Raw genomic sequence first — 110,217 nt, forward strand, 5'->3', positions numbered from 1 at the left:
GTCGATGAAGGTTTTTGGGTCGAAGGACGGATCGTTGTCCTTGATCGCGCGCAGACCCTTGTTGAGGTCGGTCTCGGGCTTGGCGAAGGCGTCGATGGCGGCATAGGTTTCGGCCGCCGTTTCGCCCGGCATGCGCTTGCGCGGCAGCGACACCACATTCTCGGACTTCTGCGCCGCGTCCTGCTCGCGCGTGCGGTTTGCCGAATAGGGATCGAAGGGCGGGCGTTCGTTTCCGGTGCGACGTCCCAGCACGTTGCGCAGCTGGAAGAAGATCACAACCGCCGCAATCAAGAAGAAAATCGTGCCGAAGTCGAAGAAACCCATATCTTCCGCCAATTCGATCCCTGTCCTGGCCGGACCACCAGAGCCCCTAGGATGGCGGCGGTCGCATAGCGTTCATTACCCAAAGCATATAGAACGGCGGGCGCAATCATTCAAATCAAAGCCAGCCATACCTATCTAAAGACCCCAGTGCCAGCGGCGATTGCCCGCGGGGCCTCCAAAAGAAGAAAGCGATCGGTCGAGACTTGCGACTTTCACTCTTCCCGCTGTTCCTGCTCCTGCTGCCGCTGCTGGAGATCGCCGGCTTCGTCATCGTCGGCCGCGAGGTGGGCGCCTTGGCGACGGTCGGGCTGGTTCTCCTGTCCACCATGGCCGGCAGCCTGCTGCTTCGGCATCAGGGTTTCGGGGTGATGGCACGGGTGCGGACGGAAATGGATGCCGGGCGCGATCCCAGCCGCCAGCTCGCGCATGGCGCGATGATCGTGCTGGCGGCGATCCTGCTCATCATTCCAGGCTTCATCACCGACATCATCGCCATCCTGCTGCTTTTGCCGCCGGTGCGCGATCTCGCCTGGCGCCTGCTCAAGAACCGGATCGTGCTGGCGACGAGCTTCAGCAGCGGCTTTCGCGCCCGCCGCGACAAGGTCATCGATCTCGACGACAGCGACTATTCGCGCGAGGACGATTTCAAGCGCGGGCCGGACCACAATTCGCCCTGGCGACGGCTCAAGGACGACTAGCCCCGTTTCACAGGCGATTGCGGCTCTTTGAGCGTTTGCGGATCCGGCGCGGCCCGTCTTGCCATCGTCCTGTGCCAGCGACGCGATGATCGCCAATATCGATTTCAATCGACCGAAGCAGGAGGTTTCAATGTCGCTCGAGCTCATCAACCCAAATGATCTGCCGGTTCCGGAGATGTACACGCAGGTTGTCGTCGCGACGGGATCCAGGATGGTGTTCGTCTCGGGCCAGCAGCCAGAAGACATGGACGGCAAGCTCGTCGGGCATGGTGATTTTGCCGCGCAGGCGCGCCTGGCATTCGGCAATCTCGGCCGGGCGCTCAGCGCGGCAGGGGCACGGCCCGAGCAGGTTTGCAAGATCACGATCTACATTGTCGACTATAAGCGCGATGACCACCTTCCGATCCTCGAAGAAGCCCAGATTTCGCTGTTTGGAGATCACAAACCGGCGAATGTGATCGTCGGGGTCGCGATAATGTCCCCAGGCTACCTCATCGAGGTCGACGCGATGGCGGTCATCTGACGAGGCCGTCCGAAGCTGGCGTCGCCCGGGTCGTCGCCCGTTCCTGCGCGGCGGGCCGCAAAACTTGTCTTGTCCTGCCGAGCATGGTAGCGAACCCCCGATTTCAATCCGGTCAGCAATGCTGCCCCGGCAAAAGGACTAAGGCTCATGGCCAGCAATGATGATGCCGCGGCGGGCGCCGCCAACGGCAACGGCAACCAGGCACAGCCCTCGCTCAACGTGCTCGCCCAATATGTGAAGGACCTGTCCTTCGAAAGCCCCGGCGCGCCGAACTCGCTGCGCGGCCGCGACAAGGCTCCAGGCATCGCCATCAACGTCAACGTCAACGCCAACCCGCTCTCGGACAAGCAGTTCGACGTCAACCTGACCTTGAACGCCAAGGCTTCCTTCGACCAGGAAGTGCTGTTCAACGTCGAATTGGTCTATGGCGGCGTCTTCGCCATCAGCGGCTTCCCGCAGGAGCACATGCTGCCGATCCTGTTCATCGAATGCCCGCGGCTGCTGTTCCCGTTCGCCCGCCAGATCATCGCCGACGCGACCCGCAATGGCGGCTTCCCGCCGCTGATGCTCGACCCGATCGATTTCGCGCAGATGTTCCAGCAGCGCATCGCCGAGGACCAGGCGGCGGCCAAGGTCCAGGTGAGCTGAGGCGGTTCAGTCTCTGTAAGGTTTGAAAGCCCGGCCTCGCGCCGGGCTTTTTGCTAGTCAGCCCTGCGAGCAGTCGCCAAACCCTCGCGATTGGCCGTGCCCGTCTTGCCGGTCGTCATTCTAGGGCGGAGCAAGGAGCGGAGCGACGCGCGCAGACCCTAGAATCCATGCCGTTACGCTAAGGCGTTGCGGCGGTTACGGAATTCCGCACCGTTGCGCTCTGCGGCGGAGGTCACGGCATGGATACTCGGGTCAAGCCCGAGTATGACGACGTCATGGAGGTTTCGGCTAATCTCTGACGCGGGCGCTACCAGCGCCACTCAACCCGCCGCCGCCACCTTCAGCCACAGCGCCTTTTCGCCGAGCGTGCCGACCAGACCGGCATGCGCCGCCCGATCCGCCTCGGTGAGCCGCGGTGGCAGGGCGATCGGCCTTGCGCCGATCGAAATGTCGATGTCGGCCACCTCGCCGTTGCCGTTCATATGCACGGCCACGCTCTCGAGCACCAGCGCCGCCTGCTTGCCGCCGATGAGCTCGATATAGACCTCGGCCAGCAATTCGGAGTCGAGCAGCGCGCCGTGCTTGGTGCGGCGGGTGTTGTCGATGCCGTAGCGCCGGCAGAGCGCGTCCAGCGAATTCGGCCCCATCGGATGCTTGCGGCGCGCCAGCGCCAGCGTGTCGACGATGCGGCCGGGATCGATGGCCGGATGGTCGAGCCGGCTGAATTCGAGGTTGAGGAAGCCAATATCGAAAGTGGCGTTGTGGGCGATCAGCTTGGCGCCGTCGGTGAAGGCCAGCCACTCCTCGACGACTTCGGCGAAGGTCGGCTTGCCGGCCAGGTCGGCGGCGCTGATGCCGTGCACGGCCTGCGCCTCGATGTGAATCGCCCGGCCTTGCGGATTGATGAATCTGTGGAAGGTGCGGCCGGTCGGGAAGCGGTTGACCAGCTCGACGCCGCCGAGCTCGATGATGCGGTCGTCGCGCAAATCGAGGCCGGTGGTTTCCGTATCGAAGATGATCTCACGCATTCGAATCAGTTCGCTCCAAGCGAGCAGAATCATACACCAGAACAAAATGGCAATGGGGACTGCTGACGGCCTGCCTTCAGGATTGGGCTTTGCCGGACTTTTCCCCCGAGAGTTCGGCGATGATCGCCTTGACCGCCGCACGCGCGACATCGAAGCCCTGGCCGGTGTCGACGATGAAATCGGCCTGGCGACGCTTTTCGGCGTCCGGCACCTGCTTGGCCAGGATCGCGGCGAATTTTTCTTCGCTCATGCCCGGCCGCTCCAGCACACGGGCGCGTTGGACCTCCGCCGGCGCGGTGACCACCACGACCTTGTCGACGCGCCCGCGGCCGCCGGTCTCGAACAGCAGCGGGATATCGAGCACGGCGATCGGCGCGCCGGCGGCACGGTGGAGGCCGAGAAACGCATCGGCGTCGGCGCGCACCAGCGGATGGATGATCGCCTCCAGCGTCTTCAGCGCGGCGGGATCGCCCAGCGCTTTCTCGGCCAGCCTGGCGCGATCGACCACGCCCGCTTTCGTGGTGCCGGGAAAGGCCGCCTCGACCAGAGGCGCCGCCTTGCCGGCATAGAGGCGATGCACTGTCTCGTCGGAATCATGCACCGGCACGCCGGCGTCGGTGAACATCTTCGCGGTCGTCGACTTGCCCATGCCGATCGATCCGGTGAGGCCGAGCACGATCATGTCCCTGCCAGTCATCTCAATGCGCTTCGATGTCGGCGACGATCATGCGCCGCAATTCCGGCGTCACCTCCGGCCGCCTGCCGAACCAACGCTCGAAGCCGGGCACCGCCTGGTGCAGCAACATGCCCAGCCCGTCGACCGTCTTCAGGCCACGCGTCCTGGCGGCCGCGAGCAGCGGCGTTTCCAGCGGCACATAGACGATATCGGTGACAATGGCATGGCCGGGCAGGCCCGCCGGATCGGCGGCGAGGCTGTCGTTGCCATGCATCCCGAGCGCCGTGGTGTTGATGAGCAGGCCGGCGTCGGCAAGCAGTTTGCCGACCGCGTTGGCGCCGTGCGCCGAGACGCCCGCGCCAAAGTGGCGGCCGAGTTCCTCGGCCCTCGCAAGCGTGCGGTTGACGATGCGGATGTCCTTGATGCCGCGCTCCTTCAGCGCATGGATGACGGCGCGGGAAGCGCCGCCCGCGCCCAGCACCACCGCCGGGCCGTTTTCCGCCCAATCCGGCGCATGGTCGTCGAGGTTGGCGGCAAAGCCGTAGCCGTCCGTATTGCCGCCCCAGAGAACGCCGTCCTCGAGCCACAGCGTGTTGACGGCGCCGATCTCATCGGCGGCATAGTCGCGGCGGGCCACTGCGGCGAAAGCGGCTTCCTTGTGCGGAATGGTGACATTGCCGCCGCGAAAGCCGTTGTCGCCAAGCGATGTCAGGAAGGCGGCGAAATCCTGCGGCCTGACGTCGATCGCTTCATAGCTGCCGTCGATGCCGTATTTCGCCAGCCAGTGGCCATGGATCTTCGGCGAGCGCGAATGCGCGATGGGGTGGCCGGTGACGAAGGCCTTCTTCTCAGCCATCGATCGCCCCCAGCGCGCGAAGCTCCGTCAGCAGGGCCAGCAGCGGCAGGCCGACGATGGTGAAATAGTCGCCCTCGATCTTCTCGAAGAGCTGGATGCCCTCGCCTTCGATCTGATAGGCGCCGACGCTTCCCAGCGCCTTGGCGCCGACCCGAGCCAGGTGCCGGCCGACGAAGGCGGGATCGAGCTTGCGCATGGTAAGGCTGGCGACGCCGACATGGCGCCACAGCACCTCGCCGTCGCGACAGAGCACCGCGGCGCTGTTCAGCTGATGGGTCTTGCCCGACAATGCCAGGAGATGGCGGCGGGCGCCTTCCATGTCGGCCGGCTTGTGGAATATCTCGTCGCCCAGTGACAGCGTCTGGTCGCAGCCGAGCACCAGGGCGCCCGGCCGGCGTTCGCTGACCTCGGTCGCCTTGGCTTCGGCGAGGATCGAAGCGACGTCTTCGGGAGACACGCCGCTGTCTTTCAGCGGCGCCTCGAGCGCGCGCTCGTCGACATCGGCCGGGACCGCCTCGATGTCGAGCCCGGCATTGATGAGCATCGTCTTGCGGAACGGGCTGCCCGAAGCGAGGATGATTTTCTCGGCCATGGTTTTTTCGCGCCCATCGCGTCCCGGTTTACCGGGGCAATGGGTTATCTGTTCTTGCCGCGCAGGGCAACGATCGCCGCCGCCGTTTCCTCGATCGAGCGCCGGCTGACGTCGATCATCGGCCAGCCATGCCTGGTGCAGAGCTGGCGGGCGTAGGCCAGCTCCTCGTTGATCGCGGCGCGGTCGATGTAATCGGTCGGCACATAGGCGCTGGTGTTGCCGAGGATGCGGTTTTGCCTGACGTGCGAGATGCGCTCGGCCGTGGCGACAAGGCCGACGATCAGCGGCGTCTTGGCGGCGATCAGGCTTTCCGGCAGCGGCACGCCGAGCACGATCGGGATGTTGGCGGTCTTGATGCCGCGGTTGGCGAGATAGATGCTGGTCGGGGTCTTCGACGTGCGCGAGATGCCGATGAGCACGATATCGGCATCGTCCATGTTGGTCGGCAGCTGGCCGTCGTCATGCTCCATGGTGAAATTCAGCGCGTCGATGCGGCGGAAATATTCGGCGTCGAGCACGTGCTGGGCGCCGACGCGGCGGCCGGCCGGCGTGCCGAGATAGGACTGGAAGACGGCAAGCACCGGTTCCAGCACCGAAACGCAAGGCAGGCCCATGGCGGCGCAGCGCTCGTCGATCGAGCGCGCCAGCTTCTGGTCGACCACCGTGTAGAGAATGATGCCCGGCTCCTCCTCGATATCCTCGAACACCTTGGCGACCTGCTTTTCGGTGCGGATCAGCGGATAGATGTGCTCGATGGCGCGCGCATCCTTGTATTGGGCGGACGCCGCGCGGCCCGCCGCCAGCAATGTCTCGCCGGTGGCGTCGGAAATCAGATGCAGATGGAAGAAGCTCTGGGGTTTGTTCACAGGGGATGGGTCCTGGCTGTGGGCAATTGTGGACAAGGCTGGACGGAGAAGCCCGGCCGTTCGGGGCGACTGTATCAGATGACGGGTTGTCCACAATTCGCCCCGCTGTCGGCTCTATCGCGGCGCTGGGGACAAAACCGGGGATCAATTTTTCCAGAGCGGTTTCATCCACAGCCAGGAGTTCGATCGCGGGACGCCAAGCCGCTGACTCGAAAAGCGGAATCCGGTCCTTCCCCAGATCCCTCCAATTTGCGAACAGGACCGCGCGACAATATGCTAACTGGCCTTTTCGGGCGGCAGACGGGACAGGTCGCAACCACCACAACCAACAGACTCTTAGAATCAGAAGACTCTTTTAAAATAGATATTTGATTTAAGAGACCGCGCATGACTCCGAACCGGAGGTTCGGAATGGATCATGCGCTAGATGAAAGTGCTGCAGCGTCCTTTGCGCGTCTTAGGACGCGCGGCGCTGTAGGGAGGCGAGCGCTGGATGACTGGGAAACGGATCATGCTGGACGTCCTCAAGGGCGAGACGGTTTCACCGCCGCCGCTCTGGCTGATGCGTCAGGCAGGCCGCTATCTTCCGGAATACCGCGAGACACGTAAGCGGGCCGGATCCTTCCTCGATCTCTGCTACGATCCAGACCTCGCCGTCGAAGTGACGCTGCAGCCTATCGAGCGTTTTGGCTTCGATGCCTCGATCCTGTTCTCCGACATCCTGGTCGTTCCCAACGCACTGGGCCGCGAGGTCCGCTTCGAAGAGGGGCGAGGACCGATCCTGAAGCCGATTGCCGCGGCCGAGATTGCGGCGCTGGACGGCGAAACGTTTCACGTGAATCTCGAACCGGTCTACGAGACGGTCCGACGGCTGCGCGCCACGCTTCCCGACCAGACGACGCTGATCGGCTTCTGCGGCGCACCCTGGACGGTCGCGACCTATATGATTGCCGGCCACGGCACGCCGGACCAGGGGCCGGCGCGGCTCTTCGCCTATCGCGAGCCCGAGGCCTTGGGGCGGCTTCTGAAGATACTGGCCGATCACTCGGCCGCCTATCTCATCCGTCAGATCGAGGCCGGCGCCGATGTGGTGCAGATCTTCGATTCATGGTCGGGTGTTCTCGATGAGCCTTCCTTCGAGACGTTCTGCGTCGAACCGGTGGCGGAGATCGTCCGGCAGGTGAAGGCGGCGCACCCGGATGTTCCGGTGATCGGATTTCCGAAGGGCGCCGGCGAGCGCTATCGCGACTACAGGGAGAAGACAGGCATCACGGGCCTCGGCCTCGACTGGACCGTGCCGCTGTCGATGGCGAAGGAGTTGCAGGGCGAAGGCGCCGTGCAGGGCAATCTCGATCCGCTTCGCCTGGTCGCCGGCGGCAGGGCGCTGGCCGACGGCGTCGACGCCATCCTTCGCATGCTGGGCGACGGGCCGCTGATCTTCAATCTCGGCCATGGCATCACGCCGGAAACGCCGGTGGCGCATGTCGAGGCCATGGTGAAAATGGTGAGGAGCCACCGATGACCAGGACGAGTACCGAGAACAGCGCCGGCCAGGCGATGAAGCGCATGACGGTCGGCATCGTCGTTCTCGTCGCGCTGACGGCGCTCCTCTATTTCGCGGCGCCCGACAGTTTCTATCCCTGGGCGAAGGCCATCCATGTCATTGCCGTCATCTCCTGGATGGCCGGCATGCTCTATCTGCCGCGGCTGTTCGTCTATCACGTCGATGCCGAGAAAGGCTCCGTGCAATCCGAGACGTTCAAGGTGATGGAGCGCCGGCTGCTGAGGGCGATCATCAATCCGGCGATGATCGTGACCTGGGTGTTCGGGCTGTGGCTCGCCTGGAAGGGGTTCGATTTTCAGGGTGGCTGGCTGCACGCCAAGATCGCGGCGGTGCTTCTGCTTTCGGGGCTGCACGGCTATCTCGCCGGGGCGGTGCGGAAATTCGCCGAGGACAAGAACGAAAAGTCGGCCAGGCACTGGCGGATCGTCAACGAAATCCCCACATTGCTGATGATCGCCATCGTCATCCTGGTCATTGTGAAGCCGTTCTGAGGCTCGAACGACCCCGCAAAAGGCGGCTTGCTCTTTCAGACGACCGACGATAAAAGACGGGTCTTCCTTCCCGTCATGCGCCGCCCCTTTCTCGCTTTCGGCCGCGCCCGGCATTTGTCGCATCCAGCCGATTTTTTTCTCCCCAAAGCCTGCCCAGAGTCCATCTAATGCAAGAAATGAAACTCACCGAGTTCAAGAACAAGAAGCCGCCGGAGCTGATCGCTTACGCCGAATCGCTCGAGGTCGAGAACGCCAGCGTGATGCGCAAGCAGGAGCTGATGTTCGCGATCCTGAAGAAGCTCGCCACCCAGGACGTCGAGATCATCGGCGACGGCGTGGTGGAGGTGCTGCAGGACGGTTTCGGCTTCCTGCGCTCGGCCAATGCCAACTACCTGCCCGGTCCCGACGACATCTACATTTCGCCTTCGCAAATAAGGCGCTTTTCGCTGAAGACCGGCGACACCGTCGAGGGACCGATCCGCAGCCCCAAAGAGGGCGAGCGCTATTTCGCGCTGCTCAAGGTCAACTCCATCAATTTCGACGACCCGGAGAAGATCCGCCACAAGATCCACTTCGACAATCTGACGCCGCTCTATCCGACCTCGCGGCTGAAGATGGAGGTCGACAATCCGACCACCAAGGACATCTCGCCGCGCGTGATCGACCTGGTGGCGCCGATCGGCAAGGGCCAGCGCGCGTTGATCAACGCCCAGCCGCGCACCGGTAAGACGGTGCTTTTGCAGAACATCGCGCACTCGATCACCGCCAACCATCCGGAATGCTACCTGATCGTGCTTCTGATCGATGAGCGCCCGGAAGAAGTGACCGACATGCAGCGCTCGGTCAAAGGCGAAGTGATCTCCTCGACCTTCGACGAGCCGGCGGCGCGCCATGTGCAGGTCGCCGAAATGGTGATCGAGAAGGCCAAGCGCCTGGTCGAGCACGGCCGCGACGTCGTCATCCTGCTCGATTCGATCACGCGCCTCGGCCGCGCCTACAACACCGTCGTGCCGTCATCCGGCAAGGTGCTGACCGGCGGTGTCGACGCCAACGCGCTGCAGCGGCCGAAGCGCTTCTTCGGCGCGGCCCGCAATATCGAGGAAGGCGGCTCGCTGACCATCATCGCCACCGCGCTGATCGACACCGGCAGCCGCATGGACGAAGTCATCTTCGAAGAGTTCAAGGGCACCGGCAACTGCGAAATCCAGCTCGACCGCAAGGTTGCCGACAAGCGCATCTACCCGGCGATCGACATCCTCAAGTCCGGCACCCGCAAGGAAGACCTTCTGGTGCCGCGCTCGGACCTGCAGAAGATCTTCGTGCTGCGCCGCATCCTGGCGCCGATGGGCACGACCGACGCGATCGAGTTCCTCATCGACAAGCTCAAGCAGACCAAGACCAACGGCGACTTCTTCGATTCGATGAATACGTGATTGGGCGACCCTCCCCCTTGTGGAGAGGGTCGATCCGCGCAGCGCTCCGCCTTCTCCCCTTGTGGGCCTGTTGCATAATTGGCTGGTTGTGATTCTCTGAGTTGGAACTCGGAGGGAATCGCGATGGCGGTGAAGCAAACGGGTCAGTTGAGCCTGGCGGGAGCATTTCTGGGCCAGAAGCTTGCTGGTGGATCCTCGCCGCTCGATCGGCTGTCCGGTCTGGTGAAGTGGTATCGCTTCGAGAAGCTGCTCAACCCGCTACGCGATGGCGGCCCGGGACGTGCGGCCTGGCCGCCATTGGTTCTGTTCAAAGCACTGCTGCTGCAATCGCTCTATGGGCTATCGGATCGCGACCTCGAGGAGGCGCTGGGCGACCGGCTGTCATTCCGGCGCTTTGTCGGGCTTGGCCTTGAGGAGAGCATTCCCGATCACACGGTGCTGTCGCGCTTCCGCAACCTGCTTGTCGGCGAGGGGCTGATGGAAAGGCTGTTTGGCGAACTGGACCGGCAGGTGGAGAAGGCCGGCGTGATCCTGAAGCGCGGCACGATGCTGGATGCGACGCTGATCGATGCGGTCTCGGCGCCGCCGACAGCTGAGCGGCCCTCGAAGGATGCCGATGCCCGTCCCGTGCGGCGGGGCAAGGGCGGCTTTACCTTCGGCTACAAGGCCCATGTTGGGGTCGACGAGGGCTCTGGTCTGATCCGCACGGTGATCACCACGCCGGCCAACGTCAACGACACGGTAATGGCCGATCACTTGATCCGAGGCGACGAGAAGACGGTGTGGGCGGATGCCGCCTATGACACGCATGCCCGGCGTGCTCGGCTCAAGGCCGAGGGCAGGAAGCCGCGCATTGCCCGCCGCCCCAATAAGCACCATTCGCTGCCCGAGCGGCTCAAGCGCTACAATCGCCTGATCGCACGACGGCGGGCGGCGGTGGAGACGACCTTCGCCACGCTCAAGAACCGCATGAAACTGACCACAATCCGCTATGTCGGACTGGCCAAGGCCGCAGCCCAGGTGACACTTGCCGCGATCGCTTTCAACATGCGCCGATGGGCGGCAATCACAGGATAGGTGCGTCCGGCATCCAGCCTAAGGCCGCCCGCCACCATCAAACTCCACCCCAAAAGCCAAAAATGAGCGAGACCTCACGGCCAAACCGCCTCGCGGGTCTGTCCGCGCTAACTGCGCAACAGGCCCCTTGTGGGAGAAGGTGTCGCCAAAGGCGACGGATGAGGGGTGCTCCAGGGAACGCTGACGTCTCACTCCGCTGGAACACCCCTCATCCGTCTCGGCGCTCCGTGCCGATCCACCTTCTCCCACAAGGGGAGAAGGAGAACTCACTATTGCCGCAACAGCTTCTCCAACTCGCGCGAATCCGTCACCGCCGGCAAGCACGCCTGGCCGCTGCAGAACCAGGCGCCCGGCCTGTCCGTCGGCGGCAGCACGCCGCCCGGCAGAAGCGGTCGATTCGCTTCCGTACCGACCGCCACGACGATATCGATCCGGCGCGGATCCGGATTCCGATTCGCAGCCGGAACAAGGCTGGCAGATTCTCGGTCGTCGATGAGGATCAGCTTCAACGGCTCGAGCGCCAGGGCGCCGGCGTTGACGATGCCGGCCTGGCCGTAGGCCTGCTGCGCGGCGCGACCCATGGCATGTTCGGCCGTCGTCCAGGCTTTTTCCCAAAGATCGGGGTCGCCGGTGAGCGAAGATAGCCGCACCAGCGCTTCGACGATCTGGCTGGTGGCCGAAGGGATCGCCTCGTCGACATCGCCGCGGATGCGGATCGGGACGTCGCCGCTGTCGGATGCCGTGAGATAGTAGCCGGACTTTTCGCCGTCCTGATGCCAGCGGTCGAGCTCGGCGATGAAACGCTTGGCGTGGTCGGAATAGGCTGGATCCCCGGTAGCCTCGAACAGCGCGATTGCGGCATTGGTCATGGCGGCATAGTCGCTCGACAGCGCCGGAAACAGCTTCTTGTCGCCAAGCATGGAATGCGCCAGCCGGCCGTCCTTGCCGGCAGCGACGATATGGGCGAAGGCCTTCGCGGCAGCGTCGATCCAGTCAGCTCGTTCGAGCGAACGACCTGCCTCCGCCAGCGCTGCGATCATCAGGCCGTTCCAGTCGGTGAGCGCCTTGCCGTCGCGTCCGGGCCTGACGCGCTTTTCCCGCGTGGCGAGCAGCTTCGCTTTCAGCGGGGCGATTTGATCGCGGTCAGCGACGCCCTGGCGCTGTTGAGCCTCGCCCTGGCGGATGATCGGCTTGCCTTCCCAGCCTGGCGGGGCGGCGAGCTCGAAATATTGGAAGAAAGCGGCCGGATCGCCGTCCAGCGCGGTTTCGACCTCGTCCCGACTCCAGGTGTAAAAGAGCCCCTCCTCGCCTTCGCTGTCGGCGTCGAGGCTGGCGGCGAAGGCGCCGCCTTCGACCCGCATTTCGCGCAGCAGCCAGGCGACGGTTTCTTCGATTCGTACCCGGAACAAGTCGTTGCCGGTGGCGGCATAGGCCCAGTTGCACATACGGACGAGCTGGGCGTTGTCGTAAAGCATCTTCTCGAAATGCGGCACCAGCCATTCGGCGTCGGTCGAATAGCGGCTGAGGCCGCCGCCGACATGATCGTAGATGCCGCCGGCAAGCATCTTTTCCAGGCTGGTGAGCACCGCGTCGCGATGGGTGGTCCGGCCGTCGCGCAGCCAGGACAGCCAGAGGGTCTGCATGAAGGGCGCATTGGGGAATTTCGGCGCGCCGCGCAAGCCGCCGAGGTCGCGGTCGATCATGCCGTCGAGGCGGGCGGCAAGATCGGCAAGCGTGTCGCGGTCGAGCACCGCCTTGCCTTTCGCCCCGGCCAACCGCTGCTCGACATGGACGGTCAGGCCATCGGCGCTTTCGGCGAGGCTTTGCTGCTTTTCGCGCCAGGCCTTGTCGACCGCTTCCAGCACCTGGACGAATCCCGGCCGGCCATAGCGCGCCTCGCGCGGAAAATAGGTGCCGCCCCAGAAGGGCTTGCCGTCGGGCGTCAGGAACATGGTCAGTGGCCAGCCGCCCTGCTCGCCCATGGCATGGAGCGCTGCCATATAGATCTGGTCGATGTCCGGACGCTCCTCGCGATCGACCTTGATATTGACGAAGAGCCGGTTCATGACGGCGGCGACGGCGTCGTTCTCGAAGCTTTCATGCGCCATGACATGGCACCAATGGCAGGCGGCATAGCCGATGGAGAGCAGAATCGGGCGCCCGTGTTCCCTGGCTTCGGCAAGGGCGTCCGGCGACCAGGCTCGCCAGTGCACGGGATTGTCGCTGTGCTGCTGCAGATAGGGGCTCGCCTCTTCGGCAAGCAGGTTTCGCGCGGGCAGGGTCACGATGGGCGGCTCGGTTCGTTGATGGCAACGCAATTCCGCGAAAGCCGCGGCTTCCGTGCGGAACGGCGCGTGAAGAAGATACCTAGGGTGGTTCGGCAGGTCGGGCAAATGGTAACTTCGAAGGATACGATCGCGGCGCTGTCGAGTGGCCGCTTGCCCGCCGGCATCGCCGTGGTCCGCGTCTCCGGCCCCAAGACTCGATTCGTGGTCGAAACGATCGCCGGCGGCACGGTTAAGGATCGGTTTACCACGTTGCGCAAGCTGAAGGCGCCTGACGGTTCGGTCATCGACCACGGGCTCGTCCTGTTCTTTCCGGGGCCCGGCAGCTTCACCGGCGAGGACGTTGCCGAGTTCCATGTCCACGGCAGCCGCGCCGTCGCCGCGAAAATGCTGGAGACGATCACCGGCTTCGAGGGCGTCAGACATGCCGAGCCCGGCGAATTCACCCGCCGCGCATTCCTTAACGGCAAACTCGATCTGGTCGAGACGGAGGCATTGGCCGACCTCGTCAACGCCGAGACCGAGGCCCAGCGCCGCTTCGCCGTGCGCAATGCCGAGGGAGCGCAGAGCGCGCTCTATTCGAGCTGGCGCCGACGGCTGATCCAGGCGCGGGCGATGATCGAAGCCGAGATCGACTTCGCCGACGAAGAGGACGTGCCAGGTTCCGTGTCCGACGCGGTCTGGGCCGACGTGGCAAGAATGATCCATGAGATCGGACACCACATCCGGGGATTCAAAGCCGCCGAGGTCATTCGCGATGGATTCGAAGTGGTTATTCTCGGGGCGCCGAATGCCGGCAAGTCCAGCCTGTTCAATGCGCTGGCCCGACGCGAGGCTGCGATCGTCACGGACGAACCGGGAACGACCCGCGACCTGCTTGAAGTGGTGCTTGATCTCAACGGGATGATGGTCCGGGTGGTCGACACGGCTGGGCTGCGCGATGGCAGCGGCAAGGTTGAAGCGATCGGGATTGAAAGAGCGCGCGCCCGGGCCCGTGAAGCGAACCTTGTCTTGTTGCTGGAAGACATTGCCGACCCGCTGGCGGTGGGCGCAGTTCCCGGCGATATTCCTTCGCTGAGGATAGGCACGAAGGTCGATCTCGGCGCAGCGCCGTCGCATGAGTATGACCTGGTGATTTCCTCGACGACCGGAACCGGCCTTTCGGATTTGCTGGACGAGATCGCACGGCGCGCGGCGTCGGCAATCGGAGACACCGGAGACGTTCTGCCGTCCAGGCTGAGGCATGTCGAATTGCTGGCCGAAGCTCAGGATTTCCTCTCGGCTGCCGTAGTGGGATTGAGCCAGGAGTTGCGGGCGGAGGAATTGCGGCTGGCAAGCGAGCGGCTCGGGCGGATCGTCGGCGCGGTCGATGTCGAGGACATGCTCGACGTCATCTTCTCGCAGTTCTGCATCGGTAAGTGATTCACGTGAAACAGCGATGCGCGATCGGGCGGGCGATTGACTCACGTGAAACATTCGCAAGAGGTATCGGACAGATGTTTCACGTGAAACGAGTCCGGGCTTCGTCCTTGACAGCGAAGGCCGTCGGGGACATGTGTCAACCGATCTCTGAAAGCGGATTCTCGAAATGACCGATCACTATGATGTGGTGGTGGTGGGCGGCGGCCATGCCGGATGCGAGGCGGCCAGCGCTGCCGCGCGCGCCGGCGCCAGGACCGCGCTGGTGACGCTGCGTTTCGACACGATCGGTGTCATGTCCTGCAACCCGGCGATCGGCGGCCTGGGCAAAGGCCATCTGGTGCGCGAGATCGATGCCATGGACGGATTGATGGGGCGCATTGCGGATGCCGCCGGCATCCAGTTCCGTTTGCTCAATCGCCGCAAGGGCCCGGCTGTGCGCGGACCGCGCGCCCAGGCTGACCGCAAGCTCTATCGCCTCGCCATGCAGGCTGCGATCCGCGAGCAGGCCAATCTCGACGTGGTCGAGGGCGAGGTGCTCGATCTGGAGATCGAGCACGGCCGGATCGCGGCCGTGCTGGTCTCCGGCGACCGGCGCCTCGCTTGCGGCGCCGTCGTGCTGACCACCGGCACGTTCCTGCGCGGGCTGATCCATATCGGCGAGAAGAAGATCGTCGCCGGCCGCATGAACGAGCAGGCAAGCCACGGGCTTTCCGCGACGATGGCTCGTGCAGGCTTCAAGCTCGGACGGCTGAAGACCGGGACGCCCCCTCGCCTCGACGGCCGCACGATCGACTGGGCGTCGCTGGAGAGCCAGGCGGCGGACGAGGACCCGGTGCCGTTCTCGCTGATGACCGACCGCATCGCCAACCCGCAGATCCATTGCGGCATCACCCGCACCTCGACGGCGACGCATGAGCTGATTCGCCTCAATCTTGGCCGTTCGGCGATGTATTCCGGCTCGATCGAAGGTGTCGGCCCGCGCTACTGCCCTTCGATCGAGGACAAGATCGTGAAGTTCGGCGATCGCGAAGGCCACCAGATCTTCCTCGAGCCGGAAGGCCTCGACGACGACACCGTCTATCCGAACGGCATTTCGACCTCCCTGCCGGAAGACGTGCAGCTCGACATACTGAAGACGATCCCCGGCTTGGAAAAGGCGACGATGCTGCAGCCCGGCTACGCGATCGAATACGACCATGTCGATCCGCGCGAGCTCAAGACAACGCTGGAGACGAAGCGCGTCGAGGGCCTGTTCCTGGCCGGGCAGATCAACGGCACCACCGGCTATGAAGAGGCCGGGGCGCAAGGCCTGCTCGCCGGCATCAATGCAGCGCGCAAGGCGTCGGGCGGCGAGCCGGTCGTGCTCAGCCGCACCGAAGCCTATATCGGCGTAATGGTCGACGACCTGACCAGCCGCGGCATCGCCGAGCCCTATCGCATGTTCACCTCGCGGGCCGAGTTCCGGCTTTCGCTGCGCGCCGACAATGCCGATGAGCGGCTGACGCCGCTGGCCGGCCGGCTCGGGATTGCCTCGTCGGAGCGCATGCAGCGATTCGACGGCATGGCGAGCAAGCTCGACCATGCGCGTGCGCTGGCAAAGTCGATTACATTCACGCCGAACGAAGCGGCGCGGCATGGGCTGGAGATCAACAAGGACGGGGTGCGTCGCTCGGCCTACGAGCTGCTCGCGCATCCGGGCGTCGACATGGCCTGGGTGAGCCGTGTCGAGCCGCGTTTCGCCGCTCTTGACGCGAAGACGGCCGAGCGGCTGGAGACGGAAGCGAAATATGCCGTCTATCTCGAACGGCAGCAGGCCGACGTCGCGCAGATCAGGCATGAAGAGTCGCGGCTCATTCCGGAGAGCATCGACTTCTCCGAGGTGCCGGGCCTTTCCAACGAGCTGAAGCAGAAGATGAAGATGCGGCAGCCGCGCTCGATCGCCGACGCGCAGCGCATGGAAGGCATGACACCGGCGGCGCTGGCGATCATCGTCGCCCATGTCCGCAATGCCGAGCTCGCTGCGCGAAGGTCGGTGGCGTGAGCGCCGATGCCTGGGCGGAGCTGCAGAAAGCGGCAGGTCCGGTTTCACGTGAAACATTCGAACGCCTGCAAGCCTTCGAGCAGCTCTTCCTGAAATGGAACCGCAGCATCAATCTGGCGGCGCCGTCGACACTGGACGATGTCTGGCGCCGCCACATCCTGGACAGCGCGCAGCTTGCCCGAATCGCACCCGCGGCAATGCGCTGGGTCGATCTCGGCTCGGGCGGCGGCTTTCCCGGACTGGTGCTCGGTTTCCTGCTTGCCGAGCGTCCGGGCGCCGCGATCGATCTGGTCGAGAGCAACCGCAAGAAAGCATCGTTCCTGCAATCCGTCATCGGCCAGTTCGACCTGCCGGCGCGCGTCCTGGCCAAGCGAATCGATGACAGCTATCCCCTTGTTTCCGCACCGGAAATCGTGACGGCGCGGGCATTGGCGGCACTTCCGGACCTGCTTGATCTGTCGGCGCCATGGTTGACCAACGGGGCGCGCGGGCTTTTCCACAAAGGCCGGGATTACCGGGCCGAAGTGGAAGAAAGCGCTCACCGCTGGGCCTTCGATCTGGTAGAACATCCAAGCATGACCGACCCTCACGGCGTCATCCTGGAAATCACCGATTTGCGCCCGGCGACCCCGCAATGAATTACTGGCATAAACCCATGAAAACTGGACCGCGTATCATCACCGTCGCCAACCAGAAGGGCGGCGTCGGCAAGACCACCACGGCCATCAACCTGGCCACGGCGCTGGCGGCGATCGGCGAGCGGGTGCTGATCGTCGATCTCGATCCGCAGGGCAATGCCAGCACCGGGCTGGGCATCGACCGCAAGGACCGCACCGTATCGTCCTACGATGTGCTAACCGGCGAGCTCGAGCTGGAAGCGGCCGCGGTACCGACGGCGGTGCCGGGCTTGTCCATCGTTCCTTCGACGCTCGACCTGCTCGGCATCGAAATGGAGATCGCCTCGGCGCCGGACCGGGTGCTGAGGCTGCGCAACGCGCTGCGTGCGGCGGCCGAGCGTTCGGCGCCGTTCGGCTACGTGCTGATCGACTGCCCGCCCTCGCTCAATCTTTTGACCTTGAATTCAATGGCGGCAGCCGATTCCGTTCTGGTGCCGCTGCAATGCGAGTTCTTCGCGCTCGAAGGTCTAAGCCAGCTCCTCGAAACGGTCGAGCAGGTGCGCGGAACGATCAATCCGGATCTCACCATCCAGGGCATCGTGCTCACCATGTATGACGGGCGCAACAACCTCGCCAACCAGGTGGTGCAGGACGTGCGCACCCATATGGGCGACAAGGTCTATGAGACGATCATCCCGCGCAACGTGCGCGTCTCCGAAGCGCCGTCCTACGGCAAGCCGGCGATCCTCTACGATCTCAAATGCTCTGGCAGCCAGGCTTACCTGCAGCTCGCCTCGGAAGTGATCCGCCGCGAGCGCAAGCTGCGCGCGGCCTGAGCCGCAGGACAGGCCAAATTCCATTAACGAATAGCCGATTCGATTCCGTAACGATCTGGACAGGGTAATGAGCGAAGACCAATCGAGAAAAAGACTGGGCCGCGGCCTCGCGGCGCTGATCGGCGAGATCGACCGTCCGGCGGCGCCGGAAAAGCCGAGCGCGGTGGCCGCGGACGGCAAGGTGCCGATCGAGTTCGTCAGCCCGAATCCAAAGAACCCGCGCCGGCATTTCGGCGACGCCGAGCTTACCGATCTCGCGCAGTCGATCCGCGAGCATGGCGTGGTGCAGCCGGTGGTGGCGCGGCCCTCGCCCTCATCTCCCGGCCGCTACGAGATCATCGCCGGCGAGCGGCGCTGGCGGGCGGCGCAGCGCGCCGGCCTGACCGAGATTCCGCTCATCGTGCGCGACGTCAACGACCGCACGGCGCTGGAACTGGCGATCATCGAGAACGTGCAGCGCGCCGACCTCAACCCGGTCGAGGAAGCGCAAGGCTACCAGCAACTGATCGACGAGCACGGCTACACCCAGGCCGATCTCGGCCAGGTGATCGGCAAGAGCCGCAGCCATGTCGCCAACACGCTGCGTCTTTTGAAGCTCCCCAATGTCATCCGCGACATGCTGGTCGATGGCGATTTGTCGGCCGGCCATGCCCGCACGCTGGTCACAGCCGAGGATCCGGCCGGCCTTGCCAAGCGCATCGTCAAGGAGGGGCTTTCGGTGCGCCAGGCCGAGGCGCTGGCGCAGATGCCCGCAGGGCCGACGCCCGCCAAGGTGAAGTCCGCGGCGAGCGCGCCGGAGAAGGACCCCGACACGCTGGCGCTGGAGAAGCTGATGACCGACACGATCGGCATGATCGTGTCGGTCGAGCACAAGGGCAAAGGCGGCACGCTGCGGGTCAGCTATCGCACGCTGGACCAGCTCGACGAGCTGTGCCGGCGCCTGAAGGACGAGCGGTAAGTTGCTGACGCGCAACGAATTAGCCGGCTAATGAAAGTTCCGGTTTAAGACTGGATATGCCTGATATATCGGTGATAGACGCGGGGAGGGCGGGCGATGTGCCGGCCCTTTTTCCATGGCGATTGGCAATCGGCGAGGAGCTGCAAATCTCCCCTCTGAGAAGGGTACGCTGTCTCGCCAACGCATCCTTCGTCATTCCAGGGCGGAGCAAGGAGCGAAGCGACGCGCGCAGACCCTAGAATCCATGCCGTGACGCCTGAGAGCCAGAATGCTCACCAGCCAAATCCGCGAAACAGCTCGAACCATTCAGGATTGGTCTTCTCGATCAATTCAACCTTCCATTGGCGCGGCCAGCGCTTCAATGACGTCTCACGCCGGATGGCGTCGGTGATGTCGAAATACTCCTCGTACCAGACCAAACGCTGCACGCCGTAACGGCTGGTGAAGCTGGAGCCTGGGCCGGTCTTGTGCTCGGGCATCCGGCGAGCAAGGTCGTTGGTGACACCGATATAGATCGTGCCGCCTTTCTGGCTTGCGTCATGTAGACGTAGCCTGTCATGTGGCCGATCTTAGCTGGCACTATCGTCAACGGCTAATCTGGACGGCAGCATTCTACGGCCAATGTCACGGCATGGATTCTAGGGTCTGCGCGCGTCGCTTCGCTCCTTGCTTCGCCCTAGAATGACGAAGGATATGTTGCGGGACAGCGCCCCCCTCTGGCTTGCCAGCCATCTCCCCCGCAAGGGGGAGATCAGCCGGCATCTCGGCTTTCGCCAATCGCCGGGGTTGCTCTCTACTTCTGCCCCAATCTCGCGCTCTCAATCGCAATGCCGAGCAGCGCTTGTCTTGTCAGCTCTCCAACAGGTCCGCCCGTCTGGCCATCGCAGCCGCCGGTGCCGGGTGCTTGGCTTGAGAGTGCCGGGCATCGGCGTAACCTGCATTAGATACAACTAAATTCTATGCCCTGGCGTGCCGATCGGTCGCGGCGTGGGCTATTTGCCGCGATCGACGTGAAGCGGCGCCACCCGAAGCGATCCTGCCGATGCGCCTGACACAAATGGGAGGTGTAGATGGCGGTCAGCTGGCAATTGTCTGGAAGTTACTTCGAAAATTGTAGCTGCGATGTCGTATGTCCTTGCCTGCTGTCCACCAATGCGCAGCTGACATCGAAGCCGACGAAAGGCGTTTGCGACGTCGGCCTGGTCTTTCACATCGACAAGGGCAATTTCGGCGACGTTCGATTGGATGGCCTCAGCGTCGCGATGGTTGCCCACACGCCGGGTCCGATGGCGGACGGCAATTGGACGGCTGCCGCCTATATCGACGAACGCGCCGATGACAGGCAAACGGAGGCGCTGGGCGCGATCTTCACCGGCGCCGCGGGCGGTCCGATGGCCTTGCTGGCACCCATGATCGGCACCAATCTCGGAGCCAAGAAGGTTCCGATAAGCTACCGGATAGACGGCAAGAAGCGGTCGGCGGAGATTGCGGGCGTCCTGAAGATGGCGGTCGAACCGCTGCCGACAATGCGCGAGGACGGGCAGATGTGGGCGGCCACCGGCCATCCGATCAATCCCGACTGGCTGGCTCTGGCGATGGGGGCGGAGGTCAGCACGTTCAGCGACCATGGCATGAGTTGGGACAATTCGCGCCGGAACGGACATTACGCGCCGATCAATTGGTCCGGCCAGCAATAGCGCCTGGCCGCATGCTCGGACCTCACTCGCCCATGGCGTTGACGCTGCAGCGAAACATCGTTCTCGCGCTGCTGATCGCTATCGCGGCGGCGGCGTGGACCTTGCTCATCTGGCGGCAGATCGGCAACGACGCGGACATGCGCATGGGCATGTACTCACCCACCATGGGCATGACGGCGCCGCTGTTTCTCGCCGCCTGGATGATCATGATGGTCGCGATGATGTTTCCAACGGCCGCGCCGATGATCCTGACGTTTCACCAGGTCCAGGCCGGCAAGCAGGGCCGCGGCGAAACCTTTGTCTCGACCTGGGTGTTCGTGGCGGGCTACCTGCTGGTTTGGGGGCTGACGGGCCTTCTCGCCTTTGCCGGCGCGGCGGGCGCTGAGATGCTCGCCGAGCATGTGGATTGTCCGCGGCGGCGGCGGCGCGCATCGGCGGCGTGCTGTTGATGATGGCGGGCGCCTATCAGCTCTCCCCGCTGAAAGATCTGTGCCTCGCCAAATGCCGGACGCCGATCGGCTTCATCCTGACCTCATGGCGTGATGGTCAGTGGGGCGCGGTGCGCATGGGCCTGGAACATGGCCTCTTTTGCCTGGGCTGCTGCTGGCTGTTGTTCCTTGCTCTCTTTCCTCTCGGGATCATGAACCTCGCCGCCATGGCCGTGGTCACCTTGCTGGTTTTCGCGGAAAAGACCCTCGCGTCAGGAGAGCGGATAGCGAAGCTGTCGGGTGTCGCTCTGCTTCTCTACGGCGCGGCGGCACTGGTCTTTCCACAAGCGCTGCCAACCTTCCAGCCGGCGGACGCCATGATGATGAACTGACCGACGGCGAGCGGGCGGGAAGGTTCAGTCCGAGACAGCGCTCTGGTGGCTTACGATCATGTTTTTAAACTGATATATTGGTGATAGACGAGAGGGAAGCCTGTCGCTCAAGCGATGCTCCAAAACAGAATGCCGGATCATGGCGGGCCTTGTCGATCCAGAAGTACGGCGGGACAGCGCCCCCCCTCTGTCCTGCCGGACATCTCCCCCACAAGGGGGGAGATCGGCCGCTCGCCTACCTTTGTCCCAGCCTGGCGCTCTCGACCGCGATCCCCAGCAGCGCCTGCCTTGCCAGCGCCTCGGACAAATCCGGCCGTTTGCGGGTCTGCAGCACCGCCGTCTGCAGGCGGTTGAGCGCCCGCCCAAGCGCCTCGACATTCCAGCGCTCGAGCGTCTTCTCCACCAGCTTGCGGCGCGAGAAAAACACCGGCGGGCGGGCGCCGGCCATGACCGAGGCGGCGTTGCGGCCGCCGGCCTCCATCTGGCCGCGCATCAGCTGGATCGCCTGCAATTGCCGCATCGCCGACGACAGCACCAGGAAAGGGTGGCCGCCAGACTGGCAGTGGCGGGTGAAGGCGATGTCGAAGTCGCCGACCTTGCCGTCCAGCATGGCGTCGACCGCGGCGTCGAAGGAAGCGCCGGAGACATCGCCCGACAGCGCGCCGACGTCGTCGATGCCGATCTCCTTGCGGCCGTGCGCGTAGAGAACCAGCTTCTCGATCTCGCCGCGCGAGGCGAGGCGGTCGCCGCCGAGATTGCGGCGCAGCGCCTGGCGGGCGTCGAGCGTCATCGACATGCCGGCCTTGCGCAATTCGTCGTCGATCACCGAATCCAGGTCGCGGGCCTCGTCGGCGTAGCAGGGCAAGGCGATGGCGTTGCCGGCGGCCTCGACGATGGCCCGAAGCCCAGTGCCCTTCTTCAGGTCGCCCGCTTCAATCAGAATGATCGCGTCCCGCGCCGGTTCGGCCGTCAGCGCCTTGATGTCGTCGGCCAGCGCCTTCTGGCCGCTGGCGTTGCGCACCCAGAGCAGACGCCGGTCGGAGAACATCGGCACGGTGCGGGCCTCGTCGAGCAGGCGGCCCTCGTCGCGGTCGACCTCCGCGCCGTCGAGCTTGACCACCGAGAACGGGTCGTCGAGCGGCAGGCCGGTCTTCGCGGCGAAGGCTTTTGCCCGCTCGGCGACAAGGCCGCGGTCGGGGCCGTAAAGCAGGACGATTGCCATGGCCGGATCCGGCTTCGCGAGCCACGAATCGACCTCGTATCCTTTCTTCTGTGCCATACGGGGTGAGTTAGCATGGCTCGAGCGCCGGGTGAACAAATGTCGGCGGCCGCCGCTATTTCCTGTTCTCCAGAGATTTCAGGACGCCATCAGGCTCAAGTAAGGCATCGGCCGCGCCGAGGCGTTCGTAATCTGTCAACGCCGCGTCAAGGGACTCGTCCTTCTTGACCGGCCACAAGGCCACGAAGGTCAAATAGTTGGCAAAGGCGTTCTGCTCTCTTGCGAAAATGGCCGCCAAGCGAGGGTTGCCCTCGAAGAAGCGATCGAGTTCCTGTCTGACGGCAGCGTCGTTCTTTGCCAATGACTCTAAGGCCCATACCGCCGATGCGAGCGTCAGTGAGCGCATCATATCCATTGATGGCTGGTTCTTGGGACACCCATATTTCCGACAAGCGGCGATGATCAGGAGATTGGGGCGGTCCGGGGCTCCCGCGCCCCCGAATTTTCCCATGACAAGGCCGATGCGGATCGCGTCCGCCGCCATACCGTCACGGCTGGTGCGAAGATTCTCCAGAATATGATCAATGTGAGACATGTCGCCTGTGGCCATATAGGCGCCGAGCAGCAAGTCATTGTCCGACGGCACTGAGGCAGGCAATACGTCCTTCAGGACGATGATGTCCGTGGCGGCTCGATCCTCTAATCTTCGGCTTGATGCGAAACGCCGTGCATCGTCCGTCAGTCCAGCCTTGCGAAGGGCGGCCAAATAAATGCCGGCTGCGCGGTCGGAGGGCACGCCATCCAGCAGCGTTCGCCGCAGTTCCGGCGAGCCGTCAAACAGCGCAGCGAAAAATCCGATGATTGTGCCATTCTCAGTACCGGTCGGGAGCTTGTCCAAGGTGCTGATCAGACGGTCGAGGCACGCGGCATCCTTCGTACGATAGAAACTGCTGATGCAGTCGTCCGACTGGGAGTCTGATTTGGCGAAAGCAACCCCACCGGAGCCGACCAGAACCCCCACAATCGCCAAGGCGATGAAGAACCTCAATCGTGCTCGCATTGCCACATCTCTCTAACCGACCTTGCCAAGATAAGATTTTGACCCTTTGGGGCCAACCTGAATCAATGGAAGCTCTCGGTTTGCCGCCTATTGCGGCAAGCCGAGGAGAAACTAGCGTCAAATTGCGTGACGCCGGAAAACATCGACAAGAAATTTCGCCGTCATGTCTGCATCTTGGCGCCAGCGCGCCGTATCGGCCTTGATCAGCCGAGAAGCCGGGGGACGGCCGGCATCTCGCCCGATGAAATGGCGGCGCGGATGTGCAAATATCGCACCGGCAACATTGGAGGACGTGAGCTCATGGCCGATGCTGGAATGTTGCGCTTTCATGTGCCCGAGCCCGAGGTCCGGCCCGGCGGCACGCCCGATTTCTCGAATGTGACCATTCCCAAGGCTGGCTCGGTGCCGCGCCCGGAGATCGACGTCGATCCGCGCACCATCCGCGACATGGCCTTCTCCATCATCCGGGTGCTCAACCGCGCCGGCGAGGCCGTCGGTCCATGGGCCGGGCTGCTCACCGACGAGGAGCTGCTCGAGGGCCTGCGCAACATGATGCGGCTCAGGACCTTCGATGCGCGCATGCAGATGGCGCAGCGCCAGGGCAAGACCTCCTTCTACATGCAGCATCTCGGCGAAGAGGCGGTGAGCTCGGCCTTCCGCAAGGCGCTCAAGCCGGGCGACATGAATTTCCCGACCTATCGGCAAGCCGGCCTGCTGATCGCCGACGGCTATCCGATGGTCACGATGATGAACCAGATCTATTCCAACGAGGCCGATCCGCTGAAGGGCCGGCAGCTGCCGATCATGTATTCGTCGAAGGAGCACGGCTTCTTCTCGATCTCCGGCAATCTGGCGACGCAATACATCCAGGCGGTCGGCTGGGCGATGGCCTCGGCGATCTCGAAGGATTCGCGCATCGCCGCGGCCTGGATCGGCGACGGCTCGACGGCGGAATCGGATTTCCACTCGGCGCTGGTCTTCGCCTCGACCTACAAGGCGCCGGTCATCCTCAACGTCGTCAACAACCAGTGGGCGATCTCGACCTTTCAAGGGATCGCGCGCGGCGGCTCCGGCACTTTCGCCGCGCGGGGCCTGGGCTTCGGCATTCCGGCGCTGCGTGTCGACGGCAACGACTATCTCGCCGTCTATGCGGTGGCCAAGTGGGCGGCCGAGCGGGCGCGGAACAACCTCGGGCCGACGCTGGTCGAATATGTCACCTACCGCGCTGGCGCGCATTCGAGCTCGGACGATCCGTCCGCCTATCGGCCGAAGGCGGAGTCAGATGCCTGGCCGCTCGGCGACCCGATCATCCGGCTGAAGAACCATCTCATCCGCCAAGGCGCCTGGTCGGAGGAGCGCCACACCCAGGCAGAGGCGGAGATCCTGGAGACGGTGATCGCGGCGCAGAAGGAGGCCGAGAGTCACGGCACGCTGCATGCCGGCGGCAAGCCCTCGACCCGCGACATGTTCGAAGGCGTCTACGCCGAGATGCCGCCGCATCTCAGGCGCCAGCGCCAGCAGGCGGGGGTCTGACCATGCCAAGACGGACGATGATCGAGGCGATCCGCGACGCCATGGACGTGTCCATGGGAAGCGACGAGCGCGTCGTTGTGTTCGGCGAGGATGTCGGTTTCTTCGGCGGCGTCTTCCGCTGCACACAAGGGTTGCAGGCCAAATACGGCAAGAACCGCTGCTTCGACGCGCCGATCAGCGAATCCGGCATTGTCGGCGCCGCCATCGGCATGGCCGCCTATGGGCTGAAGCCGTGCGTCGAGGTGCAGTTCGCCGACTATGTCTACCCGGCCTACGACCAGATCGTCTCGGAAGCGGCGCGGCTGCGCTACCGCTCGAACGGCGATTTCACCTGCCCGATCGTGGTGCGCATGCCGACCGGCGGCGGCATTTTCGGCGGCCAGACGCACAGCCAGAGCCCGGAAGCTCTATTCACGCATGTGTCGGGCCTGAAGACGGTGGTGCCGTCCAATCCGCACGACGCCAAGGGGCTTCTGATCGCGGCGATCGAGGATCCGGACCCGGTGATCTTCCTCGAGCCGAAGCGGCTCTACAACGGTCCCTTCGACGGCCATCACGACCGGCCGGTGACGCCATGGTCGAAGCATGAGCTCGGCGAGGTCGCCGACGGCCATTACACCATCCCGCTCGGCAAGGCGGCGATCCGAAGGCCGGGCTCGGCCGTCACCGTGCTTGCTTACGGCACCATGGTCTATGTCGCGCAGGCTGCGGCCGACGAGACCGGCATCGATGCCGAGATCATCGATCTCAGGACGCTGTTGCCGCTGGATCTCGACACCATCGTCGCGTCGGTGAAGAAGACCGGGCGCTGCGTCGTCGTGCACGAGGCGACGCTCACCTCCGGCTTCGGCGCCGAGCTGGTCGCGCTGGTGCAGGAAAACTGCTTCTACCATCTGGAAGCCCCGGTAGCGCGGGTCGCCGGCTGGGACACGCCCTACCCGCATGCGCAGGAGTGGGAGTATTTCCCCGGCCCGGCGCGGGTCGGGCGCGCCCTCGTCGAGACGATTGAAGCTTGAAGAAGGGGGAAGCCTGAGGATGGGTGAATATGTGATCAAGCTTCCCGATGTCGGCGAAGGCGTCGCCGAGGCCGAGCTTGTCGAGTGGCATGTCAAGATCGGCGACCTGGTGCGCGAGGACGCTGTGCTGGCGGCGGTCATGACCGACAAGGCGACGGTCGAGATCCCGTCGCCGGTCGACGGCGAGATCCTTTGGCTCGGCGCCGAGATCGGCGACACGGTGGCGATCGGCTCGCCGATCGTGCGGCTGAAGGTAGCCGGCGAAGGAAACGTCAAGGGCGGCGCCGCCGAGCTTGCGTCCAAGGCCGAGGCGGCGGCCAAGGCGGTCGAGGTGAAGCCCGAACCGGCCCCGAGCGCCCCGAAAGCAGCGCCGAAGGCAGCGGAGCCGCCGGCGAAAGCATCGCCGTCGGTCGCTGCCCCGAAGAGCGCGCGCCCATCGTCCGTCGCCGGCGCGCCGCGCCCAGAGGGCGAGAAACCACTGGCTTCACCCGCCGTTCGCCTGCGCGCCAAGGAAGCCGGCATCGACCTTCGCCAGGTTGCGGGCAGCGGCCCGGCCGGGCGCATCAGCCATGAGGACATCGAGGCCTTCCTGGCGCGTGGACCGCAGCTTGCCCGCGCCACCGGCCTTGCGCCGAAGGACGGCGTCGAGGACATCAAGGTTGTCGGCCTGCGGCGCAAGATCGCCGAGAAAATGTCGCTCGCCAAATCGCGCATCCCGCACATCACCTATGTCGAGGAGATCGACGTCACGGCGCTGGAGGAGCTGCGCGCGACCCTCAACAAGGAGAAGCGGACCGATCGCCCCAAGCTGACGCTGCTGCCCTTCCTGATGCGGGCGATGGTCAAGGCGATCGCCGACCAGCCGAACCTCAACGCGCTGTTCGACGACGAGGCCGGCGTCATCCACCAGCATGAAGGCATCCATATCGGCATCGCCGCGCAGACGCCCACCGGACTTGTGGTGCCGGTGGTCAAGCATGCCGAGGCGCGCGACATCTGGGATTGCGCCGCCGAGGTCAACCGGCTTGCCGAGGCGGCCAAGTCCGGCACGGCGAGCCGCGAGGAGCTTTCCGGCTCGACCATCACCATCACCTCGCTCGGCGCGATGGGCGGGGTCGCGACGACGCCGGTCATCAACCATCCGGAGGTGGCGATCGTCGGCGTCAACAAGATGATGGTGCGGCCGGTATGGGACGGCACCCAGTTCATCCCGCGCAAGATGATGAACCTGTCGTCCAGTTTCGACCATCGCGTCATCGACGGCTGGGATGCCGCGGTGTTCGTGCAGCGGATCAAGGCGCTGCTGGAGACGCCGGCGCTGATCTTCGTGGATTGAGGGGGAACATCCGAGATGATGGCGGGACAGCGCCCCCCTCTGCCTTGCCAGGCATCTCCCCCACAAGGGGGGAGATTGGACGTCACGCCGGATTTCGCCAATCTCCACCGTTGCAGGAATGAACGAAACGACGAAGCTGCTGATCTCCCCCTCGTGGCGGAGATGTCCGGCAGGACAGAGGGGGGCGCGAAAGATCGCGACGGAACGTTCCCTCGGATCGAAGGACCACATCATGAAAGAAATCTCCTGCAAGCTGCTCGTCATCGGCGCCGGTCCCGGCGGCTATGTCTGCGCCATCCGCGCCGGCCAGCTCGGCGTCGACACGGTGATCGTCGAGGTTGCGAAGCCGGGCGGCACCTGCCTCAATGTCGGCTGCATCCCGTCCAAGGCGCTCATCCATGCAGCGGAGGAGTTCGACAAGGTCGTCCATATGGCCGGCGGCAAGGACCCGCTTGGCATCAGAATAGGCGAGCCGGCGCTCGATCTGACCAAGACAGTGGCGTGGAAGGACGGCATCGTTGGCCGGCTCAACAGCGGCGTGGCCGGACTGCTCAAGAAGGCCAGGGTCAAGACCGTGCATGGCTGGGCGACGTTCCGGGACGGCAAGACCGTCGAGGTCGAGACCGAGACCGGCACGCAGGTGATCCGCGCCGAGACGGTGGTGATCGCGACCGGCTCGGCGCCGGTGGAATTGCCGTTCCTGCCCTTCGGCGGACCGGTCATCTCGTCGACGGAAGCGCTGGCGCTGAGCGAGGTGCCGAAGACGCTCGCCGTGGTCGGCGGCGGCTATATCGGGCTGGAGCTCGGCATGGCCTTCGCCAAGATGGGCGCCAAGGTGACCGTGGTCGAAGCGCTGCCGCGCGTGCTTGCGCAGTATGACGCGGAATTGACGCGGCCGGTTCTGAAGCGGCTCGGCGAGCTCGGCGTCGAGGTGATGACCAATGCCAAGGCCAGGGGGCTGTCGACCCAGGGGCAAATGGGCAAGGGCGACGCGCTGCTGGTCGAGACGGCCGACGGCAAGAACGGCAAGGTCGCCGCCGACTGGATCCTGGTCACGGTCGGCCGCAAGCCGCTGACCGAAGGCTGGGGGCTGGAGCAGATCGACCTCGACATGGCGGGAAAATTCATCCGCATCGACGACCAGTGCCGCACCTCGATGCGCGGCATTTTTGCCATCGGCGACGTCACCGGCGAGCCGATGCTGGCGCATCGCGCCATGGCGCAGGGCGAGATGGTGGCCGAGATCGCCGCCGGCCACAAGAGAAGCTGGGACAAGCGCGCTATTCCCGCGATCTGCTTCACCGATCCGGAGCTGGTCACCGCGGGCCTGTCACCGGACGAGGCGAAGGCGCTCGCCGGCGAGATCAAGATCGGCCAGTTTCCCTTCGCCGCCAACGGCCGCGCCATGACGAAGCAGGGCGAGGACGGTTTCGTGCGCGTCGTCGCCCGCGGCGACAATCATCTGGTGCTCGGCATCCAGGCGGTCGGGCAGGGCGTGTCGGAACTGTCGGCCGCGTTCGGCCTGGCGCTGGAAATGGGCGCGCGGCTGGAGGACATCGCCGGCACCATCCATGCGCACCCGACGCAGGGCGAAGGTTTCCAGGAAGCGGCGCTCAAGGCGCTGGGGCACGCGCTGCATATTTAGGGAGCTGGGTTTCCCTTCTCCCCTTGTGGGAGAAGGTGTCGCCGAAGGCGACGGATGAGGGGTGTTCCAGCGGAGTGAGACGCTGGCGTTTCCTGGAGCACCCCTCATCCGTCTCGGCGCTGCGCGCCGATCCACCTTCCCCCACAAGGGGGGAAGGGAAGATTGCGCAACTCAGCTCGCCAGCCGGCTCACCATCTCGTGCTGGGCGTAGGCGCGGCCGAAGCGGTTGGCCAGGAAGGCGTCGAGGGCGATGTCCTCCTGGCGGACAAAACCCTTGGCCGGCAGCGAGCCGTCGGCCAGCATGTCGAGCACGGCGCAGATACCGGAGGCGGTGGTGATCTGGATGGCGCTGCGCACGATAGTGCCGACGCGGTGCGAATAGATCTTGTTGGCGTAGGTTTCCTGCAGCAGGCGGCCGTTCTTGCGGCCCGAGACCGTGACGAAGACGATGACGACATCCTGCAGCGTCGCCGGAAGCGCGCTTTCGAAAATGTCCTTCAGCACGTCGCGACGGTGGCGGAGCCCCAGATCGTTGAGCAGCGCCTTCATGATCGCGGCGTGGCCGGGATAGCGGATGGTGCGGTAGTTCAGCGTGCGCACCTTGCCTTTCAGCGTCTCGGCCAAAGTGCCAAGCCCGCCCGAGGTGTTGAAGGCTTCATAGGTGACGCCGTCGAGCGAGAATTCCTCGCGCTCCTCCAGCGGCGGCACCTCGATCAGCTCGCCTTCGACGATCGCCTCGCAGGGCTCGCAATATTCGTTGATGACGCCGTCGGTGCTCCAGGTCAGGTTGTAGTTGAGCGCGTTGGACGGATATTGCGGCAGCGCGCCGACGCGCATGCGCACGCTTTCCAGCGTGTCAAAGCGGCTGGCAAGGTCGTTGGCGACGATCGAGATGAAGCCCGGCGCCAGGCCGCATTGCGGGATGAAGGCGCTTTTGGCGTCACGCGCCAGCTCCTTCACGCGCCTGGTGCTGGCGACGTCCTCGGTGAGGTCGAGATAGTGCACCCCGGTGGCGGCTGCTGCCTCGGCGATGCGCGTGGTGAGGTGGAAGGGGGCGGCGCTCAGCACGGCGAACTTGCCGGCAAGGGTTTTCTCAAGCGCGCCTGGTGCTGCGATGTCGAGCTCTTGCGTCTCGACGCCGGCCGGCAAGTCGGCGGCGGCAAGCTGGGCGGCCGAGCGATCGACGAGCGTGACGTGGTAGTCGCCCGTGGCGCTGAGCATTTCAGCGATGGTCGAGCCGATCTTGCCGGCGCCGACGACAACGATGTTCTTCATGGTCAATACCCCTGCCAATTCGAGTTGCCAGGAATCATCGCAGCTTGCCTGTCGAAAGGAAGCGTGGAATCTAGCAAAGTGAAGCCCATGTTTAGGCAATATGCCGAAGGAGATCGTCGAAATGATCAGCGATGCGGAACAGGCCCTGCTTTCGCTTTTGCGCGCCAACGCGCGCGCTTCGACCGCGGAGTTGGCGAGGAAGCTCGGCGTGTCGCGCACCACGGTGCAGAGCCGCATCGAGCGGCTGGAGCAGCGCGGCATCATTGCGGGCTACGGTGTGCGGCTATCGCCCGACTATGAGCAGGGGCTGGTCAGGGCGCATGTGCTGCTCACCGTCACGCCCAAGCTCGCCGACAAGGTGGTGCGCGCCTTGCAGGCGCTGCCGCAGGTCAGGACGCTGCATTCGGTGAGCGGCAACTTCGACATGATCGTCGTCGTCGACGCGCCGTCGATCCGGGACCTCGACGCGCTGCTCGACCGGATCGGCGCTATGGACGGGGTGGAGCGGACCTCGTCGTCGATCATCCTGTCGACCCGGGTGGATCGGTAGGCGGGATCATTGGAGATGCTGGCGGGACAGCGCCCCCCTCTGCCCTACCGGGCATCTCCCCCACGAGGGGGAGATCAGATTTCACGCCGGCTTTCGCCAATCACCGATGTTGCAGAAAAGGCGCCCGGATCGAAGCTGCCAATCTCCCCCCTTGCGGGCAGGGCAATCGCATATGGTGGCGCCAGCACCCTGAAGATGTCGCCAAAGGCGACAGAAAGGGTTCTCGCGCGTGAAGCTGCGACGTATCCTTCGTCATTCTAGGGCGGAGCAAGGAGCGAAGCGACGCGCGCAGACCCTAGAATCCATGCCGTGACATTGGCCGTAGAATGTTGCCGTCCAGAATAGGAGCTAAGATCGCAATATGACAGGCTACGTCTACATGACCGCGAGCCAGAAAGGCGGCACGATCTATATCGGTGTCACCAACGACCTTGCTCGTCGGATGCCGGAGCACAAAACCGGCCAAGGCTCGCGCTTCACCAGCCGTTACGGTGTGCAGCGTCTCGTCTGGTACGAGGAGTATTTCGACATCACTGACGCCATCCAACGGGAGACGTCATTGAAGCGCTGGCCACGCCAATGGAAGGTTGAATTGATCGAGAGAACCAATCCGGAATGGTTCGAACTCTTTCGCGGAATTGGCTGGTGATCGTTCTGCGCCGCTGCGGTGCTCGTGCGTCACGGCATGGATTCTAGGGTCTACGCGCGTCGCTTCGCTCCTTGCTCCGCCCTAGAATGACGAAGCCCAGGTTAGCGGGCAGCGCTCCTCTGCCCGCTCGGCATGTCCCACAAAGCCACAAGGGGGGAGAGATTGGGCGCCTACGCCCTCCTCCGTTCCGGTCCCTCATCCAGCCACGCCAGATCCTCCGGCGACAGCGCGATATCCAGCGCCTTGAGGCTGTCCTCCAGCTCGTCCAGCGTGCGCGGGCCGATCAGCGGCACTGACGGGAAGGGCTGGGCCAGGACGTAGGCCAGCGCGACATGGATCGGGCTCTTGCCCAGCCGCTTGGCGAGCTCGATGGCGCGGTCGCGGCGGCCGAAATTCTTTTCCGAATACCAGACCCGCACGAGCTCCTCATTGTCGGTCCGGTCACGCCCGGCGCGGTCGGTGAAGAAGCCGCGGCCCTGGCTCGACCAGGCGAAGTTGGGCATCTGCCGCGCCGCCAGCCAGGTTTTCCAGGCATCGGTGGACGAGGTGATGCAGCCCGCCCAGATCGGCTCCAGCATCTCAGCCAGCGAGAAATTGTTGGAGAGGGCGCCGGGCTTCTGCTTGCCGTTCCTTTCGGCATAGGCGATTGCCGCGTCCATGCGCTCCATCGTCCAGTTGGAGCCGCCGAACAGGCCGCGGATGCGGCCGGCCTTGGCCTCGCGGTCCATGGCGTCGACGAACTCGCCGACCGGCACGTCCGGATTGTCGCGATGCATGAAATAGATATCGACATGGTCGGTCTGCAGGCGGTCGAGCGACTGGGCAAGCTGCTTGCCGATGACATCGGGATAGCAGAGCGGCGAATGCGCGCCCTTGGCGATGATGACCGACTGCTCGCGCACGCCGCGATTCTTAAGCCACTGGCCGAGCAGCGTCTCGGTGTAGCCGGCGCCATAGACATAGCCGGTGTCGAACAGATTGCCGCCGCCCTCGAAGAAGGCGTCGAGCAGGATCGCACCGGAAGAGAAGGTGCGGAAATCCTCGAAGCCGAGCGCCAGCCGCGAGGCTGGGCGCGGCAGGCCCGGAATGGCGCGTTTGCCGATGGCGGTGCCGTTGGTTCGCAGCGGCCGGCCGGCGATGGTGTTGACGCGCTTAGCCGGCTTTTCGATCTCGTACTCCAGTCCGACCGCTGCCCGCCATCTGTCGAGCACGCGCAGCGTGCCCAGGCTGTCGGCCCAGCCCATGCCCGGCCAGGCGAATTCCTGGCGGCCGGCCAGGATCGCCTCGCCGGCGGCATCGACCTCGAAGGAATAGAGGTGGCGCGTCTCGTTGACGCTGATCGTCTCGCGCTCGCCGCCGGTCCGGACCAGCTCGATCCGACCCGGTCCGACATCGCGATTGCCGCCGGCGAACCAGAAGTCCGGCACCTCGATCCGGCCCTTGGTGCCAAGGATGCGCAGGACATTGTCCTGGTTGAGCGAAATGCTGCAGGAGACCTCGGCGACGATGCCGCCGGGAAAGTGCAACATTGCCGAGGCCCATTCGTCGACGCCGGACTGGCCGAGATGGGCGGCGCCGGCGACCTTGTCGGGCTCGAGGAAGGGCTGCCCCGCCGCGGCGCCGGCGATCAGCCTGGCCATCGACACCGGATAGCCGCCGACATCGAGGATGCCGCCGCCGGCCAGCTCGTTGGCATAGAGCCGGTGCTCCGGCATGAAGCCCGGCATGGCGAAGCCGAAGCTCGACTTGACCATGCGCACCTCGCCGATGACGCCCGACTTGATCAGCTCCACCAGCTGCAGCGTCTGCGGGTGCAGCCGGTACATGAAGGCTTCGCCCAGAAACGTGCCGGCCTTGCGCGCCGCGTGCATCATGGCGTCGGCCTCGAAGGCGGTCAGCGCCAGCGGCTTTTCGCACAGCACATGTTTGCCGGCTTCGGCGGCCTTGATCGCCCATTCGGCATGGCCGGGATGCGGGATCGAGATGTAGACGGCGTCGACGCCATCGTCGGCCAGCAGCGCGTCATAGCCGTCGAGGATGCGCGCGCCGGGGAAAGTCTCGGCAAGACCGGGCTTGCCTGGATTGCGGGCGCCGAGCGCGACCAGCTCGCCGGTGCGCGACTGCGCCACGCCGCCGGCAAAGGACCTTGCGATGCTGCCGGGTCCAAGAATGCCCCAGCGGATTTTTCCAGATGTCATGTCGAATTCTCCATGGGTCGCCGCCACGCCTTCGCAAGCGGGCGGAAAAGGAAGTCAGCGGATCCTCGCGCCTGTCTTGTCGAAGAGCAGCGAGCGCTCGGCCTTGATCGCGACGGTGAAATGTTCGCTGCTGGCGCGCTGGCGGGCGGCCTCGCGCTCGATGATCAGCTCCTCGGGTCCGGCATCGGCATAGACATAGCTCACCGAGCCCAGATGCTCGGCGACGTCGGCCTTGACCGGGATGTCGCAATCGCCCTCGCCGGCCTCGAAGAAATGCTCCGGCCTGACGCCGAGCACGACGTCGGCGCCGATCGCGGGCATGGCCTTGCACAGCGGCTTGCGCAGCCTGGCGCCGCCGTGATTGACGAGCTCGATGATTGCTGCGCTGTTGGACGTCTCGACGACCTTCGCCGCGATGAAATTCATCTTCGGCGAGCCGATGAAGCCGGCGACAAAGCGGTTGGCCGGATCGTCATAGAGGTCGAGCGGGGCGCCGATCTGCTCGACATTGCCGCCTTTGAGCACGACGATGCGGTCGGCCAGCGTCATCGCCTCGGTCTGGTCGTGCGTCACATAGATCATGGTGACGCCGAGCTCCTTGTGCAGGCGCGAGATCTCGACCCGCATCTGCACCCTCAGCTCGGCGTCGAGATTCGAGAGCGGCTCGTCGAAGAGAAAAACCTGCGGCTCTCGCACGATGGCGCGGCCGATGGCGACGCGCTGGCGCTGGCCGCCGGAGAGTTGCTTCGGCCGCCGCTGCATCAATTCGTCGATGCGGAGGATCTCGGCGGCGCGCTTCACGCGCCGTTCGGTGTCGGCTTTCGGGTTGCCGTTCATGCGCAGCCCGAAGGAGAGGTTCTGCTCCACCGTCATGTGCGGATAGAGAGCGTAGGACTGGAACACCATGGCGATGCCGCGGTCGGCCGCCTCGACGTCGTTCACCAGCTTGCCGCCGATGGCGATCTCGCCGCCGCTGATGTCCTCCAGTCCGGCGATCATGCGCAGAAGCGTGGACTTGCCGCAGCCGGACGGACCGACAAAGACGACGAACTCGCCGTCGGCGACGTCGATGTCGGCGCCGTGGACGACCTCGAAGTTGCCGAAGTGCTTGACGACGTTGCTAAGTGTGACCGCTGCCATCTCGCTCCTGTCCTATTTGACCGCGCCGGCGGCGATGCCGGCGATGAAATGACGCTGCAAGAGCACGAACACGATGAGCATCGGCACGGTCAGCATCACCGCGCCGGCCATGATGCCGCCCCACGAGACCTTGGTCAGGCCGATCAGCGTGCCGAGCGCCACCGGCGCCGTCATCGCGCCGGGCTGGCTGTTGATCAAAAGCGGCCAGAGATAGTTGTTCCAGGACGCGAGGAAGAGGATGATGGCCAAGGCCGCCAGCATCGGGCGCGCCAGAGGCAGCGCGACGAACAGGAAGATGCGCCATTCCTTGACGCCCTCGACCCTTGCGGCGTCGAACAGCTCGGCCGGCATCATCGAAAAGGCCTGGCGCATGAAGAGCACGCCGAGCGAATTGAACAGCGGCGGCACGATCAGCGCGATCCAGGTGTTGGCGAGCTGGAAGTCGCGCGCCACCATGATGAATTGCGGGATCAGCACCACGGCATAGGGCAGCGTGATGGTGCCGAGGATGATCGCCACGACGATACCCTTGCCGAGGAACTCGTAGCGCGCCAGCGCCCAGCCGGCCATCGAGGTGAGCAGCACCGAGAGGAAGGTGTAGGTCACCGCCACCGAGACCGAGATGCCGATGGCGCCAATGAAATTGGTGTCGCGCTGCAGATTGTTGACGTTCTCGAGGAAATTGTCGTGCGGCAGAAGCTCGATGCTGGGGCTGAAGATGCCGTTGTCGGGCATGGTGGAGAACACCACCATCATCCACAGCGGAAACAGCCAAACCAGCGCCAGCGGCGTCAGGACAAGATGCAGCAGGATGCTGCGGCCGAGGCGTCTTTGGGAGCGCGAGGTCATTTCGGCTCTCTCGTCAGCCAGAGCTGCACCAGGGTGATGGCGATGGCGAGGCCCGCCATGGTGTAGGCGACGGCCGAGGCATAGCCGAAGTTGAGCGAGCGGAAGCCCTGCCGGTAGAGCAAGAGGCCAAGCGTCTCGGTGCCGCCGCCCGGGCCGCCGCGCTCGGTGATCAGGAACGGCTCGGTGAAGAGCTGCATGGTGCCGATGATCGACAGCACGGCGCAGAAGACGATGACCGGCTTCAACAGCGGCAAGGTGATGTGGAAGAACTGCCTAACCTTGCTGACGCGGTCGAGCGTCGCCGCCTCGTAGACGTCGTCGGGAATCGACTGCAAGCCGGCAAGGATGATGATGGCATTGTAGCCGGCCCAGCGCCAGGTCACCGCGATCATGATCAGCGCCATGGCCGGCGTGACGTTGGAGAACCAGTCGATCTTGGGCAGGCCGACGCCGTTCAGGAGCTTGTTGATGATGCCGAAATCGAGGCTGAACATCAGCCGGAACACCGCCGAATAGGCTACCTCGCCGACCACGACCGGGGCGAAGAACGCGAAGCGGTAGAGACCGCGCGCCTTGAGCAGCGGCGAATTCAAAAGCACCGCCATCACGATCGCCAGCGAGATCATGACCGGCACCTGGATGACGAGGATGAGCAGCGTGTTCTTCAGCGCGTTGAAGAAGGCGGGGTCGCCGATCAGGCGGCCCCAGTTGAAGGTCGGCGCGAAGCGCCACGGCACGGTGCGTGTCGCCTGGAAGGAGATCAGGAACGAGCTGATGATCGGCCAGATCCAGAAGATGGCGAAGATCAGCAGATAGGGCGTGAGGAAGCGATACGCGGTGGCGTTGCGGTAGCGCATCGTGTTCCTCCTTCCTCTGTCTTTCCCTTCTCCCCTTGTGGGAGAAGGTGGATTGGCGCGCAGCGCCAAGACGGATGAGGGGTGGGTGACGGATCGCCGTCGTTGCCAAGCTGGAGCACCCCTCATCCGGCCGCTTCGCGGCCACCTTCTCCCACAAGGGGAGAAGGGGCTGATCGCCTACTTGACCGGCAGGCCGGTCGCCGCGGCGATCTGGCTGGCGGCGTCGTCGAGCGCGGCCTTGGCGTCCGCGTAGCCGCCGGCCAGATACTTGGTCTGCACGGCGCGCACGATGATCTCGGCGTCGCTCTGGAACGGCGTGCCGCGGCTCGGGACGACCTTGGGCAAGGTGGCAAGGATGTCCTTCCACACCGCCTGGTCGCCCCAATAGGGCTGGCCCTGCGCGACGTAGGGATCCTCGAGCGCCGAGATCAGCGACGGCACCAGGCCGAAATCCTTCAGCATGGTGATCTGGCCCTCATTGGTCTCCAGCGTGTATTTGAGATACGCGTAGGCCGCTTCCTTGTTCTTCGAGGCCGCGGTGATGGCCAGGGAGGAGCCGCCGAGATTGGCGGCGCGCGGGCCGTCGGCGGTCAGGCTCGGCATCAGATAGACGCCCCATTTGCCGTTTTCCTTCGGCGATTCGGTGCGGATCGTGCCCTCATACCAGCCGCCATAGACCTGGGTGGCGACGGCGCCGGCGGTGTTGTTGGTGATCTTGGTCGACCAGTCGGCCGAAGTGACGATGCCGGCGTCCTTCATCTCCTTGACCTTGGTCATGGCGTCGACGCATTTCGGCTGGTTGACCGTGATCGACTGGCCGTCCTCGGCGAAATAGGCGCAGCCCTGTTCGTTCGAGATCATGCGGAAGAATTCGGTGTCGCCGTTGAAATCGGCATTGGTCATCGAGACGCCTGGATTGGCGGCCTGGATCTTCTTGCCGGCGGCGATGAAATCGTCCCAGGTCTTGATCGAGGCCGGATCGACGCCGGCCTTCTCGTAGAAGTCGCGGCGATAGAAGACGGCGACCGGGCCGGAATCCCAGGGCATGGCATAGGCCTTGTCGCCGACCTCGAGCTCGGTGCGCTTGAAGTCGGGGAATTTCTTCTGGTCGTCCGCCGTGTAGCCCAGCGTGTGCAGGTCGACGAAGCAGTCAGGGAACTGGCTCCAGTAGTTCTCGGCCTCGCCGTTCTCGATCGAGACGATGTCCGGCAGGCCGACGCCGCCGGCGGCGCAGCCGGCGATCGACTTGTCATAGGTCGGCTGGTTGCCGAGGTCCTGAACCGTGACCTTGATATCGGGGTATTTCTTGTTGAAGCCCTCGATCGTCGACTTCAGCGACGAAGCGGCGATGTTCCAGCTCCAGATCGTCAGTTCGCCGGATTGCGCCAAGGCCGGGCCGGAGCCCAGGGCAAGCAAAAGCGTGGCGCAGGTCAGTGTGGTGCGCATTGAAATCCTCCCATTTCGTTTGCTCTCTCACCGTGAGCATGGCTAGAATATGCGGCGCGGAAGGCTTGTCCCCGACAAAGGGAATAAGAAGTTGGCGGAAAGTAAGATGCCGGAGCGTCCGTTCTACCAGCCAGGCGCGGGCGTCGAAGGCCTGCCTTTCGCCATGCAGATGTTCCACAACCACCCGCTGGTGATGCTGAAGCCGCATTGGCACGCTCAGGTGGAAGTGAATTTCATCGTGCGCGGCAGCGTGCATTACCGCATGGCCGAGCATGAGATCTCGCTGTCGGCCGGCGAGATGTGCCTGTTCTGGGGCGGGCTGCCGCACCAGATGGACGATCTCTCCGACGACGCGATCTATGCCGGCGCGCATCTGCCGCTGGTGCATTTCTTCAGGCTGCATCTGCCGGCCGATGTCCGGCACCGGCTGATGACCGGCGCGACACTGGTGACGAATGCCACCGACCAGTCCGACAACGACAATTTCAAGCGCTGGAACGAGTATGCGCGCTCGGGCGATGCGGCCAAGGCCGAACACGCCGTCAACGAGCTGCTGCTGAGACTCGAGCGGGTGCGTTTCGAGCCCTACCGGCTGGTGCCGGAAACGGCAATCGGACACGGCGCCGGCAGCCCCTTCGACCAGCAGTCCTCGCGCAATGTCGGGCGGATGTGCGATTTCATCGCCGAGAATTTCCTCTACGACATCGACTGCGTGAACATCGCCTCAGCGGCCGACATCCATCCGAAATACGCCATGAGCCTGTTCAAGAAATCGACCGGCATGACGCTCAACGAATATGTCAATCTCTTGCGGTTGAGCTACGCGCAGGCGCTTCTCATGCATGAGGGCGCCAATGTGCTGAAGGTGGCCATGGACTCGGGCTTCGGCTCGCTCAGCGCCTTCAACAAGTCCTTCCGCAAGCTTGCCGGCATGTCGCCCTCCGATTTCCGCCGGGCGGGCGTGCGTTAACCTGCCGGCGGACGCACGGCCGGAAAGCTTGCGACCACGGCGAGCCCTGGATTGTTGTCCTCCAGCGTGATGGTGGCGCCATGCAGGTCGGCCACCGCCTTGACGAGGCTGAGGCCCAGGCCGCTGCCAGGCGTCGTGCGGCTGGAATCCAGCCGGTAGAGCCGCTGGAAAACTTTTTCGCGCTCCTCCGCCGGGATGCCGGGACCGTTGTCGCCTACATGGACCAGGATTCGGTCGTCCTGCCCGGTCACCGCCAGCTCGATCGCCGTGCCCGGCGGGCCGTGCCTGAGCGCGTTCTCGACCAGATTGGCGAGCATCTGCATCAGCAGGTCACGATCGCCGTGGATATACCATTTGGTGTCCGGAACGAGTTTTGTGGACAAGGACTTCCCGTCATCCTCCGCCACATCGGCATAGACCTCGCCGATGGTGCCGACGACGCTGCCGACGTCGAGATCGACGAAGCGCGCCTTGCGCGCGCCGGCCTCGATCTGGGCGATGCGCAGCAGCGCGTCGAAGGTCTCGTTGATCTGCCGGCTTTCGGCGCGGGCGTCCGACAGCTCGGCCGCGACTTCCTCGCCTGCAGCCGTCTTGTCGGCGGCCTGCTCCAGGATCATCTGCAGCCGGTTGAGCGGCGTCTTGAGGTCATGCGCGATGTTGGCGCTGACCTCGCGCATGCCCTCGACCAGCGCGGACAGCCGGTCTAGCGCGGCGTTGACCTGGGCGGAGACGGCGTCGATGTCGTCACTATTGCCGATCAGCGGGATGCGCGCGTCGAGCCGCCCGTGCGAGACGTCGACCATGGTGGCGGCGATGCCGTCGAGCCGCCGCTGGACACGCGAGGCGAGCAAGGCGCCGCCGGCAATCGCGAGCCCGGTGATGAACAGCGTGCCCCAGCCGAAGCTCATCAGCACGATGGTCTCCAGCTCGTCGGTCTCGGCCAGCGAGAAGGCGACGGTGAGGCTGTTGCCGCCGACCTCGCCCGTATAGGCGCGATACATCGTGTCGGGCGGCACCCCCGGCAATCTGGCGGCAAACATGGAAAAACCGTCGGGCAGGCCTGAAGCGGTGAAATTTCCGGCCAGATGGTTGCCGTCGGCGTCGCTCAGCGAGAAAAGCTGGTCCTTGTCGGGGCTGAGGTCGGCGTTGTTGTTGACCGAGGCGACAAGGTCCTCCTTCTCGTTCCCGGCATAGGTCAGGGCCACGACCGTATAGGTCTCCCTGATCGATTGATCGAGCCGTCTCGCCAAATCGGCGCTCATCAGCTGGTAGACGACAGCGCCGGACAGGATGAAGGCAAGCACGAACAGGAAGGCAAAGGTCAGCGCCAGCCGGAACGGCGTGCTGCGCAGCAGGCTGACGCGTGTTTCTTTCATCGCTCAAACTATTTGTTCTTACGCAATTCCGAACGGAAAACCGTTACACACTTTTCCTGGAATTGCTTTAGACGGACTTCGGCCAGAACAACCACAGCAAGGCCAGTGCCGCCAATATCCAAACCGCGATCATGAAGATCAGCCCCGCCTTGCTGACCGGCTTGGCGCGGCGCGTGGCTTCGTCGCGGAATTCCTGCATAAGACCGGCAGGGACCAGCTTCACCGCCAGCATGATGCCGAGCGGGACGATCAAAAGGTCATCCAGATAGCCGAAGACCGGGATGAAATCCGGAACGAGGTCGATGGGGCTGAGGGCATAGGCCGCGACCGCACCGGCAACGGCCTTCGCATACCAGGGAACGCGAGGATCGCGGGCAGCGAGCCACAACGCCACCACGTCGCGCTTGATGCCGCGCGCCCATCGCTTTGCAGTGTCCAGCATCGACATGCCGCCTATATACGGGCAGCTTGTCGGAGGCGCGAGATACGATCGAGCCTGGATCGTCAACCCTGGGGTCAACCTTGGGCGTGCAGGCTGTAGCCGGTGTTGCGCACCGTGTGGATGAGCGGCACCTCGAACGGCCTGTCCACCTTGGCCCTGAGCCGGCTGATATGGGTCTCGACGACGCTGGTCTTGGGATCGAAGTGAAAATCCCAGACGCGCTCCAGCAGCATGGTTCGGGTAATCACGCGGCCCTCGCCGCGCATCAGCACCTCGAGCAGGCTGAATTCCCGGGGCTGCAGGTCGATCACCTGGCCCTGCCGGGTCACGCGGCGCATGATCAGGTCCATTTCGAGATCGGCGACGCGCAGGCTGGTCTTCTGCTCCTGCGCCGCCGGCCGCCGGCCGAGCGCGTTGATGCGGGCGAGCAGCTCGGAAAAGGCGAAAGGCTTGACGAGATAGTCGTCGCCGCCGGCCTCGAGCCCTTCGACCCGGTCGTCGACGCCGCCGATCGAGGTCAGGAATATGGCCGGCGTCGTGACGCCCGCCGCGCGCACCGCCTTGATCATCGACAGGCCGTCGAGGCCGGGGACCATGCGGTCGGCCACGATGACGTCATAGGCATCGCGGGTCGCCGCGACGAGCGCGTCATGGCCGTTGCGCAGCAGGTCGCAGGCGTGCCCGGCTTCGCTGAGCCCCCTGACGATGTAGTCGGCCGTCCTTGGGTCATCCTCAACCAGCAGAAGTCGCATGTTGGCGTATCGTCCGGATTCCATCGCAGACGCCATGGTAGCATCGGCGATGAGCCATTCCCACAAGCCGGGCTTACGCGCGCCTGTCCAGCTCCTTACAAATTTGTAAGAATGGCCGAAAATACCGATCGGGCCTCGCAATGGGGTTGGAGAAAGGCTAGTGGGGTAACGTCCCGCCCGGGCCGGAGTGACCGAAACCGAATGGCTTACACATTGCTCAAGTCAGCGCCGAAAGCGTTCGACCAGCACAGGCGCCTGATCGTCGTCCAGGCCGCAGCGGTGGTGGCCATCGTGCTGCTGCTGTTCTCCAAGCCGTTTCTCAGCGAGGGCTCGAGCGGGCACGAGCTGGTGGAGACGGCCGGCTTCGGCCTCGTGCTCGTCTGCTTCCTCGGCCGGCTGTGGAGCATCCTCTATGTCGGCGGCAGGAAGAACGACGAACTGATCGTCTCGGGTCCGTTCTCGATGACCCGCAACCCGCTCTATTTCTTCTCGACCATCGGCGCGGTCGGCATCGGGCTGATGTTCGGATCGGTGCTGGCGGCCGTGACGCTCGGCCTCGCGAGCTTCCTCGTCTTCCGCTTCACTGCCGGCCGGGAGGCCGAGTTCCTGTCCGGCAAGTTCGGCGCCGCCTACACCGCCTATGCCGAACGGACGCCGCGTTTCTGGCCGAACCCAATGCTTTACCGCGACCAGGATCAGTGGGTGTTTTCCACCGGCGCGCTGAAAAGCACGTTCCGGGACGGGCTTTATTTCCTGGCCTTGTTCCCGCTCATCGAGACGGTCGAGCATTTTCGCGTGATCGGCATGCTGCCGACCTTGTTCACGATCTACTGATCGCGATCGGCCCGATTGCACCCAAAAGAAGTCAGCGGCAACGCCTTGAGTCTGGGCTGGCGAAGCATATACGTAAATATAACTTTGGCGGTCGGCTGGCGCGATGGACGTTCGCATATCGAAACACAATAGGCTCTCGGTGTTCGAGCTCGACGCCTTGCGAGAAGCTTTCAAGCGATCGGTCCGCGAGAACAACGTCACCGAAATCAAGTGGGCCGAGCACGCCGAGCTTTTCGTGAAACGCATGATCCGCAAGGAAAGCCGCGCCATCCGAGGCTGACCTGACCTGCCCGATGCCTGGGCTTAAAGCACGTCGCGTGGGAATGATTCACGCGCCCCGCTTCAAATCTTTGATTTCAAGCATGTCTTTGTCCCGAAACCGGTCCCACTTTCGGGAGACATGCTTCAGGTCCGGCCGCCGCCGCGCGCGGCGCGCCTCGTGCTTTCAAAAAGGATCGCCAGACAGCCGACCAGGATCAGGACGCCGCCGGCGAGCGGCGGCAACGCAAGCAGCTTCACGGCGCCGGCCACCAGGGCAATCAGGAGCAGCGCCAGAAGCGCGAGACTGCCGTCGTCGACGAACATGCCGATGAGCTCCTTCAGGACAAGGCGGATGATCCTCACCGGGCAATTCCTTCAGCGCGCGCCGCGTGGCTGCCGCGCAGCCGTCGCACCATGGCGAAGGATGCGGCGGCGATGACGGCAAAGATGGCAAGCAGCGCAAGGTCCTCGCCTGGCCATTCGGCGCCGAGGCCTTCGCCTGTCCAGAACACGCCGAAGCTGGTCAGCATCAGGCCGACGACGAATTTGAGCGCATTTTCCGGCACGCGCGCCAACGGCCGGTGCACGGCCAGCCCGATCAGCATCACCAGCATGAAGGCCGCCAGCGCGCCGAGGCCTGCTTGAAGCGTCCGGCCGTGGGCGCCGCCGACGGCAATGACGATGAACACCACCTCGACGCCCTCGAGCAGCACCGCCTTGAAGGCGGCGACGCCGGCCAGATAATCGGCGCGGCGGTCGTCGGCCTGGTGGCTGAGCGCGTCGGTCTCGCGCGAAAAGGCGGCCTCCTCGTCGCGGAGCGCGATGACGCCGGCGCTGCGCAGGATCGCCTTCCTGAGCCAGCGCATGCCGAACAGGACCAGAAGCACGCCGACCGCGAACTGCAGCAGCGTGATGGGGACGAGCGCCAGCAGCGGCCCGAAGGCCAGCACCAGCGCGGCCAGCAGGGCGAGCGCCGATGCGGCGCCGGTCAGCGCCGGTCGCCAGCCGCGCGTCACGCCGACCGCGAGCACGATTGTGAAGGCTTCGACCACCTCGACGAAGGATGCCAGGAAGGAAGCCGCAACGGTGGAGAGAACGGGCGTCAGCTCATGCATGAACAGGTGCCGGGCTCCGTTTTTGCCGCCCCCTTGCCGGATGGCGGGCCGCTTCGGCCTTGTTCAGCAGGCGATGAAGCACAAAGTATGGCGGATGGACAAATCAGGCGCCGGCGACCGGACATTCGACCGCGGGGGCGAACTTGCGCCCATGCGCAGGCCGGTGCCATAACTCCATGCTCATCGGAGGAAGCGGCTTCAGATGACGTTATCGGTGAGGGACCTTTCCTTGCACACGCCGATCGACGGCCGGCACCGGCAGATGCTGATCGATGGTGAATGGGGCGATTCGGTGAGCGGCCGGACCCTCGAGACGCGCAACCCCGCCACCGGCGCCGTGATCGGCACCGTGCCGCTGTCGGATTCCCGGGATATCGACCTGGCGGTCGCGGCGGCGCGGCGCGCCTTCGAGGGGCCGTGGAGCCGCTTCAAGCCCTATGAGCGTCAGCAGCTGCTGCTCAAGATCGCCGATCTGATGGAGCGGCATTGGGAGGAGCTTGCGCTTTCCGACACCACCGACATGGGCATGCCGGTCACCCGCACCTTGGCCAACAAGAACCGCGTGCTCGGCATGCTGCGCTTCTACGCCGGCATGGCGACGTCGATCCATGGCCAGACCATCGGCAACTCGCTGCCGGGCGAGATCGTCTCCTTCACGCGCAAGGAGCCGGTCGGCGTGGTCGGCGCGATCATCCCCTGGAATGCGCCCACCGCCGCCTCGATCTGGAAGATCGGCCCGGCCCTGGCCACCGGCTGCACCATCGTCCTGAAGCCCTCGGAAGAAGCGCCGCTGACGCCGCTTCTGATCGCCGACCTGATGCAGGAAGCCGGCGTGCCGCCCGGCGTCGTCAATGTCGTGACCGGAACCGGCGCGGAGGCCGGCGCGCCGCTGGCCGCGCACATGGATGTCGACAAGCTGGTCTTCACCGGCTCTACCGCCACCGGCCAGGCGATCCTGCGCGCCTCGGCCGCCAACATGAAGCGCGTGTCGCTGGAGCTCGGCGGCAAGTCGCCGGTGATCGTCCTGGCCGATGCCGACATCGAGCGCGCCGTGCCGGTGGCGGCGATGTCGGTCTTCGCCAATTCGGGCCAAGTCTGCATCGCCGGCTCGCGGCTCTTCGTCGAGCGGCCGATCTATGAGGAGTTCGTCGAGCGCGTGGCTGGTTTTGCCGCCAGGCTGCGGATCGGCGACGGCGCCGATCCCGCGACCGAGATCGGGCCGCTGATCTCGCCAAAACAGCTCGAGCGCGTCAGCGGCTTCATTGCGGACGGCGCGCGCGAGGGCGCGCGGCTGGTGACGGGCGGTCAGCGCATCACCGAAGGCGCTTTGGCCGCCGGCAATTTCATGACGCCCGGCATCTTTTCCGGCGTCACCGACGGCATGCGCATCGCGCGCGAGGAAATCTTCGGGCCGATCATCTCGGCGCTGCCCTTCGACACGCTGGACGAAGCGGTGCGGCGCGGCAACGACACGCCGTACGGCCTCGGCGCCGGCGTGTTCACCAAGGACGTCGGCAAGGCGCATCAGCTCGCCAACCGGCTGCGCGCCGGCTCGGTCTGGGTCAACACCTATCACGCGATCGACCCGGCCGTGCCGTTCGGCGGCTACAAGATGAGCGGCTACGGCCGCGAGGGCGGCGCCGATCATCTCGAGGAATATCTCAACACCAAAGGCGTATGGATCCGGATCGATTGACGGTCTGTATCCGGCTGCGTTGCGTTGAACCGCCGCTCGGCTTCGACTATCTGCCATGCGCAATCCCGAAGCGGGAGCCGTTCTACGCTTTTCCTGGTATTGCGTTGGAGCAACACGAGAGTTCGGGCGGCCGAGCAGGCCCGCCCTGAAGCGGAATGGAGCGCATGAAAAAGATCGGGTTTCTGTCCTTCGGGCATTGGTCGCCGTCGCCGCAATCGGGCACGCGCTCGGGCGCCGACGCGCTGCTGCAGTCGATCGACCTCGCGGTCGCGGCCGAGGAACTCGGCGCCGACGGCGCCTATTTCCGCGTCCACCATTTCGCCCGCCAGCTCGGCTCGCCCTTTCCGCTGCTTGCCGCGGCCGGCGCCAAGACCAGCCGTATCGAGCTCGGCACCGCCGTCATCGACATGCGCTACGAGAACCCGCTCTACATGGCCGAGGATGCGGGCGCCGCTGACCTCATCGCGGGCGGGCGTTTGCAGTTGGGAATCAGCCGCGGCTCGCCGGAGCAGGTGATCGATGGCTGGCGCTATTTCGGCTACGTGCCGGAAGAGGGCAAGACCGACGCCGACATGGCGCGCCGCCACGCCGAAGTCTTCCTCGAAGTGCTGCGCGGCCAGGGTTTCGCCCAGCCCAATCCGCGGCCGATGTTTCCCAATCCGCCCGGCCTGCTGAGGTTGGAGCCGTTCTCGGAGGGCTTGCGCGAACGGATCTGGTGGGGCGCGGCGACCAACGCCACCGCCGAATGGGCGGCCAGGCTCGGCATGAATTTGCAGAGCTCGACGCTGAAATTCGACGAGAGCGGCCAGCCGCTGCACATCCAGCAGGCCAAGCAGATAAGGGCCTACCGCGCCGCCTGGAAGGAAGCCGGCCACGAACGAGAGCCGCGCGTCTCGGTCAGCCGCAGCATCTTTGCTTTGGTCAACGACATGGACCGCGCCTATTTCGGCGGCAGCGAGGGCGAGGATCATTTCGGCTATATCGAGCCGGAGAAGCGCGCCGTGTTCGGCCGCACCTACGCCGCCGAGCCGGACGTGCTCATAGAACAACTCAGGGAAGACCAGGCGATCGCCGAGGCCGACACGCTGCTCTTGACCGTGCCCAACCAGCTCGGCGTCGACTACAACGCCCATGTCATCGAGGCGATCCTGAAGCACGTCGCGCCGGCGCTCGGCTGGCGGTGATGCTGTCGGCCGCAATCTGCGCCTGCGGCCGAGCATTGTCGACTATATCAAGTATGGCTAATATGTCTTGTTTGGGTTGGAAGGACCAACCGTGGAGAGGCGTCTCGCAGGCCTCCTGGCTGCGACGCTGGCTTGCTGGCTGGCGGGTGGCCCATCTTGGTCGCAGGACAGCCCGTCCCACAAATCGATATCCGAAGAAGCGGTGAGAACGGCCAGCGCTCAGAGGTATTCCGACCTTCTTGCGATGGAATGTTCGCATGGGCGGTTGTACTCGCGAAGCCAAATTGAAAGGGGTTTCGAGCGTCATTTCGAGGAATTGAGGCTGACACTGATCGCGGAAGGGTACACAATCGTGCCCGACGCGATCGCGAACGACCCATCCCGTCCAGTTTCGGAGATGGCGTTCGACGCCAGGCGACGGCTTGGCTTCGCGTCGCAGGCCGGGTGCCTTGCACCGTACTGGCTCGAAGACGATCGCGATTACTGAACCGTGTCGCCGGTTTTTGACGCCTGATTTTCAGAGATGATTGACACCTGGCAAGTCTGAACCCTATTTTGGTGCGTAATCGGTTACGTAACCGATTACGGCTCATTAAAAGTGGAGGAAAGCATGAGCAAGATTTCAAATACGCATGGGCTCGAGCTGGGCTCGTTCTCGCGTCGCCAGTTCCTCAAGACCAGCGCGCTCGCCGCGGGCGCGCTCGCGCTGCCGCTCGGACCGGCGCTCGCCGCCGACAAGCCGAAGGTCGGCCTGGTCATGAAGTCGCTCGCCAACGAGTTCTTCAAGCAGATGCAGGCCGGCGCGGAGGCGTACGCGGCCAAGAACAAGGACAAGTTCGATTTCGCCGCCGTCGGCATGAAGGACGAGCGCGACTTCGCCGCCCAGGTCGACGCGATCGAGAACTTCATCACCCAGAACTACAACATCATCGTCGTCGCGCCCGCCGATTCGAAGGCCATGGTCACCCCGATCGCCAAGGCGCTGAAGGCCGGCATCAAGGTCATCAACATCGACGTCGCGCTCGACGAGAAAGCCAAGAAGAAGGCCGGCGTCGATCTCGCCTTCTTCGGTCCGGACAACCGTGCCGGCGCCAAGCTTGCCGGCGACGCGCTCGGCAAGGCGCTGGGCAAGGGCGGCAAGGTCGTCATCCTCGAGGGCAATCCGGAGGCCGACAACGCCAAGCAGCGCAAGCTCGGCTTTGACGATTCGGTGAAGGAGTACAAGCTGAAGCTGCTCGACTCCAAGACGGCGCATTGGGAGACCGAGGAAGCCAACACCCTGATGACCAACTTCCTCACCCAGCACCCGGACATCCAGGGCGTCATGGCGGCCAACGATTCGATGGCGCTCGGCGTCGTCAAGGCGATCGACGCGGCCGGCAAGTCGGGCCAGATCAAGGTCGTCGGCTTCGACAACATCCCGGCCGTCGGCCCGCTGCTGAAGGAAGGCAAGATGCTCGCCACCGTCGAGCAGTATGGCGCGCAGATGGCGGCGATGGGCATCGACTACGGCCTGCGCGAGCTTGCCGGCGAGAAATTTTCCGGCTGGGTCAAGACGGACGTCAAGCTGATCACGGCATGAGGCTAGCAAGGGCGCCGGCACTCCCTCTGGCGCCTTCCATTCGCTTGTCTCATCATCGCCGCCGGCAGAGCGTCGGCGGCGATGACGCGCTCGTACCGCCGTTGCGGTAGAAGAGCGCCATTCAGGATTGCTGCATGGATGATGTGATTCTTTCCCTTGAAGGGGTCGGAAAGATCTTTCCCGGCGTCGTCGCGCTGAGCGACGTCTCGCTGTCGATCGCGCGCGGCGAAACCCATATCGTGCTGGGCGAGAACGGCGCCGGCAAGTCGACGCTGATCAAGCTGCTCGCCGGCATCTACCAGCCGGACAGCGGTGCGATCGCGTTCAACGGCAAGCCCTACCGGCCCAGGACGCCGCATGACGCGCATCAGAGCGGCATCCGCATCGTGCACCAGGAGCTGAACCTCCTGCCCTATCTCAGCATCGCCGAGAACCTGATGCTGGAAAACCTGCCGCGCCGCGCCTTCGGCGTCGTCGACCGCAGGGCGCTGAACCGCCGGGCCGTCGCGCTGCTCAAGGAGGTCGGCGTCGACATCGATCCGAGGACGCGGGTCGAGGCGCTCGGCGTCGCGCAGATGCAGCTGGTCGAGATCGCCAAGGCGCTGAGCTACGACAGCAAGCTCCTGGTGCTGGACGAGCCGACGGCGACGCTGACGCCGCCGGAGATCGAGCGGCTGTTTTCCATCATCAAGCGGCTGAAGGCCAAGGGCGTCACCATCATCTACATCTCGCACCGCCTGCACGAGGTGTTCGAGATCGGCGACCGGGTGACCGTCCTGCGCAACGGCCGGCTGGTCGCGACCCGCGACCTTCACGGCCTGTCGGTGCCGGATATCGTGCGCATGATGATCGGCCGCGACATCGCCGACGAATTCGGCTTCGATGCCAGGGTCGTGCCGGGCAAGGTCGCGCTCAGCGTGACCAATCTGAAGCGCGATGCCGCGACGCCCGCGATTTCCTTCGACGTCCGCCACGGCGAGATCCTGGGCGTCGCCGGCCTGGTCGGCAGCGGCCGCACCGAAGCAATGCGGGCCCTGTTCGGCGCCGATCCCAAGCTCGACGGCGTCGTCGAGATCGACGGCCGGCCGGTGGCGATTACGGCGCCCAAGGACGCGGTCCGGGCTGGGCTCAGCCTGCTCACCGAGGACCGCAAGGGCCAGGGCCTGCTGCTCGACCTGGCGGTGGACAGGAACATCACCATCACCGATCTCGGCAAAGTCTCGCGCCACGGGCTGCTCAACCGCCGGGCCGAGAGCGCGGCAGCAAATGATCTCGTCGGCCAGCTCCGCGTCAAGGCAAGCTCGATCGAGCAGGCGGTGCGCAACCTTTCCGGCGGCAACCAGCAGAAGGTGGTTTTGGCCAAGTGGCTGTTCCGCGGCACCTCGACGCTGATCCTCGACGAGCCGACGCGCGGCGTCGACATCGGCGCGCGGCGCGAGATCTACCAGCTTCTGTGGATGCTGGCGGCGGCGCAAAAGGGCATCATCATGGTGTCGTCCGACCTGCCTGAGCTGATGGGCATGTGCCACCGCATCATCGTCTTTTCCAAGAACAGGATCGTCGGCGAGGTGCCGCGACCCGAATTCGACCAGGAGCGCATCCTGTCGCTTGCCTACCAGGAGTACGTGCGGCCATGAGCGAGACGTCCCAATCCCTCGTGTCGGCGCCGGTTTCCCCCGGGCGGGCGAAGTTCCTGCGCTTTCTCGTGCGCGACGCCGGCGTGCTGCTCGCCCTGGTGCTGATCACGCTGTTCTTCTCAGTCAGCGCGCCCTATTTCGCCACGCCCGGCAACGCGCTCAAGATCTTCGTGCAGATCGCCATCAACACGGTGCTGGCTGCCGGCATGACCTTCGTCATCCTCACCGGCGGCATCGACCTGTCGGTCGGTTCGGTGCTGGCGCTCTGCACCGTGGTCGGCGCCACCGTCATGATCAATGAGAGCCTGTCGCCGGCGGTGGCGATCACGCTGGCGCTGCTCGCCTGCATGGCGACGGGCGCGGTCTGCGGCTTCCTCAACGGCTGGATCTCGACGCGCTGGAAGATCCCGTCCTTCATCGTCACGCTCGGCATGCTCAACATGGCGGCGGGCGCGGCCCGCGTCGTCAGCGACAATTCGACCATCACCGGCCTGCCGCAGAGCTTCGTCGATTTCGGCAATCTCATCATCGGCGGCTTCCTGCCGTCGATCTTCCTGGTCGCGGTGCTGGTGATCGCGGCCGGCTGGTTCGTGCTGCGCTTCACCGTCTTCGGCCGCATGATCTTCGCCGTCGGCACCAATGACGAGGCGGTGCGGCTCTCCGGCCACAATCCGGATTTCTACAAGGTCGCGGCCTTCACCATCAGCGGCCTGACGGCCGGCATCGCGGCGATGGTCTATCTTTTGCGCCTCAATATCGGCAGTCCGATCGCCGGCGTCGGCTACGAGCTCAACGCGATCGCCGCCGTCATCATCGGCGGCACCAGCCTCAGCGGCGGCAAGGGCTCGATCGTCGGCACGCTGGTCGGCGCCTGCATCCTGCAGGTCTTGAGCACCGGGCTGCAGCTCCTCGGCGTCGGCGACAATTTCAAACCGATCGTGATCGGCCTTGTCATCGTGCTCGCCGTCATTCTAGACGCTTATCGGGAGAGGCTGTTGCGGAGGATCCGCTAGAGCGGTTCAAGGAAAAGTGCATAGCGGTTTTCCGTCCGGAGTTGCGTAGGAAATCCAGGGAGTCACCGGGACCAAGGGACCATGACAACGATTGCCGATGTCGCACGCTACGCGGGGGTGTCCGTCGCAACGGTCTCGCATGTGATGAACCGCACGCGCCATGTCGAGCCGGAGACGGCCGAGCGCGTGCGCGCGGCGATCACCGCCTTGCGCTACAGCCCGAATTCGCTGGCGCGCAGCCTCAGGCGCGGCGAGACCAAGACCATCGGCCTGCTGCTCCCCGACAATTCCAATCCGTTCTTCGCCAGCGTGGCGCGCCAGATCGAGGATGCGGGCTTCGTCGCCGGCTATACGGTGATCCTGTGCAATTCCGACGGCAGCGCCGAGAAGGAGGAGCGCTATCTGTCGGTGCTGATGGCCAAGCAGATCGACGGGCTGATCTTCGCCGGCTCGTCCGACCATGCGCGGGTGTTTGCGAGCCTCTCCGCCGCGGTGCCGGCGGTGCTGCTCGACCGCGAGATCCATTCGGTCAATGTCGATTCCGTGCTGGTCGACCATGATCACGGCGGCTATCTCGCCGGGTGCCATCTGGTCGGGCTCGGCCACAAAAGGATCGGCGTCATCGGCGGCCCGCGCGATTCGAGCTCCAGCCCTGCCCGCCTGCGCGGCTTTACCCGCGCGCTCGAGGAAGCAGGCCTCGCACTGCCCCCCTCGTCGGTGGTCGATTCCGACTATCATTTCGCCGGCGGGCGGCTGGCGATGGAGCGGCTGCTGGAACAGGCGCCGGAGATCACAGCGGTGTTCGCCTGCAACGACCTGATGGCCATGGGCGCCATCACCGCGCTGCGCTCGCGCGGTTTGCGGGTGCCAGACGACATGTCGCTGATCGGCTTCGACGACATTCCCTACGCCGTCACCACCTGGCCGCCGCTGACGACGATCGCCCAGCCGGTCGAGAAGATCGGCACGCGGGCGGTGAGCCTGCTGCTCGAGCGCGTCGTCGAGCCGGAAGCGCCCTCGCGCCGCGAGGTGCTGACGCCAGTCCTGGTCGAGAGGGAAAGCTGCGCGCCCTTGCGCGGATAAAGTCAGGAGAAGCCAACGGGCTGAGGACCGGGCATGGACTTCCGGTCCGGTTCAGATGGCTTGTGGCGCTGGAACAGATCCATGTGGTCGGTTCCCCAGATCCGCAGCGCCTGGATGATCGGCTCAAGGCTGCGTCCCAGCTCGGATACGCTGTATTCAACCTTCGGCGGCACCTGCGCGTAGACGGTGCGGGTCACCAGTCCGTCGATCTCCAGATCGCGTAGCTGGTTGGTCAGCATTCGCGGCGTCAGACCGGGAACAAGCCGGCGAATTTCATTGAAGCGCGCGGTGCCCGCAAGCAAGTGATGCAGGATGACGGACTTCCACTTGCCGTCGATGAGGCTGATCGCGGCTTCCACGGCGCAGCCGGGATTGCAGTCGAACCGGGAATGCCGGGGTTTGGCCAAATCAGTATCCTTTCGATACTAGATGCAATATTTGTGCATATTACGCGTTTTGATCATATGCGCTAGCTAGGACCCAGACAAGGAGATCCATCAATGCGCGCAATTGCCTATCAAAAACCCTCGCCGATCACCGACGACGCCTCGCTCGTCGACATCGACCTGCCTGAACCGTCGCCCGACGGGCATGACATTCTGGTCGAGGTGAAGGCCGTCTCGGTCAATCCCGTGGACTACAAGATCCGCCGCAGCACGCCGCCGCAGGGTGGCGACTGGAAGGTCCTCGGCTGGGACGCGTCAGGCGTCGTCCGGGCAGTCGGCAAGGATGTGACGCTGTTCCAGCCGGGCGATCCCGTCTTCTATGCCGGTTCGATCACCCGGCCGGGCAGCAATGCCCAGCTTCACCTCGTCGACGAACGGATCGTCGGGCCGAAGCCGCAGACGCTGGACTGGGCCGAAGCGGCGGCCTTGCCTTTGACGGCGATCACCGCCTGGGAATCGCTCTTTGACCGGCTCGACGTGAAGAAGATTGTTCCGGGGGCAGCCCCTGCCGTCCTGATCGTCGGCGGCGCCGGCGGTGTCGGTTCGATCGCCGTCCAGATCGCGCGGCAATTGACCGACTTGACGGTCATCGCCACCGCATCCCGGCCGGAGACGCACGAATGGGTGCGCAAGCTTGGCGCGCACCATGTGATCGACCATTCGAAGCCGCTGGCGGCGGAGGTCGCCGCACTTGGCATCGGCGCGCCGGCATTCGTCTTTTCCACCACGCAGACCGGACAGCACGTCAAGGAAATCGCCGAGCTGATCGCGCCGCAAGGCCGCTTCGGTCTGATCGACGATCCCGGCGCGTTCGACATCATGCTGTTCAAGCGCAAATCGGTGTCGATCCACCACGAACTCATGTTCACCCGCTCGATCTTCGGCACGCCGGACATGGCAGAGCAAGGCAGGCTCCTCAAGGAGGTGTCGCGACTGGTCGATGCGGGCCGCCTGAGGACGACGCTCACCCGGCGCCTGTCGCCGATCAACGCGGCCAACCTCAAGATTGCGCATGCGCTGCTGGAAAGCGGCACGGCCCGCGGCAAGATCGTGCTCGAAGGCTTCGCGGCAAAATGAGGGAGCAGGACCAGGCTTCCGCGGGGGTCGCTTGATCGGCGACCGATGCCGGCCTCACGCGGCCGGCTGCATCTGCGCTCTCAGCAGCATGCCGAACAGGTCGCGCGGCTCGTCGGGGTCGGCGAGGAGGTCGAGCTCCTCATAGAGGCCGGTGGTCTGGAGCTGGTCGCGGACATAGCGCAGCGCGGAAAAATCCTCGGTGGCGAAGCCGACGGAATCGAACAGCGTGATCTGCTCCGGCGTCTTGCGGCCCTCGGCTTGGCCGGTCATCACCTGCCACAGCTCGGTCACCGGATGGTCGGCGTCGAGCTGCTGGATCTCGCCCTCGATGCGCGTCTGCGGCGGAAACTCGACGAAGATGTCGGAGCGCAACAGGATGTCGCGATGCAGCTCGGTCTTGCCGGGGCAGTCGCCGCCGACCGCGTTGATGTGCACGCCGGAGCCGACCATATTGTCGGTGAGGATCGTGGCGTACTGCTTGTCGGCGGTCACGGTGGTGATGATGTCGACGCCTTCCACCGCGTCCTGTCCGGTCTGGCAGATGGCGATGTCGAAACCCTTGCCGGCGAGGTTGCGGGCGCATTTTTCCGAGGCCGAACGGTCGATGTCGTAGAGCCGCAGCCGGTCGATGCCGAGCAGCGCCTTGAAGGCGATGGCCTGGAACTCGGACTGGGCGCCGTTGCCGATGATGGCCATGGCTCTGCTGCCCTTGGGCGCCAGGTATTTGGCGGCGACGGCGGAGGTGGCGGCGGTGCGCAGCGCCGTCAGGATCGTCATTTCAGTCAAGAGCATCGGATAGCCGGAACCGACATCGGCGAGCACGCCGAAGGCGGTGACCGTCTGGCGGCCCTCGCGCATGTTCTTCGGATGGCCGTTGACATATTTGAAGCCGTACATCTTGCCGTCGCTGGTCGGCATCAGCTCGATGACGCCGTCATGGCTGTGCGAGGCGATGCGCGGCGTCTTGTCGAACAGCTCCCAGCGGCGGAAATCCTCCTCGATATAGGCGGCGAGCTCGGTGAGAAAGCGCTCGACGCCGATGGCGAGCACCAGCTTCATCATGCGGTCGACGCTGACGAAGGGGACGATGGCAAGGCGCGAAGGCTGGGTCATGATCAGAGGCTTCCGGAATGGCTGCGGGTCGGGCGGTCCATGATGCGGCGGCCCATCAGGCTGGCGGTGAGGTCGACCATCAGCGTCGCGGTGCGGCCGCGCTCGTCGAGGAACGGGTTCAGCTCGACAAGGTCGAGGCTGGAGACCAGGCCGCTGTCGGACAGCATCTCCATCACCAGATGCGCCTCGCGGAAGGTGGCGCCGCCGGGCACGGTGGTGCCGACCGCCGGCGCGATCGACGGGTCGAGGAAATCGACGTCGAGGCTGACATGCAGGAGCCCGTTTGCCGCTTCGACTTTGGCCAGGAAAGCGCGCAGCAGCGGGGCGATGCCGTGCTCGTCGATGGCGCGCATGTCATGCACGGTCACGCCCGCCTCTTTCAGCGCGCGGCGCTCGGCCGGATCGACGCTGCGCAGGCCGATCGTGCAGATGCGGGCCGGGTCGACGGCGGCCGGCAGATCCGGAAAATAGCCCTGGAAACCTACCTGTCCGCTGGCATAGGCGAGCGGCACGCCGTGCAGATTGCCGCTGGTGGTGGTGTCGAGCGTGTGGAAATCCGGATGCGCGTCGAGCCACAGCACGAAGAGCGGCCGGCCGCGCTCGGCCGCGCGGCGCGCCACGCCGGACACCGTGCCGGCGGAGATCGAGTGGTCGCCGCCGAGGAAGATCGGCATGGCATCCCTCGAAGCCGCATAGGCGGTCTCGGCGATCGCCGTCGTCCAGGCGGAAATCTCCGGCAGCGCCTTGAGCGCAAGATTGCCATGCGCGACGGCGCGCGCCTGAGCCTTCTCGACCGCGCCCCAGTCCTCGACCTCGTGGCCGAGCTCCGACAGCACCGAGACGAGCCCGGCGGTGCGCAGCGCGCTCGGCCCCATCTCGCATCCCATCCTGCCCGCGCCGTCCTGCACCGGCGCGCCGACGATCCTGCAGCGCATGATTCTTTTTAGCCCTTTTGCGAATAGACCTTGCGATTTGATCGAGAGAGTGAACCATCGCGGCCTGGCGGTTTGAATAGGGAAAATTGGCATTTCGAAAAGCTTGATCTATCATATTGCGCAGATGTCCTGATCGAAATGGAAAAGCATGGATGCGCTCGACGAAAGGCTGGTGACGCTACTGAGGCACGATGCGCGGCGCAGCGTCTCCGATCTCGCGCTCGATCTCGGCGTCTCGCGCGCGACGGTCAGGGCGCGCATGGAGCGGCTGGAGAAATCCGGCGAGATCATCGGCTACACGGTGGTGCTGCGCGCCGACGCGGTCGACCAGAGGATACGCGGCGTCATGCTGATCGAGATCGAGGGCCATGCCGCCGACCGCGTGATCAGGGCGCTCGGCGGCTTTCCCGAGGTGTCCACCATCCACACCACCAACGGCCGCTGGGACCTGGTGGTCGAGCTCGGCACCGCATCGCTGACCGATTTCGACGCCGTGCTGCGGCGGATAAGGCTGATCCCCGGCATCACTGGCAGCGAGACGAGCCTGCTCTTGGCGACGCCGCGGACGACCAGGGCAAGGCTGGGGTAGGCTCTTTTTGGGGAAGCGCCAGCCCAGACGCGAAAAAGCCGCGGCGAACCGCGGCTTTTCGTTTGCTTGATCCTCGGTGAGGAAACTGGAGCGGGTGAGGCGATTCGAACGCCCGACCCCAACCTTGGCAAGGTTGTGCTCTACCCCTGAGCTACACCCGCTCGCGCGGCCTTGGGCCGCAAGCCGCGCCTATATGGCCGAAGAGCGCGCCGATTGCAACAGGGAAATGACGGTCTTTTTGGAGCTAGCTCTTCATGCGCAGACGGTTCGTTTCGAACCGGCGGAGTCCGTTGGGCCACTCAAAGCGTCTTGCGCAATTCCGGGCGTCTTGCGCAATTCCGGGCGTCTTTGCGCAACTCCGGGGCGTCTTTGCGCAACTCCGGGGCGTCTTGCGCAATTCAGGGCGCGTCTTACGCAATTGCGGACGGAAACCGCTTCGCGCTTTTTCTCGAATTGCTCCGGCGATCTTGCCGCGAGGGGATGGTTGGCCGTAAACGGCATATCCTTCCCGACGATGCGAGGACCGATGCCGAAGACCGAAGCCGAGCTTTACGCCTTTCTTGCCGATCTCGGCATCTCCGTCTCGACGGTGCGCCATCCGCCCTTGTTCACGGTCGCCGATTCGCAGGCGCTGCGCGGCGAGATCCCGGGCGGCCACACCAAGAACCTCTTCCTCAAGGACAAGAAGGACAATTTCTTCCTCGTCACTGTCGGCGAGGAGGCGGAGGTCGATCTCAAGCAGATCCATCATCTGATCGGCGCCGCCGGCCGCGTTTCGTTCGGCAAGCCGGAAATGCTGATGGAGCTGCTTGGCGTCATTCCGGGCGCCGTCACCGTGTTCGGCCTGATCAACGACACGGCCGGGCGGGTGAAGGTGTTTCTCGACCAGGAATTGATGAGCCACGAGGTCATCAACGGCCATCCGCTGACCAATGAGGCGACGACGACCATCGCCGCCGCCGATCTCGTCAGATTCGTCGAGGCAACCGGCCACGATGCTGTTATCTTGAAAGTCTCACTATCTTGAAAGTCGGGGCCTGATCGCCACATGGATGGCGAAACCGAACTCCGACAATGACGCGCCGCGCCTTCATGCCGGCGGCGGCGCGACCGAAAGGGCGACGACATGAGTGACAACAACCCGTTCAGCGGCTCATTTGGCGGCAATGCCGGCCAGTACGCCCAATCCGTCCAGTATGGCGGGGCAGACCGCGCCAAGGCATCGCTCGGCGAGGCGCCGGCGGCGGCCGACCTGATCAAGGACACCACGACCGCCACATTCGCGGCCGACGTCATCCAGGAATCGCGCCGCCAGCCGGTGCTGGTCGACTTCTGGGCGCCCTGGTGCGGTCCCTGCAAGCAGCTGACGCCGCAGCTCGAAAAGGCGGTCAAGGCCGCCGGCGGCAAGATCAAGCTGGTCAAGATGAACATCGACGACCATCCCTCGATCGCCGGCCAGCTCGGCATCCAGTCGATACCCGCGGTCATCGCCTTCAAGGACGGCCAGCCGGTCGACGGCTTCATGGGCGCCATTCCCGAAAGCCAGATCACGCAGTTCATCCAGAAGGTAGGCGGCAAGGGCGGCGGCGGCGCGCCGCAGATCACCGAAGCGCTGGCCGCGGCCGCCGAGGCACGCGAGGCGGGCGACGTCCACACCGCTGCCGACATCTATGACGCGATCCTCGAGCAGGCGCCCGAGACCATCGAGGCGATCGCCGGGCTGGGCGAGATCCTGTTCGAGGCCGGCGACAGCCAGGGCGCCGAGGCGGTGCTTGCGAAGGCGCCCGAGGACAAGAAGGACGCGCCGGCGCTTAGCGCCCTGCGCGCCAGGATGACGCTGGCGGCGGAAGCGGCCGCGCTCGGCAATCCGGCAGAGTTCGAGCGCCGGCTCGCCGCCGATCCGAACGATCATCAGGCGCGGTTCGACCTGGCGATGGTGCAGAATGCGCACGGCCAGAAGACGCAGGCCGCCGACAACCTGCTGGCCATCATCAAGGCCGACCGGACCTGGAACGACGACGGCGCCCGGGCGCAGCTCTTGAAGTTCTTCGAGGCCTGGGGGATGACCGACGAGGCGACGCTGGCGGCACGGCGCAAGCTGTCGTCGCTGTTGTTTTCCTGAGCGCTTTGCCGGCTCTATTGCCGGGCGGGCTTGCGCGAGGCGGCAACTGCGCCAGATAGTGGGCTTGCCCGGCCGGCGAACGGGTCGGACAAGCCGGGGCTGCGTCGGAGGAGATCGCCGGTTTCACACGCTGGCCGGCGACGACGCCTTTTTGGAGGGTTGAAGTGCAGGTCGGAAACGCCCGCTACCGGCTCGCGAGGGATCTGCCGTCGACGATCCCGGTGTTTCCGCTCGCCGGAGCGCTGCTCTTGCCGGGTGGCCGCATGCCGCTCAATATTTTCGAACCGCGCTATCTGCAGATGATCGACCAGGCGATGGCCGGGCCCCGGCTGATCGGCATGATCCAGCCAAGCCTCGACGGCGCGTTGCGCGACGATGGCGAGCCGGAGCTTTGCAGCGTCGGCTGCGCCGGGCGCATCATCTCGCTCGCCGAGACCGGCGACGGGCGCTACCTGATCTCGCTGCAAGGGGTCTGCCGCTTCCGCGTCACGCAGGAGCTGACGGTCAAGACGCCGTTCAGGCAATGCCGGATCGCGCCCTTCCTCGCCGATCTCGAGGAGGACCCGGCCGGGGCCGAGGTCGACCGGCCGGCGCTGCTCAAGGCGTTCCGCGCCTATCTGCAGGCCAATGACCTCGAGGCCGACTGGGAAAGCGTCAGCCGCGCCGAGAACGCCATGCTGGTCAACGCGCTGTCGATGATGGCGCCCTATGGGCCGGCCGAGAAGCAGGCGCTGCTCGAAGCGGCGGACCTGAAGACGCGCGCCGAGACGCTGATCGCCATCACCGAGATAACGCTGGCGCGCGAGGATGAGGATTTTGGGTCAAGCCTGCAATAGATGCAGTTGGACAAAGGAAAAAGAGCGATGGCGGCGGATGGACGTGACGCGCGGAAGGCCACGGTCGACCCGAAGCTGCTGGAACTGCTCGCCTGCCCGCTGACCAAGGGGCCGCTGACCTGGGACGCGGAGCGCGGCGAGCTGATCTCGCGCGTGGCCAAGCTTGCCTATCCGGTGCGCGACGGCATCCCGATCATGCTGCCTTCGGAGGCGCGCACGATCTCGGCCGAAGATGCGCTGCCGCCGCCACCGCGGCTGAGTGGGCCGTCGTGAGCGATAGCTGCAACGACGTAGAGGGGGGCGCTGTCCGCCGCCGACATCCAGGTTAGAGCAATTCCAGGAAAAGTGCGTAGCGGCTTTCCGTCCGGAATTGCGCAAAAACAAACGCTTAGAGCGGGCCGGCTATTCTTTGAAAAGCTGCACCGCTCTGGGTTCCTGCTACTGAAAATTCCTCCCCTTGGGCATGACCTCTTCTGCCTTTCCCGACAGCGTCTCGATGTCCTCGCGGACTGGCAGACTGCGGTTCGCCGGGGCAGACCGGTTTGCATCCGGCTGATGCTCGATTACGGGCGGCCGCAAAAGCACGCCCAGCCAGGGGGTCAAATCCTCGATCCTGTCGGCGACGATGTGGATGACATCCGATTCCTGCTGCAGCTTGCCGGTGACGCGGATGAAGCGCGCGCCCATCACGACAGAGCGGAAGCGGTCGAAGACGCGCGGCCAGATGATGACATTGGCGATCGCCTTCTCATCCTCAAGGGTGATGAAGATCGCATTGCCCTTGCCGGGACGCTGGCGCACCAGCACCAGGCCGGCGACGGTGACGCGGCGGCCGTCACGCACCGACGGCAGGCTGGCATTGGGCGTGATGCCGGCGCGGGTGAGCCGCTCGCGCAGGAAGGCGACCGGATGCTCCTTCAGCGACAGGCCGAGCGAGCGGTAATCGTGGACGACATGCTCGCCGAGCGGCATTTTCGGCAGCTTCGTCTCGGGCTCCAGCTCGCGCAGGCCGAGCGACGGCCGGTCGAACAGCGGCAGTTTTTCGGCAGCGCTCCTGCCGTCGAGCGCGCGCACTTCCCAGAGCGCGGCGCGGCGGTCGAGGCCGAGCGAGCGGAAGGCGTCGGCCTGCGCCAGTTTCTCGATCTCGCCGACATCGAGGCCCGAGCGCAGCCAGACATCCCTGACCGATCGATAGCCGTCGCCGCGACGGGCGACGGCGGCCTCCATGCGCTCCTCGGACAGTCCCTTGATCTGGCGGAAACCGAGCCGCACGGCATGAGCCGCCTCGATGACGCCGCGCATCGAGGCATGACGTTCGAGGATGCGGGACGGATCGAAGGCCGACCTTTCCAGCGTGCAATCCCAGACGGAATGGTTGATGTCGACCTCGCGCACCTCGACGCCATGGTCGCGCGCGTCGCGGACGAGCTGGGCCGGCTGGTAGAATCCCATCGGCTGCGCGTTCAGGATCGCGGCGCAGAAAACGTCGGGAAAGAAGGTCTTGAACCAGCAGGAGGCATAGACCAGCAGCGCGAAGGACGCGGCATGGCTTTCGGGGAAGCCATATTCGCCAAAACCTTCGATCTGCTTGAAGCAGCGCTCGGCGAAGTCCTGCTCGTAGCCATTGTTCATCATGCCGTCGATCATGCGCTGGCGGTAATTGCCGATCGTGCCGGTGCGTTTGAAGGTCGCCATGGCGCGCCGCAATTCGTCGGCCTCGCCCGGCCTGAAGCCGCCGGCGACGATGGCGATCTTCATCGCCTGTTCCTGGAACAGCGGCACGCCAAGCGTCTTGCCAAGGATCTTCTCCAGGTCCGGGCTGGGGTAATTGACGTCCTCCTTGCCCTGCCGTCTGCGCAGATAGGGGTGCACCATGTCGCCCTGGATCGGGCCGGGCCGCACGATCGCCACCTCGATGACGAGATCGTAGAATTCGCGGGGCTTGAGCCGCGGCAGCATCGACATCTGGGCGCGGGATTCGATCTGGAAGACGCCCAGCGTATCGGCCCGGCAGATCATGTCGTAGACGCGAGGGTGCTCCGGCGGCAGGGAATTCAAGCCATAGGGCCGGCCGTAGTCGTCCCGCGCTTCCGGATAATGCTGCGTGAGCAGGGTCAGGGCGCGCTTCAGGCAGGTCAGCATGCCGAGCGCCAGCACATCCACCTTAAGGATCTTCACCGCGTCGAGGTCGTCCTTGTCCCACTCGACCATCTTGCGCTCCTCCATCGCCGTCTTGACGATGGGCACGACCTCGTCGAGGCGGTCGCGGGTGATGACGAAGCCGCCGACATGCTGGGAGAGGTGGCGGGGGAAGCCCATGATCTCGTTGGCGCGCTCCAGTACCTGCCGCGACAGCGGATCGGTGCGGTCGAGGCCGCCGGCATTGGCTTCCCTTTCGCCGAGCTCGGAGGTCGACCAGCCCCAGATGGTGCTCGACAGGGCGCTCCTGACGTCCTCCGAAAGGCCCATGGCCTTCGCCACCTCGCGCAGCGCCGAGCGGCCGCGATAGCTGATGACGGCGGCCGCGAGCGCGGTGCGCTTGGCACTGTATTTCTCGTAGATATAGGCGATGACCTCGTCGCGCCGCTCATGCTCGAAGTCGACGTCGATATCGGGCGGCTCGTTGCGCTCCTCGGAGATGAAGCGCTCGAACAGCGCATCGATCCGGTCGGGGCCGACCTCGGTGATGCCGATGCAGAAGCAGATGACGGAATTGGCGGCCGAGCCGCGGCCCTGGCAAAGGATGTCCTTGCTGCGAGCGAATTTGACGATGTCGTGGACGGTCAGGAAATAGCGCGCGTAATTCAGGCGCTCGATGAGCGCGAGCTCTTCCGCGATGCGCCGCGTGACATGGACGGGAACGCCGGCCGGATAGCGTCTTACGGCGCCTTCCCGCGCCAGGCGTTCGAGCTCGGCCTGCGGGCCGAGGCCGGATTCGGTCGGCTCGTCCGGATAATTGTATTCGAGATCGCTGAGCGAGAAGGTCAATTCGTCGGCGAAGCACAGCGTCTCGGCCAATGCCTCAGGATGGCGGCGGAAAAGGCGCGCCATTTCGAGCGGCGGCTTCAGATGGCGCTCGGCATTGGCCGTCAGCTCCAGTCCGACCTCGGAAACCGGCGTGTTGAGGCGGATCGCGGTGAGCACGTCCTGCAGCGGCCGGCGGTCGGCGGCATGATAGAGCACGTCGTTGGTCGCCATCAGCGGAATGCCGGCGTGTTCGGCCATCGCCGCCGCCTGCTCGATGCGGAAGCGGTCGTTGCCGCCGTAATCCGGCGCCACGGCGAGCCGGAGCGCCGCGCCGAAGCGACCCTTAAGCCGGCTAATGAGCGCCAGATTGCCTTCCGCGCCTCCCGACAGGCCGGGCAGCACCGCCAGCGACATCAGGTCGCCCCATTCGAGCAGGTCGCCGAGCTCGAGCAGCGTCGCGCCCTTCTCGTTCTCGTCGCGCAGATTGGCCTGCGTCAGCAAGCGGCAGAGATGCCCCCAGCCCTTGCGGTCGCGGGGATAGGCGAGGATGTCGGGCGTGCCGTCGCGGAAAACCAGGCGGCAGCCCGGATGATAGGCGAGCTTCTCGACCTTGGCCTGCTGCCAGGCGCGCACGACGCCGGCAACCGTGTTCCGGTCGGCAAGGCCGATCGAGGAAAAACCGTAGAATTTGGCCGTCACCACCAGTTCCTCCGGCTTGGAGGCGCCGCGCAGGAAGGAAAAATTCGAGCTTATGCCGAACTCGGCATAGGGGATGACGGTCAGCGCGTTCATGCGAAGACACCGTGCATGAACCAGCGCGGCGCGGCCTGCGCGGCGCCGCCGTAGAGGCCCTGGCGGTAGAGCCAGTAGCGGCGGCCCTCGCTGTCCTCGATGCGGTAATAGTCGCGCGTCGGCGCTTCCTCCTCGCCGGGCAGCTGCCGCCACCATTCGGCGGCGATGCGCTCCGGCCCTTCGGCGCGGGCGACGCGGTAAAGCGCGCGCCGCCAGCGGAAATTCATCGGCGGGCCCTCGGGGATCTCGGTCGCCGGCACCTCGATCGGCTCGGGCGAGCGGAACAGCCGCACCGGCCGCTCCGGCGGATAGATGGTCATCGGCGGGGCGGCCCGGTCGGATTGTTTCGGCGGCATGCGCCTTTGCGGCGCTTCCGCGAAAGGAACGATTGCGACGGCGCGTTCCGGCAGGTGGCTTTCGACGACGACCGGCTTCAGCACGGCGGCCTCGCCGAGGCGGGCGCGGATGCGGTCGGCGAATAAAGCGATGTCGGCGTCGTCGTCGTCGGCCTCGCCGGCAAGGTCGCCCTGAGCCAAGTCGAAGGCGGCGACCGAAAGCACCGACAGCCGCACGAGGTCGAAGCCGAAGCCGGCGTCGATGTTCTGCTCCAGCGCGGTCAGCCGCTCATGGAACAGTTTTCGGATCAGCTGCGGCTCGCGCATCGGGCGCGAGGTACCGACCGCGATGCGGCTGACGGCGCCGTCGACGCGGAAGAGGAGAAGGGCGAGCGCCCTGGCGCCCTCGCCGCGGCGCTCGAGATCGGCCTTCAGAGCGGTGGCAAGCCGGCTCACCAGCCGCTCGATGTCGTCGGTGAGCATGACCGGTTCGGCAAGATGGCGCTCGACCGAGAGCGGCGCCACGGGAAGGCGCGGCGACACGGCCTCGTCGAGGCGGCCGAGCGCCTGATCGAGGCGCAGAAGCAAGGTGGCGCCGAAGCGGCGGGCGAGCGGGGCGCGGGGCGCGGCCATCACCGCGCCCGCCGTGCGCAGGCCGACGCTTTCCAGGCTGGCGCGGGTCTCCGGCGCGATGCGCAGCGCGGACAAGGGAAGCGGCGCCAGAAGCGCCTCCTCCTCGCCGAAGGCGACGATGCGGTCGCCGTGGAAGCGCGCCGCCGCCCAGGCGGCTCCGGGCGTCGAGGCAAGGCCGGCGCGGACATCGAAGCCCTGCTCGAAGAAACGGGTGAGGATCTCGTCCTGCATGGCGCGCTCGCCGCCGAACAGATGCGTGCAGCCGGTGACGTCAAGGAAGAGCCCGTCCTCGCCGCCGATCGCCACCAGCGGCGTGTAGCGGTCGCACCAGTCGGCGAGGCCTTCGAGCAGGCGGCGGTCGGCCTCCGTGTCGGCCTCCACCACATCGATCGACGGATGCATGGCGCGCGCATCGGCAATGCCCATGCCGCGCTTCAATTTGAGCGCCTCAGCCCGCTCGTCGAGGGCCGCGATGCGCTGGGTGTTGTTGTCGCGATGGCTGATCACCAGCGGTGGGAGAGGCGAGGGCAGGTGATGCGAGGGCCGGGAACGCCAGGACCGCCCCAGACGCTGGCGCAGGATCCGCTCCGCGCAAAGGTACGGGAACCACAGCGACAGAATTCTCTGTTCTTTCGGCAAAAACGTGCTCATCGGGGTTCCACTCCAGTGTGAATTGTCCGGGCAGGGCCGTGCGGCTCTTGCCGATATCGACGGTGAAGGCGGGGCGGCCGATCGAGCCGGCGAGCGGGCCGGCGACCGTCCGGCGCGCTGCCGCCGGCGCGGCCGAGACGATGAGGCGCACGGGCGCGGCGGTGGGCTCGGCCTCGCCGGCCTGGCGCAGCAAAAGCACCGGACGGCCGGCGCCTTGAGCGCGGGCGTGCAGCCGCCGCGTCGCGGTCAGGTCGAGGAGCCGCGGGCTGCCGCGGATCTCGAGGATGACGGCGGCGAAGGCCGTCATGCGGGCGGCCTCCTCGGCGATCCACAGCGCGTCGAGCAGTTTCGGCGCTTCGGAGAACAGCAATTGCTCGGGCTCGATGCCGAAGAGGGCGTGGAGCCCCCTGGCATAAGGAAAGCCGGCCTCGCGGAAAATCTCCGCCGTGCCGATCCAGAGGACCGGCAGGCCGTGCTTCTTTCTGAGGATCAGGCTGGCGAGGGAGAGCGCGAAGCCGGCGACGGCGCCGGCATCGCGGGTCTCCAGCCCATGGATTTCGCTGAGCGCCGCCTTGGGCAGGCCGCCGCCGAGTGCCGCGTCGAGACCTTCGATGCCGGTGTGCAGGAAGGCATCCGGCGAGGCCACGGCAAGGCCGCGCCGGACAATGTTGGTCCCGATGCCCGATCCGGCGGCATCGCCAGCTATTTGTTTTTCCGCAATTCCGGACGGAAAACCGCTTCGCACTTTTCCTGGAATTGCTCGCCCCGGAATTGTTCGGGGCGCGCCGCTTGCCGGCGCTTCCAGGCGCTCGGGCAGCGTTCCCTCGATCTTCGCGATCTGGCGGCGCAGGGCAAAAACAGTTTCCCGCGCCACGGCGCTCATCGCCATGACGTTCACTTCCGGCAGCAGTTGTTCCTGTTATGTTCTTATAGATTCCAGAGGGCTTCGGAAGAGTCAAGCGGAGTCATAAGGAATTTATTCCTTCCCTCTTCAGCCTAAGGCGGCCTGCCAGGCGGCTCATTTGCCTCTGTCGGCGCGAAAGCCTATATGCCGGGATCAAAGGAAATTTCATGGCCCGCATCTACAAGACCCGCACCTGGCACGACCAGCTCTCGCCGTCGATGGACGAAATGGAGCTTCTGGCGCTGGAGGCCTACGCCCATCTGCCGGAAGACTTCCGCAAGCTCACGGGCGAGATCATCATCCAGATCGCCGACTTCCCGACCGACGAGATCATGGACGACCTGTCGCTCGAGACGCCGTTCGACCTGCTCGGCCTGTTCGAGGGGCGCGGCATCGCCGAGCGCTGGAACCCGCAGACCGGCGAGGGGCCGAACCGCATCACGCTCTATCGCCGCGCCATCCTCGACTACTGGGCCGAGAACGAGGAGACGCTGGGCGACATCGTCACCCATGTCCTGATCCACGAGATCGGCCACCATTTCGGCCTCTCGGACGACGACATGGAGCGGATCGAGGAGGCGGCCGAGCAAGCGGCGGCGGGATAAACACACCTCGTCATCCTGGGGCGGAGCAAGGAGCGAAGCGACGCGGCGCAGACCCCAGGATCCATGCCGTGAGATCAAAGCCAGGACTGCGGTGCAGAACAGAGCGCCCGCCGCCGGACGCTGCAAATTCGTCAATTATATCCTGACCCGCCGCGCCTTTCGGCAGATGTAACGGCATGGATCCTGGGGTCTGCGCTCCGCTTCGCGTCGCTCCGCCCCAGGATGACGAACTGAGAGGGCCTTCGCCTTTTCCCTACCAATCGCTGAGCTTGCTGTCCGAGGTATATTCCTGGCCCTCGACGTCCTTCACCACGGCCTGGCCGCAGCGCATCGACTTGGTCGTCCTGTCATAGGCATAGGTCGGCGAGCCGAACAGGTGCCAGCCCTTGTTCAGGGCCGCCGTCACCTTGTGGCAGAAGGTGGCGTCGTCCGGACCAGACAGAAAGCGGTAAAGTTTCATTTTTTAACCCTGTCATGAATATCCGCGCATCATGCGCCGATGATTGCGGCCTTCGCCAGAAGTTTCTCGGCCTCGGCCAGATGCAGCCGCTCGACCATGCGGCCGTCCAGCGCGATGACACCCTTGCCGGCATTTTCAGGCAGCGCGAACGCGTCCCTGATCGCGCGCGCCCTGGCCAGCGCCTCCGGCGCCGGCGCAAAGGCGCGGTTCGCCGGCTCGATCTGGGCAGGGTGGATCAGCGACTTGCCGTCGAAACCCATGGCGGCCGCCTCGGCGCATTCGCGGGCGAAGCCGTCCAAGTCGCTAAAGTCGTTGGCGACGCCGTCGATCACGTCGAGGCCGCCGGCGCGGGCCGCGAGCACCAGCTGCATCAGCCAGGGCATCAGATAGCGCCGGTCGGGCGTCGCCAGAATGCCGGTCGCCTTCACCAGGTCGTTCGTTCCGGCAACGAAACAGGCCAGGCGGGACGCCTGGTCGCGGCCGAGCTCGGCGATGGCGCCGACGTTGAGCAGCGCCTTCGGCGTCTCGATCATCGCCCACAGCTTCACCGTATCCGGCGCGAAATTGTCGTCGAGCAGGTCGCCGGCCTCGAGGATGTCGCGCGGCGTGCCGCCCTTGGGCAGAAGAATGGCGTCGGGCTCGGCCTTGGCGACGGCCAGCAGGTCGTCGATGCCCCATTCGCTGGAGAGCGGATTGACGCGCACCACCATCTCGCAGCGCCGTTGGCGACCGGCAAGGATGCCGGCAACCCTGTCGCGAGCGGTCGCCTTGTCGGCGGGCAGGACGGCGTCTTCCAGGTCGAGGATGACGGCGTCGCAGGCCAGCGAGGCGACCTTGGCCAGCGCCTTCTCGTTCGAGGCGGGGATGTAAAGCACCGAGCGGCGCGGGCGGTAGGTGTCTTGAGCCATACGAGATCTATGCGGGGTGATGGCGAGTGAAGCAAGGCGCCGGCAGTTAACCAGCATTAAGCTGGATGGGGATTTTTGTAGTCTGTAATTTCCGGATTAGATCGAGCTAACTTTAGATCCCGGGTGCCGGTAGGAAATGCTTCTGCGTCAATGTTGATCTGCTGGTAGCTGTTAAGTATTTCCTCGTATTGCTTCCATAAAACCTCAGGGCTCGCCGGTATATCAAGTTGCCGATTTATCGCCGATTTGCACTGCCTCGAAACCCACAAATACCTATTCCCAATGCTTCTGTGACCTTCAGCAGCGTTTTGGAAATTAAAGAACGTCTGAACGGCACTCAACGAAGCTGCGCTGAACGTACAAAAAAGCGCCGCCATTGACAACCAAGGTAATTCTCCTTCAACATCACCAACTTTCGTGATAACAAGACTCAAGAGCAAATTTATAACAATAACGGGCACGCCGATCATTCTGTGCCAGATCAGCTTTCTTGCTGCAGCAGAAAAATGCTTTGACTTTGACAATTTTGAGTCTTCTCGCAGTTCATCAAGAGCAGAAAGAACGCCCCTCACATTTTCTTCACCCATTATGTGTCCCCCACAGGTCCCAATCGAGCGACGCATAGCTCATTTGATAGGGCACCTTCAATCATCACCAGTACCTATCGTTAGTGATCTTGCGGGTGATGCCTGCACCAAAACTGCAAATCCTTGCTGAAAAGCTCCGGGATTCCGCCGCGAGCTTTCCGCGTCGGCCAGCGACAAGGCCGGCATGCGAACACCTCACACATCCTGTTGCTCCCTGCCGCGCCGGCTCCGCGACGAAGGCTGGTGGCTCGTCGAGCCGCAAAGACGGCTGATCATGGCGACGGTGCTTCCCTTCAGATCGCGGCCGGCAGGCGGCGGCCGCAACACAGCCAGGAAGGCGCGGCGATGACGATGATGACCATGACAGAATCGGCGATGAAAGCGGCGCTCACGCCAAGCTATTGCCGCCGCATCGGCGCCGGCATCCTGCTGGTGGCGCTCGCGGATTTCCTTTTCTACGGCCAGCCGGCCGGCATCACGGTCTTCCTGTTCGGCATCGTGCTTGCCGGCGCGGTCGTCGCCATGCATCCCGCCGCCCTGAGCGACGGCCGGGTCTGGCTCAGGCCTCTCGCGCTTTTCGCAGCGCTGCTGCCGCTCATCGAAAATGTCAGCCCGCTATCGGTGCTGGTCGCGATCGTTGCGCTGGCGGCGTTCGCGCTGTCGCACGCCGGGCGGCTGCGGACGGGCGTTGCCCGTATCGCCGGCCAGCTCTGCCTCTTCTCGATTGCGGCGCCATTCCGGTTCGTTCGCGACTTCTTCCGCTGGCGCAAGGTGGCGCGCCGGCTCGGGCGGCGGCGCATCCGCCTGGCAGCGATCGCCGTCTGGGCAATGCCGCTGACCCTCGGCGCCGTCTTCCTGGCGCTGTTCGGCGCCGCCAACCCGATCATCGAACACTGGCTGTCGCTGATCGACCTCTACGCGCTGCTCGAACGCATCGAGGTCGGGCGGCTTGTCTTCTGGCTGATCGTGCTGGCCGGCGTCTGGGCTTTCCTAAGGCCGCGCCTGCCGCGCTTCCTGCCGCGCTTGCTGTCGGGCATCAAGCGGGTCGCGCGCGCCGCGCCGGCGGCGCGGCCGGCGAGAACCGCGGCCGAGGACATCATCTTCGGCAAGCCGGCCATCCTGCGCGCGCTGATCGTCTTCAACGCCCTGTTCGCCGTGCAGACCGCTCTCGACGCCGCCTATCTCTGGGGCGGCGTGGCACTCCCGGACGGGCTGACCTATGCCGCCTATGCGCATCGCGGCGCCTATCCGCTGGTCGTCACCGCGCTGCTCGCCGCCGGCTTCGTGCTGGCGGCGCTCGGGCCCGGCAGCGAGACCTCGAGCGACCCGCTGATCCGTGGGCTGGTCTATCTCTGGGTGGCGCAGAACATCGCGCTGGTCGTCTCCTCGATCTTGAGGCTGGACCTCTATGTCGGCGTCTACGCGTTGACCTATCTGCGCATCGCCGCCTTCATCTGGATGGGGCTGGTGGCGGCGGGGCTGGCGCTCATCGTCGCGCGCATCGGGCTCCAAAAATCCGGCGAATGGCTGCTCTCCGCCAATCTTCTGACGCTTTCGGCGACGCTTTATGCCTGCTCATACATCAACTTCGCCGCGCTGATCGCCAACTACAATGTCGACCATTCCTACGAGATGAACGGCCCCGGCGCCCACCTTGACATTCCCTATACCCGGTCGCTCGGCGCCGCCGCCCTGCCCGCCCTCGACCGTTTCTTCGACCATCAGAAAAAAGTCTTCCTCGCAGACAAGCGCGATCCGGCCGATGCGGTCACCGAAACCCGATATCGTGCCGAACGGACAAACTGGCGCGCCTGGAGCTTTCGCGACTGGCGGCTGTTGCACTATCTCGACAAAAGAGGTCCGCTCGTGGTTCCTCCAGGATACCAACCCGACATGCCGGATCTCTGATTCCATGCCGCACACCATCCTCGTCGCCGACGACGACCCGCATATCCGCGAGATCATCTGCTTCGCGCTGGAAAAGGCCGGCATGAAGACGCAGGCCGTCGCCGACGGCGCCGCTGCCCTCGAGGCCGTCGGCCGGCGGGCGCCCGACCTCGTCGTGCTCGACATCGGCATGCCGGAGATGGACGGGCTGGAGGTCTGCCGGCGGCTCAGGCAGCGCTCCGACGTGCCGGTGCTGTTCCTGTCGGCGCGGGACGAAGAGATCGACCGCATCCTCGGCCTCGAAATGGGCGGCGACGACTATGTGACGAAGCCGTTCAGCCCGCGCGAGCTGGTCGCCCGCGTCAACGTCATCCTGCGGCGCGCGCGTCCTCAGGCGGCGGCGGAGGAAGAGGACGGCCGGCAGTTCGCGCATGGCAAGCTCGTGCTTGTTCCGGCAAGCCATGCCGCGAGCTTCGACGGCAAGCCGCTCACCTTCACGGCCATCGAGTTCGCCATCATAAAAGGGTTTCTCGCCCGCCCGCTTCATGTGCTCGGCCGCGACGTGGTGATGGCCAACGCCTATCAATCGAACATCCATGTCTCGGAACGCACCGTCGACAGCCATATCCGCAACATCCGCGCCAAGCTGGCGGCCGTCGGCTGCCTGGACGCGATCGCGACCGTGCATGGCGTCGGCTTCCGGCTCGGCCGATGCGGTGGTTGAGCAAGGAAAGATGGCGGCCCAGGCTCGCCACCGTCGTGGTCGCCATCCTGATCGTGGTGATGGCGCTGCCGCTGGTCGGGCTATTCTTCTTCCGGCTCTATGAGAACCAGCTGATCCGCCAGACCGAAGGCGAGCTCATCGCGCAGGGCGCGGTCGTTGCCGCCATCTATGCCGATGCGGTGCGCGCGGCCGGCATTTCGCCTGAAAAGCTCGGCGCGCAAATTCCCCCGATGCATGACAGCGTCAACTATCCTTACGAACCGATCGAGCCGCAGCTCGACCTTGCCTCCGACTATGTCATGCCGTCGCGCCCGGCGGGTCTTCCCGCGGCGGCCGATCCGGCTTTCGCGGCCATCGGGGCGCGGCTCGACGGTATTCTCGACGAGACGCAGAAGACGACGCTCGCCGGCTTCCGGCTGCTCGACCCGCATGGCGTGGTGATTGCCGGCGGCGGTGAGGTGGGCTTGTCGCTCGGCCAGGTCGCGGAGGTGCGGCAGGCGCTTGCGGGCTCCTATGCCAGCGAACTCCGCCTAAGGATCCCCGACCAGCCGGTGCCGCCGCTTTATTCGGTGAGCCGCGGCACCAAGGTGCGCGTCTTCGTCGCCCTGCCGGCCGAAGTGGGAGGCAGGGTCGCCGGCGTGGTCTATCTGTCGCGAACGCCTAACAACATCGTCAAGCATCTCTATGGCGAGCGCGGCAAGGTGACCTTGGCGGCGATCGCCATCCTCGGCGGCACGCTGCTGATCGCGCTGGTGTTCATCCGCACCGTCAGCCGGCCGATCTATGCGCTGATCGAGCGGACGAAACGCATCGCCGCCGGCGACCGCGAGGCGATCAAGCCGCTCGACCATCACGGCACGCGCGAGATGGCGGCGCTGTCGGCCGCCTTCCTCGACATGGCCGCCAAATTGCAGGCGCGCTCCGACAGCATCCAGACCTTCGCTACCCATGTCTCGCACGAGCTGAAATCGCCGCTGACGGCGATCCAGGGCGCGGCCGAGCTGCTCAGGGATTCCGGCGGGACGATGGACGAGGCCGAGCGGCGGCGTTTCTCCAACAACATCGTCACCGATGCCGGCCGGCTCAATCTCCTGGTGCGCCGGCTGCTCGAACTGGCGCGCGCCGAAAACCTGGCGCCGAGCGGCGAAAGCACGACGCTCAAGGCGGCGCTGGCGCTGTTGCCGGTTGACGCCAGGCTGGAGGCGCGCCTCGAGGCCGGCGGCGATATCGGCCTCGGCATTTCTGGCGAGAACCTCGCGATCGTGCTCGCCAATCTCATCGACAATTCGGCGCGGCACGGCGCCGGGAAGGTGACGGTCGGCGCCGAAAGAGCAGGCGAAAGAGCGGCTGTCCATGTCGGCGACGACGGCGACGGCATTTCGGCCAGCAACCGCGCAAAAGTGTTCGAGCCGTTCTTCACCACACGGCGCGAGGCCGGCGGCACCGGCATGGGGCTCGGCATCGTGCTGGCCCTCCTGAAAGCGCATGATGGCACGATAACGCTGGTTGACTCCGAGCGCGGCACGCGCTTCGAGATCAATCTGCCTTTATCAAGTTGAGCATGATCTTATCCGAAAACCGGTACCCACTTTTCGGGATCATGCTCTGGAGCCGGAGAGCCGAAAGAAGTGCGCTACGACATCGTCATCATCGGCGGGGCCATCGTCGGGTCCTCGGTCGCCTATTATCTGCGCGAAGAGGGCTTTACCGGCTCCATCGCGCTGATCGAGCGCGATCCGCAATTCTCCCATGCGGCGACGACGCTGTCCTGCGCCTCGATACGCCAGCAGTTCTCGATCGGGGAGAACATCCGCCTGTCGCAGTTCACGCTGAAACTGTTCCGGCGGCTGAAGGAAACCTTCGGCGCCGATGCCGATATCGGTTTTCGCGAAGGCGGCTATCTGATCCTCGCCGGCGAGGCCGGGCTGCCGATCCTGAAGGCCAATCACGAGGCGCAGATCGCCGAGGGCGCCGACATCGTGCTGGAGGACGCCGGGCAGCTGACGCGCCGCTTTCCATGGCTATCGACCGAAGGCATTTCGGCCGGCGCCTACGGCCGCAGCGGCGAAGGCTGGTTCGACGCCCATGCGCTGCTGATGCTGTTCCGCAAGGCGCTGCGCGAGAAGAATATCGACTTCATCGCCGCCTCGGTCACCGGCATCGCGCGCCAGGGCAATCGCGTCACCGCAGTGAGCCTCGACAATGGCGACACGCTTGAAGCCGGCATCGCCGTCAACGCCGCCGGCCCCAACGCCGGCAAGGTGGCGGCTTTGGCCGGGCTCGCGCTGCCGGTCGAGCCGCGCAAGCGCAACGTCTTCGTCTTCGAGGCGCGCGAGAAATACGCCGACATGCCGCTGCTGGTCGACCCCTCCGGCATCTATGTGCGGCCGGAAGGCTCGGTCTACATCACCGGCGGCGCTGAGCCGGAGGAAGGCGACCATGCGCCCGATCCCACGGATTTCGAGGTGAATTGGCCGCTGTTCGAGGAGGTGATCTGGCCGACTTTAGCCACCCGCATACCGGCCTTCGAGGCGATCAAGCCGACGCGCGCCTGGGTCGGGCATTACGACTACAACACGCTCGACCAGAACGCGGTCATCGGCCCGCATCCGGAGGTCGAAAACTTCCTCTTCGCCAACGGCTTCTCCGGTCACGGCCTGCAGCAGGCGCCGGCGGTCGGCAAGGCGCTCGCCGAGCTCATCGTGCATGGCGGCTACCGGACGGTGGATTGCTCGGCCTTCGGGTATGCGCGCGTGGCGGAGGGAAGCGCGTTCCGGGAGCTGAATGTGATTTGAGGGCGCCTCCCCTTCCCCCCTTGTGGGGGAAGGTGGATCGGCGCGTAGCGCCGAGACGGATGAGGGGTGTTCCAGCGGAGTGAGACGTCAGTGTTCCCTGGAGCACCCCTCATCCGTCGCCTTCGGCGACACCTTCTCCCACAAGGGGAGAAGGGGAGGTCCCACGCCAAAATACCCCTGCAGCCACCCGAGCACCTGCGCCCACCCCTCCGCATGCTCTGCGGCGGCGTCCGGGAAGCCGGCGAAACCGCCGTGGCAGATGGTGAGCCGCGTGCCGCAAACGGTCGGCTCCAGCAGATAGGCGACCGTCGTTTCGTGAGGGCCGAGCGACGGATGGTCCCGGTCATAGCGCCGGGTCTGCACGATGCGGCGCGGCATCTCGATCTCAAGGAACGTCCCGCCGGCGGGCAGGCGCCTGCCGTCGGCCGTTCGCGCCGTGACGCTCCAACGCCCGCCGACGCGAAGATCGGCGGTCCAGCCGGTCATCCGGTAGGTGTCGGCCGAGCCCCACCAGCGCTCGACGTCGCTGGTGACGAGCGCTGCGACGACCTGCTCCGGCAAGGCGAGAATTTCGGCCGAAGCCATGACCGTCTCGCTGTTCGCCATGGCTTGCGGCCAGTCATGCGGCAGCATCATTGCAACCTCCTTGGCGGCTGTCCGGCGTCGAAGCTCAACCCTTTGACGGCGGGCGCTCATAGCCCTTGCCGGTCTCGAGCAGGCTCTTCAGGCTCGACAGCACCAGCGGCCAGCCCTTGGCCACGTTTGCGATCAGCTTGTGCGGGCCGTCGGCCTCGTGGGTGACGGCAAGCTTCATCAGCTCGCCATCCTGCTCGATGGTGAAGGTGCAGCGCGTGTAGCCGTCCTCCTTCACCTCCGGCATCCATTCGTTGCGCCATTTGATGACGAGGCGCCTGGGCGGGTCGATCTCGAGGATCTCGCCCGAGTCGGCAACGCGGCCGTCGGGAAACATCAGTTTCCAGCTCGAGCCGACCTTCCAGTCGCTCTCCTGATAGGAGCAGAGGAAGAACTGGCGGTTGAATTCCGGGTCGGTCAGCGCTGTCCAAAGCTTTTCGGGCGTGGTGCGGATGTAGGTGACATAGACGAAGCTGTTGTTGCTCACGGCTCTTCCCTTTCAAGTCGTTTCTTCAGGTCGCTCAATGCATCCAGCCGATGGCGCTCGAACTTGCCGATCCAGCGCTCGGCGATCTCGTTGATCGGAACGGGGTTGAGGTAATGCTCCTTCTCCCGGCCCCGGCGGACAGTGGTGACGAGGTTTGCTTCTTCCAGGATCGCCAGGTGCTTGGTCACCGCCTGGCGCGTCATCTCCATCCGTTCGCAGAGCGCGTTCAGCGTCTGCCCGTTCCGGGCATAGAGGCTGTCCAGCAATTGCCGGCGGGTCGGGTCGGCCAAAGCGCGAAAGACGGCATCCATGCTCATGACTCTAATATGCAACCAAATGGTTGCATATCAAGTGGCATGGCAGACCCGGGCAATCACTTGCCGGTGAATGGCGTCAGCGCTTGCGGGAGAACCAGAAGGCATCGGTCATGCGCTGCATGCCGATGCGCTCGTAGAAGCCGACGGCGTCGGGCATCGAGATCAGGCCGATGGCGACAGCTGGGCCGAGCTGCCGGCGGGCCTCGTCCATCAGGCCCCTGCCGACGCCCAGCCCCTGCGCCGAAGCCGACACGGCAAGCTCGGAGACATAGCAGACCCAGGAGAAGTCGGTGATGGCGCGGGCGACGCCGACGAGCGGCCTGCCTTCGACGTCGAGGCGCGCCGTCAGCACAAGATTGGCGCTGCCGAGCATCGACTTGAGGCGGGCTTCGTCATCGACCGGCCGCGTTTCGCCGAGCCCGGACTCCACCAGCAAGCGGCGGAAATCGGCAACATCGAGCGCGGGCTCGCTTGCGTAAAAAACCTTCGAAGTCGGTGTCATGCCGCCAAGGTGCACGAAAGACCCGCGTTTTGAAAGCAGGCGGTGCGATCTCAACTGCCAACAGTTGCCTTTCATTTGTCCGCTGCTTTGTGTAAAGCGTGCGCCAGCAAATCCCCCGCAGCGAGAAGAAGACGGGCAAGGAACCATGGACAAATTCACCAAGCTCACCGGCGTCGCCGCGCCCATGCCGATCGTCAATGTCGACACCGACATGATCATCCCGAAGGATTATCTGAAGACGATCAAGCGCACCGGGCTTGGCACCGGCCTGTTCGCCGAGATGCGCTACAAGGACGACGGCTCGGAGAATCCGGATTTCGTGCTCAACAAGCCGGCCTACCGCAAGGCGCAGATCCTGGTCGCCGGCGACAATTTCGGCTGCGGCTCGAGCCGCGAGCATGCGCCCTGGGCGCTGCTCGATTTCGGCATCCGCTGCGTCATCTCGACCTCGTTCGCCGACATCTTCTACAACAACTGCTTCAAGAACGGCATCCTGCCGATCACGGTCAGCCCGGAAGACCTCGACAAGCTGATGGACGACGCCTCGCGCGGCTCGAACGCGACGATCTCGGTCGATCTCGAGGCCAAGGAGATCCGTGGTCCGGACGGCGGCGTGGTCAAGTTCGACCTCGACGACTTCAAGCGCCACTGCCTCTTGAACGGCCTCGACGACATAGGGCTGACCATGGAGAAGGCCGGCGCCATCGCGTCCTTCGAGAAGAAGAACGCCGAGCTGCGCCCCTGGGCCTAAGACGGGTCTGAACTCATGGCCGGCCATCGCAGGCCGGGTTTGCGGCGGCTGAATGGAGGGACAGTCATGACACGCTCGCTTCTGGCCTGCGCCTGCGCTTCAATGGCAATCCTTCTGGCTGTGGCTGGCGCAAGCGCGCAGACGCAAACGTCCGCTGCTTCCGACCAGCCCGCCGCCGATCAAGGAGCGGCCGATCAAGGCACTCCCGCCGACGAGGATAGCCAAGCGCCAATCCCGTTCGAGGGCGGCCAGCTGACCATCACGCAGCCGGAGCAGGACGGCGAGAAGGTGCTGGCCTATGACGGCAAGGAGCTCGCCAGCAATTACGACGTCTTCTTCGACAGGATCGTCAAGATCGGCGACGTCAATGTCGCGCTGGTCGATGTCGGCGACGGCGGCAACCAATGCGGCCCGGCCAAGGTGATCGTCTGGAAACCGAAGGACGGCGAGATCCAGACCACCACGGTCGAGCAGGACGAATGCGGCGCGCCGCCGGCCGCGGTTTCCGACGCCGCCATCTATTTCGTGCCCTATCTGCTGCCGGGCGAGACGCGGCCGGCGCTGCAGTGGTCGCCGACCACCGGGCTGACGACGTCCGGCGAGCTCACCTATGCGCCGGAACCCGGCACCGACTGGAAGGATGTCGATCCGTCGAAATACGACAACATCATCGACGCCTTCCACAACGAGGCCGTCTCCAAGGCGGCCGAGGCGCTGCTCGGCAAGGCCATGCCCGACGTGGCGACCAGCCTGCTGGTCGGCGGCGGCACGGAAAAGACGGCTTCCGGCGCCTTCTATGCCAGCGGCTGCGTGCCGCATGATTGCGGCGGCAATGACGGCTTCATGGCGGTCGACCCGGTGAAGCACAAGCTCTATTTCGCCCGCCGCGGCGACAATCCCGAGCCGGACACCTGGCCGCCGGTGAAGGACTGGCCGGCGGATATCAAGAAAGCATATGACGACGCGCAGGGGTCGGCGAATTAGGTTCTTGCCAGACGGCGCGTGAGCGCCTTCTGCTCCGCCGCGATCCTTCGCGCCCCCCTCTGTCCTGCCGGACATCTCCCCCACTTGGGGGGAGATTGGCTGTTTCGGCGCCCCGCTTGTTTTGCAACGCTGGTGATTGGCGAAAACCGGCGTGACATCTGATCTCCCCCCAAGTGGGGGAGATGGCCGGCAGGCCAGAGGGGGGCGCTGGCCCGCCAGCATCAATTGTCTTGCACCGCAAACGTGCATCCCTTGGCCTATGGCCAGACGCCACCTTCCCCCTCAGGATAACCGCAACAACTGCGAGGCTTCTCATGCGTAAACTCATCTCCACAGGATCCCCCTTCGAGAAGACCGCCGGCTACTCCCGCGCGGTGGTGCAGGGCGACTGGTGCTTCGTGTCGGGAACGACCGGCTACGACTACGCCACAATGACCATGCCGGAGACCGTCGAGGCGCAGACGCGCAATTGTCTCGCAACAATAGCCAAAGCTCTTGCCGACGGCGGCTTCGAGATGGCCGATGTGGTGCGGGCGCATTACTACATCACCGACCAGGCCTATGTTGACGTTGTCTTCCCGATCCTCGGCGAGGCGTTCGGCGACATCCGCCCGGCGGCGACGATGATCGTTTGCCAGCTCAACAAGCCCGAGATGAAGATCGAGATCGAGGTCACGGCGCTCAAGCGCACGGCCTGATGCGGGTCGCCCAACTAGCCATTTGGGCAACGGCTGCATAAAGCGAGGATCAGCCCATGGTGAAGGTCAAGCGCATCGTCGCCAACATCGCCACGCAAGACACCGCCGCGGCGAAACATTTCTATCAGGACGTGCTCGGACTTGATGTGTTGATGGATCAAGGCTGGATCCTCACGTGCGGCTCGGCCGAGACGATGACCGTGCAGATGAGCTTCATGGCCGAAGGCGGATCGGGCACGCCGGTACCGGACCTCTCGATCGAGGTCGACGATGTCGATATGGCGTTCGATGCCATGAAGAGCGCCGGCTTCGCCATCGAATACGGACCCGCCGACGAGCCCTGGGGCGTGCGGCGCTTCTATGTGCGCGATCCGTTCGGCCGGCTGGTCAATATTCTCTCGCACCGTTGATGGTTCAAAGGCTTGCGCGGCAAGCGCTCGGCGTTTAGCAAGGCCGCGGTTCAAAAACTTTCCCGGGACGGTTCTCCATGGCTTCGAAAAATCTCTTCCTGCTCGCCGGCGACGGCATCGGCCCAGAGGCCATGGCCGAGGTGAAGAAGCTGATCGCCGCCATGAACGAAAAGCTTGGCAGCGGCTTTGCCACCGACGAGGGGCTGGTGGGCGGCTGCGCCTACGATGCGCATGGCGCGGCGATCTCCGACGCCGACATGGAAAAGGCTGTTGCCGCGGACGCCGTGCTGTTCGGCGCCGTCGGCGGGCCGAAATGGGACAAGGTGCCTTACGAGGTGCGCCCCGAAGCCGGGCTGCTGCGTCTGCGCAAGGACATGGAGCTGTTCGCCAATCTCAGGCCCGCGATCTGCTATCCGGCGCTGGCGGCATCCTCATCGCTCAAGCAGGAGGTGGTCGAGGGCCTCGACATACTGATCGTGCGCGAGCTCACCGGCGGCGTCTATTTCGGCGAGCCGAAGCAGATCATCGATCTCGGCAACGGCCAGAAGCGCGGCGTCGACACCCAGGTCTACGACACGTTCGAGATCGAGCGCATCTCGGGCGTCGCCTTCGAGCTCGCGCGCACCCGCAAGAACCACGTCACCTCGATGGAAAAGCGCAACGTGATGAAGTCGGGCGTTTTGTGGAACGAGGTGGTCAGCCAGACGCACGAGGCCAGGTACAGCGACGTCAAGCTCGACCATATGCTGGCGGACGCCGGCGGCATGCAGCTGGTGCGCTGGCCGAAACAGTTCGACGTCATCGTCACCGACAATCTGTTCGGCGACATGCTCTCCGACATCGCCGCCATGCTGACCGGCTCGATCGGCATGCTGCCTTCGGCCTCGCTCGGCGCGCCGGACGTCAAGACCAGGAAGCGCAAGGCGCTCTACGAGCCGGTGCACGGTTCGGCGCCCGACATCGCCGGCAAGGGCATCGCCAACCCGATCGCGATGATAGCGTCCTTCGCCATGTGCCTGCGCTATTCCTTCGGCATGGTGGCCGAGGCCGACAAGCTCGAAGCGGCAATCGCCGCCGTGCTCGACGACGGCCTGCGCACCAAGGACATCATGTCGGAAGGCATGACCGAGGTCGGCACGGTCGAGATGGGCGACGCCATCATCGCCAAGTTCCTGGGCTAGCTCCAATGGCGGTCGACGTCCGCTGGGCGACGGCCAAGGACGCCGAGGCGCTCGCCACCGTGCTTTGCGAGATGGCGGTGCATTATCGGCAGTCGCCGCTCGATCACGGCCGGGCGACGGCCGCAGCAAGGCGGTGGCTGGACGAGGAAAGCCCGGCCTATCCGCATTTCGCGCTGGCTTTTGCCGGTAGCCCGGTGGCCGGTCTGGCATCGGTCGCGATCGCTCATCCCGGCATCGATCTCGAGCGGCTGATGTTCCTGAAGGACCTGTTTGTGCGCGACAGCGCCCGCAATCGAGGCGTCGGCCGGGCGCTGGTCGGCTTTCTCGCCGGGCAATGCCTCGCCAAGGGTATCGGCCGCATCGACCTCACCACCGAGGACTGGAACGAAGGCGCGCTTCGCTTCTACGATCGGTTTGGCGCCGAGCGCCACGGGCAAAAGATCTTTCTTCGGCTATCGAGCGAGGCGCTGAGGACGGCCGCTAGATCCTGACGCCGGCCGGCACCGGTCCCCACTTGTTGTCCCCGGCCTGGGTCGGGATCAGCCCGAAGACGAGCGTCGCGAGCCCGCCGACATAGGGCAGGAAGCAGAGGATCGCGAGCCAGCCAGTCAGGCCGAGGTCGTGCAGACGGCGCACGATGAGGGCGACCCACGGCAGGAAGGTCAGCAGGATGTAGAGAACGACAAGGCCGATCATGACGATCGGCAGGTCGTCGCCCTGTTCGATGCCGCTTCCCAAATCCACGGAGAGGCCGACGCCGACAATGACGGCGAGGCCGATCGTCCAGAACAGGCAGAAGCCCCAGAACTCCTTGCGCCGGGCACGGCCGGAAAAGTTGACGTAGTTTGTGGTAAGGCCGCGCCAGAAATAGCTCCACAGACCAGTGGATTGCGCCGCTCCGTTCTCGGCGTTGCGGCCGAAATGGCTGGGCGCCGTGGGCGCGCTGCCCGGCAAGGGGCGAGGAGACGTCGCGGTCGGGGTGGCGGGCTCTGCCGGACCGGTCATGCGGGCGCGGACCGAAAAGATGTTGCCGGCACGATCGCCATTCGGCTGGAATTCGACCTCGGCGCCCCTGGCCAGCGCCATCTCGCGGCGCAGATCCTCGCGCGCGAAGCTGTAACGCTTGCCGTCGGCGCCGGTTATGAAGCCGAAGCCTTGCTGCTCGTCATAGTGCAGAACCTCGCCGTGCATCGCCCTGTCCCCCGTTGCCGCGCATGCCCAGACTGTTCAAAGTCGCGGCGAACCGCAAGAGGGATGCGATTTAGCGCACTGGCGGGCACCACGCCTTCGTCATTCTATGGCGGAGCAAGGAGCGAAGCGACGCGGCGCAGACCATAGAATCCATTCCGTGACCTACAAGCGTTGCAGCGGTCCAGAACAGCCCCTATTTCTACGCCTTCTCTATGCTTCGCGCGAGGCCACGGCATGGATCCTCGGGTCTACGCGTCCGCTTCGCTCCCGCTCCGCCCGTGGATGACGAAGGTCGGACGCTTCGGCTAATTTTCGAGGTTGGCGATTTGCCCGGACGTTCGCTGCGGGTCAGCTTCCAACCTGGCGAACCTACGCCGGCCGCTACTTCGGCTTCTTGTGCTTTGCCGGCTTGTCGAATTTCGGCCGGTCGAGTTTTGATTTGTCGAATTTCGGCTTGCCGGGCTTCTTCGCCCAGGGTTTTGAATCCGCCCCGGCAGGCTGATGCCCGCCCGGCCCGCGCATCTCGAACCCGGGCGCGTTCTGGTCGAAAGCGCGCTTGCCGCGATGCGGCCTCTTCTCCGGTTTCGGCGGCTGGTAGCCGGCCCGCGACAGATCCGGCGTGCCGTCGAGCCGCCTGACCGCGATGCTGCCCTGCAATTTGCGGTCGGGCCCGATCGCCGCGAAGAAACGATCGGCCCAGTCGGCGGCGATCTGCACGAAGGTCTCTTCCGGCTGCATCTTGATGGCGCCGATCTCGCGCTTGGAGATGCTGCCGGTGCGGCACAGCATCGGGATCAGCCAGCGCGGCTCGGCATTTTGCCGGCGCCCCACCGACAGCGAGAACCAGACGCTGTCGCCGAAATCGTCGCGGCGGCCGGGCGCTTCCTCCCTGCGCGAGAACTTCTCCTTCGACGGCGCGAACGGCGCGACGTCGAGCAGGTCTTCGGGCGCCGAGCGGCTGCCGCGGCAAAGCCGCACGAAGGCCGCGGCCACCAGTTCGGCGCCATGCCGCGCGAGAAGCGCCGTGGCGAAGTCACGCTCCTCGTCCTTCACCGGCTCGCCGAAGGCCGGATCGGCCAGGATGCGTTCGTCGTCGCGCCTCAGAACCTCGTCGGCCGAGGGTGGGCTCGCCCAGGTCGCGGTCAGGCCGGCATTGTTGAGCAGGCGCTCGGTGCGCCGGCGGGCGTTGCCCGGCACGATCAGCGCGCTGACGCCCTTGCGCCCGGCGCGCCCCGTGCGCCCGCTGCGATGCAGCAGCGTCTCCGGATTGGTCGGCAGGTCGGCGTGGATGACCAGGTCGAGATTGGGCAGGTCGATGCCGCGCGCCGCCACGTCGGTGGCGATGCAGACCCTGGCGCGGCCGTCGCGCATCGCCTGCAGCGCGTGGCTGCGCTCGTTCTGGCTGAGCTCGCCGGACAGCGCCACGACGGAGAAATTGCGATTGTTGAAGCGCGCGGTGAGATGGTTGACTGCGGCACGGGTGTTGCAAAACACCATCGCGTTGGTGGCCTCGTAATAGCGCAGCACGTTGATGATGGCGTTCTCGCGATCGGCGGGCGCGACGGAAAGCGCCCGGTATTCGATGTCGAGATGCTGCCTCTCCTCGCCGCCGGCCGAGATGCGCACCGCATCGCGCTGGTAGCTCTTCGCCAGCGTGGCGATGGAGCGCGGCACGGTGGCGGAAAACATCAGCGTGCGCCGCTCGGCGGGTGCTGCATCGAGGATGAATTCGAGGTCCTCGCGGAAGCCGAGATCGAGCATCTCGTCGGCCTCGTCCAGCACCACGGCCTTCAGCGCCGACATGTCGAGCGCCCCGCGGGTGATGTGGTCGCGCAGCCGACCCGGCGTGCCGACGACGATGTTGGCGCCGCGCTCCAGCGCGCGCCGCTCGCTGCGCATGTCCATGCCGCCGACGCAGGAGGCGACCGTCGCGCCGGTCAGTTCATAGAGCCATTCCAGCTCGCGCCGCACCTGCAGCGCGAGCTCGCGCGTCGGCGCCACGATCAACCCCAGCGGCGCGCCGGCCTCGGCAAAACGCTCGGCGCCGGCAAGCAAGGTCGGCGCCATGGCGAGGCCGAAGGCGACGGTCTTGCCGGAGCCGGTCTGCGCCGAAACCAGGGCGTCGGCCTGGCCCAACTCCGGCGCAAGCACCGCCTGCTGCACCGGCGTCAGCGCGACATAACCGCGCTTTTCCAGCGCCTCCGCAAGCGCAGGCACGATAGTATCGAAACTGGACATTTTCTTCTTTCGGAATTCGGAGCTTGCTTATCGGGCAGCACGCCGGGCTGACACATGCCAGCCAAAGGATATTGGGCGTTCGTACTTCCTGCGACCGCACTTGTATAGAGCAGGCGGCACCGCCTCTCCTTCTCCCCTTGTGGGAGAAGGTGTCGCCGAAGGCGACGGATGAGGGGTGTTCCAGCGGAGTGAGACGTTGGTGTTCCCTGGAGCACCCCTCATCCGTCTCGGCGCTTCGCGCCGATCCACCTTCTCCCACATGGGGAGAAGGGGAGAGCAGCGCCGATTGACTCTTTACACAAAGCGCGTAAAAGCCGGCACCGAACGGGATCATCCTCGATGCGCGGCCTTCTGATGGCTCTTCTTGCATTCGATGCCCCCAGCCGCGATGCACAACATCGGGCCGGGCGCTTCGGCGCGTCCTCTCGTTCCAGCAAAACTATGGCCAAAACCACCACCAAAACGGTGTGATTCCCTTGGCCTAACCACCCTCTCCCGGGTTCGGCCCGGGGGACGGAACCCGCATGAGGCCGGCGGGTTTTCTCCAACAACCAAGCGGAGAGGGACAGGAGATCTTTATGAGTTTCAAGGTTGCGGTAGTCGGCGCCACGGGCAATGTGGGCCGCGAAATGCTCAACATTCTGGACGAGCGCGGCTTCCCGGCGAGCGAGGTCGTGGCGCTGGCCTCGCGGCGCAGCCAGGGCACCGAAGTGTCCTTCGGCGACCGCACGCTGAAGGTCAAGGCGCTCGACACCTACGACTTTTCCGACACCGATATCTGCGTCATGTCGGCCGGCGGCAATGTTTCCAAGGAATGGTCGCCCAGGATCGGCAAGCAGGGCTGCGTCGTCATCGATAACTCATCGGCCTTCCGCTACGACCCGGACGTGCCGCTGATCGTGCCGGAAGTGAACCCGGACGCGATCGAGCTGTTCTCGCGCAAGAACATCATCGCCAACCCGAACTGCTCGACGGCGCAGCTGGTGGTGGCGCTGAAGCCGCTGCACGACGTCGCCACCATCAAGCGCGTCGTGGTCGCCACCTACCAGTCGGTGTCCGGCGCCGGCAAGGAAGGCATGGACGAGCTGTTCACGCAGACGCGGGCGGTCTTCGTCGCCGACCAGGTCGACGTCAAGAAGTTCACCAAGCGCATCGCCTTCAACGTCATCCCGCATATCGACGTCTTCCTCGACGACGGCTTCACCAAGGAAGAGTGGAAGATGGTGGCCGAGACCAAGAAGATGCTCGATCCCAAGATCAAGCTGACGGCGACCTGCGTGCGCGTGCCGGTGTTCATCGGCCATTCGGAAGCGGTCAACATCGAGTTCGAGAAGCCGATCACCGCCGACGAGGCGCGCGAGATCCTGCGCGAGGCGCCGGGTTGCCAGGTCTTGGACAAGCGCGAGAACGGCGGCTACATCACGCCGCTCGAATCGGCCGGCGAAGACGCCACCTTCATCTCGCGCATCCGCGAGGATTCGACCGTCGACAACGGCCTGTCGATGTGGGTCGTCTCCGACAATCTGCGCAAGGGCGCGGCGCTCAACGCCGTCCAGATCGCCGAGCTGCTGGTCGAGCGCGGTTTGATCCAGCCCAAGAAGAAGGCGGCCTGATTTTCGCTCACGGCCCGTATCGCCGCTGACGCGGCTGGGCCTCCGCGAGGGCGCCGGACGACCGGCGGCCCGCAGTCGCGGGCTCGGCCTTCGGCCATTGGTTTCGCTGACGGCCGCACCGTTGCCGGCGCGGTCCTGTCAATCGCGGGAGACCGGGCGGCCCTGACCGGTTTCCCAAATGGCTTTGAAGCGCTCGGCGATCGATAAAAACAGGCGCGGGGGCAGCAGGCCGTAGTCGTAGCGATCGGCAGAACGCGGCACCGGGCGAAGGTCGAAGCCTGGCCATGCGAAGCGATTGCCTTCGTGAAGCATCACCCACGAGCGCTCACTGTCGAGACCCAAATGCTGTTTGACAGCGGGCGGTAGCTCGATCGCCAGCCATGGGTCCACCGGCGGCACGTGCGTAACTGGCACCACTGTGACGATCAGTCCGTCTGCCCCGCGATCAACGGCGAGCACGATCACGCAAGGGCGATCCTTTCGCCCCTCATCCTGTCCGGTTTGGCGCTCATGATGCCAAAGATACGCGTAGGAGATAACGAGGCCGAGCTGTGGATCGGGTAGCGGCATGCCTACTTGGTGTCCATCAGGGCATTCAGATGGTCATGCTCTGATGACATGCGGCCGCTGGCGATAGCCTCCACCTCCTCGCGCCGCAAATCCCTGGTCGCAAATGACTGCTGAGCCAGGTTCTTGTAGCGCTGGAGGTCTTCATACTCGACCGCCGAGACAAAATAGCCAGTTGGGCGTCCATGGCTCATCACCGCAACGGGTTCTCGCTGCACGATTTCTCGATAGCGGCCAAAATTGCGGGCGAATTCTGTGGCCGGAACTTCTCGCATGGCGTGTTCCTCCTAAATTTCGTAATTTGCGCATTTCTCATAATTTACGCAATTTATGCGCTTCTGTCAAAACTCTGGGCCGGCGCTATCCGTCGCTAGCTGCTGCAGGATCGCCAGCGCTTCCTCGGCCCGGTCGGCCGGGACGAACAGATGGTCGTGATAGAAGGCCGAGACCGGATTGACGCCCATGCCGGCGGCAGCCAGCCGTGTTGTGATGGCGGCCAGGAAGCCGACGGCCTCTAGCGAGGAATGGATATTCAGCGTGATCATCCGGCAGCGGAACGTGCCGGCAAGGCCTGCTGCTTCCGCCTGGTCTTCGGGCACGATCAGCGTCAGGCCTTCCCACTCGCGAAAGCTCATGACTGGATCGAGACCATTCGGTTTGGCCACGCCCGGCGCCAGCGTGGCGAAGACGCAGATCTCGGGAAGCAGTTGCGGCGTCATCGACGCCAGCAGCTTTTGCAGATCGGTCTCGCCGGTCATTTTCTCTCCCTTGGTGGTTTGCCTCCGCTGCTCAAACGACATCGCAATGTCGCGAGCGGCCGAGCTTGCGGCGCCGATGAATAGCACAATACACAAAGATCAGGGCCGCCCGGCTCAGGCGCGGTGTCGGACTGTTTCGCGCAAGCGCGCAGTTTCCTGGAATTGCTCTTGAGGGGTTTCGATGATCGTTCGCCCGCGTCCGGGATTCCTGCACCTGTTCTTCATCATGCGCGGCTCGGTGGTGCCGCGCATCCTGCCGCAGATCTTTGGCTTCGCCGCCTATGGCGCGCTGGTGGTGCTGATTGTGCGCGCCCTCAAGTTGGAGTTCGGCAACGCCGGCACCGCGCCCTTCGCGTTGCTTGGCGTGGCGCTGTCGATCTATCTCGGCTTCCGCAACAACGCTGCCTACGACCGCTGGTGGGAGGCGCGCAAGCTGTGGGGCCAGCTCGTCTTCGACATCCGCAACCTGGCGCGCGCCTCGACCGGCCTGATCGATGACCGGGCCGAGCTGCGCGGCCTGTTGATGGAGGCGATCGCGTTCTGCCATTTCCTGCGCGGGTCGCTCAGGCGGGTGGACGCCGCGCCGGACGCGCGCGGCTTCATCGGCGATGAGGTCGAAGCCGTGGCCAAGGCCGTCAATGCCCCCGACGCCATGCTGCGCCGCATGGGCGCGCGCGTTGCCGGGCTGCGCAAGTCCGGCGCCATCGATACGATCGGCTACCGCATCCTCGACGAGCGCCTGTCGGAGATCGCCGCGGCGCAGGCCGGCTGCGAGCGCATCGCCGGAACGCCGTTGCCCTTCGCCTACACGCTGCTCCTGCAGCGCACCGCCTACGTCTTCTGCCTGCTGCTGCCGTTCGGGCTGGCCGCGCCCGCCGGCTGGGCGACGCCATTGTTCACGGCGCTGATCGCCTATACCTTCTTCGGCCTCGACGCGCTGTCGGAAGAGCTCGAGGATCCGTTCGGCACCCAGCCCAACGACCTTGCGCTCGATGGCCTTTGCCGCGTCTGCGAAATCTCGGTGTTCGAGGCGCTCGGCGAGCCGGCGCCGAAAATGATCCCGGCCGAACGGTTCTATTTCTCCTGAGGCCAGAGCGTTCCAGCCCTGGCCGTCCGTTTTGCGAGGCGGATGAGCGCTGCCCTGGATTCTGTTCTTGACACCGCCGCTTGACTCGGCCGGCGGCCTCTCGTATAGAACCAAAAGGTTAAATAACCATCTGGTTCAATAAACGTGACGACGGACAGCCTCAGCCTGACCCTCTCGGCGCTTGCCGACCCGACCCGCCGTGCCATCCTGGCGCGGCTGTCGCTCGGTGAGGCCTCGGTGACGGAACTGGCGGAGCCGTTTGCCATGAGCTTTCCGGCGGTGTCGAAGCATCTCAAGGTGCTCGAGCGCGCTGGCCTGGTGGCGCGCGGCCGCGACGCACAATTTCGGCCGCGCCGCCTGCAGCCGGAACCATTGCGTGAGATCGACGAATGGCTCGAGACCTATCGCGCGCTGTGGGACGCCCGCTTCGACCGGCTGGAAACCTATCTGCAAGCCTTGCAGGTTGATCCGGGCGGAGATCGAAATTGAAACCGGCTAACCAGCAAGCCGCTCATGTGCTGCAAGACAAGCCAGAGAGGGGAACATGACAGATCAGACCATCGACATTCCATCCGACGACCCGGTGATCGTCATCACCCGGACCTTCGATCCGCCACGCGCGCTGATGTTCAAGTTGTTCACCGATCCATACCATCTGGTGCGGTTCTGGGGACCGGAAGGGTCGACCTATCCGGTCTGCGAGATGGATGTGCGGCCGGGCGGGCAATGGCGTCTGACCATGCGCTTTGCCGACGGCAGCGAATATCCGACCAACAGCGTCTATCTGGAAATCGCTCCGCCGGAGCGGATCGTCTATCGCGACGCGCCGCTCGACCACAGCCAATGGCAGGATACCTTGCCGCCGCCCAACATGGTGACGACCATCCTGTTCGAGGATGCCGGCGGCAAGACGCGCATCGTCGCCAACATCCGCGCCAACTCGGTCGCCGCTCGCGACATGGCGGTGAAGATGGGCTTCGGCCAGATGGTTACGGCGAGCTACGCGCGGCTGGATGCCTATCTCAAGACGCTCTGAGCGAGAGTGCCGTCTGGCGCGTCGGAATGAGCCGCGCCTCGGTGAAAAAGATTCCGGGACGTGTCGGACCGTCAATTCGTGCCGCGTCCTTGGTTCGAGCCTGGCAAGGACGGCCAGCGTTCGAACCAAGATACCAGGAGGGAACGTCAATGAGCATTTCTCAAACCGCGACCGTGTCGTCGGGCGCCCTGTGGACCGGTCGTGTGCTGAGCGCCATCATCGTGCTCTTCATGATCTTCGACGGTGCCATCAAACTGCCGCCGCTCGACATCGTCACCCAGACGATGGTGCCGCTCGGTTGGCCGGCCGATCCCAATGTCGCGCGCATGCTCGGCATCATCGGACTGATTTCGACCGCGCTCTACGCACTGCCGCGCACCTCGGTGCTCGGCGCCATCCTGCTCACCGCCTATCTGGGCGGCGCCATCGCCACCAAGGTGCGGGTGGACAGCCCGCTGTTCTCCCACACGCTGTTCGGCGTCTATCTCGGCATCATCCTGTGGGCCGGCCTGTTCCTCAGGGATCCCAGGCTGCGCGCGCTGATCCCGTTCAGTCGTTAAGCCCGCGGGCAGGGAGAAGAAGACAATGCTCACCATTCTTGTCATCCTGGTCGTCATCATCGCCGCCGTGCTCATCTATGCCGCCACACGGCCGAACGATTTCGTCGTCAGCCGCTCGGCCAGGATCAAGGCGCCGGTCGAGGCGATCTTCCCGCTGATCAACGACTTCAAGCGCTGGCCCGAATGGTCGCCCTTCGAAAAGCTCGATCCGAACATGAAACGCACGCTCTCGGGCGCTGAAAGCGGCAAAGGCGCCGCCTATGCCTGGGAAGGCAACAGCAAGGCCGGAAAGGGCCGCATGGAGATCGTCAACGCGGTGCCGTCGTCGCTGGTCTCGATGAAGCTCGATTTCGAAAAGCCGTTCCGGGCGAACAACACCGTCGACTTCACCCTGGCGCCGTCGGGCGGGAACACGACCGTCACCTGGGCGATGCGGGGCGGCCGGCCGTTCATCGTCAAGCTCATGGGCCTGTTCATGAATTTCGACGCGCTGATCGGCAAGGACTTCGAGGCCGGGCTCGACAATCTGAAGCGCGCCACCGAGCGGTGAAACGCCAATAATTTCAATGATCCAGGTGAGGTTAGGAGCCCTGCGCCGGCGCTGGTATCGGCAATCTTCGATGTCCTCGGGATCAAATTAGCCGTCCGAGAGTTAACGGCATGGCGGCGAGGACGGCGTGTGAGAGGAACGACAAATGAAGAAAGCGATGATCATCCTGGCGTTGGCGACGGCACTCGGTGCCTGCTCGCAGACGGAAAAGGGTGCCGCAGTCGGCGGCCTGGGCGGCGCGGCCGTAGGTGCCGCCGTGGCAAATGATCCGGTGGAAGGCGCTGTGGTCGGTGGTGCCGTCGGCGCCGTCGCGGGCGCGCTGATCGGTCGTGCCAGCGAACCGGACCGCTGCCGCTACCGCGATCGCTACGGGCGGGTCTACATCGCCCGTTGCCCGCAAGGCTACTGACTCCTTCCGGGACGCCTGAAACAAGAACGGCGGGCAAAGCCCGCCGTTTTCGTTAACCGATTCGGGCCGGATTACTCGGCGGTAGCGGCTTCCGCCTCGACCGGTGCTGCGCTCGCCGCGGCAACGGCAGCGGCGGCGTCTTCCTGGGCCTTCTTCAGCAGGGCGGCGCGCTCCTGCGCCTTCTTGCCGGGCAGGGCCTTGTTCGGGTTCGAGCGGGCCTCGCGCTTGGCGATGCCGGCCTCGTCGAGGAAGCGCAGCACGCGGTCGGTCGGCTGGGCGCCGTGCGAGAGCCAATGCTTGAGGCGGTCGGCGTCGACCTTCACGCGTTCGCCGTCCTTCGGCAGCAGCGGGTTCCAGGAACCCAGCGCCTCGATAAAACGGCCGTCGCGCGGCGAGCGGGCGTCGGCGACGACGACGTGGTAGTAAGGACGCTTCTTCGAGCCCGCACGGGCCAGTCTGATCTTCAGTGCCATTCTTTATCTCCTAAAAGCTCTGATTTCTTTCATTGATCTCCGGCTGGTTAGCCGGCTTTCGTCACGCCGTTGGCAGCGGCGATCTGTTCGTGATGACGGATCACTTCGCGGATGACGAAGTTCAGGAACTTCTCCGCGAAATCCGGATCGAGATGCGCATCCTTCGCCAGCTGGCGAAGGCGGGCGATCTGCTGCTGCTCGCGCGCCGGATCGGCAGGCGGCAGACCATGCTCGGCCTTGAGCACGCCGACCGCCTTGGTGCAGCGGAAGCGCTCGGCCAGCATATGGATGAGGGCGGCGTCGATGTTGTCGATCGAAGCGCGGTAGCCCGCCAGAACGGCGCGTGCGTCGGCCATGTCCTTCTCCTCGTTCATCGCCCCTCACTTCTTTTTCCCGAGACCAGGCAACCCGCCGCCGCCGAGGCCGGGAAGGCCCGGCAACTTCATGCCGCCGGGCAGGCCCGGCAACCCGCCACCGGGAAGCCCGCCGGGCAACCCGCCCGGCAGGCCTTTGCCGAGACCGGCAGCCTGGGCCTGCTTCTGCAGGGCCTCGAGCTGCTTCGGATCCATCTTGGAGAGGTCGGGCATGCCGCCGCCCGGCATCATGCCGCCAAGGCCCATCTTCGAGGCAAGGCCGCCCATCATGCCGCGCATCAGGCCGCCGCCTTTGCCCTTGCCGCCCATCGCCTTCATCATGTCGGCCATGCCGCGATGCATCTTCAGAAGCTTGTTGATCTCGGCGGCATCCGTGCCGGAGCCGGAAGCGATGCGTTTCTTGCGCGAGTGCTTCAGGATGTCGGGGTTGGCGCGCTCGGCCTTGGTCATCGAGGAGATGATGGCGAGCTGGCGGCGGAACATCTTGTCGTCGAAACCGGCCGCGGCAAGCTGGTCCTTCATCTTGCCCATGCCGGGCATCATGCCCATGATGCCGCCCATGCCGCCCATCTTCGACATCTGCTGAAGCTGCGCGGCAAGGTCGTTCAGGTCGAACTTGCCCGACTGCATCTTCCTGGCCATCGCCGCCGCCTGCTCGGCGTCGATGGTCTCGGCGGCCTTCTCGACGAGCGAGACGATGTCGCCCATGCCGAGGATGCGGTCGGCGATGCGCTTGGGATGGAATTCCTCCAGCCCGTCCATCTTTTCGCCGGTACCGATCAGCTTGATCGGCTTGCCGGTGACGGCGCGCATCGAAAGCGCCGCGCCGCCGCGGCCGTCGCCATCCATACGGGTCAGCACCAGGCCGGTGATGCCGACGCGCTCGTCGAAGCTCTTTGCGAGGTTGACGGCGTCCTGGCCGGTGAGCGAGTCGGCGACCAGCAGGATCTCGTGCGGCGACGACACCTTCTTGATGTCGGCCATCTCGACCATCAGCGGCTCGTCGATATGGGTGCGGCCGGCGGTATCGAGGATGACGACGTCATGGCCGCCGAGCCTGGCCGCCTGCACGGCGCGCTTGGCGATGTCGACAGGGCTCTGGCCGGCGATGATCGGCAGCGTCGCCACCTTGGTCTGCTCGCCGAGCTGGCGCAGCTGTTCCTGAGCGGCCGGTCGACGCGTGTCGAGCGAGGCCATCAGGACCTTCTTGTTCTGGCGCTCGGTCAGGCGCTTGGCGATCTTGGCCGAGGTCGTCGTCTTGCCGGAGCCCTGCAGGCCGACCATCATCACGACGACGGGCGCCGGCGCGTTGAGGTCGATGGCGACGCCTTCGGCGCCCAGCATGTCGACCAGCTCGTCATGGACGATCTTGACGACCATCTGTCCGGGCTTGATCGACTTCAGCACAGCGGCGCCGACGGCCTTCTCGCGCACCTTGTCGGTGAAGGAACGCACCACCTCCAGCGCGACGTCGGCCTCGAGCAGCGCCCGGCGCACCTCGCGCAGCGCCGCCGAGACATCCGCCTCGGACAGCGCGCCGCGGCCCGTCAGGCCGTTCAGGATGGAGCCAAGGCGCTCCTGGAGGGATTCAAACATCGGTCGTCCTTCGATCTCGGTTCGGTTCGACCCGAGAGGTAGTGCGTTCGCGCCGGGTCGCCAAGCAAAAGTCCAAAGCCAAAAAGCACCCGGGGGCGCATCGCGCTGCCGGGTGTTGGCCTCCAGGATCGGTTTACAGCTCTGGCCCCAAAGGGCGTCGGCGTCCTGGTCGGCTTTCGCGGAGGTGTACTCGTCGCGGAATTCGTGCGCGTCTAGACAGGAAATCGGCGGCGGAGTCAAGGCTGGGGGTGGGAACGGAGCCAAAACGCCGCGATCTAGGCCAGCTTTTCGCCGTCGAGGATGCGCGTGTAGAGATCGAGATAGCCTTTTGCAGTCTTTGCGATCGGAAACCGGTCGGCGGCGGATTCACGGCACCGTTCGGGCGAAAGCGCGGCGATGTCGGCCAAGGCCTGCGCGAACTCGGCATCGGTGTCGAAGAGGCGGCCGGTGGCGTCGTCGACGATTTCCGGCAGCGCGCCGCGCGGCGTTGTCAGCACCGGCGTGCCGCACAGCATCGCTTCGACCGGCGCCATGCCGAACGGCTCCTCCCAGGCGATCGGATTAAGGAAGGCCCTGGCCTCGCCGAGCAGGCGCAGCTTCTCATCGCCGTCGACTGTGCCGTGGTAACGGAAGCGGCGGCCCAGGCTCTTGAAGAAGACGCCCTGGCGGCGAACCTTCGTGCGCAGCAGGAGCTGCCAGCGCGCGCCGCCGGCGATGTCGAGCTGGAAATCGAAGGCCCTGGCGAGATCGACGGCCCGGTTGAGGTTCTTGCCGGCCCGGGCGATGCCGGCCAGGAACAGCAGCCGGCTCGTATTGCTGGCGGACAGCCGATAGGCATCGATCGGAAAGCCGTTGTAGACGAAGGTTTCCCGCCCGTGATTGCGCGCATGGTTGGCGCTGACGAAGCTCCAGTTCTGCCCCTGTTTCTGGTATCCCGGGGCAAAGCCGTGCATGGTGTAGAGCGCCGGGCGCGACGTCTCGACGTACCAGCCGTTGAAATGCACGATGTCGGCGTCGGCCGGGATCGCGGCGCGGCATTCGGCGGCCGAAGACGCCTGCCGCACTTCGCAAAGCGGGTGGCTCGAGCCGCGACCGGCGATCAGGACCACCTTGTGGCCGAGGCGCGAAAGCTCATTTGCCAGCCAGTCGACCTGCCGCTCGGTGCCGCCATAGCCTTGGCAGGGAATGGTGCGTTCCGCCACCAGCGTGATGCGCATCAGCTGAGCCCGCCGTTCTTCTGCCCGACCCTGATCCGGTCCAGAAGCCGGTTTCCGCCTTTCCGGATCATGGTGCCTCCGGCCCGACTTTCAGGGGCGAGCGGCGATGCAGAAGCAAGAACATCGTCAGCAGCGTGCTCGCGACGCCGATCGCGGCGATGAGAGCAGCGTCCCAATTCGTCCAGCCGGGGCCTTCGAGCGGCCTGGCGGTGAAGAGGGCGAAGGAATTGTAGCTCTGCTGGTGCGAGATGAGCAGGAAGCCGGTCAGGTTGTTGCCGAGATGGGCGCCGAAAACGGCGCCCAAATTGCCGGTCACATAGACCAGCAGCGTCAGCAGCAGCGCGAATGTGCCGATCGAGACCAGCACGCAGGCATTGATGGCGAGCGTCGAAGCCGCGCTCCAATGCAGCGCGGAGAACAGGAGCGCCGGCAGCAGCGCCCAGATCAGCGGGCTGCCAAACCGGTTGCTGAGGCCGCGCAGCAGATAGCCGCGGAACAGGGCCTCCTCCGCCGAGGTCTGCAGGAAGGCGAGCGGCACGATCGGAACGAGGAAGAGCAGCCAGGACGAGAAGGCGATCGATCCGCGAGCGATCTCCGGCTGCAGCCAATAGAGCAGGACCTCCGAGAACAGCGAGGTGATCAGGACAGCGACCAGGCCCTTGAGAAAGCTGCCGCGCGAGATGCGGCGGTTGGTCCCGATCAGCGCCGAGAGCGGCTCGCCATGCACGAAGCGCATCGCCACCCAAAGGCCGATCCAGATGCCGGCAAAGGACGCCAGCGCGGTGAGGATGCCGACGGGCGAGGCAAGGAAATCCTGGATCGGCTGTCCGGTCGCCGGTCCAGGGAGGCGCAAGACGATGAAGGCGGTGGTGCCGGCGACGAGCACGACAAGCGTCATGGCGAGCCAGAAGAAAACGACGATCGCCGCTCCAAGCAGGAGCCGGAGCGGGGTGGTCTTCTCGTTCGGCGAGCGCCGGTAACGCTCGAAGGCGGCACTGTCGATGATCACGCGGCTCCCCTGCCGGACGCTTCCGGGTCGCCTGATCTAGGGGATTGGCGTTTTCGGCGCAATCGCTCGCGTCGAATCCGGCAACGGGTCGGATCGCTTGAGGCCGGTCGGAAACAATTTCGGCCGCGGATTAACCGTTTTGCCGCTTTTTCCGCTTAAGAAGCTCACCATGAAACGCGTCATCGCCATCGCCGACCGCGCGGCCCTCGTCTCGTTGAGACTGCTCGCAGCGCTCAACATGTTGTTTTTCCTGTCGTTCCTCGTCGTCCTGCTGCTGGCCGGCAGGGCGCATGCCGAAGCGCCCGCCTGCGCCGGCAGCGATCTGCTGGCAAGTCTCGCAAAGACCGATCCCGCCGCCTTCAAGAAGGTCGAGACCGAGGCCGCCGCCGTTCCGAACGGCAAGAGCCTGCTGTGGAAGCTGGAGAAACCGGGCGAAAGGCCGTCCTTCCTGTTCGGCACCATGCATATCACCGACCAGCGCGTCACGACGCTGCCGGCCGCGGCGCAGCAAGCCTATGACGGCGCCGACACCGTCATCATCGAAACCACCGACGCGCTCGATAAGGCCAAGATGATGGCCGCCTTGGCCGCCGAGCCTGGCCTGATGATGTTCACCGACAACACGACGCTGTCCTCGTTGCTGTCGCCCGAGGACGTGGCGGTGCTGAACAAGGGGCTCGACGCGCGCGGCATCCCGCCCCTGACGGTCGCCAAGATGAAGCCGTGGATCCTGTCCGCCATGGTGGCGCTGCCGGCCTGCGAGGTGGCGCGCCAGGCCGCCGGCGCGCCGGTGCTGGACGTCAAGCTGGCCGCCGAGGCCAAAGCGTCCGGCAAGGACGTCGAGGGATTGGAAACCGCCGCCGACCAGTTGCGCGCCATGGCCTCGCTGCCGCTCGCCTACCACATGAAGGGGCTGGTGGAGACGCTGAAGCTCGGCGACAGGGTGAACGACGTCAACGAGACCATGATCATCCTCTACCAACGCGGCGAGGTCGGCATGTTCTGGCCGCTGTTCCGCGCCGTGCTGCCCGACGCCGCGGACGACCAGGCCGGCTATGCCGCCTTCGAGCAGACCATGATCACCAGCCGCAACAAGGTCATGGTCGCCCATGCCATGCCGATGCTGGCCAAGGGCAATGCCTTCATGGCGGTCGGCGCGCTGCATCTGCCCGGCCCTGACGGACTGGTCGAAGATTTCCGCAAGGCGGGGTATACTGTTACCGCCGTCAACTGAGTCGTCTGGCGGCTGGGGAGCGGAAAACGCCGGTTTTTCAGCGCTTTCCGTCCGCCTGCGTGAAACCGATTGGTGGGATCGCGCGTTGATGGCTGTTGATTGAAGCCTTTCATTCCAAGGAGGACACGTTTTATGGCGAACCCTAACGACCCCTTCACCCCTCCGAGCACGCCTCCCTCGTCGGGCGGTGGCGGCAGCGGGTGGCTGATCGCCCTTGTTGTCATTATCCTGGCCATTGTTGCGTATTATGTTTTTGGCAGAACCGGCGGCGAAAAGGCCCCGGCGCCCGCCGAGCCGCCGGCCGCCAGCACGCCGGCTCCGGCGCCCGAGCCTGCAACTCCTGCTCCGGCTCCCGCGCCAGCACCGGCTGAGCCAGCGCCTGCACCGGCTCCTGCCCCTGCGCCCGCCCCGGCCCCTGCGCCGGCTCCTGCTCCGTCACCCGCTCCGGCTCAGTAACCAGATCGCGATTCTTGGAAAGACGGCCCGCCTTTCGGCGGGCCGTCTTGTGCTGGAGCACCACGCCTCGTCACCCAAGGGTCTGCGCGCGTCGCTTCGCTCCCTGCTTCGCCCTGGGATGACGAAGCGATGGAGGTTCGGCGCCAAGCGCGGTCAAATGTGGATCGGCTTGAAGAACGTGGCCAGCGCCGCTTCCTTGACCGCTTCCGACATCGTCGGATGCGCATGGCAGGTGCGGGCGAGGTCTTCCGAGGAACCGCCGAATTCCATCAGCACCGCCGCTTCGTGGATCATCTCGCCGGCGCCGAAGCCGACGATATGGACGCCGAGCACGCGGTCGCCAGCCTTGTCGGCCAGGATCTTCACGAAGCCGTCGGTGTGCAGCATGGCGCGCGCGCGGCCATTGGCGGTGAATGGGAATTTGCCGACCTTGTAGTCGATGCCGGCCCTCTTCAGCTCCTCCTCGGTCTTGCCGACGGAGGCGATTTCCGGGCTGGTGTAGACGACGCTCGGGATGACGTCGTAGTTCACGTGACCGGCCTGGCCGGCGATCATCTCGGCCACCGCCACGCCCTCGTCCTCGGCCTTGTGCGCCAGCATCGGCCCGGCGATGACGTCGCCGATGGCATAGATGCCCGGCACGCTGGTCCTCAAATGCGCGTCGGTCTTGACCCGGCCGCGCTCGTCCGTCTCGACGCCCGCTTCCTTCAAGCCAAGGCTGTCGGCATAGGGGCGACGTCCGGTGGCGACCAGCACGACGTCCGCCTCGATGGTTTCGGCCGCGCCACCCTTGACCGGCTCGAAGGTGACGCTGGCGCCTTTCTTCGATTTGGCGACGCCGGTGACCTTGGCGCCGAGCCTGAACTCGAAGCCCTGCTTGGACAAGAGCCGCTGGAACTGCTTCGAGACCTCGCCGTCCATGCCGCCGAGGATGATGTCGAGGAACTCCACGACGGTGACCTTGGCGCCGAGCCTGGCCCACACCGAGCCTAGCTCCAGCCCGATGACGCCGCCGCCCACCACCACGAGGCTGCCGGGTACCTTCGGCAGCGACAGCGCGCCGGTCGAGGACACGATCACCTTCTCGTCGAAATCAACCTTGACACCCGGAATGCCGGCGACGTCGGAACCGGTGGCAATCACGATGTTCTTGGTCTCGAGCTCCTCGACCTTGCCGTCCTCGCCGGTGACGGAAACCTTGCCGGCGCCGATCACCTTGCCGGTGCCGCGGAAGCTATCGATCTTGTTCTTCTTGAACAGGAAGGCGACGCCGTTGACGTTGGAGGCCACGGTCGCATCCTTATGCGCCAGCATCTTCTTGAGGTTGAGCTTCGGCGCGCCGACCTCGATACCCAGCGTGTCGAAGGAATGCGCGGTTTCCGCGAACATCTCGGAGGCGTGGAGCAGCGCCTTCGACGGGATGCAGCCGATGTTGAGGCAGGTGCCGCCGAAGGTGGCGTTCTTCTCGACCACAGCCGTCTTCAGGCCGAGCTGCGCCGCCTTGATGGCGCAGACATAGCCGCCCGGTCCCGATCCGATGATAACGACGTCATAAGCCATGGTCTTGTCCCTTGTTCTGGCGCAGGAACGGTTCGAGCCGCCCCCGGTATTTCTTTCTACGCAATTCCGGATGGAAAACCGCTACGCACCTTTCCTGGAATTGCTCTAGCGGCCGCCGCTCACATCGAGGATCGCGCCCGTTATATAGGAGGCCGCATCCGACAGAAGATAGAGAACCGCGCTGGCGACCTCGTCGGCCGTGCCGGCGCGCTTCATCGGCAGCATCTCCCGCATCCGCGCCACGCGATCGGGCTGGCCGCCGGAGGCATGGATCTCGGTTTCGGTGATGCCGGGGCTGACCGCGTTGACGCGGATGCCCTCCAGCGCCACCTCGCGCGCCAGGCCGATGGTCATGGTGTCGATCGCGCCCTTGGAGGCGGCGTAGTCGACATATTCGCCGGGCGAGCCCAGCCTGGCCGCCGCCGAAGAGAGGTTGACGATGGCGCCGCCCTTGCCGCCATGCCGGGTCGACATGCGCTTCACCGCCTCGCGCGCGCAGAGGAAGGAGCCGACGACGTTGACGCGCATCATGCGCTCGACCCGCTCGGCGCTCATCTCGTCGACACGCGCCTTGACGTCGACGATGCCGGCATTGTTGACGAAAGCGTCGAGCCGGCCGAAGGCCCGGTCCACCGCCTCGAACATCGCCATGACATCGGCCTCGCTGCCGACATCGCCCTTGACCGAGAAGGCCTCGCCGCCGGCGGCTTCGAGCTCGGCGACCAGCGCGTCGGCCGCAGCCCGGTTGGAAAGATAGTTGACCGCCACGCGATAACCGGCCAGGACGGCCTGCCGGCAGATGGCGGCGCCGATGCCGCGGCTGCCGCCGGTGACCAGCAGCGTCTTTTTCTCCGGGCTCATTCCTGGCAGCCTTTCAGCATGAAGATGTCCCACGGCACTTTCGAGAAGCCGCCGGGACCATAAGCGGCCGACATTTCGAGCGACGGCCCGAGATCGGGCAAGACCAGGCTTTTCGGCGCGTCGGCACCCTCGGCCGGCAGCAGGCCGACGCTGCCCTTCTCATCGGCGCTGTAGATGACGCCTTCCCAGACCGTGCAGGCGGCAAGCTCCTCGCCGGTGACATCGCCGGTCGGGCATTTGTACATCAGCGAGCCGTGCGGGCGCCCGGCGTTCCCCTCGGTCCACATGGCGATGCCGTCGAGCACGGTATTGTTGTCGAGGATCATGCGGAAGGTGTTGGTGATCGTCGCCGAGGTGCCGGTCGGGGTGAAGTCGATCTCGGCGCCGCTCTTCGCCTCGCCATAGACGGCAAGCTGGATCGGGCAGGCGGCCTGGGCAGCGGAATTCGAGGCTGTGAGAGCCAGCGACCCAGCCAGAAGTCCGATCATGGGCGAGGTAACGCTCGTCATCGATTGGCCCGGTTGCTTTCGCGGCCGTCGGCGTTTTCGAGCACTTCGAAGTCGGTCATCAGGAGCAAGGGCTCGCCGGTCGCGTCCAGTCCCCAAAAAGATCGATACGCGCCATCGCCATAGCCAGTGTCGAACATGGCGACATTGAGCGGATTCCCATCGATCGGACTATCCATGCCAAACGTGTCGAGAGAAGACGCAACATTAGCCAAATAGTCGTCAAGTTCCTCTTGGTCAGACATTATCGTCAGGAAAGACTTGTCCATAAACGACGCAACCGCGTCATCAACGATAAATTCAAACTCATAGCCCGATGGGCGGTCTCGAGCAAAGGTCGCCAATTCCCAACGCACCGGCAAGCCAGAGCCGAAACGCAATGCCGCCACGGCAATCTTGGTCCGAACCTGAAGCAATATGACCGGGTAGCTCCCCGGCTTTACCTTGCGGCTAAACGGCGGCCGTCCCAGTCCGGTGATCAGCGGATCGCAGGCGACGATTTCGCCGGTGGGCAATTCAAGCTCACCGATCGTGATGGCGGTGATTTTCCGTTCCGCCATTTCGGCAGAGCTGAGAGCGAAGACGCCGAGGTTGCTGCTGATCTCAGAGGCGCCCCAATCGGCGGGCGAAGCGACCACGGGCAAATCGGAGAAAAGCCAGACCCGTCCACGCCGAAGGAATCGGCGTAAGGCATCTGACCAACCACTCATTGCGGATACGCTCCGATCACAGATCGAGCACCAGCCGCTCGGGATCCTCGAGGCTTTCCTTGACGCGCACGAGGAAGGTCACCGCTTCCTTGCCGTCGACGATGCGGTGGTCGTAGCTGAGCGCGAGGTACATCATCGGCCGGATGACGATCTGGCCGCCGACCACGACCGGCCGGTCCTGGATCTTGTGCATGCCGAGGATGCCCGACTGCGGCGCATTGAGGATCGGCGTCGACATCAGCGAGCCATAGACGCCGCCATTGGAGATGGTGAAGGTGCCGCCCTGCATGTCCGCCACCGACAGCTTGCCGTCGCGCGCGGCGAGGCCCAGCCGGCCGATTTCCTTCTCGATCTCGGCGATGGACATCTGGTCGGCGTCGCGCACCACCGGCACCACCAGACCCTTGTCGGTACCCACCGCAACGCCGACATGGGCGAAGTTCTTGTAGATGATGTCGGTGCCGTCGATCTCGGCATTGACCGCCGGGATTTCCTTCAGCGCATGGGTGACGGCCTTGGTGAAGAAGCCCATGAAGCCGAGCTTCACGCCATGCTTCTTCTCGAACACGTCCTTGTACTTGGCTCTCAGCGCCATCACCGCGCTCATGTCCACCTCGTTGAAGGTGGTCAGCATGGCGGCGGTCGACTGCGCCTCCTTGAGGCGGCGGGCGATCGTCTGGCGGAGCTTGGTCATGCGCACGCGTTCCTCGCGCGAGGCATCGTCGGCCGTGGATGGCGCGCGGGCAGCAGCGGGAGCCGGCGCGGGCGCCGCCTTCGGCGTCTCGGCAGGCTGCGAGGGCGCGCCCTTGGCAATCGCGTCGAGCACGTCGCCCTTCAGCACCTGACCGCGCTTGCCCGAACCCGACAGGTGGTCGACCGCGAGATTGTGCTCGGCGATGAGCTTGGCCGCGGCCGGCGCCGGCGGCATGGTGCGCGGTTCGATCGGACCGCCGCCGCCGGCAACCTTGGCGGTTTCGGCCGCGGCCTGCTTGGTCGTGGACGCGGCGTCCGGGCTCGAGGCCTGCGCCACCGCGTGCGGCTTGGCGGCGGGAGCTGCCGCTTCGCCACCGGCGGAGATGGAGCCGAGCAGCGCGCCGACATTGACCGTCTCGCCTTCCTTGACGGTGATCTCGGAAAGCGTTCCGGCACCCGCGGCAGGCACCTCCACCGTCACCTTGTCGGTTTCGAGCTCGACCAGCGGCTCATCGGCGGCGATCGCGTCGCCGACCTTCTTGAACCACTTGCCGACGGTCGCCTCGGTCACGGATTCGCCGAGAGTGGGGACGCGGATTTCGGTAGCCATTGTGCCTGTCCGTTCTTTTCTCTTCTTGAGGTCTGTTCGTCCGGTCTGCTTATTCGCCCAACCTGCCTACTCACCGAGCGCGTCGTCGAGCAGCGCGGCGAGCTGGCTGAGATGCTTCGACATCAACCCGGTCGCCGGCGAGGCAGAAGCCGGCCGGCCGGTGTAGCGCACCCGCTGATGCTTGGCGTCGATATGCGCCAGCACCCATTCCAGATACGGATCGATGAACGACCAGGCGCCCATGTTCTTGGGCTCCTCCTGGCACCACACCATCTCGGCGTTGCGGAAGCGCGACAGCTCGGTGATCAGCGCCTTGGCCGGGAACGGATAGAGCTGCTCTACGCGCAGCAGGTAGATGTCGTTGATGCCGCGCTTCTCGCGCTCCTCGTAGAGGTCGTAATAGACCTTGCCCGAGCACAGCACGACACGGCGGACCTTGGAATCCTTCACCAGCTTGATCTGCTGGTTGGGCAGCAGCTGCGCGTCGTCCCACAACAGCCGATGGAACGAACTTTCGCCGGCCATTTCCGACAGCGTCGACACCGCCCGCTTGTGGCGCAGCAGCGACTTCGGCGTCATCAGGATCAGCGGCTTGCGGAAGTCGCGCTTCAGCTGACGCCGCAGGATGTGGAAATAGTTAGCCGGCGTGGTGACGTTGGCGACCTGCATGTTGTCCTCGGCGCAGAGCTGCAGGAAGCGCTCCAGGCGGGCCGACGAATGCTCCGGCCCCTGGCCCTCATAGCCATGCGGCAGGAGGCAGACGAGGCCCGACATTCTGAGCCACTTGCGCTCGCCGGACGAGATGAACTGGTCGAACACCACCTGGGCGCCGTTGGCGAAGTCGCCGAACTGCGCTTCCCAGAGCGTCAGCGCCTTGGGCTCGGCCAGGCTGTAGCCATATTCGAAGCCGAGCACCGCCTCTTCCGAGAGCATCGAGTTGATGACCTCGTAGCCGGCCTGCGCCGCCGACAGATTGTTGAGCGGAATGTAGCGGTTTTCGTCGCGCTGGTCGTAGAGCACGGAGTGGCGTTGCGAGAAGGTGCCGCGCTCCGAATCCTGGCCGGAGAGCCGGATCGGGTTGCCGTCGAGCAGGATGGCGCCGAAGGCCAGCGCCTCGGCCGTCGACCAGTCGATGCCTTCGCCGGATTCGATCGCCTGGCGGCGGTTCTCGAGGAAGCGCAGGATCGTCTTGTGCGCCTCGAAATCCTTCGGCACCTCGGTCAGCTTCTTGCCGATTTCCTTGAGCGTGCGGACCGGCACCGCGGTCTTGCCGCGCCGCTGTTCGTCCTGGTTGTCGGCGGTGCGCAGGCCCGACCAGGCGCCGTCCAGCCAGTCGGCCTTGTTCGGCTTGTAGGATTGGCCGACTTCCCACTCCTGCTCCAGATGCGCGCGCCAGTCGGCCCGCATCTTGTCGACCTCGGCCTGGGTGATGTGACCTTCGGCGATCAGCCGGTCGGCATAGACCTGCACCACCGTCTTATGGGTGCGGATGCTGCGATACATGATCGGCTGCGTGAAGGCCGGCTCGTCGCCCTCGTTGTGGCCGAAGCGGCGGTAGCAGAACATGTCCACCACCACCGGCTTGTGGAACTTCATGCGGAACTCGGTCGCGACCTTGGCGGCATGCACCACCGCTTCCGGATCGTCGCCGTTGACGTGGAAGATCGGCGCCTCGATCATCTTGGCCACATCCGACGGATAGGGCGACGAGCGCGAGAAGCGCGGATTGGTGGTGAAGCCGATCTGGTTGTTGATGATGACGTGCAGCGTGCCGGCGACGCGATGCCCGCGCAGGCCGGACAGGCCGAGGATTTCGGCGATAACACCCTGGCCGGCAAAGGCGGCATCGCCGTGCAGCAAGAGCGGCATCACCTTGGCGCGTTCCGAAAGCGGCACGACCTCGCCGCGCTCGCGGCCGGCGAACTGGTCCTGCTTGGCGCGCGCCTTGCCCATCACGACGGGGTCGACGATCTCCAGATGCGAGGGATTGGCGGTCAGCGACAGATGCACCTTGTTGCCGTCGAACTCGCGGTCCGACGAGGCGCCGAGATGGTACTTGACGTCGCCCGAGCCTTCGACCTCGTCTGGCGCGGCCGAGCCGCCCTTGAATTCGTGGAAGATGGCGCGATGCGGCTTGGCCATCACCTGGGAAAGCACGTTGAGGCGGCCGCGATGGGCCATGCCGAGCACGATCTCCTTCAGGCCGAGCTGGCCGCCGCGCTTGAGGATCTGCTCCAGCGCCGGTATCAGCGACTCGCCGCCGTCGAGGCCGAAGCGCTTGGTACCCTTGTACTTGACGTCGATATACTGCTCGAAGCCCTCGGCCTCGACCAGCTTCGACAGGATCGCCTTCTTGCCGGTAGCGGTGAAGGTGATCTCCTTGTCGGCGCCCTCGATGCGCGCCTGGATCCACGCCTTCTCCTCGGGGTCGGAGATGTGCATGAACTCGACACCGAGCGTCGAGCAATAGGTGCGGGTGAGGATGTCCAGCATCTGCCGGATGGTGCCGAACTCGAGCCCCAGCACATTGTCGAGGAAGATCGGCCGGTCGTAGTCGGCCGGGGTGAAACCGTAATTTTCCGGCGACAGCTCGTTATAGTCCTCGAGCGGGTTAGCGATGCCGAGCGGATCGAGATTGGCATGCAAATGGCCGCGCATGCGGTAGGCGCGGATCATCATGATGGCGCGCACGGAATCGCGCGTCGCCTGGTGCACGTCGGCGTCGGAAAGCGCGGCGCCGTTGACGACCGCCTTTTCCTTCACCTTCTTTTCGATGTGCTTCTCGATGAGGCCCCAATTGCCGTCGAGCGCCGACACCAGCTCGCCATTGGCCTGCATCGGCCAGGAAGGCTTCGCCCACGAGGCGCCCTTGGCGTTCTTGCGGACGTCCCCGGCATCGTCCTTCAGCGCCGCGAAGAAATCCTGCCATTCCGGATCGACGGAGGCCGGATCGTCCTCATAGGCGGCATAGAGCGCGTCGATATAGTCGGCATTGCCGCCATAGAGGAACGAGGTGAGCGAGAATTGGTCGTTGCTTTGATCTTGTCGTGCCATGTCGTTCCGCGGGGCCTTGGCTCCGTCTCCTTCTTGGAGCGAATAGTGAGTAGCGAATAGCGAGTAGGGAATTCCCCGGTCGCCGTCGTACTCTGTTTTCCCTATTCGCTATTCACTATTCGCTACTCACTTAACCCTTGATCGCCTCGACGAGCGTCGTGCCGAGCCTTGCCGGCGACGGCGAAACCTTGATGCCCGCTGATTCCATCGCCGCGATCTTGTCTTCCGCACCGCCCTTGCCGCCGGAGATCACCGCGCCCGCATGGCCCATGGTGCGGCCGGCCGGCGCCGTGCGCCCGGCGATGAAGCCCGCCATCGGTTTCCTGCGGCCGCGCTTGGCCTCGTCCTTCAGGAACTGCGCGGCGTCTTCCTCGGCCGAGCCGCCGATCTCGCCGATCATGATGATCGACTTGGTCTCGTCGTCGGCGAGGAACATCTCGAGCACGTCGATGAATTCGGTGCCCTTGACCGGGTCGCCGCCGATGCCGACCGCGGTGGTCTGGCCGAGGCCGACATTGGTGGTCTGGAAGACCGCCTCATAGGTAAGCGTTCCCGAGCGGGAAACAACGCCGACCGAGCCCTTGCGGAAGATGTTGCCGGGCATGATGCCGATCTTGCATTCGTCAGGCGTGAGCACGCCAGGGCAGTTCGGACCGATCAGCCGCGAGGTAGAGCGGTCGAGCCACGCCTTGACCCTGACCATGTCCATCACCGGGATACCCTCGGTGATGCAGACGATCAGCGGGATCTCGGCCTCGATCGCCTCGATGATCGCTTCGCCCGCGCCCGCCGGCGGCACATAGATGACGGAAGCGTTGGCGCCGGTCTTTTCCTTGCCCTCGGCGACGGTGGCGAAGATCGGCAGGCTCTCGCCCTTGGAGCCGGTCCAGGTCTCGCCGCCCTTCTTCGGATGGATGCCGCCCACCATCCTGGTGCCGTGATAGGCCAGCGCCTGCTCGGTATGGAACGTGCCGGTCTTGCCGGTCAGGCCCTGAACCAGCACCTTGGTGTTCTTGTCGACGAGAATGGACATGGGTGGGAACGCCTCTGACTTCAGCGATTACAGGAAAGGATTGACGGCCCGGACCGAGCCATAGACCTGGTTGTGGTTGAGATCTTCGGTGTAGAAAACCGGCGCGCCGAGATACGCCGCCGCCGCAAGCAGCGCGGCGTCGTAGTAGTGAATTCCGTAGCGCCGCGCGAGGTCCAAACCCGCACGGACATAAGTTTCGTCGACAGGTGCCAGCGGGCAGGTTCCGAGGAACACCAGCCATTGGTCGAGCAGATCATCCCCGACAAGGGACTTCCCACGCGCCACGGCGACGAATTCAGCCAAGATCTGCCCAGACACGCCAAAGACGGTCCGCGAGATAAGCTCTTCGGCGATTGGCGCGCGGCGCGGATCACGATTTTTCTCCGAAGCCGCGTAGATCAGGACGTTCGTGTCGAGAAAGCAATCGATCTTCCCGGTCGGCATAGGCGTCCCTTCGATCCCATTTGTAGGGAGTGTCGGCGCTGTCGCTTCGTTTCGCCGCCTCGTCCATGAGCCGCTTCATTCCGGCCTTGGCCCAGGCAATCCTGTCTTCCTGCTCGACCTCATGCTCAAGCAGCGCACGGATAAGGGCGTTGAGCGTCGTCTTGCGACGCCCGGCAAGACCACGCGCCCTTTCGAGCAGGCCTTCGTCCACAGCCAGGGTGACGTTCTTCATCGGTCATCTCCACATAAATACACAGGGTATATATGTGTGATTATGTGTAGTTCTTCAACCGCCTTGCCCGCGATCTCCATCGGTTCAGCCTTCCCCGGAAGGCGAGACGCGCCGGTAGAGGCCGCTCACCATGTCTTGCCAGGCATCGCTGCCGGCGGGCTTGAATTGAAGCTTCATGCGGTAGATATCGGCGCCTTCAAAAACATAGGTCACGCGCGCGGCGCCGCGCGGGGACGACCGTTCGAGCACAAGCTCGTTGCCGCTCCAGGCGCCTGTGGCCGGCGCCGCCGGCACAAACCCCATCGAATCGAACTGATGCATGGTGACGACGCCGTTCTGCTGGTCGAAGCCGAACACATTGTGCGCGCCGAACGAGATCGTGCCGTCACGGCGCTGGCGATAGCGCTGCACCACGAACAGGCCGCCGAACTCGGGCTGCGCCTGCACTTCCGAAGTCGCCGTGCCGGCATCGGCCCATTGCGTGGCCGACACCTCCTCCTCGCCGCGCCACGCGCCGACCAGCGCCTGCAGGCGCTGGTGGTCGGCCGAAAGCGAAGAGAAGGCGTTCATGGTCAGAGCCGCTTCAGATCGATGACGGTGAGGTCGCTCTTGGCGTTGCCGGTGTTGAGCGTCGTCGCCGGCTCGAACATCAGCACCACCGGCTCCTTGGTCAGCGAGCGCGGCCGGTGCTCGACGCCGCGCGGCACGACGATGAAATCGCCCTCGCCGAGCTCGACCGGCCCGTCGCGGAAATCGATGGCGATGCGGCCACGCAGCACCAGGAAGGCTTCATCCTCGTTGTCATGCGCGTGCCAGTCGAAGATCTCGCCGAACTTGGCGACCTTGGCCTGGCTGTCATTGACGTCGCCGGCGACATGCGGATCGAAGACCCTGGCGATCTTCGCATCCGCCGCCTCGACCAGGTTTATCTTGCGCGGAGGCATTGCTTCATTCCTCTTTCATCTGGCGTCCGCAAGGCGCTGGTCGCCAATCTCAACGTTCAAATAATGCTCTGGTGCAAGACCAAGAACATTCTCCTTGCCGTACATCCAACCTCTCATCTTCATTGAAGGCTTGAACGGACTTTTCCCGCTTCCAACGACAACGTACCACTCACGCCCAACCTCGTCTGATGCCTGGTACAGCCAGAAATGCCGCCCATCTTCCGTTTGCTCGGCGACGGCGCCGCGCACTTCGTAGTGCATCGGCTTCTCATCCAACATCCAATGATTGTGGCACCACCAAAGATACTGTTCGATTTCATCGATCGAATAGGGACACACGACCGACTGATCGAGGCTCTGAACTTCTTCCTCCCAATGGACTGGGAAGCTACTCAACTCAGCCTCCTCCTCAGCCCTTTACCGCCTTGACGATCTTCTTGGCAGCGTCGTCGAGGTCGTCGGCCGACACGACGTTCAGGCCGCTGTCGTTGATGATCTTCTTGCCGAGCTCGGCGTTGGTGCCTTCCAGCCGCACCACCAGCGGCACCTTCAAGCCGACTTCCTTGACCGCGGCGATCACGCCCTCGGCGATCACATCGCACTTCATGATGCCGCCGAAGATGTTGATCAGGATGCCTTCGACCGCCGGGTCCTTGGTGATGATCTTGAACGCCGCCGTCACCTTCTCCTTCGAAGCGCCGCCGCCGACGTCGAGGAAGTTGGCCGGCTCGGCGCCATAGAGCTTGATGATGTCCATCGTCGCCATGGCAAGGCCGGCGCCGTTGACCATGCAGCCGATATTGCCGTCGAGCGCGACATAGGCGAGGTCGTATTTCGACGCCTCGATCTCCTTCTCGTCCTCCTCGGTGGTGTCGCGCAGCTCCATCACGTCCGGATGGCGGAACAGCGCGTTGTTGTCGAACGACACCTTGGCGTCGAGCACGCGCAGGTGGCCGTTCTTCATGACGATCAGCGGGTTGACCTCGAGCAGGCTCATGTCCTTCTCGACGAAGGCCTTGTAGAGGAGCGGGAACAGCGTGCCGCCGTCCTTGGCCGCGTCGCCGTCGAGCTTCAGCGCGGCGTTCAGCTTGTCGACGTCATCCGCCGTCACGCCCTTTTCCGGATCGATGGCGACGGTGAGGATCTTTTCCGGCGTGTCATGCGCGACCGCCTCGATGTCCATGCCGCCCTCCGTCGAGACGACGAAGGCGATGCGGCCGACCGAGCGGTCGACCAGGATCGACAGATAGAGCTCGCGCTCGATGTCGGCGCCGTCCTCGATATAGAGACGGTTGACCTGCTTGCCGGCCGGTCCGGTCTGCTTGGTGACCAGCGTGTGGCCGAGCATTTCGTTGGCGTTGGCCACCACTTCGGCCGCCGACTTCGCCAGCCTGACGCCGCCCTTGGCGTCGGGGCCGAGTTCCTTGAACTTGCCCTTGCCGCGGCCGCCGGCATGGATCTGGCTCTTCACCACGTAGAGCGGGCCGGGCAGCGCCTTGGCGGCGGCCTCCGCCTCGCTTGCCTTGAACACCGGAACGCCGCTTGCGACCGGCGCGCCGAAGGACTTCAGCAGCGCCTTGGCCTGATATTCATGAATGTTCATGCGCTTGGTCTCCGGAGAGGAACGATTACTTGCCGGCGAGATTACTTGCCTGCGAGATGTGGGGCGATCTTGGTGCAGGCCTCGGTCAGGCCCTGAACGGCGGCCACCGAATTGTCGAACATCTTCTGCTCGGCCTTGGCGAGGTCGATCTCGATGACGCGCTCGACGCCGCCGGCGCCGATCACCACGGGAACGCCGACATAGGTTCCCTTGACGCCATACTGGCCGGAGAGATGCGCGGCGCAGGGCAGCACGCGCTTCTTGTCCTTCAGGTAGGATTCGGCCATCGCGATCGCCGAAGCCGCCGGCGCGTAATAGGCCGAGCCGGTCTTCAGGAGGCCGACGATCTCGGCGCCGCCGTCGCGGGTGCGCTGCACGATCTGGTCGAGCTTCTCCTTCGAGGTCCAGCCCATCTTGACGAGATCGGGCAGCGGGATGCCCGACACCGTCGAATAGCGGATCATCGGCACCATCGAATCGCCGTGGCCGCCGAGCACGAAGGCGGTGACGTCCTCGACCGAGACCTTGAACTCTTCGGCCAGGAAGTAGCGGAAGCGGGCGCTGTCAAGCACGCCGGCCATGCCGACGACATGGCTGGTCGGCAGGCCCGAGAACTTCTGCAGCGCCCACACCATGGCGTCGAGCGGGTTGGTGATGCAGATGACGAAAGCTTTCGGCGCGTATTTCTTCAGGCCCGCGCCGACCTGCTCCATGACCTTCAGATTGATGCCGAGAAGATCGTCGCGGCTCATGCCGGGCTTGCGCGGCACGCCGGCGGTGACGATGCAGACATCCGCGCCCTCGATGCCGGCATAGTCGTTGACGCCGGTCAGCCTGGCGTCGAACCCGTCGACCGGCGAGGACTGGGCGATGTCGAGACCCTTGCCCTGCGGGATGCCCTCGGCGATATCGAACAGCACCACGTCGCCGAGATCCTTGAGGCCGATCATATGGGCGAGCGTGCCGCCGATCATGCCCGAGCCGATGAGCGCTATCTTGTTGCGTGCCATGTCAGGATGTTTTCCCTTTGTCTGTGACGGTGCCGTGACGGGGCCGGGGAGGCCGAAAGGATGCGGGAACCCGCGAGATTTCGCCGCACCCAATAGCTCCGGCGTGGAAGAAATTCAAACGATTATTTTGAGCCTAGTGTTTTCAATCGGTTAGATGCATTGGGACTTACGTAAACGTCAAAACTTGTGAGCCGACTGAGGAGAATTTACACAATGAACGTCGAAATCAGAAGGCTTCATCCCGGCGATGACGCCCTTGTGATGCAGGTGGCCGAAGAAGTGTTCGACGAGCCGGTCCGGCCCGATCGCCTCGCCGCCTATCTCGCCTCGCCCGGCCATTTCATGATCGTGGCGATAGTCGACCAAATTGTGGTCGGGCAGTGCGCCGCCGTCATCCACCGCCATCCGGACAAGGTGAGCGAGCTCTATATCGACGAGGTTGGCGTCGCGCCCGCCTTCCAGCGCCAGGGCATAGCGCGCAAGATGCTGGACGCCATGTTCGCGCTCGGCCGCGAGCATGGCTGCGAGGAAGCATGGGTGGGGACGGAGCCCGACAATGGGCCGGCGCGGGCGCTTTATGAATCGCGGAACGAGCCGCATGGACCGGCGGAGGATTTCATGATGTATGTGTACGGGCTTCGAGATTAGCCGAAAAACCCTCCGCTTCGTCATTCTAGGGCGGCTGGCGGAGCCGTCCCTCCAGTCGTCATTCTAGGGCGGAGCAAGGAGCGAAGCGACGCGCGCAGACCCTAGAATCCATTCCGTGACATAGAAGCGATGCCACGAGGCAGAACGATCTAACAGAGAGGCGTCGGCAAGACTCCACTCTGAACCGCTGCATTCTATGTCCTAAGTCACGGAATGGATTCTAGGGTCTGCGCGACGCTTTGCGTCGCTCCGCCCTAGAATGACGAAGGTCACGACAGCTTTAGGCCCCCACCTACCCCTGCGCCTGCCGCGCCTCTGCCGGCGCCTCACGCTCGCGCCGTTCCGCCCAGCCTTCCAGCCAGTCACGGCTCTGCATCTCGACCAGCCGCGAGGCCGTTCGCTCGAATTCGAACACCTCCGTGCCGCGCCTGGCGGTGTAGAG

At 64.9% G+C, this 110,217-nt stretch carries 115 protein-coding genes, 1 tRNA gene and 1 pseudogene (2 of these 117 running past the window's edge); 56 read left to right on the top strand and 61 right to left on the bottom strand.

The window, feature by feature from the left end; translation table 11 throughout:
* Positions 1-324: the 5' portion of a Tim44/TimA family putative adaptor protein gene (locus EJ067_RS16795; RefSeq protein ID WP_126086741.1), read on the bottom strand. The gene continues 384 nt to the left of window position 1, outside the view; only the first 324 of its 708 coding nucleotides appear in the window; the start codon lies at positions 322-324; its stop codon lies beyond the left edge, outside the window.
* A 203-nt stretch (positions 325-527) separates the two neighbouring features.
* Here EJ067_RS16795 and EJ067_RS16800 point away from each other — a divergent pair, with 203 nt between their 5' ends.
* From EJ067_RS16800 to secB, 3 genes are all read left to right on the top strand, one after another.
* Positions 528-1,022: an FxsA family protein gene (locus tag EJ067_RS16800; RefSeq protein WP_126086742.1), complete on the top strand. Its 495-nt coding sequence runs from the start codon at positions 528-530 to the stop codon at positions 1,020-1,022.
* Between the two features lie 85 nt (positions 1,023-1,107).
* On the top strand, positions 1,108-1,545 hold the full coding sequence (locus tag EJ067_RS16805) for a RidA family protein (RefSeq protein WP_245468277.1): 438 nt from the start codon (positions 1,108-1,110) through the stop codon (positions 1,543-1,545).
* Between the two features lie 147 nt (positions 1,546-1,692).
* Positions 1,693-2,193 (top strand): protein-export chaperone SecB, encoded by a 501-nt coding sequence (gene secB / locus EJ067_RS16810; RefSeq protein WP_126086743.1) that lies wholly within the window; start codon positions 1,693-1,695, stop codon positions 2,191-2,193.
* Between the two features lie 320 nt (positions 2,194-2,513).
* On the opposite strand, the gene dnaQ is transcribed toward secB, so the two are convergent.
* From dnaQ to EJ067_RS16835, 5 genes are all read right to left on the bottom strand, one after another.
* A complete protein-coding gene (gene dnaQ / locus EJ067_RS16815; RefSeq protein ID WP_126086744.1) occupies positions 2,514-3,221 on the bottom strand; it encodes a DNA polymerase III subunit epsilon in 708 nt (235 codons plus the stop codon).
* A gap of 76 nt (positions 3,222-3,297) precedes the next feature.
* Positions 3,298-3,903 carry a dephospho-CoA kinase gene (gene coaE / locus EJ067_RS16820; RefSeq protein ID WP_126089649.1) on the bottom strand — a complete coding sequence of 202 codons (606 nt, stop codon included), beginning with the start codon at positions 3,901-3,903 and terminating at the stop codon, positions 3,298-3,300.
* A 16-nt stretch (positions 3,904-3,919) separates the two neighbouring features.
* The gene (locus EJ067_RS16825; RefSeq protein ID WP_126086745.1) at positions 3,920-4,753 is read right to left on the bottom strand and encodes a shikimate dehydrogenase; all 834 of its coding nucleotides are present in this window, start codon (positions 4,751-4,753) and stop codon (positions 3,920-3,922) included.
* Entirely contained in the window at positions 4,746-5,345 is a 600-nt protein-coding gene (locus EJ067_RS16830) for a Maf-like protein (protein ID WP_126086746.1), read from the bottom strand. The genes EJ067_RS16825 and EJ067_RS16830 overlap by 8 nt, the downstream gene beginning before the upstream one ends.
* A 44-nt stretch (positions 5,346-5,389) precedes the next feature.
* The gene (locus tag EJ067_RS16835) at positions 5,390-6,211 is read right to left on the bottom strand and encodes a pyruvate, water dikinase regulatory protein (RefSeq protein WP_126086747.1); all 822 of its coding nucleotides are present in this window, start codon (positions 6,209-6,211) and stop codon (positions 5,390-5,392) included.
* A 493-nt stretch (positions 6,212-6,704) separates the two neighbouring features.
* Here EJ067_RS16835 and hemE point away from each other — a divergent pair, with 493 nt between their 5' ends.
* The 4 genes from hemE to EJ067_RS16855 all read left to right on the top strand — a co-directional run bounded on the left by hemE (position 6,705) and on the right by EJ067_RS16855 (position 10,776).
* The gene (gene hemE, locus EJ067_RS16840) at positions 6,705-7,733 is read left to right on the top strand and encodes a uroporphyrinogen decarboxylase (RefSeq protein ID WP_126086748.1); all 1,029 of its coding nucleotides are present in this window, start codon (positions 6,705-6,707) and stop codon (positions 7,731-7,733) included.
* Positions 7,730-8,266, top strand: coding sequence for a protoporphyrinogen oxidase HemJ (gene hemJ, locus EJ067_RS16845; RefSeq protein WP_126086749.1), 537 nt, complete (start codon positions 7,730-7,732; stop codon positions 8,264-8,266). The genes hemE and hemJ overlap by 4 nt, the downstream gene beginning before the upstream one ends.
* A 167-nt stretch (positions 8,267-8,433) precedes the next feature.
* Positions 8,434-9,699, top strand: coding sequence for a transcription termination factor Rho (rho, locus tag EJ067_RS16850; protein ID WP_126086750.1), 1,266 nt, complete (start codon positions 8,434-8,436; stop codon positions 9,697-9,699).
* Between the two features lie 123 nt (positions 9,700-9,822).
* On the top strand, positions 9,823-10,776 hold the full coding sequence (locus EJ067_RS16855) for an IS5 family transposase (RefSeq protein WP_126086751.1): 954 nt from the start codon (positions 9,823-9,825) through the stop codon (positions 10,774-10,776).
* A 269-nt stretch (positions 10,777-11,045) separates the two neighbouring features.
* Here the strand turns inward: EJ067_RS16855 and EJ067_RS16860 are convergent, their stop codons facing one another.
* Positions 11,046-13,061 carry a thioredoxin domain-containing protein gene (locus EJ067_RS16860; RefSeq protein ID WP_126086752.1) on the bottom strand — a complete coding sequence of 672 codons (2,016 nt, stop codon included), beginning with the start codon at positions 13,059-13,061 and terminating at the stop codon, positions 11,046-11,048.
* A 108-nt stretch (positions 13,062-13,169) separates the two neighbouring features.
* Between EJ067_RS16860 and mnmE the strand changes: the two genes are divergently transcribed.
* The 5 genes from mnmE to EJ067_RS16885 all read left to right on the top strand — a co-directional run bounded on the left by mnmE (position 13,170) and on the right by EJ067_RS16885 (position 18,935).
* Positions 13,170-14,483, top strand: a complete 1,314-nt coding sequence (gene mnmE, locus EJ067_RS16865) for a tRNA uridine-5-carboxymethylaminomethyl(34) synthesis GTPase MnmE (protein WP_126086753.1) — start codon at positions 13,170-13,172, stop codon at positions 14,481-14,483.
* Positions 14,484-14,649: 166 nt separating this feature from the next.
* Positions 14,650-16,524, top strand: coding sequence for a tRNA uridine-5-carboxymethylaminomethyl(34) synthesis enzyme MnmG (mnmG, locus tag EJ067_RS16870; RefSeq protein WP_126086754.1), 1,875 nt, complete (start codon positions 14,650-14,652; stop codon positions 16,522-16,524).
* Complete coding sequence (gene rsmG / locus EJ067_RS16875) at positions 16,521-17,162, top strand: 16S rRNA (guanine(527)-N(7))-methyltransferase RsmG (protein ID WP_126086755.1); 642 nt, start codon at positions 16,521-16,523, stop codon at positions 17,160-17,162. The genes mnmG and rsmG overlap by 4 nt, the downstream gene beginning before the upstream one ends.
* Positions 17,163-17,179: 17 nt before the next feature.
* Positions 17,180-17,977 carry a ParA family protein gene (locus tag EJ067_RS16880; RefSeq protein ID WP_126086756.1) on the top strand — a complete coding sequence of 266 codons (798 nt, stop codon included), beginning with the start codon at positions 17,180-17,182 and terminating at the stop codon, positions 17,975-17,977.
* A gap of 67 nt (positions 17,978-18,044) precedes the next feature.
* Positions 18,045-18,935 carry a ParB/RepB/Spo0J family partition protein gene (locus tag EJ067_RS16885; RefSeq protein WP_126086757.1) on the top strand — a complete coding sequence of 297 codons (891 nt, stop codon included), beginning with the start codon at positions 18,045-18,047 and terminating at the stop codon, positions 18,933-18,935.
* 272 nt (positions 18,936-19,207) lie between these two features.
* On the opposite strand, the pseudogene EJ067_RS16890 reads toward EJ067_RS16885, so the two are convergent.
* Positions 19,208-19,494 (bottom strand): annotated as a pseudogene (locus tag EJ067_RS16890) (GIY-YIG nuclease family protein).
* A 511-nt stretch (positions 19,495-20,005) separates the two neighbouring features.
* On the opposite strand from EJ067_RS16890, the gene EJ067_RS16895 reads away from it, so the two are divergent.
* From EJ067_RS16895 to EJ067_RS16900, 3 genes are read left to right on the top strand one after another with little or no spacing between them, the layout of a single operon-like run.
* The gene (locus EJ067_RS16895) at positions 20,006-20,632 is read left to right on the top strand and encodes a DUF1326 domain-containing protein (RefSeq protein ID WP_126086758.1); all 627 of its coding nucleotides are present in this window, start codon (positions 20,006-20,008) and stop codon (positions 20,630-20,632) included.
* A gap of 32 nt (positions 20,633-20,664) precedes the next feature.
* Entirely contained in the window at positions 20,665-21,081 is a 417-nt protein-coding gene (locus EJ067_RS35680; RefSeq protein WP_281058984.1) for a DUF2182 domain-containing protein, read from the top strand.
* Complete coding sequence (locus EJ067_RS16900) at positions 21,039-21,452, top strand: DUF2182 domain-containing protein (RefSeq protein ID WP_281058985.1); 414 nt, start codon at positions 21,039-21,041, stop codon at positions 21,450-21,452. The genes EJ067_RS35680 and EJ067_RS16900 overlap by 43 nt, the downstream gene beginning before the upstream one ends.
* A 235-nt stretch (positions 21,453-21,687) precedes the next feature.
* Here EJ067_RS16900 and holA read toward each other — a convergent pair whose 3' ends face one another.
* From holA to EJ067_RS34605, 3 genes are all read right to left on the bottom strand, one after another.
* Entirely contained in the window at positions 21,688-22,731 is a 1,044-nt protein-coding gene (holA, locus tag EJ067_RS16905) for a DNA polymerase III subunit delta (protein WP_126086759.1), read from the bottom strand.
* A 55-nt stretch (positions 22,732-22,786) separates the two neighbouring features.
* Positions 22,787-23,719, bottom strand: coding sequence for a hypothetical protein (locus EJ067_RS16910; RefSeq protein ID WP_126086760.1), 933 nt, complete (start codon positions 23,717-23,719; stop codon positions 22,787-22,789).
* 129 nt (positions 23,720-23,848) lie between these two features.
* On the bottom strand, positions 23,849-24,061 hold the full coding sequence (locus EJ067_RS34605; protein WP_189510885.1) for a hypothetical protein: 213 nt from the start codon (positions 24,059-24,061) through the stop codon (positions 23,849-23,851).
* On the opposite strand from EJ067_RS34605, the gene EJ067_RS16915 reads away from it, so the two are divergent.
* From EJ067_RS16915 to lpdA (EJ067_RS16935), 4 genes are all read left to right on the top strand, one after another.
* On the top strand, positions 24,032-25,264 hold the full coding sequence (locus tag EJ067_RS16915) for a 3-methyl-2-oxobutanoate dehydrogenase (2-methylpropanoyl-transferring) subunit alpha (RefSeq protein ID WP_126086761.1): 1,233 nt from the start codon (positions 24,032-24,034) through the stop codon (positions 25,262-25,264). The two genes, EJ067_RS34605 and EJ067_RS16915, sit on opposite strands and share 30 nt — an antisense overlap.
* A gap of 2 nt (positions 25,265-25,266) precedes the next feature.
* Complete coding sequence (locus EJ067_RS16920; RefSeq protein ID WP_126086762.1) at positions 25,267-26,280, top strand: alpha-ketoacid dehydrogenase subunit beta; 1,014 nt, start codon at positions 25,267-25,269, stop codon at positions 26,278-26,280.
* 19 nt (positions 26,281-26,299) lie between these two features.
* Positions 26,300-27,616, top strand: a complete 1,317-nt coding sequence (locus EJ067_RS16925; RefSeq protein ID WP_126086763.1) for a dihydrolipoamide acetyltransferase family protein — start codon at positions 26,300-26,302, stop codon at positions 27,614-27,616.
* 232 nt (positions 27,617-27,848) lie between these two features.
* Positions 27,849-29,261 (top strand): dihydrolipoyl dehydrogenase, encoded by a 1,413-nt coding sequence (lpdA, locus tag EJ067_RS16935; RefSeq protein ID WP_126086764.1) that lies wholly within the window; start codon positions 27,849-27,851, stop codon positions 29,259-29,261.
* 171 nt (positions 29,262-29,432) lie between these two features.
* Here the strand turns inward: lpdA (EJ067_RS16935) and EJ067_RS16940 are convergent, their stop codons facing one another.
* Positions 29,433-30,536: a saccharopine dehydrogenase family protein gene (locus EJ067_RS16940; protein ID WP_126086765.1), complete on the bottom strand. Its 1,104-nt coding sequence runs from the start codon at positions 30,534-30,536 to the stop codon at positions 29,433-29,435.
* Positions 30,537-30,657: 121 nt separating this feature from the next.
* Here EJ067_RS16940 and EJ067_RS16945 point away from each other — a divergent pair, with 121 nt between their 5' ends.
* Positions 30,658-31,086 (top strand): Lrp/AsnC family transcriptional regulator, encoded by a 429-nt coding sequence (locus tag EJ067_RS16945; protein ID WP_126086766.1) that lies wholly within the window; start codon positions 30,658-30,660, stop codon positions 31,084-31,086.
* A gap of 361 nt (positions 31,087-31,447) precedes the next feature.
* Complete coding sequence (locus tag EJ067_RS16950) at positions 31,448-31,735, top strand: GIY-YIG nuclease family protein (RefSeq protein ID WP_126086767.1); 288 nt, start codon at positions 31,448-31,450, stop codon at positions 31,733-31,735.
* A gap of 170 nt (positions 31,736-31,905) precedes the next feature.
* Here the strand turns inward: EJ067_RS16950 and EJ067_RS16955 are convergent, their stop codons facing one another.
* From EJ067_RS16955 to EJ067_RS16975, 5 genes are all read right to left on the bottom strand, one after another.
* A complete protein-coding gene (locus tag EJ067_RS16955; protein WP_126086768.1) occupies positions 31,906-33,933 on the bottom strand; it encodes an aldo/keto reductase in 2,028 nt (675 codons plus the stop codon).
* A 54-nt stretch (positions 33,934-33,987) separates the two neighbouring features.
* Positions 33,988-35,073, bottom strand: coding sequence for a sn-glycerol-3-phosphate ABC transporter ATP-binding protein UgpC (gene ugpC / locus EJ067_RS16960; protein ID WP_126086769.1), 1,086 nt, complete (start codon positions 35,071-35,073; stop codon positions 33,988-33,990).
* A gap of 12 nt (positions 35,074-35,085) precedes the next feature.
* Positions 35,086-35,922, bottom strand: coding sequence for a carbohydrate ABC transporter permease (locus EJ067_RS16965; RefSeq protein WP_126086770.1), 837 nt, complete (start codon positions 35,920-35,922; stop codon positions 35,086-35,088).
* The gene (locus EJ067_RS16970; protein ID WP_126086771.1) at positions 35,919-36,779 is read right to left on the bottom strand and encodes a sugar ABC transporter permease; all 861 of its coding nucleotides are present in this window, start codon (positions 36,777-36,779) and stop codon (positions 35,919-35,921) included. Before EJ067_RS16970 ends, EJ067_RS16965 begins: the two co-directional genes overlap by 4 nt.
* Positions 36,780-36,956: 177 nt before the next feature.
* Complete coding sequence (locus EJ067_RS16975) at positions 36,957-38,225, bottom strand: ABC transporter substrate-binding protein (protein ID WP_126086772.1); 1,269 nt, start codon at positions 38,223-38,225, stop codon at positions 36,957-36,959.
* A gap of 106 nt (positions 38,226-38,331) precedes the next feature.
* Between EJ067_RS16975 and EJ067_RS16980 the strand changes: the two genes are divergently transcribed.
* A complete protein-coding gene (locus EJ067_RS16980; protein WP_126086773.1) occupies positions 38,332-39,195 on the top strand; it encodes a helix-turn-helix domain-containing protein in 864 nt (287 codons plus the stop codon).
* Here the strand turns inward: EJ067_RS16980 and EJ067_RS16985 are convergent.
* The 3 genes from EJ067_RS16985 to EJ067_RS16995 form a co-directional block, all read right to left on the bottom strand.
* The gene (locus EJ067_RS16985) at positions 39,192-40,571 is read right to left on the bottom strand and encodes a HAMP domain-containing sensor histidine kinase (protein WP_126086774.1); all 1,380 of its coding nucleotides are present in this window, start codon (positions 40,569-40,571) and stop codon (positions 39,192-39,194) included. The genes EJ067_RS16980 and EJ067_RS16985 overlap by 4 nt on opposite strands.
* Positions 40,572-40,638: 67 nt before the next feature.
* Positions 40,639-41,019 (bottom strand): YkvA family protein, encoded by a 381-nt coding sequence (locus EJ067_RS16990; protein ID WP_126086775.1) that lies wholly within the window; start codon positions 41,017-41,019, stop codon positions 40,639-40,641.
* Positions 41,020-41,087: 68 nt separating this feature from the next.
* Positions 41,088-41,765, bottom strand: a complete 678-nt coding sequence (locus EJ067_RS16995; RefSeq protein WP_126089650.1) for a winged helix-turn-helix domain-containing protein — start codon at positions 41,763-41,765, stop codon at positions 41,088-41,090.
* 201 nt (positions 41,766-41,966) lie between these two features.
* Between EJ067_RS16995 and EJ067_RS17000 the strand changes: the two genes are divergently transcribed.
* Both EJ067_RS17000 and EJ067_RS34610 read left to right on the top strand, forming a co-directional pair.
* A complete protein-coding gene (locus EJ067_RS17000) occupies positions 41,967-42,599 on the top strand; it encodes an isoprenylcysteine carboxylmethyltransferase family protein (RefSeq protein WP_126086776.1) in 633 nt (210 codons plus the stop codon).
* A gap of 103 nt (positions 42,600-42,702) precedes the next feature.
* Positions 42,703-42,879: a hypothetical protein gene (locus EJ067_RS34610; protein ID WP_189510654.1), complete on the top strand. Its 177-nt coding sequence runs from the start codon at positions 42,703-42,705 to the stop codon at positions 42,877-42,879.
* 125 nt (positions 42,880-43,004) lie between these two features.
* On the opposite strand, the gene EJ067_RS17005 is transcribed toward EJ067_RS34610, so the two are convergent.
* Both EJ067_RS17005 and EJ067_RS17010 read right to left on the bottom strand, forming a co-directional pair.
* Positions 43,005-43,223: a hypothetical protein gene (locus tag EJ067_RS17005; RefSeq protein ID WP_126086777.1), complete on the bottom strand. Its 219-nt coding sequence runs from the start codon at positions 43,221-43,223 to the stop codon at positions 43,005-43,007.
* Complete coding sequence (locus tag EJ067_RS17010; protein WP_126086778.1) at positions 43,220-43,975, bottom strand: COG4280 domain-containing protein; 756 nt, start codon at positions 43,973-43,975, stop codon at positions 43,220-43,222. The genes EJ067_RS17005 and EJ067_RS17010 overlap by 4 nt, the downstream gene beginning before the upstream one ends.
* Positions 43,976-44,177: 202 nt before the next feature.
* Here EJ067_RS17010 and EJ067_RS17015 point away from each other — a divergent pair, with 202 nt between their 5' ends.
* The 6 genes from EJ067_RS17015 to EJ067_RS17040 all read left to right on the top strand — a co-directional run bounded on the left by EJ067_RS17015 (position 44,178) and on the right by EJ067_RS17040 (position 52,170).
* Positions 44,178-45,671 (top strand): aldehyde dehydrogenase family protein, encoded by a 1,494-nt coding sequence (locus tag EJ067_RS17015; RefSeq protein WP_126086779.1) that lies wholly within the window; start codon positions 44,178-44,180, stop codon positions 45,669-45,671.
* 164 nt (positions 45,672-45,835) lie between these two features.
* The gene (locus EJ067_RS17020; protein ID WP_126086780.1) at positions 45,836-46,855 is read left to right on the top strand and encodes an LLM class flavin-dependent oxidoreductase; all 1,020 of its coding nucleotides are present in this window, start codon (positions 45,836-45,838) and stop codon (positions 46,853-46,855) included.
* A gap of 610 nt (positions 46,856-47,465) precedes the next feature.
* Positions 47,466-48,437, top strand: a complete 972-nt coding sequence (locus EJ067_RS17025) for a sugar ABC transporter substrate-binding protein (RefSeq protein WP_126086781.1) — start codon at positions 47,466-47,468, stop codon at positions 48,435-48,437.
* 134 nt (positions 48,438-48,571) lie between these two features.
* Positions 48,572-50,074 (top strand): sugar ABC transporter ATP-binding protein, encoded by a 1,503-nt coding sequence (locus EJ067_RS17030; protein WP_126086782.1) that lies wholly within the window; start codon positions 48,572-48,574, stop codon positions 50,072-50,074.
* Positions 50,071-51,087: an ABC transporter permease gene (locus EJ067_RS17035; protein WP_126086783.1), complete on the top strand. Its 1,017-nt coding sequence runs from the start codon at positions 50,071-50,073 to the stop codon at positions 51,085-51,087. The genes EJ067_RS17030 and EJ067_RS17035 overlap by 4 nt, the downstream gene beginning before the upstream one ends.
* An 81-nt stretch (positions 51,088-51,168) precedes the next feature.
* Positions 51,169-52,170: a substrate-binding domain-containing protein gene (locus EJ067_RS17040; protein ID WP_126086784.1), complete on the top strand. Its 1,002-nt coding sequence runs from the start codon at positions 51,169-51,171 to the stop codon at positions 52,168-52,170.
* Positions 52,171-52,172: 2 nt separating this feature from the next.
* On the opposite strand, the gene EJ067_RS17045 is transcribed toward EJ067_RS17040, so the two are convergent.
* Entirely contained in the window at positions 52,173-52,577 is a 405-nt protein-coding gene (locus EJ067_RS17045; RefSeq protein WP_126086785.1) for a helix-turn-helix domain-containing protein, read from the bottom strand.
* 93 nt (positions 52,578-52,670) lie between these two features.
* Here EJ067_RS17045 and EJ067_RS17050 point away from each other — a divergent pair, with 93 nt between their 5' ends.
* Positions 52,671-53,693: a zinc-binding alcohol dehydrogenase family protein gene (locus tag EJ067_RS17050; protein ID WP_126086786.1), complete on the top strand. Its 1,023-nt coding sequence runs from the start codon at positions 52,671-52,673 to the stop codon at positions 53,691-53,693.
* 54 nt (positions 53,694-53,747) lie between these two features.
* Here the strand turns inward: EJ067_RS17050 and EJ067_RS17055 are convergent, their stop codons facing one another.
* Positions 53,748-54,806, bottom strand: coding sequence for an ornithine cyclodeaminase (locus EJ067_RS17055; RefSeq protein ID WP_126086787.1), 1,059 nt, complete (start codon positions 54,804-54,806; stop codon positions 53,748-53,750).
* Positions 54,807-54,808: 2 nt separating this feature from the next.
* On the bottom strand, positions 54,809-55,741 hold the full coding sequence (gene rocF / locus EJ067_RS17060; RefSeq protein WP_126086788.1) for an arginase: 933 nt from the start codon (positions 55,739-55,741) through the stop codon (positions 54,809-54,811).
* Positions 55,742-55,889: 148 nt separating this feature from the next.
* Here rocF and EJ067_RS17065 point away from each other — a divergent pair, with 148 nt between their 5' ends.
* Entirely contained in the window at positions 55,890-56,330 is a 441-nt protein-coding gene (locus EJ067_RS17065) for an Lrp/AsnC family transcriptional regulator (RefSeq protein ID WP_126086789.1), read from the top strand.
* An 86-nt stretch (positions 56,331-56,416) separates the two neighbouring features.
* Here EJ067_RS17065 and EJ067_RS17070 read toward each other — a convergent pair.
* A tRNA-Gly gene (locus tag EJ067_RS17070) sits at positions 56,417-56,491 on the bottom strand.
* Positions 56,492-56,856: 365 nt separating this feature from the next.
* On the opposite strand from EJ067_RS17070, the gene EJ067_RS17075 reads away from it, so the two are divergent.
* From EJ067_RS17075 to EJ067_RS17090, 4 genes are all read left to right on the top strand, one after another.
* Positions 56,857-57,357, top strand: coding sequence for a prolyl-tRNA synthetase associated domain-containing protein (locus EJ067_RS17075; protein ID WP_126086790.1), 501 nt, complete (start codon positions 56,857-56,859; stop codon positions 57,355-57,357).
* A gap of 99 nt (positions 57,358-57,456) precedes the next feature.
* Positions 57,457-58,452: a thioredoxin gene (gene trxA, locus EJ067_RS17080; protein WP_126086791.1), complete on the top strand. Its 996-nt coding sequence runs from the start codon at positions 57,457-57,459 to the stop codon at positions 58,450-58,452.
* Positions 58,453-58,616: 164 nt separating this feature from the next.
* Positions 58,617-59,288: an LON peptidase substrate-binding domain-containing protein gene (locus tag EJ067_RS17085; protein ID WP_126086792.1), complete on the top strand. Its 672-nt coding sequence runs from the start codon at positions 58,617-58,619 to the stop codon at positions 59,286-59,288.
* 27 nt (positions 59,289-59,315) lie between these two features.
* Complete coding sequence (locus tag EJ067_RS17090; RefSeq protein WP_126086793.1) at positions 59,316-59,561, top strand: Trm112 family protein; 246 nt, start codon at positions 59,316-59,318, stop codon at positions 59,559-59,561.
* A 165-nt stretch (positions 59,562-59,726) separates the two neighbouring features.
* Here the strand turns inward: EJ067_RS17090 and EJ067_RS17095 are convergent, their stop codons facing one another.
* Genes EJ067_RS17095 through EJ067_RS35350 form a run of 3 tightly spaced genes read right to left on the bottom strand, consistent with a single transcriptional unit; the run spans position 59,727 to position 65,555 of the window.
* The gene (locus EJ067_RS17095) at positions 59,727-63,047 is read right to left on the bottom strand and encodes an error-prone DNA polymerase (RefSeq protein WP_126086794.1); all 3,321 of its coding nucleotides are present in this window, start codon (positions 63,045-63,047) and stop codon (positions 59,727-59,729) included.
* Entirely contained in the window at positions 63,044-64,522 is a 1,479-nt protein-coding gene (locus EJ067_RS17100; RefSeq protein WP_126086795.1) for a DUF6504 family protein, read from the bottom strand. The genes EJ067_RS17095 and EJ067_RS17100 overlap by 4 nt, the downstream gene beginning before the upstream one ends.
* Entirely contained in the window at positions 64,464-65,555 is a 1,092-nt protein-coding gene (locus EJ067_RS35350) for a hypothetical protein (RefSeq protein ID WP_126086796.1), read from the bottom strand. Before EJ067_RS35350 ends, EJ067_RS17100 begins: the two co-directional genes overlap by 59 nt.
* Positions 65,556-65,737: 182 nt before the next feature.
* Here EJ067_RS35350 and EJ067_RS17110 point away from each other — a divergent pair, with 182 nt between their 5' ends.
* Positions 65,738-66,175 carry a metallopeptidase family protein gene (locus tag EJ067_RS17110; RefSeq protein WP_126086797.1) on the top strand — a complete coding sequence of 146 codons (438 nt, stop codon included), beginning with the start codon at positions 65,738-65,740 and terminating at the stop codon, positions 66,173-66,175.
* 253 nt (positions 66,176-66,428) lie between these two features.
* On the opposite strand, the gene EJ067_RS17115 is transcribed toward EJ067_RS17110, so the two are convergent.
* From EJ067_RS17115 to EJ067_RS17125, 3 genes are read right to left on the bottom strand one after another with little or no spacing between them, the layout of a single operon-like run.
* Positions 66,429-66,635 (bottom strand): DUF1737 domain-containing protein, encoded by a 207-nt coding sequence (locus EJ067_RS17115; RefSeq protein WP_126086798.1) that lies wholly within the window; start codon positions 66,633-66,635, stop codon positions 66,429-66,431.
* A gap of 29 nt (positions 66,636-66,664) precedes the next feature.
* Positions 66,665-67,543 carry a CoA ester lyase gene (locus EJ067_RS17120; protein ID WP_126086799.1) on the bottom strand — a complete coding sequence of 293 codons (879 nt, stop codon included), beginning with the start codon at positions 67,541-67,543 and terminating at the stop codon, positions 66,665-66,667.
* A gap of 56 nt (positions 67,544-67,599) precedes the next feature.
* Positions 67,600-68,130: an SLATT domain-containing protein gene (locus tag EJ067_RS17125; protein ID WP_189510660.1), complete on the bottom strand. Its 531-nt coding sequence runs from the start codon at positions 68,128-68,130 to the stop codon at positions 67,600-67,602.
* Positions 68,131-68,505: 375 nt separating this feature from the next.
* Here EJ067_RS17125 and EJ067_RS17130 point away from each other — a divergent pair, with 375 nt between their 5' ends.
* From EJ067_RS17130 to EJ067_RS17145, 4 genes are all read left to right on the top strand, one after another.
* A complete protein-coding gene (locus tag EJ067_RS17130; RefSeq protein ID WP_126089651.1) occupies positions 68,506-70,038 on the top strand; it encodes a DUF4173 domain-containing protein in 1,533 nt (510 codons plus the stop codon).
* Between the two features lie 4 nt (positions 70,039-70,042).
* Complete coding sequence (locus tag EJ067_RS17135) at positions 70,043-70,741, top strand: response regulator transcription factor (protein ID WP_126086801.1); 699 nt, start codon at positions 70,043-70,045, stop codon at positions 70,739-70,741.
* Positions 70,729-72,300: a HAMP domain-containing sensor histidine kinase gene (locus EJ067_RS17140; RefSeq protein WP_126086802.1), complete on the top strand. Its 1,572-nt coding sequence runs from the start codon at positions 70,729-70,731 to the stop codon at positions 72,298-72,300. Before EJ067_RS17135 ends, EJ067_RS17140 begins: the two co-directional genes overlap by 13 nt.
* A gap of 69 nt (positions 72,301-72,369) precedes the next feature.
* A complete protein-coding gene (locus tag EJ067_RS17145) occupies positions 72,370-73,536 on the top strand; it encodes an FAD-binding oxidoreductase (protein ID WP_126086803.1) in 1,167 nt (388 codons plus the stop codon).
* 87 nt (positions 73,537-73,623) lie between these two features.
* Here EJ067_RS17145 and EJ067_RS17150 read toward each other — a convergent pair whose 3' ends face one another.
* The 4 genes from EJ067_RS17150 to EJ067_RS17165 all read right to left on the bottom strand — a co-directional run bounded on the left by EJ067_RS17150 (position 73,624) and on the right by EJ067_RS17165 (position 75,475).
* Positions 73,624-74,172: an SRPBCC domain-containing protein gene (locus EJ067_RS17150; RefSeq protein ID WP_245468279.1), complete on the bottom strand. Its 549-nt coding sequence runs from the start codon at positions 74,170-74,172 to the stop codon at positions 73,624-73,626.
* A 34-nt stretch (positions 74,173-74,206) separates the two neighbouring features.
* Positions 74,207-74,656: an SRPBCC family protein gene (locus EJ067_RS17155; protein ID WP_126086804.1), complete on the bottom strand. Its 450-nt coding sequence runs from the start codon at positions 74,654-74,656 to the stop codon at positions 74,207-74,209.
* Positions 74,653-74,973 (bottom strand): metalloregulator ArsR/SmtB family transcription factor, encoded by a 321-nt coding sequence (locus tag EJ067_RS17160; protein ID WP_126086805.1) that lies wholly within the window; start codon positions 74,971-74,973, stop codon positions 74,653-74,655. Before EJ067_RS17160 ends, EJ067_RS17155 begins: the two co-directional genes overlap by 4 nt.
* Positions 74,974-75,049: 76 nt before the next feature.
* The gene (locus EJ067_RS17165; protein ID WP_126086806.1) at positions 75,050-75,475 is read right to left on the bottom strand and encodes a GNAT family N-acetyltransferase; all 426 of its coding nucleotides are present in this window, start codon (positions 75,473-75,475) and stop codon (positions 75,050-75,052) included.
* A 145-nt stretch (positions 75,476-75,620) separates the two neighbouring features.
* Here EJ067_RS17165 and leuD point away from each other — a divergent pair, with 145 nt between their 5' ends.
* The 6 genes from leuD (at position 75,621) to EJ067_RS17200 (ending at position 79,990) form a co-directional block, all read left to right on the top strand.
* Complete coding sequence (gene leuD / locus EJ067_RS17170; RefSeq protein ID WP_126086807.1) at positions 75,621-76,226, top strand: 3-isopropylmalate dehydratase small subunit; 606 nt, start codon at positions 75,621-75,623, stop codon at positions 76,224-76,226.
* Positions 76,227-76,292: 66 nt separating this feature from the next.
* On the top strand, positions 76,293-77,210 hold the full coding sequence (locus EJ067_RS17175; protein ID WP_126086808.1) for a hypothetical protein: 918 nt from the start codon (positions 76,293-76,295) through the stop codon (positions 77,208-77,210).
* 314 nt (positions 77,211-77,524) lie between these two features.
* Positions 77,525-77,908, top strand: a complete 384-nt coding sequence (locus tag EJ067_RS17185) for a RidA family protein (RefSeq protein ID WP_126086809.1) — start codon at positions 77,525-77,527, stop codon at positions 77,906-77,908.
* 59 nt (positions 77,909-77,967) lie between these two features.
* The gene (locus tag EJ067_RS17190; protein ID WP_126089653.1) at positions 77,968-78,318 is read left to right on the top strand and encodes a VOC family protein; all 351 of its coding nucleotides are present in this window, start codon (positions 77,968-77,970) and stop codon (positions 78,316-78,318) included.
* 77 nt (positions 78,319-78,395) lie between these two features.
* Positions 78,396-79,499: a 3-isopropylmalate dehydrogenase gene (gene leuB, locus EJ067_RS17195; protein ID WP_126086810.1), complete on the top strand. Its 1,104-nt coding sequence runs from the start codon at positions 78,396-78,398 to the stop codon at positions 79,497-79,499.
* Between the two features lie 5 nt (positions 79,500-79,504).
* Complete coding sequence (locus EJ067_RS17200; protein WP_126086811.1) at positions 79,505-79,990, top strand: GNAT family N-acetyltransferase; 486 nt, start codon at positions 79,505-79,507, stop codon at positions 79,988-79,990.
* On the opposite strand, the gene EJ067_RS17205 is transcribed toward EJ067_RS17200, so the two are convergent.
* Positions 79,980-80,690 carry a DUF805 domain-containing protein gene (locus tag EJ067_RS17205; protein ID WP_126086812.1) on the bottom strand — a complete coding sequence of 237 codons (711 nt, stop codon included), beginning with the start codon at positions 80,688-80,690 and terminating at the stop codon, positions 79,980-79,982. The genes EJ067_RS17200 and EJ067_RS17205 overlap by 11 nt on opposite strands.
* 381 nt (positions 80,691-81,071) lie before the next feature.
* Positions 81,072-82,928: a DEAD/DEAH box helicase gene (locus EJ067_RS17210; protein ID WP_126086813.1), complete on the bottom strand. Its 1,857-nt coding sequence runs from the start codon at positions 82,926-82,928 to the stop codon at positions 81,072-81,074.
* Positions 82,929-83,506: 578 nt separating this feature from the next.
* On the opposite strand from EJ067_RS17210, the gene EJ067_RS17220 reads away from it, so the two are divergent.
* Positions 83,507-84,541 (top strand): aspartate-semialdehyde dehydrogenase, encoded by a 1,035-nt coding sequence (locus EJ067_RS17220; protein WP_126086814.1) that lies wholly within the window; start codon positions 83,507-83,509, stop codon positions 84,539-84,541.
* Between the two features lie 138 nt (positions 84,542-84,679).
* Here the strand turns inward: EJ067_RS17220 and EJ067_RS17225 are convergent, their stop codons facing one another.
* The 3 genes from EJ067_RS17225 to EJ067_RS17235 form a co-directional block, all read right to left on the bottom strand.
* Positions 84,680-85,006: a hypothetical protein gene (locus EJ067_RS17225; RefSeq protein WP_245468280.1), complete on the bottom strand. Its 327-nt coding sequence runs from the start codon at positions 85,004-85,006 to the stop codon at positions 84,680-84,682.
* 107 nt (positions 85,007-85,113) lie between these two features.
* On the bottom strand, positions 85,114-85,383 hold the full coding sequence (locus EJ067_RS17230) for a type II toxin-antitoxin system Phd/YefM family antitoxin (protein WP_126086816.1): 270 nt from the start codon (positions 85,381-85,383) through the stop codon (positions 85,114-85,116).
* Between the two features lie 66 nt (positions 85,384-85,449).
* Positions 85,450-85,866, bottom strand: coding sequence for an ACT domain-containing protein (locus tag EJ067_RS17235; RefSeq protein WP_126086817.1), 417 nt, complete (start codon positions 85,864-85,866; stop codon positions 85,450-85,452).
* A 181-nt stretch (positions 85,867-86,047) separates the two neighbouring features.
* Between EJ067_RS17235 and EJ067_RS17240 the strand changes: the two genes are divergently transcribed.
* From EJ067_RS17240 to EJ067_RS17265, 6 genes are all read left to right on the top strand, one after another.
* A complete protein-coding gene (locus EJ067_RS17240) occupies positions 86,048-86,953 on the top strand; it encodes a bestrophin family ion channel (RefSeq protein WP_126086818.1) in 906 nt (301 codons plus the stop codon).
* A gap of 144 nt (positions 86,954-87,097) precedes the next feature.
* A complete protein-coding gene (locus EJ067_RS17245; protein ID WP_126086819.1) occupies positions 87,098-87,442 on the top strand; it encodes a metalloregulator ArsR/SmtB family transcription factor in 345 nt (114 codons plus the stop codon).
* Between the two features lie 55 nt (positions 87,443-87,497).
* Complete coding sequence (locus EJ067_RS17250) at positions 87,498-87,989, top strand: SRPBCC domain-containing protein (RefSeq protein ID WP_126086820.1); 492 nt, start codon at positions 87,498-87,500, stop codon at positions 87,987-87,989.
* Positions 87,990-88,138: 149 nt separating this feature from the next.
* Positions 88,139-88,549: a DoxX family protein gene (locus EJ067_RS17255; protein ID WP_126086821.1), complete on the top strand. Its 411-nt coding sequence runs from the start codon at positions 88,139-88,141 to the stop codon at positions 88,547-88,549.
* Between the two features lie 25 nt (positions 88,550-88,574).
* Entirely contained in the window at positions 88,575-89,099 is a 525-nt protein-coding gene (locus EJ067_RS17260) for an SRPBCC family protein (RefSeq protein ID WP_126086822.1), read from the top strand.
* Between the two features lie 145 nt (positions 89,100-89,244).
* Positions 89,245-89,508 (top strand): glycine zipper domain-containing protein, encoded by a 264-nt coding sequence (locus EJ067_RS17265; RefSeq protein ID WP_126086823.1) that lies wholly within the window; start codon positions 89,245-89,247, stop codon positions 89,506-89,508.
* A gap of 71 nt (positions 89,509-89,579) precedes the next feature.
* On the opposite strand, the gene rpsP is transcribed toward EJ067_RS17265, so the two are convergent.
* The 5 genes from rpsP to EJ067_RS17290 form a co-directional block, all read right to left on the bottom strand.
* Positions 89,580-89,981: a 30S ribosomal protein S16 gene (gene rpsP, locus EJ067_RS17270; RefSeq protein WP_126086824.1), complete on the bottom strand. Its 402-nt coding sequence runs from the start codon at positions 89,979-89,981 to the stop codon at positions 89,580-89,582.
* A 47-nt stretch (positions 89,982-90,028) separates the two neighbouring features.
* Positions 90,029-90,355: a chorismate mutase gene (locus tag EJ067_RS17275; RefSeq protein WP_126086825.1), complete on the bottom strand. Its 327-nt coding sequence runs from the start codon at positions 90,353-90,355 to the stop codon at positions 90,029-90,031.
* A gap of 6 nt (positions 90,356-90,361) precedes the next feature.
* Positions 90,362-91,951, bottom strand: coding sequence for a signal recognition particle protein (gene ffh / locus EJ067_RS17280; RefSeq protein WP_126086826.1), 1,590 nt, complete (start codon positions 91,949-91,951; stop codon positions 90,362-90,364).
* Positions 91,952-92,226: 275 nt separating this feature from the next.
* Entirely contained in the window at positions 92,227-93,168 is a 942-nt protein-coding gene (locus EJ067_RS17285; protein ID WP_126086827.1) for a glycosyltransferase, read from the bottom strand.
* A gap of 67 nt (positions 93,169-93,235) precedes the next feature.
* The gene (locus EJ067_RS17290) at positions 93,236-94,177 is read right to left on the bottom strand and encodes a type II CAAX endopeptidase family protein (RefSeq protein WP_126086828.1); all 942 of its coding nucleotides are present in this window, start codon (positions 94,175-94,177) and stop codon (positions 93,236-93,238) included.
* 169 nt (positions 94,178-94,346) lie between these two features.
* On the opposite strand from EJ067_RS17290, the gene EJ067_RS17295 reads away from it, so the two are divergent.
* On the top strand, positions 94,347-95,411 hold the full coding sequence (locus EJ067_RS17295; protein WP_126086829.1) for a TraB/GumN family protein: 1,065 nt from the start codon (positions 94,347-94,349) through the stop codon (positions 95,409-95,411).
* Positions 95,412-96,020: 609 nt separating this feature from the next.
* Here the strand turns inward: EJ067_RS17295 and lpdA (EJ067_RS17305) are convergent.
* The 14 genes from lpdA (EJ067_RS17305) to mdh all read right to left on the bottom strand — a co-directional run bounded on the left by lpdA (EJ067_RS17305) (position 96,021) and on the right by mdh (position 109,127).
* A complete protein-coding gene (gene lpdA, locus EJ067_RS17305) occupies positions 96,021-97,427 on the bottom strand; it encodes a dihydrolipoyl dehydrogenase (protein WP_126086830.1) in 1,407 nt (468 codons plus the stop codon).
* A gap of 105 nt (positions 97,428-97,532) precedes the next feature.
* A complete protein-coding gene (locus EJ067_RS17310; protein ID WP_126086831.1) occupies positions 97,533-98,288 on the bottom strand; it encodes a glucose 1-dehydrogenase in 756 nt (251 codons plus the stop codon).
* Positions 98,285-98,776, bottom strand: a complete 492-nt coding sequence (locus tag EJ067_RS17315; protein ID WP_245468281.1) for a hypothetical protein — start codon at positions 98,774-98,776, stop codon at positions 98,285-98,287. Before EJ067_RS17315 ends, EJ067_RS17310 begins: the two co-directional genes overlap by 4 nt.
* 17 nt (positions 98,777-98,793) lie before the next feature.
* A complete protein-coding gene (locus EJ067_RS17320; protein WP_126086833.1) occupies positions 98,794-99,504 on the bottom strand; it encodes a DUF4241 domain-containing protein in 711 nt (236 codons plus the stop codon).
* Between the two features lie 16 nt (positions 99,505-99,520).
* Positions 99,521-100,807, bottom strand: a complete 1,287-nt coding sequence (gene odhB, locus EJ067_RS17325) for a 2-oxoglutarate dehydrogenase complex dihydrolipoyllysine-residue succinyltransferase (RefSeq protein ID WP_126086834.1) — start codon at positions 100,805-100,807, stop codon at positions 99,521-99,523.
* A 66-nt stretch (positions 100,808-100,873) separates the two neighbouring features.
* A complete protein-coding gene (locus tag EJ067_RS17330) occupies positions 100,874-103,861 on the bottom strand; it encodes a 2-oxoglutarate dehydrogenase E1 component (RefSeq protein WP_126086835.1) in 2,988 nt (995 codons plus the stop codon).
* 130 nt (positions 103,862-103,991) lie between these two features.
* Complete coding sequence (gene sucD / locus EJ067_RS17335) at positions 103,992-104,894, bottom strand: succinate--CoA ligase subunit alpha (protein WP_126086836.1); 903 nt, start codon at positions 104,892-104,894, stop codon at positions 103,992-103,994.
* A 27-nt stretch (positions 104,895-104,921) separates the two neighbouring features.
* The gene (locus EJ067_RS17340; RefSeq protein WP_126086837.1) at positions 104,922-105,338 is read right to left on the bottom strand and encodes a PIN domain-containing protein; all 417 of its coding nucleotides are present in this window, start codon (positions 105,336-105,338) and stop codon (positions 104,922-104,924) included.
* Positions 105,265-105,570, bottom strand: coding sequence for a hypothetical protein (locus EJ067_RS17345; RefSeq protein ID WP_126086838.1), 306 nt, complete (start codon positions 105,568-105,570; stop codon positions 105,265-105,267). The genes EJ067_RS17340 and EJ067_RS17345 overlap by 74 nt, the downstream gene beginning before the upstream one ends.
* Positions 105,571-105,654: 84 nt before the next feature.
* The gene (locus EJ067_RS17350; RefSeq protein WP_126086839.1) at positions 105,655-106,140 is read right to left on the bottom strand and encodes a DUF1579 family protein; all 486 of its coding nucleotides are present in this window, start codon (positions 106,138-106,140) and stop codon (positions 105,655-105,657) included.
* A gap of 2 nt (positions 106,141-106,142) precedes the next feature.
* Positions 106,143-106,514 carry a cupin domain-containing protein gene (locus tag EJ067_RS17355; protein ID WP_126086840.1) on the bottom strand — a complete coding sequence of 124 codons (372 nt, stop codon included), beginning with the start codon at positions 106,512-106,514 and terminating at the stop codon, positions 106,143-106,145.
* A 15-nt stretch (positions 106,515-106,529) separates the two neighbouring features.
* Positions 106,530-106,910: a hypothetical protein gene (locus EJ067_RS17360; protein WP_126086841.1), complete on the bottom strand. Its 381-nt coding sequence runs from the start codon at positions 106,908-106,910 to the stop codon at positions 106,530-106,532.
* Positions 106,911-106,923: 13 nt separating this feature from the next.
* Positions 106,924-108,117, bottom strand: coding sequence for an ADP-forming succinate--CoA ligase subunit beta (gene sucC, locus EJ067_RS17365; protein ID WP_126086842.1), 1,194 nt, complete (start codon positions 108,115-108,117; stop codon positions 106,924-106,926).
* Positions 108,118-108,158: 41 nt separating this feature from the next.
* Positions 108,159-109,127, bottom strand: a complete 969-nt coding sequence (mdh, locus tag EJ067_RS17370; protein WP_126086843.1) for a malate dehydrogenase — start codon at positions 109,125-109,127, stop codon at positions 108,159-108,161.
* 213 nt (positions 109,128-109,340) lie between these two features.
* Here mdh and EJ067_RS17375 point away from each other — a divergent pair, with 213 nt between their 5' ends.
* Positions 109,341-109,775 (top strand): GNAT family N-acetyltransferase, encoded by a 435-nt coding sequence (locus tag EJ067_RS17375; protein ID WP_126086844.1) that lies wholly within the window; start codon positions 109,341-109,343, stop codon positions 109,773-109,775.
* A gap of 292 nt (positions 109,776-110,067) precedes the next feature.
* Here the strand turns inward: EJ067_RS17375 and zapE are convergent, their stop codons facing one another.
* Positions 110,068-110,217: the final stretch of a cell division protein ZapE gene (zapE, locus tag EJ067_RS17380; protein ID WP_126086845.1), read on the bottom strand. Its footprint extends 1,050 nt past the window's final position; the window shows 150 of its 1,200 coding nt (coding positions 1,051-1,200); its start codon lies beyond the right edge, outside the window; its stop codon occupies positions 110,068-110,070.

Source organism: Mesorhizobium sp. M1D.F.Ca.ET.043.01.1.1 (assembly GCF_003952385.1).
Taxonomy (GTDB): domain Bacteria; phylum Pseudomonadota; class Alphaproteobacteria; order Rhizobiales; family Rhizobiaceae; genus Mesorhizobium.

Bases quoted from the DNA above. Each gene is read 5' to 3' on its own strand.
- EJ067_RS16805 (WP_245468277.1), top strand. From the start codon at position 1,108: ATGATCGCCAATATCGATTTCAATCGACCGAAGCAGGAGGTTTCAATG.
- secB (WP_126086743.1), top strand. From the start codon at position 1,693: ATGGCCAGCAATGATGATGCCGCGGCGGGCGCCGCCAACGGCAACGGC.
- dnaQ (WP_126086744.1), bottom strand. From the start codon at position 3,221: ATGCGTGAGATCATCTTCGATACGGAAACCACCGGCCTCGATTTGCGC.
- coaE (WP_126089649.1), bottom strand. From the start codon at position 3,903: ATGATCGTGCTCGGCCTCACCGGATCGATCGGCATGGGCAAGTCGACG.
- EJ067_RS16825 (WP_126086745.1), bottom strand. From the start codon at position 4,753: ATGGCTGAGAAGAAGGCCTTCGTCACCGGCCACCCCATCGCGCATTCG.
- EJ067_RS16830 (WP_126086746.1), bottom strand. From the start codon at position 5,345: ATGGCCGAGAAAATCATCCTCGCTTCGGGCAGCCCGTTCCGCAAGACG.
- hemE (WP_126086748.1), top strand. From the start codon at position 6,705: ATGACTGGGAAACGGATCATGCTGGACGTCCTCAAGGGCGAGACGGTT.
- hemJ (WP_126086749.1), top strand. From the start codon at position 7,730: ATGACCAGGACGAGTACCGAGAACAGCGCCGGCCAGGCGATGAAGCGC.
- rho (WP_126086750.1), top strand. From the start codon at position 8,434: ATGCAAGAAATGAAACTCACCGAGTTCAAGAACAAGAAGCCGCCGGAG.
- EJ067_RS16855 (WP_126086751.1), top strand. From the start codon at position 9,823: ATGGCGGTGAAGCAAACGGGTCAGTTGAGCCTGGCGGGAGCATTTCTG.
- mnmE (WP_126086753.1), top strand. From the start codon at position 13,170: ATGGTAACTTCGAAGGATACGATCGCGGCGCTGTCGAGTGGCCGCTTG.
- mnmG (WP_126086754.1), top strand. From the start codon at position 14,650: ATGACCGATCACTATGATGTGGTGGTGGTGGGCGGCGGCCATGCCGGA.
- EJ067_RS16880 (WP_126086756.1), top strand. From the start codon at position 17,180: ATGAAAACTGGACCGCGTATCATCACCGTCGCCAACCAGAAGGGCGGC.
- EJ067_RS16885 (WP_126086757.1), top strand. From the start codon at position 18,045: ATGAGCGAAGACCAATCGAGAAAAAGACTGGGCCGCGGCCTCGCGGCG.
- EJ067_RS16895 (WP_126086758.1), top strand. From the start codon at position 20,006: ATGGCGGTCAGCTGGCAATTGTCTGGAAGTTACTTCGAAAATTGTAGC.
- EJ067_RS35680 (WP_281058984.1), top strand. From the start codon at position 20,665: ATGGCGTTGACGCTGCAGCGAAACATCGTTCTCGCGCTGCTGATCGCT.
- holA (WP_126086759.1), bottom strand. From the start codon at position 22,731: ATGGCACAGAAGAAAGGATACGAGGTCGATTCGTGGCTCGCGAAGCCG.
- EJ067_RS16915 (WP_126086761.1), top strand. From the start codon at position 24,032: ATGGCCGATGCTGGAATGTTGCGCTTTCATGTGCCCGAGCCCGAGGTC.
- EJ067_RS34605 (WP_189510885.1), bottom strand. From the start codon at position 24,061: ATGAAAGCGCAACATTCCAGCATCGGCCATGAGCTCACGTCCTCCAAT.
- EJ067_RS16920 (WP_126086762.1), top strand. From the start codon at position 25,267: ATGCCAAGACGGACGATGATCGAGGCGATCCGCGACGCCATGGACGTG.
- EJ067_RS16925 (WP_126086763.1), top strand. From the start codon at position 26,300: ATGGGTGAATATGTGATCAAGCTTCCCGATGTCGGCGAAGGCGTCGCC.
- lpdA (WP_126086764.1), top strand. From the start codon at position 27,849: ATGAAAGAAATCTCCTGCAAGCTGCTCGTCATCGGCGCCGGTCCCGGC.
- EJ067_RS16940 (WP_126086765.1), bottom strand. From the start codon at position 30,536: ATGAAGAACATCGTTGTCGTCGGCGCCGGCAAGATCGGCTCGACCATC.
- EJ067_RS16945 (WP_126086766.1), top strand. From the start codon at position 30,658: ATGATCAGCGATGCGGAACAGGCCCTGCTTTCGCTTTTGCGCGCCAAC.
- EJ067_RS16950 (WP_126086767.1), top strand. From the start codon at position 31,448: ATGACAGGCTACGTCTACATGACCGCGAGCCAGAAAGGCGGCACGATC.
- EJ067_RS16955 (WP_126086768.1), bottom strand. From the start codon at position 33,933: ATGACATCTGGAAAAATCCGCTGGGGCATTCTTGGACCCGGCAGCATC.
- ugpC (WP_126086769.1), bottom strand. From the start codon at position 35,073: ATGGCAGCGGTCACACTTAGCAACGTCGTCAAGCACTTCGGCAACTTC.
- EJ067_RS16965 (WP_126086770.1), bottom strand. From the start codon at position 35,922: ATGACCTCGCGCTCCCAAAGACGCCTCGGCCGCAGCATCCTGCTGCAT.
- EJ067_RS16970 (WP_126086771.1), bottom strand. From the start codon at position 36,779: ATGCGCTACCGCAACGCCACCGCGTATCGCTTCCTCACGCCCTATCTG.
- EJ067_RS16975 (WP_126086772.1), bottom strand. From the start codon at position 38,225: ATGCGCACCACACTGACCTGCGCCACGCTTTTGCTTGCCCTGGGCTCC.
- EJ067_RS16980 (WP_126086773.1), top strand. From the start codon at position 38,332: ATGCCGGAGCGTCCGTTCTACCAGCCAGGCGCGGGCGTCGAAGGCCTG.
- EJ067_RS16985 (WP_126086774.1), bottom strand. From the start codon at position 40,571: ATGAAAGAAACACGCGTCAGCCTGCTGCGCAGCACGCCGTTCCGGCTG.
- EJ067_RS16990 (WP_126086775.1), bottom strand. From the start codon at position 41,019: ATGTCGATGCTGGACACTGCAAAGCGATGGGCGCGCGGCATCAAGCGC.
- EJ067_RS16995 (WP_126089650.1), bottom strand. From the start codon at position 41,765: ATGCGACTTCTGCTGGTTGAGGATGACCCAAGGACGGCCGACTACATC.
- EJ067_RS17000 (WP_126086776.1), top strand. From the start codon at position 41,967: ATGGCTTACACATTGCTCAAGTCAGCGCCGAAAGCGTTCGACCAGCAC.
- EJ067_RS34610 (WP_189510654.1), top strand. From the start codon at position 42,703: ATGGACGTTCGCATATCGAAACACAATAGGCTCTCGGTGTTCGAGCTC.
- EJ067_RS17010 (WP_126086778.1), bottom strand. From the start codon at position 43,975: ATGCATGAGCTGACGCCCGTTCTCTCCACCGTTGCGGCTTCCTTCCTG.
- EJ067_RS17015 (WP_126086779.1), top strand. From the start codon at position 44,178: ATGACGTTATCGGTGAGGGACCTTTCCTTGCACACGCCGATCGACGGC.
- EJ067_RS17020 (WP_126086780.1), top strand. From the start codon at position 45,836: ATGAAAAAGATCGGGTTTCTGTCCTTCGGGCATTGGTCGCCGTCGCCG.
- EJ067_RS17025 (WP_126086781.1), top strand. From the start codon at position 47,466: ATGAGCAAGATTTCAAATACGCATGGGCTCGAGCTGGGCTCGTTCTCG.
- EJ067_RS17030 (WP_126086782.1), top strand. From the start codon at position 48,572: ATGGATGATGTGATTCTTTCCCTTGAAGGGGTCGGAAAGATCTTTCCC.
- EJ067_RS17035 (WP_126086783.1), top strand. From the start codon at position 50,071: ATGAGCGAGACGTCCCAATCCCTCGTGTCGGCGCCGGTTTCCCCCGGG.
- EJ067_RS17040 (WP_126086784.1), top strand. From the start codon at position 51,169: ATGACAACGATTGCCGATGTCGCACGCTACGCGGGGGTGTCCGTCGCA.
- EJ067_RS17050 (WP_126086786.1), top strand. From the start codon at position 52,671: ATGCGCGCAATTGCCTATCAAAAACCCTCGCCGATCACCGACGACGCC.
- EJ067_RS17055 (WP_126086787.1), bottom strand. From the start codon at position 54,806: ATGACCCAGCCTTCGCGCCTTGCCATCGTCCCCTTCGTCAGCGTCGAC.
- rocF (WP_126086788.1), bottom strand. From the start codon at position 55,741: ATGCGCTGCAGGATCGTCGGCGCGCCGGTGCAGGACGGCGCGGGCAGG.
- EJ067_RS17065 (WP_126086789.1), top strand. From the start codon at position 55,890: ATGGATGCGCTCGACGAAAGGCTGGTGACGCTACTGAGGCACGATGCG.
- EJ067_RS17075 (WP_126086790.1), top strand. From the start codon at position 56,857: ATGCCGAAGACCGAAGCCGAGCTTTACGCCTTTCTTGCCGATCTCGGC.
- trxA (WP_126086791.1), top strand. From the start codon at position 57,457: ATGAGTGACAACAACCCGTTCAGCGGCTCATTTGGCGGCAATGCCGGC.
- EJ067_RS17090 (WP_126086793.1), top strand. From the start codon at position 59,316: ATGGCGGCGGATGGACGTGACGCGCGGAAGGCCACGGTCGACCCGAAG.
- EJ067_RS17095 (WP_126086794.1), bottom strand. From the start codon at position 63,047: ATGAACGCGCTGACCGTCATCCCCTATGCCGAGTTCGGCATAAGCTCG.
- EJ067_RS35350 (WP_126086796.1), bottom strand. From the start codon at position 65,555: ATGGCGATGAGCGCCGTGGCGCGGGAAACTGTTTTTGCCCTGCGCCGC.
- EJ067_RS17110 (WP_126086797.1), top strand. From the start codon at position 65,738: ATGGCCCGCATCTACAAGACCCGCACCTGGCACGACCAGCTCTCGCCG.
- EJ067_RS17115 (WP_126086798.1), bottom strand. From the start codon at position 66,635: ATGAAACTTTACCGCTTTCTGTCTGGTCCGGACGACGCCACCTTCTGC.
- EJ067_RS17120 (WP_126086799.1), bottom strand. From the start codon at position 67,543: ATGGCTCAAGACACCTACCGCCCGCGCCGCTCGGTGCTTTACATCCCC.
- EJ067_RS17125 (WP_189510660.1), bottom strand. From the start codon at position 68,130: ATGGGTGAAGAAAATGTGAGGGGCGTTCTTTCTGCTCTTGATGAACTG.
- EJ067_RS17130 (WP_126089651.1), top strand. From the start codon at position 68,506: ATGAAAGCGGCGCTCACGCCAAGCTATTGCCGCCGCATCGGCGCCGGC.
- EJ067_RS17135 (WP_126086801.1), top strand. From the start codon at position 70,043: ATGCCGCACACCATCCTCGTCGCCGACGACGACCCGCATATCCGCGAG.
- EJ067_RS17140 (WP_126086802.1), top strand. From the start codon at position 70,729: ATGCGGTGGTTGAGCAAGGAAAGATGGCGGCCCAGGCTCGCCACCGTC.
- EJ067_RS17150 (WP_245468279.1), bottom strand. From the start codon at position 74,172: ATGATGCTGCCGCATGACTGGCCGCAAGCCATGGCGAACAGCGAGACG.
- EJ067_RS17160 (WP_126086805.1), bottom strand. From the start codon at position 74,973: ATGAGCATGGATGCCGTCTTTCGCGCTTTGGCCGACCCGACCCGCCGG.
- EJ067_RS17165 (WP_126086806.1), bottom strand. From the start codon at position 75,475: ATGACACCGACTTCGAAGGTTTTTTACGCAAGCGAGCCCGCGCTCGAT.
- leuD (WP_126086807.1), top strand. From the start codon at position 75,621: ATGGACAAATTCACCAAGCTCACCGGCGTCGCCGCGCCCATGCCGATC.
- EJ067_RS17175 (WP_126086808.1), top strand. From the start codon at position 76,293: ATGACACGCTCGCTTCTGGCCTGCGCCTGCGCTTCAATGGCAATCCTT.
- EJ067_RS17185 (WP_126086809.1), top strand. From the start codon at position 77,525: ATGCGTAAACTCATCTCCACAGGATCCCCCTTCGAGAAGACCGCCGGC.
- leuB (WP_126086810.1), top strand. From the start codon at position 78,396: ATGGCTTCGAAAAATCTCTTCCTGCTCGCCGGCGACGGCATCGGCCCA.
- EJ067_RS17200 (WP_126086811.1), top strand. From the start codon at position 79,505: ATGGCGGTCGACGTCCGCTGGGCGACGGCCAAGGACGCCGAGGCGCTC.
- EJ067_RS17205 (WP_126086812.1), bottom strand. From the start codon at position 80,690: ATGCACGGCGAGGTTCTGCACTATGACGAGCAGCAAGGCTTCGGCTTC.
- EJ067_RS17210 (WP_126086813.1), bottom strand. From the start codon at position 82,928: ATGTCCAGTTTCGATACTATCGTGCCTGCGCTTGCGGAGGCGCTGGAA.
- EJ067_RS17220 (WP_126086814.1), top strand. From the start codon at position 83,507: ATGAGTTTCAAGGTTGCGGTAGTCGGCGCCACGGGCAATGTGGGCCGC.
- EJ067_RS17230 (WP_126086816.1), bottom strand. From the start codon at position 85,383: ATGCGAGAAGTTCCGGCCACAGAATTCGCCCGCAATTTTGGCCGCTAT.
- EJ067_RS17235 (WP_126086817.1), bottom strand. From the start codon at position 85,866: ATGACCGGCGAGACCGATCTGCAAAAGCTGCTGGCGTCGATGACGCCG.
- EJ067_RS17240 (WP_126086818.1), top strand. From the start codon at position 86,048: ATGATCGTTCGCCCGCGTCCGGGATTCCTGCACCTGTTCTTCATCATG.
- EJ067_RS17250 (WP_126086820.1), top strand. From the start codon at position 87,498: ATGACAGATCAGACCATCGACATTCCATCCGACGACCCGGTGATCGTC.
- EJ067_RS17255 (WP_126086821.1), top strand. From the start codon at position 88,139: ATGAGCATTTCTCAAACCGCGACCGTGTCGTCGGGCGCCCTGTGGACC.
- EJ067_RS17260 (WP_126086822.1), top strand. From the start codon at position 88,575: ATGCTCACCATTCTTGTCATCCTGGTCGTCATCATCGCCGCCGTGCTC.
- EJ067_RS17265 (WP_126086823.1), top strand. From the start codon at position 89,245: ATGAAGAAAGCGATGATCATCCTGGCGTTGGCGACGGCACTCGGTGCC.
- rpsP (WP_126086824.1), bottom strand. From the start codon at position 89,981: ATGGCACTGAAGATCAGACTGGCCCGTGCGGGCTCGAAGAAGCGTCCT.
- EJ067_RS17275 (WP_126086825.1), bottom strand. From the start codon at position 90,355: ATGAACGAGGAGAAGGACATGGCCGACGCACGCGCCGTTCTGGCGGGC.
- ffh (WP_126086826.1), bottom strand. From the start codon at position 91,951: ATGTTTGAATCCCTCCAGGAGCGCCTTGGCTCCATCCTGAACGGCCTG.
- EJ067_RS17285 (WP_126086827.1), bottom strand. From the start codon at position 93,168: ATGCGCATCACGCTGGTGGCGGAACGCACCATTCCCTGCCAAGGCTAT.
- EJ067_RS17295 (WP_126086829.1), top strand. From the start codon at position 94,347: ATGAAACGCGTCATCGCCATCGCCGACCGCGCGGCCCTCGTCTCGTTG.
- lpdA (WP_126086830.1), bottom strand. From the start codon at position 97,427: ATGGCTTATGACGTCGTTATCATCGGATCGGGACCGGGCGGCTATGTC.
- EJ067_RS17310 (WP_126086831.1), bottom strand. From the start codon at position 98,288: ATGAGCCCGGAGAAAAAGACGCTGCTGGTCACCGGCGGCAGCCGCGGC.
- EJ067_RS17315 (WP_245468281.1), bottom strand. From the start codon at position 98,776: ATGATCGGACTTCTGGCTGGGTCGCTGGCTCTCACAGCCTCGAATTCC.
- EJ067_RS17320 (WP_126086833.1), bottom strand. From the start codon at position 99,504: ATGAGTGGTTGGTCAGATGCCTTACGCCGATTCCTTCGGCGTGGACGG.
- odhB (WP_126086834.1), bottom strand. From the start codon at position 100,807: ATGGCTACCGAAATCCGCGTCCCCACTCTCGGCGAATCCGTGACCGAG.
- EJ067_RS17330 (WP_126086835.1), bottom strand. From the start codon at position 103,861: ATGGCACGACAAGATCAAAGCAACGACCAATTCTCGCTCACCTCGTTC.
- sucD (WP_126086836.1), bottom strand. From the start codon at position 104,894: ATGTCCATTCTCGTCGACAAGAACACCAAGGTGCTGGTTCAGGGCCTG.
- EJ067_RS17340 (WP_126086837.1), bottom strand. From the start codon at position 105,338: ATGCCGACCGGGAAGATCGATTGCTTTCTCGACACGAACGTCCTGATC.
- EJ067_RS17345 (WP_126086838.1), bottom strand. From the start codon at position 105,570: ATGAAGAACGTCACCCTGGCTGTGGACGAAGGCCTGCTCGAAAGGGCG.
- EJ067_RS17350 (WP_126086839.1), bottom strand. From the start codon at position 106,140: ATGAACGCCTTCTCTTCGCTTTCGGCCGACCACCAGCGCCTGCAGGCG.
- EJ067_RS17355 (WP_126086840.1), bottom strand. From the start codon at position 106,514: ATGCCTCCGCGCAAGATAAACCTGGTCGAGGCGGCGGATGCGAAGATC.
- sucC (WP_126086842.1), bottom strand. From the start codon at position 108,117: ATGAACATTCATGAATATCAGGCCAAGGCGCTGCTGAAGTCCTTCGGC.
- mdh (WP_126086843.1), bottom strand. From the start codon at position 109,127: ATGGCACGCAACAAGATAGCGCTCATCGGCTCGGGCATGATCGGCGGC.
- EJ067_RS17375 (WP_126086844.1), top strand. From the start codon at position 109,341: ATGAACGTCGAAATCAGAAGGCTTCATCCCGGCGATGACGCCCTTGTG.